This window comes from Desulfovibrio piger ATCC 29098, from assembly GCF_000156375.1.
Taxonomy (GTDB): Bacteria; Desulfobacterota; Desulfovibrionia; order Desulfovibrionales; family Desulfovibrionaceae; genus Desulfovibrio; species Desulfovibrio piger.
In genome coordinates this window covers 1-112,511 of the sequence record NZ_DS996355.1, presented here as the reverse complement: position 1 = coordinate 112,511, position 112,511 = coordinate 1, and the positions used below count along the sequence as shown (strand labels likewise).

Genomic DNA, 112,511 nt, shown 5'->3' with positions numbered 1-112,511 from the left:
GGGGAGGACAAACAGGAACTCCCCTTGCGGTGGATAGCGCCGAATCCCTTCTCCCTCACCCGCCACAGGGCTGCCGGACAGCTTCCATGAACATCTCTGCCACGTCACCTTTCGTCTCTGTCCTGCTCCTGCTGGTCTCCATGTCTTCCATCCAGGCCAGCGCCTCGCTTGCCAAGACCATCTTCCCCCTGGTAGGCCCCGCCGGTACCACGGCCTTGCGCCTGCTGGTGGCCTCCGTCATCCTGCTCGTGGTGATGCGCCCCTGGAAGAAAGCCATCCCCCGCAGTGCCTGGAAGGTCATCGCCGTTTTCGGTCTGGCCACGGCAAGCATGAACCTTTGCTTTTACGAGGCCCTGAGCCGTATCCCGCTGGGTGTCGCCGTCGGTCTGGAATTCACCGGCCCCCTGACGGTAGCCATGCTCTCTTCCCGCCGCCTCGTGGACTTCATCTGGGTCGTCCTGGCAGCGGCCGGTCTTGCCATCCTGCTGCCCCTGCGCCAAAGCGCGGACAGTATCGATCCGCTGGGCGCGGTGCTTGCCTTGTGTTCCGGGGTCTGTTGGGCGCTCTATATCATCTTCGGCAAAAAGGCGGGCAGCAGCCTGGACAAGTCCTGCGTGGCTCTGGCCATGCTCGTAGGCAGCTGTGCCATGTTTCCTGTGGGCCTGGCCTCCTCCGGTCTGGATCTGTTCAGGCCCGAGATCCTGCCTCTGGCCCTGATCCTGGGTATTTTTTCCTCTGCCCTGCCCTACGGTGTCGAGATCATCGCGCTGAAGAACCTGCCCTCGCGCACGTTCAGCATCCTCATGAGCCTGGAACCTGCCCTTGCCGCCCTTTCCGGTTTCCTTTTCCTGGGCGAGCAGCTGAGCCTTGCCCAGTGGGCAGCCCTCACGGCCATCATCAGTGCGTCCATCGGCTCCACGCTGACCATCAGTAAGCAATAAGGCCTGCCGGACCATGTCCTCGGTCCTGACCGCCAAGGAACAGCGCGTCCCGCCGAACACCTCTCTTCTGTCTGATGGGCTCCCCCTGTTTTTTCCAAGCCAAAACTCTCGGGCACAGCTCGCTGCCAGAGGGCCCCGCCCCCTTTCACCGCTATCCCGCCGATCAGGACCACACGCATGGCGGGGGATCATGGCAACATCCGGCAGGCTAACGCCCATAAAAAAGGGCGGGAACGCATCGCGTCCCCGCCCTTTTCATACGTACTGGCCGATCCTAGAATTCTTCCGGCAACTGCAGCATTTCCTCGTAGGTGAACACGGGCCCGTCCAGGCACATGTAATGCGCACCCACCTTACAGTGGCCGCACTTGCCCACGCCACAGCGCATGTGGGTCTCCAGAGACGTGAAGATGTCCTTGCCGTTCATGCCGAGGCCCAACAGGTCGCGGGCCACCAGCTTGATACGGCGAGGCGAGGCACACAGGATGGCCCGGGCATTGGCCCAGTCGAAATCCAATTCCGGCAGCAGGTCATTGATATAGCCCACATGGGCCTGGACGGCATCCGTGGGCTTGGCCAGGGCATACTGCACGGTCACGCCGGGGATCTTGCTCCAGTCCTTCAGATCCTGCTTGTAGACCAGGCCTTCATAGCGCGTGGCGCTGGCGATGATGGCGATACGGCCGTAGCGTTCCCGCTCCTGGAGCAGACGCACGATGATGGTCCGCACAGGGGCCAGGCCCACGCCGGACCCCACCACCAGCACGTCCCGTCCGGCGAAGGAGCGATAAGGGAAGCCCTTGCCGTAAGGCCCGCGCAGGCCGATGACATCCCCCACGCCAAGCTTGGCCAGGGCCGAGGTCACCTTGCCCACCTTTTTGACGCAGAACTCGAACTGGCCGTCGTGCTGGTCCCCGAAGGGGATGGACAGGGCCACTTCCCCCACGCCGAAGACCGTGACCATGAAGAACTGCCCCGTCAGACGGAAGGTCTCGGCAAGACGCTCATCCATGTAGCGGACCACATAACGGCGGATGTCCGGGGTCTCGTCATGGATGGCCACGATACGCGCGGGATAGGGCGTGAACAGCTGGGGATCGATGCGGGTGGACGCCCGTTCCGGGATGGAGACCGGCATGGGCTTGCGCTGCCCCTCGGGCGGGCAGTCCCGCACCACGGTATCGGCTATCTTGCGGATGTCGATGCCCGCCGGGCAAACGTCGATGCAGCGCCCGCAGCCCACGCAGCCTTTTTTGCCGAAGCGGTCCTGGATGTAGACCAGCTTGTCCATGATGCGGTGGCGCACGGCGGCAGCCTTGCTGCGCGGGTTGTGCCAGCCGGCATTGCGCGTGAAGCCTGCCGTCTGGCAGGAGTCCTTGACGCGGACACGGCGGCCGGACTGGGCATCCAGACGTTCCTCATTGAACTGGAAGCAGGTGCAGGTCGGGCACACGGCCGTGCAGCCCGTGCAGCGGATGCAGGTGGGCGTGATCTCTTCCCACACCGGGTGATCGAAGCCCTGCAGCAGGGCCGTACGGATCTGCGAAAGGTCGGGCAGATTATGGAAGGCCTCGCGGCAATCCTTTTCCAGCTCGACCAGCCGGGCACGCAGGGCCGCTTCGGTCACGGGACGGAAAAAGACCATGGCCTGCCCCACAAGGCTCTCGCCCTTGTCCGTGGCGCATTCCACCCAGCACAGATCGCCGTCCAGCGTCAGCATCAGGTCAAAGCCGCTGCGGGCAAAGGGGCCGGTGCCCGTGGCCGCGCAAAAGCAGCTCTTGCCGGGCATGCGGCAGTTCATACCCACGATGGTGACGGCCTCGCGCCGCATGGAATAATTGATGTCCCTGTACTCACCCAGATAGAAATCATCCAGATATTCCAAAGCGGCCACATCACAGGGGCGCATGCCGAAAATGACCGTCGGAGCCATGGCTTCCGCACCGGGCTCGGCCACATAGGTACGTTCGTTGCCTTCCCAGCGGAACAGCACATCCTGATAGCCGTTCAGGACGTCCACCGGCGGCATGGCAAGATTGGTATAGTCGAGACACAGGCCCTTTTCTGGAACAAAGCTCTCCAGACGCGTGGTCCCGTCCTGCTCCTTGCAGGGGCACAGCACACGGGAGCCTGACTGCCAGGCGGTCAGCAGGGCGGGCAGGTCCGCCGGATTCATGGTATAGTATGCGGACATGGCTTAGGCCCTCTCCAGCCTGACGGCGCTGATTTTGTATTCAGGGGTTTTGCTGACCGGGTCCAGAGCGGTACAGGTCAGCAGGTTGACCATGGCTTCGGCAAAATGCAGGGGAGCGAAGACCACGCCTTCGGGCACGTCGTCCGTGATGTGCATGCGCGAGACCACAGAGCCCCGACGGCTGACCATGCGCAGGCGGGCGCCTTCGCGGATCTCCAGCTTTTTGGCGTCAGCGGGATTGATGTCCGTCACCAGCTCGGGCAGTTCACGCTCCAGCATGGCACAACGGCGCGTCATGGTCCCGGTCAGATAATGGGCATGACGCATGCCGGTGCTGAGCAGGAAGGGATACTCCTCGTCCGGCAGCTCCGCCGGAGGCACATGCGGGATGGCGGCAAAAAGCCCCTTGCCGCGGGTGAAGCGCCCCTGATGCAGGATGGGCGTGCCGGGATGATCAGGGGTGGGACAAGGCCAGCACAGGCCCTTCCCTTCCAGACGGGCATAACTCATGCCGCCCATGTTGGGCGCCAGGGAGCAGATCTCGTCAAAGACCTCCGAAGCCGAGGCGTAGTGCATATCATAGCCCAGCCGCCGGGACAGGGCCTGGATGATCTGGCCGTTGGTCCGCCCCGCCATGGGCGGGATGGCCTGACGCACACGCTGCACGCGGCGCTCGGAATTGGTGAAGGTACCGTCGGTCTCCGCAAACGACGCGCCGGGCAGGATCATGTGCGCCAGCTCCGTGGTCGGCGTGGGGAAGATGTCGAGGCAGAGCAGGAACTCCGCCGACGACAGGGCCTTCATCACATGGCCGGAATCCGGATCGCTGACCACGGGATTCTCGCCCATGATGATCATGGCCTTGAGCTTGCCCTCCTGCAGACCGTGCATCATCTCCATGGCCGTCAGGCCGCGGAAAGGCGACAGGGGGCGACCCCAGGCCGCCTCGAACTTCAGGCGGACCTTTTCGTCATCCACGAACTGGTAGCCGGGATAATAGTTGGGCAGCCCGCCCATGTCACAGGCACCCTGTACGTTGTTCTGCCCGCGCAGCGGGTTCACGCCCGTGCAGGGACGGCCGATCTGACCGCAAAGCATGGACAGGTTGGCCAGGGAACGGACATTGTTCACACCGCAGCGGTGCTGGGTGATGCCCAGACAATAGACGATGGCGCTGGTCTCCGAGCGGGCATAGAGTTCCGCCGCACGGAACAGGAGCTCACGCGGCACGCCGGTGACTTCTTCGGTCCGCTCGGGCGTCCATTCGCGCAGGCTCTCGCGCAGCTCGTCGAAATTCTCCGTGCGTTCCGCGATAAAGGCCGCATCGTGCCAGCCATTCTCATAAATGATGTGCATCAGGCCGTTGACCAGCGGCACGTCCGTCCCCGGACGCAGACGCAGGTGCACGTCCGCCAGACGGGCAAGGTCCGTCCGGCGGGGGTCGGCCACGATGAGCTTGCCGCCTTCACGATGGCAATGCATGAGCCGCATCCCCACCATGGGATGGGCCACCGTGGTATTGGAACCGATCACAAACAGGCAGCCCGTCCGCTCCAGCTCGTCAAAAGAGTTGGTCATGGCGCCGCTGCCGAACGAAGTGGCAAGACCTGCCACAGTGGGACCGTGTCAGAGACGGGCGCAGTGATCGATATTGTTGGTCCCCAGCGCGCAACGGGTGAGCTTTTGCAGCAGATAGTTCTCTTCGTTGGTGCAGCGGGCGGAGGTCAGCACGCCGATGCTGTCAGGGCCGTACTGGTCACGGATACGGGCCAGCTCCCCGGCGGCATGGTCGAGGGCGCTTTCCCAGTCCAGGGACTTCCAGCCCTGCTCTGTCCGCAGCAGGGGCGTTTTCAGACGGTCAGGGTGCTGTATGAATTCATGCACGTTCCAGCCCTTGACGCAAAGCTTGCCCCGGTTGACCGGGCTGTCGGGCGTGGGCACGGAACGCTGAATGCGGCCTTCCGCAGTTTCCAGGGTCAGGCCGCAACCGCAGCCGCAATACGGGCAGGTTGTCGCCGTGTGACGAATATCCATAAGTCTCTCCGCGATATCACATCATGTCCGGGCCAGGACGGCACGCCTCTGTCCGCCACACTCCGGCATGAGCCTTTTTTCCAGCTTTGGAGTGGAAAATTTTGTCGTTTTTTTCCATAAAAAAAGGTGCCCAACATGTCAAAGAGAAAGGCTTTCTTTTCTTGAAGACAGACCGCCCCCATAAGGAGACCGTATGGACGACGTATCCCCCTGGCAGGCGATGGCCCGCGCCACACAGGCAGAAGCACGGAACATCGTGGCAGAACTGGACATAGAAGGACATTGGCGCCGGGCAGGTGCCGTGGTCCATGCCGTGGGCTCGTTCAGGACGGGCCTGCTGGTCCGGCACAGGGATATAGACTTCCATGTCTACACGCCGACTCTGGACCGTGACCTTAGCTTCCGTGTCATGGCGGCCATGGCCGGTTCCCCCTGTCTGAACGATCTGCATTTCGTGGACGGCAGCGGGACGGAAGAACGCTGTCTGGAATGGCATGGCATCTGGCAACGCCCCGGCGGCGCCCCCTGGCAGATCGACATCATCCACATCGAGCGCGGTTCGACGTTCGACGGCTATTTCGAGCGTTTTGCCGACCGTCTTTGCCGACGCCTGGACGAGGAAACGCGAGACACCATCCTGCGCCTCAAATACGAGACACCGGAAAACGAGAGCATCCACGGGGTGGAATATTATCAGGCTGTCCTGGAAGGCGGTGTACGGACGCTGGACGAGCTGCGCCGCTGGCGTACCGTCCATCCCCTGGAGGGCGTGAACCTCTGGATGCCCTGAGGTATGGCCGCCCGTCATAAACACAAAAAGGCGGTACCCTTCCCGATCATGGAACAGGTACCGCCCTTTTTTATGCTGCTATTGCTGCAATGTCCGGATGAATTCCTTGCCTTGCGCGCTTTGCAGAAACGCCGCCAGGGCATCCACGACCTGCTGGTCATACTTGAAAGGACGCTCGCGCAAAATGGCCAGAGCCGCCGGTTCATCATGGCGGCGCCGGTAAGAGCGCGGACGCATCAGGGCGCAGAAGGTATTGGCCACGGCCAGGATACGGGCCTGCAGACAGATGGCCTCGCCCTGCAGTTTCCGGGGATAGCCGGAACCGTCCATGCGTTCGTGCATCTGCTCGATGGTCTGCAGGACAGGCAGGCCGAAGTCTATGCCCCGCAGGGCCTCCACGGCATAATCCACATGTTTTTCCATCAGCAGGCGTTCTTCGGGCGTCAGGGGCCCGGCCTTGGTCAGCAGCTCGTGCGGCAGACGGATCATGCCCACCTGGGACAGACTGGCCGCCGTACGCAGCGTGGACTCCAGGGCCGGATCGTCCTTGCCCAGCCAGGCCGCCAGATGGTAGGCGAGCTCGCCGGTGAGCCCGGACTGCCCCTTCAGATACGGATCCACCGCTTCCACCGCGTGCGTGAAAGCCTCGACGGTCTGGCGCAGCATGGTGGCAAGGCGCTGCTCCGCCTCCACATGGGCCGTGATGTCCCGATAGACCACCACGACGGTCCCCGATGCGCCGTCTTCCGCAGTAAAAGGCAGACACTGCACATTGAGGTGCACCAGCTTGCCTTCGACCAGCATGTCTTCCTGGTCGGAAAAATCCGTCCCTGTCCGCCAGACGAATTCCACATGGCGTTCCAGGCTCCGGGCCAGATAGTCCGGCAGATGCCGCACCTGCATGAGGTGGAGCACGTCCCCCTGGCAGCGGGCAAGACGGGCGAATTCCGTATTGGCATAAACGATGCGGCCTTCACCATCCACCAGGGCCAGCGCCGAGTGCATGGCCCGCAGGACCGTATCCAGCAGGCAGCGCTGCCGGGACATGGTCGCGTACAGGTCTTTCAGCTCCCGCACCTCGCCCCGCTCCCGGCGGATGCCGAGCCACCAGTAGAACCAAACCAGGATCCCCGCCAGGCAAAGGAACAGCAGACCGGCCATGGTCCAGACGCGCCAAGCCATATCGTCCTGTTCCTGTCGGACAGTGTCCGCCCTGCAGGCTACGGCCGCATACCAGGACGTCCCCGGTACGGGCTGGCCGACCACAAGACAGTCCATGGTCCCGGAGATGGCGGGCAGCACCATGTCACGGGGCCTCATGTCCTGGCCAAAGCCAGCAGGCAGGCTCACCTGGTTGAGGCTCGGCCGCTCTCCCATGCCGATGGCCTGGACAAGGTTACCGCCGGTCTCCAACAGCAGGCTCAGATAGCCCAGCTCGGAGGACTGGCCGATCCCTTCCAAAAGCTTGCCGATGTCACAGGTGACCAGCAGGATCCCCTGGGGCGAATCATCCGCCGAGACGTAGCCCGGCGCCGTCACCGGGCAGTAAAAATCCACCAGCAGGCGCTCCCCCTGGAGCCGGACAGGCAGCATGCCTGCCCGGGAGAGCAGGCCTTCGTTCCGGCGCAGCTTCAGCTGCGTCCTGGTATCTGCCTGCCAGCCCTGCCCTACCAGCATGACGGGCTCCAGGGTCTTGTCCAGCAGGACCGCACCGGAAAAGTCATGCCGGGAGATGAACTCGACAAATTTGCGGTAAATGAGCGTGGCATGGGGAGAGATGTCGCGCAGGGTCTGACGGTCCTGCGCATCAAGGCCACTGTGCCGCCCATGTTCCTGTTCCGTCCAAGGCGTCTCCCCCAGCTCGCGCAGCAAAGCCACGGGAAGATCCGTCTCCGCTATCTCCGCTGCCAGCAGGCGCAGCATGTCATAGCGGGCCATCTCCGCCACCGTATCGCGCTGGACACCGGTCCAGACCGTCACCATGGCCGCTGCCGTGGACGTATAGGCAGAAAGCTGGCTGCCCGTCCTGTCGAGGATCTCGCGCTGTTCCGCACTGTTGAAGCGGGTGGCCCCGATGAGCGTCAGGGCGAGCAGCAGGGTCAGCCCGCCCAGCAGAGGCAAGAGTGACAAACGTTCAGGATGGCGCATAAAAGCTCCGCACAGCAGGGATCAGCGCTCGGTAAGCGCGTTCTGCCTGGCTTTCATCACAGGTTTGAGGATATAGTCGAGCACCGTCTTTTTGCCGATGATGATGTCGGCCACCACGATCATGCCCGGGATGATGGGCAGTATCTCGTCATTATGCCGGATGGCCGTCTCTCCGGTACGGACTTTGACAAGGTAATAAAAATCGCCCTTTTTGTCTTCAATGGTGTCCGCGCTGATGGATTCCAGCTTACCGGGCAAGCCGCCGTAGATGGAGAAATCATAGGCCGAGACCTTGATCATCACATCCTGTCCGGGACGCAAAAAGGCCACGTCCTGCGGGCGGACACGCACTTCCACCAGCAGGCTCTCGTCCATGGGCACGATGTCCATGATGGCCTCGCCCGGCTTGACGACCCCGCCCACCGTATTGACCAGTATCTGCTTGACGCTGCCCCGCACAGGGCTGCGCACTTCGGTGCGCGTCACACGGTCGCCGCCGGCGGTTAGGGATTCCCGCACCGAGCCCAGTTCCGTGCGTCGTTTGTTGATCTCCTGGCTGATGGCCAGCTGCTCTTCCGCCACACGACTGCCGATACGCTGCCGTGCCTCATCCATCATGGCCTGCGTCTTGGGGATGGCCGCGGCCAGCATGTCGATCTCGCCCTGGGTCTGGATGATCTTCTGTTCCAGCCCCAGATAATCCATGCGGGAATAGTTGTTGCGCTGCAGCAGGCGTTTGGCCGTATCCCGCTGCTCCGTCTCCAGCACCAGGCTGCCGTCCAGCTGCTTTTTGCGCGCCATCTGCTCCGCCACCTCGCTTTGCCGCTGGGCGTACTGGGCCTCCAGCATGGAAAGCTCGGCCTGCAGTTTCGAACTTTGCGCCTTCCAGGTGTTCCTCTGGTCATCGACGATCTGGCGGGCGCGTTCCACAAGGGCGCTGTCCGGCTCTTCGCCCAGTATCTCCTTGAGGAAGGAAGGCAAATCACTGGGAAAGACCGGTTCCTCATCACGCAGCATGGCCTCCAGCCGCATGATGGCCAGGCGGTGCTCCACCACCTTGTACAGGGCGTCCCTGTATGAGCTTTCGGCCATGACGTTTTCCAGCTGGGCCACGACCTGGCCTTTTTCCACGATCTCGCCTTCCCGGACAAGCACGCCCTGCAAGATGCCGCCTTCCAGGTTGGAGACAGACTGCGTACGCCGGGACCCCACCACGGAGCCCTCGGCGTGGGTCACTTCGTCGATGGGAGCCCAGGCGGCCCAGACGAGCAACGCCACGACAAGCAACGCCACCGCCACGGACAGGGCACGGGCCGTGAAGGCGGGCCTGCGGGACAGCGCCGCATCCACTTCACTGGCATAATTGATGTCATCCGGCATGAGCCCATGCAAGGGGGCATCAAGGGCCGCGAACAGCTCCTTGCGCGTCATGGGCTTGTCACCGGCGGACGACGCCTGGCTGAAATTCTCGCGCAGGCGTTCCGCCATGCCGGTGGCGGGACGCTGCTCATGTTCGGCGTCCCCCACGAAGATCAGACGGAACACCTCCCAGATGCGGGCGAACAACGAACGTTTCCGGGGCTGTCCGTCGGGTACGGGGGCCTCCGGGGGCAAAGACGAAAAGATATCTTCCGGCGGCCTGGTCCCCGTACGGTCTCCGGCCTGCGTCATGGAATCCGGTTTACGGGCGTCCATCCTTCCCCTCCTTCACGGCAGCTGTTCCCGCGGGAGCTTCCTTGCCCTTTTCCGGGGCAGGCTTTTTGGCTGCGGCGGCACTGTCGCGCAAGCGCTTCAGGATGGCATCACGCGGCCCGAACATCCGCAGCCTGCCGTTCTCCATGACGGCCAGTTTGTTCACCATGCGCAGCATGCTCAGTCGATGGGTCACGAGGATCAGGGTCCGTCCCTGCGAGACGGCCGCCAGACGCTGCTGCAGGCGCTGCTCGGAATCCGTATCCATATTGCTGGTGGGCTCGTCCAGGATCAGCACTTCCGGATCGCGGACCAGCGCACGGGCCAGGGCCACTGCCTGCCGCTGTCCCCCGGAAAGGGCCTTGCCCTGCTCGCCGACCTGGGCCGCGAACCCGGCGGGATTGTTGCGGACAAAGTCCGTCACCCCGGCAAGGGCCGCGGCCCGGAACACCAGGTGGTCATTGATGGTGGGGTCCCCCAGGACGATGTTTTCACGGATGCTGCCATAGAACAGGACCACATCCTGCGGCAGCACGCCGATGCGCCCGCGCAATTCCGTGGTCGGCAACTGACGCAGGTCCACATCTCCGAATTTGATGCTGCCCTTCTGCGGCTGGTAAAAACCGGTCAGCAGCTTGGCCAGGGTGCTCTTGCCCGAGCCCATGGCCCCGATGATGCCGACCCTGTCACCGGGATTGATGCGCAGGCTCACGTCCTCAAGGGCCAGACTCATGGCGTTGGGATAGGCGAACGAAACGTTCTCCACGGTGAAGGAGGGCTGCAATTCGCCAAAGTCCATGCAGGAGCTTTCCGACTGGTTCTCGGAAGGCAGCTCCATGAGCAGGTCGAGGGCCTGCAGGGCAACACGGGAACTCTGTAGGCGGGTCAGCAGGGAGGCCAGCTGCATCAGCGGCGCCATGGCCCGGCCCACAAGAATGTTGCAGCCGATGAGGGCCCCCATGGTCATCAGGCCTTCCGAGATCCGGTAGACGCCCCAGATGATCATGCTCACCGTGACCATATGGGTCACCAGGGTGGAGGCCGTCACGGCCAGGCTGCTGTATAGCGGCGCGACTCCGCCGTCGATTTGGCCGAAAGCCCCACCACGGCTTCCCACAGGCGCTGCATCCGGCTTTCGGCCTGGCAGGCCTTGATGGTCTCCAGGCCGTTGACCATCTCCACGAGCAGGGCATTCTTCTGCATGTTCTGCTTGTAGCTCTGCTCGGCGCAACGGCGTGCGGCGGTCTGGAGGAAAAGCCCCAGCCCGATGAGGATGGGCATGGCCGCCAGCGGCAGGAAGACCATGGGCCCGGCAATGAAAGCTATCAGCAGCAGGAAGATGACCAAGAAGGGGACGTCGATGCAGGCCAGCAGCGAGGACGAACTGAAGAATTCGCGCAACTGTTCGAACTCGCGCAGGTTGTTGACCAGCGATCCCGTGGATTCCGGCTTGCTTTCCAGTCGCATGGTAAGGACTTTGTCCACCAGATTGCTGGAGAGCACGATGTCCGCATTGCGACCGGCCACATCCACGAAGTGCGTGCGCAGGGCCCGCAGCAGAAAGTCGAACAGGTAGATGATGATCACACCGGAGGCCAGGACCCACAACGTCTCTATGGCATTGTTGGGCACCACCCGGTCATAGACGTTCATGGCGAACAGGGGGCTGGCCAGAGCGATGAGGTTGATGATGACACTGGCCAGCGCCACATGCCGGTAGATGGGCGCATAATAGCGCAGGACGTCCCAGAACCAGCGTTTTCCCTTGGCCAGGCGCAGCTTTTCCACGTGTTCCTGCGGACGGCCGGGAACAGCCACATACAGGGCATAGCCGGTATATTCTTCCTGCAGCGCGTCCAGAGGCACCAGCTGGCTGGTGCTTTCCGTTTCCGGAAAGATGACTTCGGCCTGGGCCTGCCCGGTACCGGATGTCTCAGCCCCGCCTTCCTCCGCTCCCGCCGGAGCCCCTGGTATCAGCCGAGTCAGGACACAGCTGCGGTTGCCGGACAGCAGCAGGATGCAGGGCAAGGTCAGGTTGGAGAGCTCGGCCAGCAGGGGGCGATACAGCACGCTGCCCGTCAGCCCTGCCTTGCGGGCGACCCGCAAGCATGCCTGAGCCGAGACGGTGCTGCCCGAAAGTCCGGCCAGCAGGAACTGGGGAGACAAGGCCTTGCCCCGGAGGCGGCACAAGGCAGAAAGACTGCGCAGCAAAGGCGGCATGAAATCGACATCAGAAGGCCGCAGCCCCCCGGCTGCCATTGCCGGGCCGCGTGTTTCCCCTGTTCCGTTTTCCGACATACGTGATCCTTTGGTACCCGGCCTGCGGGTGCTTTGGCGCAAAACAACAGGCAGAGAGCATTCTGCCTGTTGTTTTGCAAAGCCCCGCATCTTGCAATGCCGCCTTTCCGGAGACTGCGGGACCGGTCTCCGACAAAGCAATGTTTTCTCTGGCTACTTGAACCAGCCCAGTTCGAACTCCTCGCCCTGGACGGGACGGGCTTCCTTGGGACCGGACTTGATCTCTTCAGCCGGGACCCCCATACGGGGCAGCAGGTCACCGGCCAGAGCACACATGCGGTAGGCCCCTACAAGGATATTGCCGCGGGCGGTCTCGGCCTGGCTGGCGGAATTGTAGAGTTCGTTCTCCGAATCCAGCACGTCCAGCAGGCTGCGCGTGCCCAGCAGGAACTGGTCATGGTAGGCCTGACGGGTGTAGGTATTGTTCTCCACCGCCTTGGTATAGAACTTGTATTGTTCCTTGGCCGCCAGATAGTTGCTCCAGGTGGACTCCATGTCCAGGCGCAGGGTGTCCATGTAATCGTACAGGTTCTGCCGGGCTTCGCGCTCCCGCGCCGATGCGGCACGGATGCCTTCCACGTCGGCACCGCTGTTGAACACGTTCCAGCGCACCGTCGCCAACACGTCGAAGCTGTAGACCCAGCGGTCACGGTCGCCGCCGCGGTCGCTATATTCGGGGCCAGCCTCCAGCTGGAACGAAGGATACATGTTGGACTGGGCCAATTCCTTCTCGCCCTTGGCAGCACGGATGTCCTGCAGATAGGCGGCCAGCTTGGGATTGTGCTTTTCCGCCATCTGAATGAACGCCGCTGCCGTATCGGGCATTTCTCCCGGCATGGGGACCGCATCCAGCCCACCGACCGTATAGATGCCGGTCAGACGGGAATAGGTGGCGTACGCCACGCGCAGGGCATCTTCCGCTTCGGACAGGGAGGAATGGGCGCGCTGCAGGCGGGATTCCGCCTGCGTCACATCGGCCTGGGTATCCGCCCCCATGCTGGCGCGGTCGCGGGCCTGGGCCAGGATGGATTCATGCCGGGCCACGTTGTTGCGGGCCAGCTCCACCAGCTTGATGCGGCGGAGCAGGTCGATGTGGGCGATGATGCCATCCAGGGAAAGGGACGTGGCCGTATCAAAGATCCTGGCCTTGACGGAATCCAGGGTGGCCTGGGCCGTGCGTACACGGCTGCGTGTGGCAAAACCGTCCCAAATGGGCTGCACCAGTTTAGCGGAGACGCTGCCCACACTCAACCACTGATCATCAAGATCCAGACCGCGGGACGTGGTGTCGCTCAGGACACCCACGCCGATCTCCCCCGTGACGTCCACGCGCGGGCCAAAACCGGCACGAGCCTTGTTGAGCTCATGTTCAAGGACCGAACGGTTTTCCTTGATGCTCATCAGACTGCGATGGTTGTGCAGGACACCATACACGGTATCGTTCACTGTGATATGCGCTGTATTATTCCCCCGGGCCGGGGTCTCACGGCTCCATGCCGCATCTGTTCCCCCGACTAGGAAACAGCATGCGGCAACGATCATCGCTCCCCATTTTTTGCATATCGTCATGAGTTTCTCCCCTCTCAATAAAAGTTTTTGATATACAGTCCTATTATGCAAACATGATGTATTTAGTCAATATTCCCATCTCGTTTAATAAGTTGTGAAAATCTCTAAAAAAAATATAACTTGCTGATTTTGCAAAACAATGTCCAAACATTTTATAACATAAAACCAAATATAAAATATTAAATAATGATTTTAGCGCATTACTCACAAAAAAAATAATATCGAGGAGTTCCGGCATCGATATTTTGCTCTACATATCTCGACAAGGGCCGCCCCCGCGCAGTACAAAAGCTCATCCCCAGGTCCCCAAACATCAGCCTTCCGGCGGTTTGCCATGCTCCCTGCGCGCTTTCCCCCCGTATCTCCTCCGGCCCGGTCTCCCCTCCGGTCCCCGGTCATACGCCCGCACCGGATCGCATGTACCATCGCCTGTGTTGCTGTTTTCCTGGCCGGTCTTTTCGGCGCCCTTCCTGCGCGGGCCGACAGCATCCCCCTGTTCGGGACCGTGGAATTTCGGCGCCCTCTCGACAGCCTGCCGGCCTGGGCCGAAGTCCGCCGCATGAACGAATTGGAACCCATCTTCGTCAACGGCAAAGTCTTTACCAGGACCGCCACCTGGGATTCCTTCAAACAGGGGGCACGGGGCAAAAGCGGCATGGAGCTGCTGCGCTATGTCAACACGTTCTGGAACCGTTTTCCCTACCGCGAGGATATCACCAACTGGGGCAAGGCCGACTACTGGGTCTGGCCCAATCTGTTCCTTAAAAAATCAGGTGACTGCGAAGATTACGCCATCGTCAAATATTTCACGCTCAAAGAACTGGGCATGGATACGGACAAACTGCGTATCGTCGTCCTGCGCGATACCCTGCGCCGTCTGTCCCACGCCGTTCTGGCCGTCTACATGGACAATGACATCGTCATCCTGGACAACATCAGTAATGCCATTTTGCCCCAGGGACGCCTGCGCCATTACGTCCCGCAGTTCTCGTTCAACGAGAAGGCACGCTGGGCCCATATGCGTGGCAAAAAAACAAACGAGTAGCCCATGTACACTCCCGATCCCGATATCCCCGCCAAGCCGCACCACTTCATGAGCAAACGGCTGGGCATCAGTATCAGCCTTGTGCTTTTCGTGCTGGTCCTGCTGCTTTCCTACGCCCTGTGTTCCCTGCAGGTCGACAGAAGCACCCAGGCCATCCTGGCGGACAAGAACCGCTTCCTCCTGTCCAGGATCGACACCATGCAGATCCGCCTGCAGGACTGGCGGCGGACCATGCTGGAACAGACCAATACGCTGGCCCTCTCGGAGAGCGTCCGCCTGTTCGCCACAGACATGACCGCCCTGCCTCCCGCCCTGCTGGACAAAAGTTCCCGTACCGCCGGCCCCGGGTCCGACAGCGACCAGCTGTCCTTACTGGATCAGCGCGAATACATGCAGCAGCTGCTGGCGGATATCGCCTACCAGAACGATCTTGACCGCATCCGCATGTTCCTGCCCGATGGCCAGAAGATCGTGGACAGTGCCTCTGATGCTGCCGACAACCATGACGATGACCTTCTCGTCCAGCAGGCCATCACCTCGAGGACGCTTTCCTTTGGCGCCATCCACAAGCATGATGACCATTTTGCCTTGCAGGCCGGGGCTCCCCTGTTCGAAGTCAGCGGCAAGGACAGGCCCCGCGTCGTCGGCTGCCTGCTTTTGTGCTTCCCCATGGATGCGGCCCTGACGAACATCCTGCAGGACAAGGAAAGCCAGCTCAAGCTGGTGGACCTTTTCCCGGACAGGAGCAGTGTCTTCATGCTGCAAGACGGCGCCCTGCAAAGGTTCCCTCTTCGTGCAGGCGTGGCCGGTGCCCATTCGCTGGACTTCAAAAAACGTCCCGCCATGGCCGGAGGGGATGCCGTCTATTCCCTGGCCTTCATCTCCTCACTTCCCAGTACGCTGATGCTGGTGGCCTCCCTGCCCGCTGCGGACATCGACGGCGAGATCCTCCGCAAATCCCTGCAGATCTACGCCGTCGGCCTTCTGACCAGCCTTGGGATCGGCCTGCTGCTGGCCTTTGGGGTCTCTTGTTTGGTGGGGCGGGCCCACAGGGCCTCGGCCGCCTACTTCAAGGCCCTGTATACCGTCATCCGTGACCAGAAGCAGGTGCTGGACAGCGTCAACGACTCCATGCGCCTGGGCCTTGTCCTGTTCAGTACCACGGACGGCGTCCGCATCTTCAATCCCGAATTTGCCAAGATCTGCGGCAGTACCCGGCAGGAGGAGCTGGCCGGGAAATCCCCCAGCGACCTCTTTCCTGAAGAAGCCGCCCGCAAATTGCAGGCAGGCATCGAACGCAAGATCAAGGAACCGTCCTTCGATGGCGTGGAGCTGGCCCTGCCCGGCTCTGACGGCAAGGAACATCTTTACAGGGTCTCCCTCTATGTCTTCCTGGACAGGCAGGAACAGGAGGCCGACAAGGAAGCCCCCCTTCCCGGAAGCGTCGTGGCCATTTTCAAGGATATCACCCGTTTCCGCAGGCAGGCCCAGAAAGCCCAGGAACGCCAGCAGCATCTTATGGAAGCCCTGGTGCGCGCCGTGGAATATGTGGACCCCAATCTGGTGGGCCATACGCGGAAGATGCGGCATGTGGCGGAGCTGCTGGCCCGGCACATGGAGCTGGACGATACGGCTGTCCTGACGTTGCGCATGGCCTCCCAGCTTTCCCAGATCGGCAAGATCTTCGTGCCGCACCACCTGCTGCGCAAAAGCGGCAAGCTCACTCCCGAGGAACAGCAGGCCGTGCTGCAATCTTCGGAATATGCCTTCCGCGTCCTGTACGGGATCAATTTCGGTCTGCCTGTGCCCGAAGCCCTGCATGACATGAACGAAAAATTCGACGGCAGCGGCCCGCGGGCCCTGAAGGGCGATCAGATCAATCCCCATGCCCGCCTGCTGGCCGTGGTCAACGCCTTTTGCTCCATGGTCAGCGACCGGGCCTACAGACAGGGTATGCCCATCGAGCAGGCCCTGGACATCCTGTCGTCCAGCCCGGCTTTCGATCCCGCCATGGTGCTGGCATTGCGTGAGATCCCCGCAGACGACCTTCGCTCCGCCCTGGCCGGAGAGGACGCCCCTTCCCGGGCCTGATCCCGAAGACCACACAAGGGGACGACGTGAAAACGCCGTCCCCTTGTCATACTGTCTGCCGAAAGCGTGCCTAGCCTTCCTTCAGGAAAGCTGTTTTGACATCCCCGCAAGAGCTGACGTATATTGAAACCAAACATGAAGCGGCCGTCAGCCCCGGAAAGACGCCGCTTTGCCCTTCCCCGCCCTGCACTTTCGCGGATGCAGCGGCCCCTCTCCACGGTCTCCGCGGATATGTCCATCCTTTCCGGTTGAGGAGGATACATGAAATTCCAGTTTGACCGTCCTGCCTGCCAGAACCTGCGCAAGGCCCTCCGTAAGGAGTGGCTGGAGACCAACGGTCTGGGCGACTATGCCTCCAGCTCGCTGGTATGCTGCAATACGCGCAAGTACCACGGCCTGTTCGTCACCGAGCTTTCCCGGCCCGCAGGCCGCCATGTGCTGCTCTCCACGCTCGAGGAATCCCTGCTCATGGCAGGCAGGGAATTCTTCTTCTCGTGCCGCAAACATCCGGGCGTATACTTCCCGCGCGGGCACGAATACATGCAGGCCGCCTCTGCCGGGCTCTGGCCCTCTTTTCGCTATCGCTTCGGTGATGTGACCCTGACCCGCGAGCTCATGCTGCTGCCGGGGCGGCATGTCCTCCTCGTGCGCTACAAGGCCAATATCGCCAGCCCCGAGACCCCGCCCCTGCGCCTGCGCATCAAGCCCCTGCTGGCCTGCCGCAACATGCATACCGTCATCCGGGCTGACAAGGCCATCGACGGCAGCGTCTCCCCGACCCTATACGGGGCTTCCGTCCGCCCGGATCCCCAGCTGCCCGAGCTTTTTTTGCAGATGGACGGCCCTTCCTCCTGGCAGACGGCCCAGGACTGGTACTACAATATCGAATACCTCGTGGAACAGGAGCGGGGCTTTCCCTTCCAGGAAGACCTGTTCATGCCCGGGACCTTCGAAGTGGACCTTGTCCCCGGCCATGCCGTCTACCTTACCGTTTCCACGGAGAGCCTGCAAAAGGAACACAGCCGGCATGACTTCGACCGTCTGTGGCAGGAAGAGAGCCTGCGCCGGCTCAGGGAAGAAGAGGCGGACAGCCTGCAAAAACATCTGGCCCGGGAAGGGGAACGTTTCCTCGTCACCACGCCCGGCAGCACGACCGGCCGGATCGACAGCATCGTGGCCGGATACCACTGGTTCGGCTCCTGGGGACGCGACACCATGATCGCCCTGCCCGGCCTGACGTTTTTTGCCGGTCGCCAGGCCCTGGGCGAGCAGATCCTTGCCGGCATGGGTGCCGCCGTGCGTGACGGACTCATCCCCAACGTCTTTTCCGCCGACGGCCGTCATGCCTACAACTCGGTGGACGCCTCCCTCTGGTATATCTGGGCCGTGCAGATGCTGCTCCAGGCCGATCCCCAACGCATGGACTTTGTGAAAGAGCACTGCTGGCCCGCCATCAAGGAGATCCTCCGTGCCTATGCCGGAGGACAGGTGCCTTTCGTCCATGCCGATGAGGAAGGCTTCCTCAATGTGGGCGACGAGCAGACCCAGCTCACCTGGATGGACGCCGTGGTCGACGGCAGGCCCGTCACACCGCGGCACGGCCAGCCGGTGGAGATCAGCGCCCTGTGGTACAACGCCCTGGCCTTTGCCGACCATCTTGCCCGGCGCTTCGACGAGCCCCACTGGCAAAATTCCGTCGACCAGCGGGACCGCATGCGCGCCGTCTTCGTGCACCGGCACTGGATCAGGGATTACCGGGGCGACTATCTGGCCGACGTCTGGCGGGACGGCGAGCGGGACTTCCGCGTGCGCCCCAACCAGCTGTTCGCCGTTTCCCTGCCCTTCCCCATCCTTGAAGAAGACAACTACGCCCCCGCGGTCTCGCGCGTGCGCCAGTGCCTGCTGACCCCCTGCGGGCTGCGCACGCTGGCCCCCAGCGCCAACGAATACTGCTCCCTTTATGAAGGCGGGCCCGCAGAGCGTGACAAAGCCTACCATCAGGGCACGGTCTGGCCCTGGCTCCTGGGCGCTTACGGCGATGCCCTGCTGCGGGCGGCCTGGGATGAGGAAGGCGCGGCGCGCGACTTGCTGCACACCCTGACGCCCCTCTTCGGCAGCCATTTGGGCGGCGCCGGTATCGGGAGCATCTCCGAGATCTTCGACGGCGATCCGCCGCATCTGCCCAACGGCTGCATCGCCCAGGCCTGGAGCGTGGCCGAATGCCTGCGCCTGCTGGGCAGGCTGGAAAAGGTGGCTCCCCAGGCCTATGCGCAGTGGGAACATGCCCTGCTGCAAGGAGACAGGTAATGCGCGTCCTCATGTTCGGCTGGGAATTCCCTCCCTTCAAAAGCGGCGGGCTGGGCACGGCCTGCCAGGGCATGGCCACGGCTCTGGCCAAGAAAGGCACGGAGATCTTCTTTGTCCTGCCCCGTGCCGAAAGTGACCGTCCCGTCCATCTGCAGGACGGCCTGACCATGTTTTCCGCCTCGGGCACCCGGATCTGCACCCGCAGCACCCGTCTCCATCGCGAAGAAGACGTGCGCGAGGTCTGGCATGACCGCCAGTACACGGAGCTCGTCCCCGGTTTCCGGGACGAGATGGAAGAGATCTGGCGCGAGAAACTGCATCTGGAATACATCGACTCGCCGCTGCGTCCCTATCTGAACAGCGGCAGCTATCTGAAAGAGCACCGGGAGCTCCAGCGCCTGCTTTCCGGCAAGCGTCTGGCCGACCCGACCCTGCGGACCGTTTTGCAGCACGAGGGCCCGGAACGGGAACGCCTGCTGCGCGAGCTCACGGAGACCCAGGAACAGTGCGAGACCCTGACACTGCACGGCGGCTACGGCGAAGACCTTATGAGCGAAGTCTACCGCTATGCCTGCGCGGCGGCCGTCATCGCCGGACGCCTGGAATTCGACGTCATCCATGTCCACGACTGGATGACCTATCCGGCGGGGATGCTGGTCAAGCAGCTGACGGGCAAACCGCTGGTGGCCCACATCCATGCCCTGGAGCACGACCGCAGCGGCGACAACCTCAACCGGGCCGTGGCCGGCATCGAAAAAGCCGGCATGGAAGCCGCCGACCGCGTCGTGGCCGTGAGCCACTACACCAAGCAGGAAGTCATGGCGCAATACGGCATCCCCGAGGAAAAGATCTCCGTGGTCCACAACGCCGTTTCCCGCAATGACATCCGCAAGAGCGTGGTCATCCCCGAGCGCTGCCGTCATGAGAAGCGGGTCCTGTTCATGGGCCGCGTCACCTACCAGAAAGGCCCCGATTATTTTGTCGAAGCCGCCAAGCTGGTACTGGACCGTCTGCCCCACACGCGCTTCATCATGGCCGGCAGCGGCGACATGCTGCCCAACATGGTACGCCGTGTGGCCCACCTGCGCATCGGTGACCGCTTCCATTTCACGGGTTTTTTGCGCAACGGCGAAGTGGACCGCATGTACGCCATGAGCGACCTTTACGTCATGCCCAGCGTTTCCGAGCCCTTCGGCATCGCGCCGCTGGAAGCCATGGCCTACGACGTCCCCGTCCTCATCTCGCGCCAGTCCGGTGTGGCGGAAGTGGTACGCAACGCCATCAAGGTCGATTTCTGGGATGTGCGGGAAATGGCCAACAAGGTATGCGCCCTGCTGGCCTATCCCCTGCTGGCCGCTGAAGAGGTCCGCAACTGCCGTGAAGAACTGAAGAACATCCGCTGGGAGAATGCCGCCACCAAGCTGCGCGCCATCTACGACCAGCTTGCCGCGGGGAGGAGATAGCATGTCCGCCATCTGTTTCTATTTTCAGGTACACCAGCCGTACCGTCTGCGCCACTACACCTTCTTCGATATCGGCGCCAATTCCTGGTACGAGGACGAGAACGCCAACTGCGGCATCCTGCTCAAGGTGGCTCGCAAATGCTATCTGCCCATGAACGCCCTGCTGCTCAAGCTCATCCGGCGCCATGAGGGGCAGTTCAAGGTGAGTTTCTCCATCTCCGGCACGGCCCTGGACCAGTTCGAGACCTACGCCCCGGAAGTCATCCAGAGCTACCGGGAGCTGGTGGCCACCGGCTGCGTGGAGCTGCTTTCCGAGACCTACAACCACTCCCTGGCCTTCCTCTATTCGCCTGACGAGTTCCGGGAGCAGGTCCGTCTGCACGACGACCGTATCGAAGAGCTGTTCGGCGTGCGGCCCACCTCGTTCCGCAATACCGAACTCATCTACAACAACGCCCTGGCCCGCACCGTGGAAGAGATGGGCTACAAGGCCATCCTGGCGGAAGGTGCCGATCATGTGCTGGGCTGGCGCAGCCCCAACTTCGTCTACAAGCCGTCAGGGTGCGAATCCCTGCACCTGCTGCTCAAGAACTACCGTCTTTCCGACGACATCGCCTTTCGCTTCTCCAATCATGAATGGCCGGAATTCCCGCTGACGGCGGAAAAATTCGCCAGCTGGGCCCAGGCCTCCGGGGCCTCAGGGGACATCATCAACCTGTTCATGGACTACGAGACCTTCGGCGAGCACCAGTGGGAATCCACGGGCATCTTCCAGTTCATGGAAGCCCTGCCGGACGTCCTGCTTTCCCTGCCGGGCTTCAGCTTCGTGACGCCCACCGAAGCGGCGGCCATGTTCCAGCCCGTGGCCAGTCTCGACGTGCACAATTTCATGTCCTGGGCCGACGCCGAGCGCGACCTGACCGCCTGGCTGGGCAATGACATGCAGCAGGACGCCATCACGGCTGTCTACCGTCTGGAAGAAAAGGTGAAGGCCAGCGGCAACGAAGATCTGCTGTGTACCTGGCGGCGCCTGCAGACATCCGACCATTTCTATTATATGTGCACCAAGTGGTTCGCCGACGGCGACGTGCACAGCTATTTCAATCCGTACGGCACCCCCTATGATGCCTACATCAACTACATGAACGTACTGGCCGACTTCGGCCTGACCCTGGATGCCCCCCTGCCCGCTGCCGGTACGCCCCGCGGTTAGCGCTTTTCCCGGCGCGACCTGCCTGGCGGGCCATGCCCTGCATGAAGGCAGGGCCCGGAAGTCGTCCCCGGGGGCTTTCATGAATGCAAGGAGAATCCGTCTCAATGTCACAAGATCTGTCAAACGCGACCCTCTTTGAAGTCAGCTGGGAGGTCTGCAACAAGGTCGGCGGCATCTATGCCGTCGTCAGCAGCAAGATCCTGGAGGCCCTGGCTACCTTTGGAGAAAATTATTTTCTTCTGGGGCCCGACCTGGGCAACAATCCCGACTTTGAAGAAACCGACGAGCCCTGCTGGCAGGAACTGCGCCAGGAGACCGACCGGCGCAACCTGAGCTGCCGCTTCGGCCGCTGGAGCATCCCCGGCCGCCCCAAAGTCATCCTGGTCGGCTACCGTGACCGCTACGACCAGAGCCAGCTGCTCTTCTCGCTCTGGAACCGCTACGGCGTGGACTCCATCTCCGGCGGCTGGGACTACGTGGAACCGGTCATGTTCAGCACGGCCTGCGGCGAAGTGATCGAAGCCGCCTGCAAGGCACTGAATATCCCTGGCGACGGCCCGGCCCTGGCCCACTTCCACGAATGGATGTGCGGCGGCGGCCTGCTCTACCTCAAGGCCAACGCCCCCTATGTGGGCACGGTCTTCACCACGCACGCCACCATGCTGGGGCGCTCCATGGCCGGTTCCGGCTTCGACATCTACAAGCAGATGCACCAGATCAACCCCAAGCATGAGGCCGGTGCCTACAACATCACGGCCAAGTGCTCCATGGAGACGGCTTCGGCGCGCGAAGCCGACTGCTTCACCACCGTCAGCCGCATCACGGCCGACGAGGCGGGCGTCTTCCTAGGACGTACCCCCGACGTGCTGACCCTCAACGGTCTGGATCTGCGCGTCATCCCCGATTACAGCCGGGACAGAAGCCTGGCCGCGACTTCCCGTCAGCGGCTGCTGGAGGCCGCCAGCCGTCTGTTGCGCCGCCGGCTGCCCGAGGATACCCGCATTTTCCTCGTGTCCGGTCGTTATGAATATCACAACAAGGGCATCGACGTGTTCCTGGATGCCCTCGGCATGGTCAATACGGCCCTCAGCCAGTCCCAGTCCAATGTACTGGCCCTGTGCGCGGTCATGGGCGGGCACAGCGGGGTCAATGCCGATGCCGTCAGCGGCGATCCGGCCAAGCTCCCCGGCCAGGGCGGCTCCTGGATCAGCAGCCACCACGTCTACAACCAGCCCAACGACCCCATCCTCAATGCCTGCCAGCGTCTGGGCCTGGACAACAGGCCGGAGAACCATGTGCAGGTCATCTTCGACCCTGCCCAGCTCGACGGCAAGGACGGCTTCCTGAACATGCGCTACGAAGAGGTGCTGGCCGCCTGTGATCTGGGCGTGTTCCCCTCCTGGTACGAGCCCTGGGGCTATACGCCGCAGGAAAGCGCCGCCCATGCCGTGCCCACGGTCACCACCGACCTTTCCGGCTTCGGCATGTGGGTGCGCTCCAGCCAGCGCGAGAAGAACGGCGTGACCATTATCCGCCGCCGCCAGACATCGTATGACGAGACCGCGGCCAGCCTGCGCGACGTGCTCCTGAACTATGCGTCCCTGCCCGAAGAACAGATGCAGGAACACTGGCGCATGGTGCGCCATGTGGCCGAAGGCTGTTCCTGGGAGCAGTTCTTCCCCTACTATGTGCAGGCCTACGGCCTGGCCCTGGACAAGGCGCGCCAGCGCAGTTCGCAGCCGGCCGGCAGCGGCACGACCCTGACGCGCGTGCTGGCGGCCACCATGTCCACCACGCCCAACCTGCACAGCTTCACGGCCCTGACCTCACTGCCCCCGGCCATCGGCCGCCTGCGCGAGCTGGCCCACAACCTCTGGTGGAGCTGGCACCCCGAATGCCATTACCTGTTCTCGGCCCTCAATGAAGAGGAGTGGGAACGCAGCAACCACAACCCCATCGCCACGCTGGAGAAAGCCACCCGGGCACGGCTGATCATCGTGGCCCACGAGCAGAGCTACCTGCGGCTGTACAACCAGACCATGGCGGCCTTCGATGCCTACATGGCCGAGGCGCCGCAAAGCTTCGGCCCCCTGACACCGCAGCAGCCTCTGGCCTATTTTTCCACAGAATACGGCCTGAGCGAATGCCTGCCCATCTACTCCGGCGGTCTGGGCGTCCTTTCCGGCGACCACCTGAAATCCGCCAGTGACCTGAACATCCCGCTGGTGGCTGTGGGCCTGCTGTACAAGAACGGCTATTTCCGCCAGATCATCGACAAGAACGGCGACCAGACCCCGGTCTACCCCGAAAACGATTTCGCTGCGCTGCCCATAGAACAGGTCAAGGATCAGGACGGCAAGCCCCGCGAGATCTATCTCCAGATGCCGGGCCGCCGCCTGCATGTGCAGATCTGGCTGGTGCGTGTGGGACGGGTCAACCTCTACCTGCTGGACACCAACCTGCCCTCCAATACGGCGGAGGACCGCAAGATCACGGCCCACCTGTATGAAGCGGACCGGGACATCCGCCTGCGGCAGGAGATCCTGCTGGGCCGGGGCGGCGTGAGCATGCTGCGCGCCCTGGACATCCGCCCCGCCGCCTATCACATGAACGAAGGGCACTCGGCCTTCCTCATCTTCGAGCGCATCCGCCTGCTCATGCAGGAGAACGGCCTTTCCTTCGAAGAGGCGGGCGAAGTGGTGCGCGGCAGCACCCTGTTCACGACCCACACGCCCGTGGATGCCGGCAACGAGCGCTTCTCGCTGGAAAGCATGGAAGCCTACTTCAAGCCCTATATCCAGACCGTGGGCATCAGCTGGCAGACCCTGGTCAATATGGGCCGCTTTGAAGGCAGTGAGCGCAACGTCTTCGAAATGACCGTCCTGGCCCTCAAATATTCCATGAAGGCCAACGGTGTGAGCGCCCTGCACGGCGTGGTCTCCCGCCATATGTGGCAGGAAGGCTGGCAGGGGGTCCCGGTGGCGGAGATCCCCATCTCCTCCGTGACCAACGGCATCCATGTGCCCTCCTACGCCGGTCCGGCCATGCGTCCCCTGCTGCAAAAATACCTGGGCGAAGGCTGGCAGGAACTGACGTCCGACGACCAGAAATGGACCCGTATCGCGGACATCCCCGATGCCGACCTCTGGACGGCCCGCCAGACCCAGAAAAAGCACCTACTGGAGGCCATCCGCTCCAGCCTGCCGGAATTCTTCAAAAAATTCGCCATCCCCTACGAAAAGCAACAGGAGATGACGTCCCGGCTGACTCCCGAGACCCTGGTGATCGGCTTTGCCCGCCGCTTTGCGCCGTACAAGCGCGCGACGCTGCTCTTTGCCGATGTGGACCGTCTGGCCCGCATCCTGGAAAAGAACGGTCAGCCCGTCATCTTCGTCTTTGCCGGCAAGGCCCATCCCGCCGATACCCAGGGCATCGGCCTGATCCGGGAAGTCTTCCAGCACATGCTGTCGCCCCGCTTCTTCGGCAAGATCTTCTTCATCGAAGACTACAGCCTGGCGGTCTCGCGCCTGATGGTGCAGGGCTGCGATGTCTGGCTCAACAATCCCCGCCGGCCCTACGAAGCCTGCGGTACCAGCGGCCAGAAAGTGGCGGTCAACGGCGGCCTCAACCTCAGCGTGGCCGACGGCTGGTGGTGCGAAGGCTACAACGGCACCAACGGCTGGACCATCGGCCCCCTGGTGGCCAAGGGCAGTCTGGGCCCCGAACAGAGCGACTATGACGATGCGGCCTCCCTGTATTCCCTGCTGGAAGACAAGGTGGTGCCGCTCTACTTCGAGCGTGATGCGGACAACCGGCCCCACAACTGGCTGCTGCGCGTCCGCAAGGCCATGCAGACGCTCATCGCCCAGTACAGCTCGCACCGTATGCTGCGCGACTACCTCAGCGACTACTACATCCCGGCGGCCACCAGCCATCAGGAGATCCGCAGCAACCATTACGCCCTGGCCCGCCACCTGACCCACTGGAAGCAGGACGTCAACGTGCGCTTCGGCTCCGTGCAGATGGACACCATCCGCATCGAAGGCATCAAGGAAGACAGCCTGCTAGACGGCCAGTCCCTGCATGTGGCCGTGACCGTGCATCCCGGCAGCATGAAGCTCGATGAGCTGCTGGTCCAGCTGGTGGCCGGTCCCGGTGACGGCTCCACCTTTACGGAAACGCCCGACGTGGTGGAGATGCAGCCGGAAAGCGAAGGTGTGGACGGGACCATGACCTTTGTCTGCTCCTACACGCCCTCGCGCAGCGGGGCCCATGTGTACGGTGTGCGCGTCATGCCCTGCACCGAAGGGCTGTCCTCGCCTCTGGAGACGCGCCTCGTCCTGTGGGGCTAGCTCATCAAAACCGACGATGACAAAAGGGGGATGCCACTTGTGGCATCCCCCTTTTCTGTTTTCGGGCACAAAAAATACAATCAGCCTTTCCTCGTGGAACACCTCATCCGCATCAGGCTCCTAACGCGGCTGTAAAAACCACGTCTGCGAGGTCGGATGCGCTTCCGTCCAGTGCATCTTGTAGGCCATGGGCTCCCCGGAGGCCGTTCCCATATCGTAGCGGACAGCGCCCTCCTCGCACAGCCAGCGGATCTGCTCCACCTGCAAAAGGTTGCCGATGGAAAGATCCTTCCAGGCGGCATCATAGCTGAACTGCTGCCCCCGGTAGCATGGTCCCAGCATTCCGCCGAAGATGAAGCCGATGTCCTGGTCTTCATGACGGGCGAACATCACGCGCGCCGTGCCCCGGACGACAAGGCGGCGGATCATGTCGGCATAGAATTCCCGGGCCGGAGATTCCGTCATGCCGCAATGCCCCACCCCCTTCCAGCTGCGCCGTTCCACGGCCAGCATCCGGGCATAGACGGCATCGGCCCCAGCCGTATCCGTGGGACAGGAACGCTCGAACGTGACGCCTCTGTCAGCGGCCCTGCGGCAAGATTTGCGCCATTTGCTGCGCAGATTGGCGGAACGGCGGCTCAAAAAGCCGTCCAGCCCGCCTTCCAGCGAGGCCCCGCCCTGGATGCACTCACCAGCCAGATAAATGGTGAACAGGGACTCGCAGCAGGCGTACAGCTCCCGGGCCCTCCTGCTCCCCGGCACTATCCCGCCCAGAAGGAGTGCCGGGAGATGCCCGTAACTGTGGGACATGACGGCCAGGGCCTCCGCCAGCAGCCCGATCGCATCCGGCCCCTGCAAGGGACAGCCGAAGAGCCAGTGGGCCTCCAGCGATGTCAGGAGCGGCTGGCCGGAAGACAGGAAGGCCTCTGCCAGAACGAGGGCGCTGTCCTCCGTGCTTTGCGCCAGCACGCGGCGCCCCGGAGCAAAAGCCCTGTGCGCGGACAGCTGCCAGATCGGAGCACAACAAAAAGGATCCGGCTGTGAGGCCAGATCGACGCTCCGCTCCCAGACGCGGCACAAGTCGGGCCGCCAGGGAGCCTCTTCTTCAGTGATATATTCCAGTTCCATCATTCTCTGCGGCTCCGGGCAGTATCGGTCTTCGTTGCCCCAGAGGACTGCTACTGCCTTGTCCGTCATGGCAGCAGGATATGGCAAAACGGCCGATCCGTGGGAGGACCGGCCGTTTCATGTCAAAAGGAAAAAGCAGGCTTTCAGCGACGGCAGGCAGCCTTGAACAGCGAAGTCAGCCGTGCTTCCGTGGCCTCTTCATCCAGCACTTCCCGGATGCGCTTCCAGGCTTCCGCCCCCAGATGGCGACGCTTTTCCGTACTGGCGGACAGATCCAGCAGGGCCTGGGACAGGGCCGTGACGTCATTCTGCGGCACGACGATGCCGTTGCGGCCGTTCTGGACCACTTCCAGCTGGCCGGGAAGATCGCTCACCACCACGGCCACACCAAAGGCCATGGCTTCGGTCAGGGCCGACGGCAGCCCGTCCATATCGCCGCCCCGGGTCATATGACCGGGAGCGATGAAGATGTCCGTACGGCGGTACAGGTCGGTCATGGCCTCGTGCGGCAGCTGCCCGGGGAAGGAGACGAGCTTGCGCAGGCCAAGGCGCCAGGCAAGCAGACGCAGACGCAAACGCCAGGGGCCTGTGCCCACAAGGGTCAGCCGGAAGTCGACCCCGGCTTTCTGCAAGGCCAGGCAGGCCTGCAGCAGGGTATCGTAGCCCTTGCGGCTGGTCATGGTCCCCACGGCCAGCAGCTGCAACGGCTCCGGCACATTGGACGGCGGCATGGAGATGTCTTCGTCCGGCGGGGTCAGGGTCAGGGCATCACGCAGGAGCACGATGCGCCGCGGATCCACGGACGGCAGCAACTCGCAGACAGCCTTGCGCGTGGCCTCCGTATCGCAGCGCACGAAGGCGGCCTGTTCGGCCTTCACCAGCCAGTCCTTGGCCGGTGCGGCAAGGTCCGCCGTGCGCACGGCAAAGGCAAAGGGGATCTGCAGCATGCGGGCCGCCACCCAGGCCGCCGAGGCCGGAGCATGGGCGCCCGAAGCGTACAGGAATTCGATCTTTTCTTCCAGGCACCAGCGGGCCAGCAGGGCCCCGCAGCCCATGAGCCAGAGGTTGTGGAAAAAACTCCCCTTCCCGGAGGGGATGGACTTCCACAATTCCCAGGCCGTGGTGGACGTGCCGCGCAAGTGCGAGAACAGCATGCGCATGACGGAGAAGAAGCGCCACGAGCTGATATGCCGTACCGGCAGCGGCAGGGCATAGCCCTGTGAATCGCTGTTGAGGAAGCTGGCCCCCTCGATGGCGTAGATGCGGGAAAGCAGACCGGCCGCATGCATGCGGTGGGCCTCTTCCATCAGGCAACGGCCCGAGGCTTCGGGGAACTTTTCCGCCACCAGCGCGCCACGAAGGATGGGCGTGGGCGCCGCCAGCAGGTTTTGCTGCTGGTCCGGGCTGACGGGCACGGGCTCGTGCTTCTTGCAGACCAGGATGCCGTCTTCCAGCGTGTAGACGCTGTCGCAGAACTCGGCCATCTTGGGGTCGTGGGTCACCATGATCATGGCGACCCCGCCCTTGTGGCAAAGGGTGCGGAAGTTGTCCATGACCACCCGGCTGGTACGGGCATCAAGGGCCCCGGTGGGTTCGTCCGCCAGCAGGATGCGGGGATTGTTCACCATGGCGCGGGCAATGGCCACACGCTGCTGCTCGCCACCGGAAAGGCGGTTGCTGCGGTAATGGACGCGTGCGGAAAGCCGCACCAGCTCCAGCGCCCGGATGACCCGCTCCCAGCGTTCCGCGGGGGGCACGTTCTCATAAATGAGGGGGAATTCCACGTTCTCGAACACGGTGGAGTGGTCGAACATATTGCTCGACTGCATCACGAAGCCCATGTTGCCCCGCCGGAAAGCTGCGGTCTGTTCCCGGTTGAATTCCAGGACATTGGTCCCCAGGATCTCCAGCGTTCCGGAATCAGGCGCATGCAGCATGCCCAGCACGTGCAGCATGGTCGACTTGCCGCACCCGGACGGGCCCATGATGGCCACGAGTTCCCCCGCTTCCACCTCAATGTTGACGCCACGCAAAACAGGCGAAAAGCCCGCGTAGCACTTGTACAGATCTTTGGCAATGATAACCGGCGCCATAGTTCACCTACTCGAAACGCAAGGCGGAAACGACATCCATGCGACTGGCCTGAATGGCAGGATACAGGCCGCCGGCCACCCCAATGATGGCGGAGAAAAGAATACTGCCGGCACTGCTGGCCGCGAGTAGCGGATACGAGATGGAAGTCCCCAGCGACCATGCCCCTATCTCGACGCAAAGGGTACCCACCAGGATGCCCAGCAGGCCGCCGGCCACGGACTTGCACAGCGCCTCGGCCAGGAACTGGGCCAGGATGTCCTTGTCCGAGCCGCCCATGGCCTTTTTCAGGCCCACTTCGCGCGTACGGGCGCGTACGGCCGCAAAGGTCCCGTACCAGATACCGAAACCGCCCAGCATGAGGGAAGCCACGATACCCAGCCAGAGCAGGGCCTCCACCCACATGAAGGTCGTCTTGATGCGGTCGAGCTGGTCATCCTGCGTGGCGATGACCAGATACGGCGCATCCTGATTGGCCCGGACCACAGAAGGGATCTGGCGGACCACAGGCCCCACGTCTTCCCAGCCGATGGCACGGACGAAAAGCCGGGTGATCTTGCCGGACCCCCAGTTCCTGTCCTCCATGACCGTGGTCGGCAAAAAGCCGCCCTGGTTCCACTCGCCCAGCATGACGCCGGTCACCACGCCTACGACCTCGACGACGTCCTTGCCCAGGAAAAGCAGCTTGCCCACAGCCTGGGCGGGATCCCCGTACAGGTTCGTGGCGGCCTCACGGCCCAGCATGCAGATGCGCCGATGACTACGCACGTCATCCTCGGACATCATCCGGCCGGCCACGAGCTCCAGGGAATAGGTCGTGGCAAAATACTGGTCCACACCGATGAAATGGACCCCCAGCGTCCGTTCTCCACTGGCACGCAAACTGAAGGTTATCCCCTGACGCACATTTTCGCTGATCATGCCCACACCGGGGATCTTGCGCAGCGCTTCCACCGTGCGGGGAGAAAAATCGCGTCGCGGCTGGCCGGGATACTGCGCATCATCCATGTAGACACGGATGATGTTCACCCCGCCCATGAGCACCATGTCCTGACCCACCTTGTAGCGGATCTCCTGCCCCAGCACGGACAGGGCGATAAAGGCCATGATGCCCAGAGCAATGGACAGGATCACGCCAAAGCCACGCTGGCGGACGACCTGTCGCAAGCTCACGCGAAAAAGGTCCGACATTGCAATCATGCTGTCACCATAAGGACTTGCATCCTGATTGTAGATAGCTGAAAGGTACGAGAGGCAGAAAGGCCCTACTTCTGGCGGCGCATCCTGATGACGCGGCCCTGACGGCCGACCTCATACCAGATGCCCTGCCACAGGACGCCTTCCGCAAGGATGGTACCCAGATAAACCCAGACGAACATGCAGGCGCTGGCGCAGAAAGCGACCACCCAACGCCAGACAGGAAAAACGGCTTCCTGGAAATGGGCCCAGCTGCGCAGCACCAGGGCCAGGACCGCGACATAGACCAGCACGCCCACAAGCCAGCCGAACGAAAGCTTGCCCAGCAGCACGCCCAGCACGGCGACAACGGCCCAGAGCACGGGCAACAGCATGAGACAGGCCAGAACGCCCAGCAGGACCCACTGGTACGGGATACAGAACTTGAGGAAGAGGATCTGACGGTCCATCCAGTGACGCCAGACACCCAGATCGTGATCCCGGGCCTCGGTCATCAAAACGGCGTCACCGCTCAGGCGGATGCGGGCCCCCAGCCGGATGAGGCGGTCAGCCAGGGAACAGTCGTCCACCACGTTGGTCATCCAGAACTCGCGCACGCCGTAGCGGCGGAACGCCGACAGGCGGAAGCACATGGCGCCGCCCCACAGCTGGGTGAAGCTCGAGATGCCCTGCAGGTAGCGCATCAGCTGGACGCACAGGGCGTACGCCATGGTGACGATGCCCGTATCCCGCGCCACGACCTTGTGATAGCCGGTGCTGAAATCCTCACCGTCCACCACAGGGGCCACCAGACGGCGGATGAAGTCGCGGGGAGCGATATGCGTGCTGTCGCAGAAGGCCAGCAGTTCGACCTCGTCTTCCACGGCTTCCACGCCCTTGAGGCTGTTGTGGTTCTTCTGGCCGCAGCCCTTGGCGAAACCGGCCACCACATGCCGCAGCTGCGGATAGCGGGCCTGCAACTCGCGCGCGATGCCGGCTGCCGGTTCGTCAGCGGTGGCCGTGACGATCACGGGGTACAGGGCGGGATAATCCTGCTTGAGCAGGCTTTCCAGAGCTTCCCGCATGCGCGGGTGGTTCCCCCCGGCGGGCACGATCAGACCGGTGCGGGGCCAGTGCGTCCGCTGGGGAGCGGGCTTGCGTTCTTCGCGGTCAAGCCTGCTGCCCACCCGGGACAGGAAAAAGAGCAGGGCACACTGCAACAGCGCCAGAACAAAGAAGGTAGTCCCCATAACGACCTCAGTTTTGTTGATGCGTTGATGTTTCAGGCAGGGGCGCACAGTCGTCCGTCAGCGGGACATCCCGGGAACGCCTGGCCACTGTCGTGAAGCGCATGCCGTTCCCCAGACGGATCTTGACCTCGACATCGTCGCCGGACAGGAAGCGCCCGGTGATCTTGTGCCCGGAACCATGCGTGGCAGAAAACGTGTTGTTCTGCACGGAACCATACACATGATAGACGTCGACCTGCCCGTTGGAGGAACGGAGCAGGACGACACCGCGCAATTTGCCGTCGGCGGCAAAACACATGCCCATACGGAAACTGGCTGTCAGGACATCACCTGTCCAGAGTTCCGTCACTTCATAGGTCCCGCTACCGCCCGCAGGCGCGGCCGCAAGGCTCCAGAGCGGGGATACGCACAGGCAGCAGCACAGACAAAGGCAGGCCCAAAGATGCTTCATGCCCGCTCCCGTGCCGCCAGACGCAGAAAAATGGCTTCATGCGCCGCCACCATGGCTTCGAACGAAAAACTCTGCTCCACCCGCTGCCGCCCGGCCCGACCGAACATGTCGCCCAGTGCGGGGTCCTCCAGCAGCGCGGCACAGTTGTCCGCAAAGGCGGCACTGTCCCCCACCGGCGAAAGCAGGCCGCTCTCTCCCGGGGTCACGAGCCGGGGGATGCCTCCGGTCTCCGTAGCGCACACGGGCAGTCCGGCAGCCATGGCTTCCAGGATCACGTTGGGCTGGCCTTCGCGCACGGAAGTCAGCGCAAAGATGCGAGCAGCCGCGTAATGGGCGCGCACATCCGGAGAGCCGGGGCAAAATTCCACGCCCCCGTCCGGCAGATGCTCCGCGACCCAGGCCTTGAGCTCCTTTTCCCGCGGACCGTCGCCCACGAGGCGCAGACGAACGTCGGGATGCCGTTCGCGCAGCAGGGCGAAACCCTTCAACAGGGTCAGATGATCCTTGTCCTCGGCCAGACGTGCCACACAGACGATGAGCGGCGGGCGCTCCGAAGGCGCTGGCTGCGCAGGCGCGAAACGCTCCGTGTCCACGCCGTTGGGTACATAGGTCAGTCGTGCGGCCGGGATGCCCAGGCCGGAAAGGACGTCAGCGAGCGCCTCGGAATTGCAGACCATGTGGTCGGTCAGGCGCCAGAGGAAGCGCTCGTGCTGCCTGCGCGGCGCTCCGCCGCCACGCACCGTGCCCACGATGGGGATCCCCAGCAGCCGCCCCCAGATACGGCCCCAGATGTTGGGCAGGGCCGTGCAGGGCACGAGGACATCAGGCGCCAGACGCTTGAGGGCCGCCGGCATGAGCGCAAAGAAAAAGGGGTTCACCTTACGGCTGCGCCCCAGATATTCCACGCGGATACCGGCCTGTTCGACCTGTGCATCAAGGTCCGTCCTGCCTGTAAGGACCAGCATGGAGACACGGAAGCGCGACCTGTCCAGGCGGCAGGCCAGCTCGACCATCTGGCGCTGGGTACCGCCAAAGCAGAGATCTTCCATGACGAAGAGCACATGTATTTTATCAGACATGGATGCATCCTCATGTATTCCGGGCAAATTTGCAAGTCCGTAGCCGCATTGCCTTGCGCGCGCCTTGGGCGTATCGTCTTTTCATGAAGAACCCGCATCCCCATACATCCGACAGCCCCCTGAGGGTGGTCGTCAGTCTCGATGTCGAAGAAGAAGGCCTGTTTTCCGGCCATTATGCCACCAGCGGCTGTGGCGTCTCCAATGTGTCCCTCCTGCCCAGGCTCGCGCCGCTGAGCAGGGATCTGGGCTTTCCTCTGACGCTGTTCTGCGCCCATACGGTCTTTGCCGATGCCAAGGCCTGTCATGTACTGGAGCAGATGCGCGATCATTACGGCGCGGAGATCGGGGCCCATCTCCATCACTGGAGCACGCCGCCGTCCTCGCCGCTGGATCCTCCGCACGAAGGCCAGCCCACGCGCACGGACAAGCTGCCGCGCGACCTGCTGCGCCAGCGCCTGGCCACACTGCTGGACGCCGGGCGGGAGTTCCAGGGGGCACCCCTGACAAGTTTCCGCATGGGCCGCTGGGACCTCAAGGACTGCGTGCGCCCCCTGCTTTCCGAGGCCGGCATCAAGGTGGACAGCTCCGTCTGCCCCCTGCGCCACTTCCCGGGCGGGCCGGACCACTTCCTTGCCCCGGCGGACCCCTACTGGGTGGAAGGCTGGCAGGGCGCTCCCCTGCTGGAAGCTCCCATCACGCAGATCCCCCTGCATCCCGCTCTTGCCAGGCTCTGGTACCGGGCCTGCCCTGCCGCCTCGCGGGACAAGTTCCATTTCTGGGGCGTCCTCAGTCCCAATCCGTTCTGGCATGCGCCCCGGATCATGCGCTGGTCCGCGCGCCTGCACCGGCAGCGGGGCGGACAGGTCTTGAGCCTGTTCTGGCACTCTTCCGAGATGCTGCCCGGCGGCTCCCCGCATGTGCCTGACCAGAAGGCCGCGGACGCCGTGCTGGAACGCATCCATACCTTCCTGTCCTGGCTCCGGGAGACCTTCCCGGTGCAGGGCTGCACCGCCAGCCAGCTGGCAGAACTGCCTGCTGGCACCTTCCCTGCCCGCCCGGCAGGCCAGGGCGACTGGTAAATCAACGATCAAACAGGACAGGCCCCGGCCTGTCCTGTTTTTCCGGACGCTGTGGACCGACACAGCGTTTTTTTCATGGCTCCATTTGACCAAGGAATGACACTCATGGCCGCGTCCCTGCCCTCTCCTGTCTCCCCTTCCACCCGCCGCCACGGCCTTATCCTGATTCTGCTGACCGTCTTTGCCTGGTCGGTCATCGGCCTGATCTCCAAAAACTGTCTGGCCGCCGGTGTCAGTCCGCTCGAAACCGCCTTCTGGCGTGCCGCCATCGGGGCCGCCTGCTTCATCACCCACGCCACCCTGAGCCGGCAGATCCGCATCCCGCTGCGCCACGCGGCCCTGTTCACCGTTTTCGGCTTCTGGGCTGTGGGCGTCTTCTATGCGGCCACCCTGTATGCCATCAAACTCAGCGGCGCGGCCATGGCCGTGGTCCTGCTCTACACCGCACCGGTCTGGGTGGCCATGTTCTCCCGTTTTCTGTTCCATGAACCCATCACCAGCCGCCAGTGCGGCATCATCGCTCTGGCACTGGCCGGTACGGGCATGGTCTGCTTTTCCGGCGGCAGCCTGCCCGGGCAGACCTCATGGACGGGCATCGCCTGCGGCCTGCTCATCAGCGTGTGCTATGCCTCTCACTACCCCTTCTGCCGCTGGTGGCAGGACCGCTACACACCGGCCCCCCTGTATGCCTTCATGCAGCTGGGCGGCGCGGCGGTCATTTTCTGCCTCACGCCCGTCAGCCTCGACCACAGCCTCTCCACCTGGGGCTGGCTGCTGATCCTTGGCGGCTTCACCGGCTATTTCGCCTTCTTCTGCTACGCCCAGGCCCTCAAGCGGCTGGGGCTGGTCCGCACGGCCGTGCTCTGTTATCTGGAGCCCATCCTCAGCACCATCTGGGTCTGGCTGTTCTGGGACGAATTCTTCAGCCCGCTGGGCTGGGCCGGGAGCGCTCTGGTACTGGCCGCCGTCTTCTGGCTGAACATGGACAAGAGCCGGGCCGCCTCCTAAGCGGACGACAGCCCGACCATGCAAAACAGGCGGGAGCCCACAGGGTGCTCAAACCGACGCACTAAGAACCGCCTCTAAGATGCATGGCGGCCAGCGCTACCGGCGATCCGATCCGCGGCAGCGCCTCGGCTCCCAAAGCCTGTCCGAAGGGACACGGGGACAATCGGCCGAGATGGAACAAGGCTCGCCAACGGCAGCGAAGGTCCCCCATCGACCACTTATGGCAGAGGGATCCCTGTCTCGCGCCTTTGGGTATCGACCGGAAAAACCACAAAAAATGCGCAGGATGGCATGACACCATCCTGCGCATCGCTTTTCTCTTTCAGGGATTTTTATCCCTGCGGATCATCCTGCGGCAAAAGCAGATTGAGGACCACACCGGTGATGGCCGCCAGACCGATACCGGCCAGCTTGAAACCGCCGATGCTGACCTGCATCCCGCCCACACCGAAAATGATGATCAGGGCCACGATGACCATGTTGCGGGGGCGCAGCAGATCCTGCCCGGCGCGCACCAGCGTGTTCAGGCCCACCACCATGATGGCTCCGAACAGCAGGATCATGATCCCGCCCATGACGGGCGCGGGGATGCAGCTGAGGAAGGCCCCCACCTTGGCGACCATGGAAAGCAGGATGGCGCACAGGGCGGCCCAGGTCATGACCGCGGGATTGAAGGCCCGGGTCAGGGTCACGGCGCCGGTCACCTCGGAATACGTGGTGTTGGGCGGCCCGCCCAGCAGACAGGCGGCCATGGTGGCCACCCCGTCCCCCAGCATGGTGTTCTTCACACCGGGATCACGCAGATAATCCTTGCCCGTGACGGAACTGATGGCGATGATGTCGCCAAAGTGCTCGATGGCCGGAGCCAGGGTCACCGGGATGATGAAGAGCAGCGGCTCCCATGCGAATTCCGGCAGGCTGAAGGCCGGCAGGGCCAGCCAGGGACTTTTGCTCACGGCTTCCCAGCTGGTCACGCCCATGATCTCCGCCATCACCAGGCCCGCGGCGATACCGCACAGGATGGGCACCAGACGCAGCATGCCGCGCCCCAGCAGGGAGACGGCCACCGTCACGGCCAGAGAGACCATGGAGATGCTCATGGCCGTTGCCTGCGGGATGGCCGGGCCGCTCTGCCCCAGGGCCATCTTGACGGCCGTGGGCGCCAGCACGAGACCGATGACCATGATCACCGGGCCGGTCACGATGGGCGGCAGCAGGCGCAGGATGAGCCCCATGCCGCGCCAGCGGATGAGCAGACTGATGAGCACATAGAGCAGGCCGGAAAAGACCAGGGCCCCCATGGTGCGGGGCATGCCCCAGGTCTCCACCCCATAGATGATGGGAGCGATGAACGCAAAGGAAGATGCGAGGAAGATGGGCACCTTGCCCCGCGTGATGAGCTGGAACAGCAGCGTGCCCACACCGGCGGTGAACAGGGCAACATTGCTGTTGAGTCCTGTCAGCAAGGGGACAAGCACCAGCGCGCCGAAAGCCACGAAAAGCATCTGCGCGCCCAGCAGGCAGTCACGCAGACGCAGCCTGTAACGGCAGGGATCGAACTCCCCGCCTCCGGTGTTGAGCTGTTCCGCCATGCGGCCTCCTACTTGGTGCCGAAGATGCGGTCACCGGCATCGCCCAGGCCGGGGATGATATAGCCGTTCTCGTTCAGGTGCGAGTCCACCGAAGCGGTGTAGATATCCACATCAGGATGCTTTTCCTGGACTTTGGCGATGCCTTCGGGCGCGCAGACCAGGTTGAGGCTGCAGATATGCTTGCAGCCGCGTTTTTTGAGGATGTCGATGGTGGCGATGAGGGAACCGCCCGTGGCCAGCATGGGGTCCAGGATGATGGCCAGGCGGCTTTCGATGTTGCGGGCCAGCTTGGCGTAGTATTCCACGGGTTCCAGCGTTTCTTCATTGCGGTACAGGCCCACCACGCTGATCTTGGCGCCGGGGATCATGTCCAGCACGCCGTCCATGAGGCCCAGACCGGCGCGCAGGATGGGGACGATGGTCACCATCTTTCCGGAAATGGCCTCCACTTCCACGGGCCCGGCCCAGCCCTGCACCGTATGCTTCTCGGTAGCGAAGCCCTTGGTGGCCTCGTAGATGAGCAAACGGGCAATCTCATTGGAAACACTGCGGAATTCACTGGTGGACGTACTGTCCTTGCGCAGGATGCCGAGCTTGTGACGCACCAGGGGATGATCCACTACATGGACTGCCATATCCAACTCCTTGCTGTAAATGAAAAAAGTTCAGGGCAATCCACGCTATGCTGCGCCCTGTACGCTGTCAAGGCTTCGTGCAAGATCTGCGGGAAGGGACACGGTTTACAGCGTCCCGGCTTTGGCGTACCCATAACAGACTTTTTTACTTTTTTAGAGGATCGTCATGCCCCCAGTTCAGGACGTTGCCACATTTCTGGCCATGCGGGACCAGGGCCTCCCGCTGCTGGATGTCCGCTCTCCCGGCGAGTTCGCCTTTGCCCATATCCCCGGTGCCCTCAATCTGCCCCTGTTCACCGACGAAGAACGGGCAAAGGTCGGTACGGCCCATGCCCGCAGCGGCCGCGAAGGGGCTGTCCACCTGGCCCTGGAGCTGGTGGGCGGTCATCTGGCCGCCCTGCTGGCCCGTGCCCGCCACCTGTGCGGCGGCAAACGCGAAGTCCTGCTCCACTGCTGGCGGGGCGGCATGCGCAGCGACAGCATGCGCTGGCTGCTGGAAACGGGCGGCTTTACCGTGCACAGGCTGGAAGGCGGCTACAAAAGTTACCGGACTTTCGTACGCAGCGAGCTGGCGCGCCCCCGGCCCATCCTTGTGCTGGGCGGCTACACGGGCTGCGGCAAGACCGACATTCTGCTGGAACTGCAGCGCCTCGGTTCGCAGGTCATCGACCTGGAAGGTCTTGCCCACCACAAGGGCTCTGCCTTCGGCGCTCTGGGACAGGCCGAAGACCAGCCCGGCAACGAATGGTTCGAGAACCAGCTCTACGAACAGTGGCGGCGCTGTGATCCCGACCGCCCCGTCTGGCTCGAGGACGAAAGCCGCCATATCGGCCATGTGACCATGTGCGAGGAATTCTTCGCCCAGCTGGGACGCAGCCCGCTGGTCCGCGTCTTCCTGCCGGACGAGGAGCGTGTCGCCCATCTTGTCCGAGATTACGGCGGCCTGGACATGCGGGAAGGGCTGCTGGCAGCGCTGGAACGCCTGCAGCGCCGTCTGGGCAGTGAACTGACCCAGCGCTGCAGGCTGTGGATAGATGAGGGCAATTACGCCGACGCCGCCCGCGCGGTGCTCCATTATTATGACCGCTGCTATGCGCACCAGATAGAGAACCGCCAGGCCCCTGTCATCAAGGAACTGGCCTGCACCACCGACGACCCGGCCCTGGCCGCCCGCCTGCTCCATCAGTGGGAACAGGACCTGCCGCCGGAGACGTTCACTGCCACCACACCTCTGTAACGGTTCCCGACAAGGAGGAACAGATGACCACACTTGCTGCGCTGACCACGCCCTGCCTGCTGCTGGAAGACGAAAAGCTGCAGGCCAATATGGACCGGCTGGCCCGCCGCCTGCACGAGCGCGGCGTCTCCCTGCGGCCCCATCTCAAGACCTGCAAGAATATCGAGATCGCCCGCCGCTGCATGGAAAGCCCCACCGGCCCGGCCACGGTCTCCACACTGGCGGAAGCCGAATATTTTGCCGCAGGCGGTGTGCGCGACATCTGTTACGCCGTCGGTATCGCTCCCAACAAACTGGAGCGTGTGGTCGAACTGCGCCGGCGCGGCATAGACCTGAGCGTGGTGCTGGACAATGAGGAAAGCGCCCGGCTGCTGGTGAATTTTGCCCGGCAGCGTGACTGCCGTCTGGCCGTGCTGCTGGAGATAGATTGCGACGGGCACCGGGCCGGTCTGCGCCCCGACGATCCCCGTCTGACGGCCATCGCCGCCCTGCTGCGGGATGGCGGACAGGAAGTCCGCGGCGTCCTGACCCATGCGGGCTCCGCCTATGACCTGCCCACCACGGAAGCCATCGCCGCCCTGGCCGTGCAGGAATGCGCCGCGGCCAATACGGCGGCCCGCCTGCTGCGGGAAGCCGGTTTCCCCTGCCCTGTGGTCAGCGTCGGCTCCACGCCCACGGCCTTTTTCGGCGAAGATTTCTCCGGCATCACGGAAGTCCGGGCCGGTGTGTATGTTTTCCAGGATCTCGTCATGGCCGGTCTGGGCGTCTGCCGCCCCGAGGATCTGGCCCTGTCCGTGCTGACCACGGTCATCGGCCGTCAAAGCGACGGCAGCGCCCTGATCATCGACGCGGGCTGGATGGCCCTTTCCCGTGATACGGGCCTGCCCTGGAAGCGGGAGGAGTTCGGCTACGGGCTCGTCTGCGACGAGGCCGGGAACCTGATCCCCGGTCTGCGCGTCACGGAGACCAATCAGGAACACGGCATCGTCAGCGGGCCCTCCTGCCCCGCCCTGCCTGCGGGCAGCCGCCTGCGCATCCTGCCCATCCACGCCTGCGCCACCGCCGCCTGCTTCGACAGCTATACCGTCCTGCATGACGGCCGGATCAGCGGCCGCCTTGAGCGCTGCCGGGGCTGGTAAACAGCCGCATCTTTTGGCCGCACGAAACGCAATTTCCTTTTCGTGCGGCCAAAAATCCAATGCTTTTCCCTGCTTGCCTTCTGTGCGACTTCGTGTAACCTACTCGTCACATCATTGACGCGAGGTCGTAACAATGGACGGACATGTCCTGCTTCTTGTGCTGGCCGCAGCCCTGCTGCATGCCACCTGGAACAGCATCGTCAAGGGCGGCTCCAACAAACTTTTCGAATCTTCCATGAACGCCCTGGGCGGCGGGCTGGGAGCCCTGCTCATCCTGCCCTTCCTGCCCGCACCGGCGCCGGAATCCTGGGGGCTGCTGGCGCTTTCCTGTTGTTTCCACCTGACATACTACATCTGTATCTCGCAGGCCTATGACAAGGTGGACCTCTCCATGGGGTACACCATCATGCGCGGCTGTGCCCCCATGATCACGGCCCTGGCCCTGCTGCTGCTCGGCAACCACAGCAGCCTCACCGGCTGGGGCGGCGTCCTCCTGCTCTGTCTCGGCACCCTGACCCTGACGCTGGAGCACGTCCACAAGGGCGCCCGCGCCGCGGACATCCTCATCTGTCTGCGCACGTCCCTGGTCATCGCGGGCTATACGCTGGCCGACGGCTACGGCGCCCGCGCCAGCGGCAACGGCGTCAGCTACACCTGCTGGATCTTCTTCCTCAATATCTTCCCCATCCACGCCTATGTGCTCTGGCGGCACGGGGGCACCTACATCAGCTATCTGCGGCAGCGCGCGGCCACGGGCAAGCGGCGGAGCAGGCCATCCGCAACAGCCCGTCAAGGATGACCATGCCGGACAGGGGCGCTATGAGCAGCAGCCAGAGGAAGAGCCTGTCCCGTGGCCAGGAGCGGACTTGCGCCAGAGCAGCGGCCCAGAATGAGCCCATCAGCGACCATCCTCCATGACGGGATCGAAAGGCCAGGCAAAAATGACGCTCATGCCCGGCCGCAGACCGGGGACCGGCTTCACGGGGCGGCCCCGGACTTCAAAGGTCTTCAGATCGAAGGAATCCGAATTGTTGGTGGCCCGCCAGGTGGCGTAATTGCCCAACGGTGCCATGTAGTCGACCCGAAAGATCACCTTTTTGCCGGACAGCGCGGGGATCTGCCCCACCAGCAGCCTGCCCATGCGGATATCCTGCAACTGGTCCTCGCGGACCTGGATCGCCATCCACAGGTCATCCAGCTCGATGAGCGTCACCAGGGGATAACCCGGCGCCACCAGCTCTCCCACATCCACAAGGACCTTGCTGATCTCTCCGTCCACGGGCGAGCGCAGCTCCACGTCCCGCGCCATGCTCTCCACCTCCTGCAGGCGCGCTTCCAGCGCCTGGGTGGCGGCCCTGGCCGCAGCGATGTCCTCCTGCCGCGAACCGGTGACGGCTTCTTCCAGAGCGGCCTTCATGGCACGTTCACGGGCCCGGGCCTGGGTCAGGGCATTGACCGCTTCGTCATAGCGCTGGGTGGAGACGGCCTGCTGCGCATGCAGGACACGGCAGCGGGCATGGGTCTTTTCCGCCAGGGCCAGCGCCGCCACAGCCTCCTGATGCTGCTGGTGCAGGCGGCGTATCTCTTTCTCGCGTGTCCCGTTGAGAGCCTTTTCCAGCTGGGCCCGCGCCCGCTCCAGCTCCTGGCGGGTCTGGAGCACACGGGCCTCCATCTCCGTCCCGTCCAGGCGCAGCAGCAGATCGCCCTGCCGCACAGGCGCCCCGTCCCGTCCCGGAGTTGCGGCCACCCGGGCCGAGAATTTGGCCGCGACATCTATCCGCGTCCCGTCCATCTCTCCCTGGATAAAGGAGTTTTCTCCGCCCACGTCCAGCAGACCGGACAAGGCCATGACCGCGATCCCCGCAGCCACCAGCCCCAGTACCGTCGGCAACAAGAAACGACGCATCATCTTTCCCTCCTTCAGCGGGACAGGATCCCCCGGAAGAGCATCCCGACCAGATCCCGGGCATCCGCCTCCGCATCACGCGCAGGGGAAATGGCGGCAAACATGGGGTAATCCCGCAGGATGCTGAACGCCATATCCACCAGCAGGAAGGCTTTCAGGGCGCTGTCTTCTGCGGGACCGGCCTTTGCCAGTATGCGACCGATGACGTCCAGCAGGGGCAGGAACAGAGCCGAATGCAGCTCCCGCGTTTTTTCGTCGCCCACATGCAGCGAACGCCGCAGCAGCAGGAACCAGGACTGGTGATGCTGTTTCCGTATGAATGAGGTTAGGATCGACGTGATCTCTGCCTGCAATATGCCGCACAGCGTTGCGGCATCCGTCTCCGCAGACAGAGCCTCCTCCAGGCGGTGCGTCATGGGGCGCACGATGCTGCCCAGATTATCGAAGATAACGGTGCGGGCCGCGTCGTACAGGCCTTCCTTGCCGCCGAAATGAAAAGATATGAGCCCCTGATTGCAACCGGCCAGCCCGGCGATGTCGCGAGTGCTCGTCCCCTCGAAGCCGCGTTCCCCAAACAGGACCAGGGCCGCTTCCAGCAAGGCCATACGGGTCGCTTCCCCTTTGCTGCGCCTTTTGTCCTCCGGCATATCGTCCATACTCTTCCTCCTATTCCGGACCGTAACGCTCTCCATTATTTTAGTCAATCAATCGATTAAAAATAGAGACATCCTCCGCCCATCTTTCTCAGTACAGTAGGGATATTTTGGTTGCTCTTCCCGCGTAAAAGGCTTTCTCTCCCTATTGACATTCAAACGATCGTTAAATAAAAAATATCCATCTGGTGAGATGGCAGGAAAGGCTCCTCTCCCCCCTTCCGTCCCACACCAGGCCGGAGGCCTCCCCGCAACCTCCTGATCCCTCCTCTATCCGGCAGGCACGCCTGCCGGATTCTCTTGTTACAAGGCCCACGACGGTCCCGCACAAAATGAAAAGACGCAGGTCCCTGGATCTGCGTCTTCTCGTTTTTGCTCCGGCTTTTCCTCGCCGGGATGCCGAAGTCTCTATTATGGAAGATCCGGCTATCTCCCTGCCGGCAGACCGGCCAGGCCTGCCCCCAGCCAGGCCGCGCCCCACAGTCCGCTGTGCGCGTCCGCATAACGGCGGACAGGGATGCGCTCCAGCACCCCCAGCTCCGGAGCCATGAAAAAACCTTCCGCAAAAGCCGGATGTTCCGTGACGGCAGGATTGCGCAACACCATGCCGCCGGTGAGGAACAGACCACTGTAGCACAACGTGGACAGCCCCCAGTGCGCACAGGTCCGCCCCAGAAAGCGGGCATACCAGCGCAGGGTCGGCTGATCCTCCGCCAGCCCTTCGGCCGCGGCAGCGGCAGGCGTCAGCTCCCGGCCTGTCAGGAACTGATGCAGCACGGCCAGCCCTCGCCCCGTGACCACATCGTCAGGGCGCAGCAGCGGCCGCTCCAGCCGTTTACGGGCAAAAGCCGCGAACTCCTCTTCCTCCCGCCCCAAAAAGGCAAAGACCTGATGCCCCGCCTCTGACGGCAGGGGCGACCAGCGCAGCAGTCCGTTATCCATCTGCGGGACCAGCCAGCCGGAGCCCAGCCCCGTACCGGCCCCCAGTACGGCCACAGGCGCAAGCGCCCCCCCGGAAGAGCGATGCGACGGACAAGGGATGTCGACCGGTCCCAGCAGATGCCGGGACCGCTCCCCCACCCGGGTCAGGCAGGAGCAGGCCTCGCAGACGAAATCATTGACCACGCGGGCGCGACGCAGACCGAACTGCGGCATGACGGCGTTCAGATCAATCCGCAAAGGGGCGTTGCTCAGACGGGCGCGCAGACCATCCTGCACAGGCCCGGCAACGCCCATGACCAGCGCGGCGACCTGAGACAATGGGGTATGCAGGCAGCTTTCCCACTGTGCCAAGACAGCACTACCGTCCTGCAGACGAGCTGTGGGGCACGTTTCCACAGCCTCCAGAGCCAGCCCGTGGGCCGTGACAGCAAAGCGGGCAAAACGGCAGTGGGTCCCGCCCAGATCGATGGTGGCAAGCATGTTCATGGTCTTCGCTCTCCGTACGACGTGTTCCCGCCAGCCTACGCATGACGATCCTTCAGGTCAAAGCGGAAACGTCTGCCGCGGCATGCACGATACTTGCGGAACAGAAGGCAGCAACTGCCCGTTATTCCCCTATCCCGGCGGGATGCTTTTCCTTCGTGGCTGCCTGCTCGACTACGGCCGCACACTCTGTCATACTGACGGGAGCAGTGGCCGTCCCGTCCCTTTCAGCCCCGGAGTATCCATGGCCCGCAAAAACGACAAGCGTTTCCTTCAGGCGAACCGGGAAGCCCTGTTTGCCCTGGCCGCCTATGCCCTGTATTTTCTCTGGTGGTATCTGACAGCCTACGGACTGGGGAGCGACTCCCCGGACAACTACGGTTATACGCTGGGCATGCCGGACTGGTTCTTCTACAGTTGCGTGCTGGGCTACCCTGTGGCCTGCCTGCTCGTCTGGGGACTGGTACGCTTTTTCTTCAAGGACATGCCCCTTGACGATGACGATGCGTCGCAGGCGCCGGAAGTTCCCTCTTCCCACGAGCATCATCCCGGTCAGGAGGAACGTCCATGACTGCCGCTTCCTCCACGCTGCTCCCCATCGTCCTGTATCTGGCGCTGTCCTTTGTGGTGGCCCTGTGGGCCGGAAAACTTTCCCGCAAGCACGAGAACGCGTCGGGCTTCCTTGAGGAATACTTTCTGGGCAGCCGCTCCATGGGCGGCTTTGTGCTGGCCATGACCGTGGTGGCCAGCTATACCAGCGCCAGCAGTTTCATCGGCGGACCGGGTGTGGCCTATACCGTGGGTCTGAGCTGGGTCCTGCTGGCCATGATCCAGATGCCCACCGTCTTCCTGACCATCGGGGTCCTGGGCAAACGCTTCGCCATGGAAGCCCGGGCCATGAAGGCCGTGACCATCACCGACTACCTGCGCGTCCGTTACGGCAGCGACGCGGTAGCCATCCTCTGCTCCCTGGCCCTTCTGGTCTTCTTCGTGGCGGCCATGACGGCCCAGTTCATCGGCGGGGCCCGTCTGTTCCAGGCCATCACCGGCTACCCTTATGAAGTCGGGCTGGCGCTTTTCGGCATCACGGTCATCGCCTATACCGCGCTGGGCGGCTTCCGCGCCGTGGTCCTTACCGATGCCATGCAGGGCATCGTCATGACCGTGGCCTCCGTGGTGGTGCTGCTGGCGGTGGTCCAGGCCGGCGGCGGCATGGAAGCCTGCATGCTGCGCCTCAAGGCCATCGATCCCGGCCTCATCACGCCCACAGGCCCCGGGGATGCCGTGCCCCAGCCCATGATCCTCTCGTTCTGGGTACTGGTGGGCCTGGGCGTGCTGGGCCTGCCCCAGACGAGCCAGCGCTGCATGGGCTACAAGGACTCACGGGCCATGCACAGCGCCATGATCATGGGCACGGTCATCATCGGCTTCCTGCTGCTGAGCGTCCATCTGGCCGGAGCGCTGGGACGAGCCGTCATCCCCGGCCTGGCTGTGGGCGACATGGCCATGCCCAGCCTGATACTTGAGCTGCTGCCGCCGTTCTGGGCCGGTGTCTTCATTGCCGGGCCTCTGGCGGCCATCATGTCCACGGTGGACTCCATGCTGCTCCTGGCCTCAGCCGCCATAATCAAAGACCTTTATGTACAGTACATCCTGAAGGGCGACAGCAGCCGCATGCCCTTGCAGCGCATCAAACGCTTCAGCCTGGGCTGTACGGCCGCCATCGGTGCCGTCGTCTTCGTGGCGGCCCTGGAGCCGCCGGATCTGCTGGTCTGGATCAACCTGTTCGCGTTCGGCGGTCTGGAAGCCACTTTCCTCTGGCCTCTGCTGCTGGGCCTGTACTGGCGCAAGGCCAATGCGGCCGGTGCCCTGAGCTCCATCCTGGTGGGCGTGGCCTGTTTCTTTGCCCTGAGCGTCCTCAAGCCCCCCATGTACGGCATCCATGCCATCGTGCCCTCGACCCTCGCGGCGCTGCTGGCCTTTTTGCTGGGGAACAGGCTGGGGAAGTCACGTCCGGCCTGAGTCCTCCGGTAACAAAGACTCAAAACATAAAAGCATCTCCACCGGAGATGCTTTTTTATGACCATCCACCTTCTTCCGCTCCCCTCCCGCAACAAACAGGATCTGACGGGATTCCCTGACAGCCGGTCAACAAAGAAAACACTGGGCCACCTCCAGTCCCCTCATCAGGGTACGATATTCCTCAAGGCCGGACAGCGTCAGGCTGATGGAAAGGCAGCGGCCCTGCCCTTGCCTGCGCCCGCCGCCTCCCTGCCCTACGCTCATCCTTCCGGGAGCCATTCCCTTCATGTTCTCTCTGCTGCGGGGGGCCATCCCCTCTGCCCGGCTGACGGTCTGCCATCCCAAGCCACAGGGCATAAAAAAAGGGCCCCCGAAGGGGCCCCGCATGACGGGAAGCGGGTGGACCTAGCCTCCCATAAGCCAGTTGAGCGGCGTAAGGGAGAGCGAGGGGAAGAAGAGGAGCAGGAAGAGCATGATGATCTCCGTCACCAGGAACGGCAGCATGCCCTGCACCAGCTTGGTGATCTTGATGTTGCCCACGCCACAGACCACGTAGAGCACCGTGCCCACGGGCGGGGTGATGACACCGATGCCCAGGTTCAGGATGAACAGCAGGCCGAAGAAGTACGGGTCGATGCCGGCCTGGGTGATCAGGGGATAGAACACCGGAGCAAAGATCAGGATGTTGGGGGTCAGGTCCATGACCATGCCCACCAAGAGCAGGAAAACGTTGATGGCCAACAGCAGGAGCACGGGGCTGTCGATGAGCGGCCGGAACAAATCGGTCACCTGGTTGGGGATCTGGGCGATGGTGATGAACCAGCCCACGGCCGTGGCCGTGGCCACGATGAGCATGACCACAGCGGTGGTCCGCGCCGCACGGGCACTGACCCGCAGCAGACCGCGGAAGCTCAGTTCCCGGTAGTAGCCCACACAGACGATGATGGCGTAGATGGCCGCGAAGGCACCGCCTTCCGTAGGCGTGAACACGCCGAAACGGATACCGCCCAGCAGCAGCACGGGCATCATGAAGGCCGGGGTGGCATCACGGATGATCTTCCACTTTTCTTCGCGCGTGAAGGTGATGGTCTCGTTGTAACCATCGATACGCACGATGAAGAACCAGACCACCATCAGGGCAAGACCGATGAAGATGCCCGGGAACAGGCCGATCATGAACAGTTTGGTGATGGACAGGCCGCTGATGGTCGCACCCAGCAGAATGAAGTTGGTGCTGGGCGGGATGATGGGGCCAAGGATGGCGCCCGAGGCGATGACGCCGCCCGCACGACCGGGCTTGTAGCCCACTTCGGCCATCATGGGCAACAACAGGCCGCCCAGGGCCGCGGCTTCACCCACGGAGCTGCCCATCAGACCGGCAAAGATCACGCTGGAGATGATGGCGGCATAACCAAGACCACCGCGCACGCGACCGATCATGAGCTGGGCCAGCTGCACCACGCGTTTGGACAGGCCGCCCTCGGCCATGATCTCGCCGGCAAAGACGAAGAAGGGGATGGCCATGAGGGGATAGTTGTTGGCCCCGTCCAGCATGGTGGAGGGGATGATCATGCTGTCCCACATGCCGGAATGCCACATGAGCACGATGGAGCACAGCACCAGCACCATGGAGATGGGGATGCCTACGAACAGGAACGCAAAGAGGCTGCCGAGGAAAAGAAAAAGCTCCATACCCTACAACTCCTTGCTGATTTCCTGCTCGATCTTTTCCTCTTCCGTCGCCTTGACGAAGCTGCTGGCGGGACGGCGCACGATGGCGATCAGATCCCGCAGGCAGATAAGGATGGCCGTAAAGGCCATGATGGGCAGCGTGCTGTTGATGAAGGCCATGTTGACGTTGGTGGCGACCGAGTTGGTATCGATGGTCTGCAGCACATAGGTGATGCCGCCGTCAAGCAGCAGCCCCAGAGCGCCCATGGTCAGCAAAATGGCCAGGATCTCTATGCATTTGCGGGTCATGCCCGAGAACATGTCCACAAACATGTCCACCGCGATGTGCTTTTTCCAGTAGAACGCCTCAATGGCACCGAAAAAGGTGATGTAGATGAAGAGAAAGCGCGCCCATTCCTCGCTGGGGGGATAACTTCCGCCAAATACATAGCGCAAAAAGGCATTATAGAAGACCAGACCGATCATCCCCAGAAAGATGACCGCACAGAAAATTTCAAAAAGCAGTTCGCCAGACAAACCGTGCCTGGTTTCGGCAGCCGGCTGCCCGGGAGCCGTCGCGGGCGTCGTTTTGGTTTCGCCGCTCATCGTATCCCCCTGCATATCGGAAGAAAAACCGCTGCTGCGGTGTCTGCATGCGTGGTTCAGGGTCGAAAAAGGGGGACGCCGCCCCATGCGGCATCCCCCGATATCCAGATGTTACTTCGCGTCGCGGTAGCTGGCGGCGCTTTCCAGGATTTCCTTGGCATTGGGAACGGTGTCATAGAACAGCTTCCAGCTGCGCTTGCCCGCTTCCACCATGTAGTCGTGGAATTCCTTGGAAGGAGTATTCACAGAGCCCTTGGCGGCCTTGATGGTCTCGATGGCCTTGGCGTCGCCTTCTTCCACCATCTGCCAGATGTCGTCAGCAGCGCGCTTGGCGGCTTCGTTGAACCAGGCCTTGTCCTGTTCCGGCAGCTTCTGGTAGAACTTTTCGTTGATGTACAGGGAGTGGATCACCAGGATGTGACCGGTCAGGGTGATCTGGGGGGTGATCTCGTACATCTTCAGAGCAACGATGTCGGACAGGGGGCTGTCGCCGCCGTCGATGACACCCTGGTCAAGAGCGCTGGGCACTTCGGCGAAGGGCATGGGCTGGCCGCTGATGCCGCATTCCTTGGCAAAGTTGGTGTACAGGGGGATGTTGGGCACGCGCATGCGCAGGCCCTTCACATCATTGACGCTGTTCAGGGGCTTCTTGGTGTAGAAGTGACGGAAGCCCAGAGGGAAGGCGTTCAGGGTACGCAGACCGGACTTTTCGGTGAAGCCTTCATTGATCAGCTTGAAGGTCTCGCCTTCCATGGCGCGGCGGGCATGGTCATAGCTGTCGTACAGCATGGGGGTTTCCAGCATGGCCATGGCGGGATGCAGGGCCGAAGTCTGGGTACCCGTGGCACACATCTGGATGATGCCCTTACGGGTGCTGGCGATGTAGGCGTCTTCCTTGCCCAGGGTACTGTTGGGGAAGACCTGCACTTCGTATTTGCCGCCGGAGAGTTCCTTCAGATACTGGCCGAACTTGTGCATGCCGATGGTTTCCGGTTCACCTTCGGGCTTCATGCCGGCGATCTTGATGACGATGGTCTTGGCAGCCATGGCAGGCGCAGCCAGCGCACCCATGACAAAGGCGCAGGCCAAAAGCAGTGCAACGATACGTTTCATCATCCACCTCTGCTGATTTGGGATTGAGATAAGGAGCCCCTTTTCCGCACCCTGACGGCCTTGTGCCCGTCAGGCCACCTGTTTCACAAAGCAAACCATCTGGCCGGGCCGGATGCCGGATCCGGGGGCCGATCCCGACAGGATACCGGGAAAACAGGCGTATATACTTGTTTTTGTCATAAGCCTTAGACAGGCTCCGCGTCAATCAATTTTCGTTTTTTGATAATAGAAGTTCGAAAACGAAACATTTTCTTCCCGAGGTCCGGGGGCAACTTGCGCGGGCCCTGTCATTCCAGTATATTGCGACATCCTCATTCCCATCAGGAAGCTCCATGACCAAGACATCGGAACGCCACCAGGCCCTGCTGCACATGCTCAACGCGCGTGGCTATGCCACCATCGATGAGCTCACCAAGTGTTTTTCCGTGACCCCGCAGACCATCCGCAAGGACATCAATACCCTGGCCGGACAAGGCAAGGTGCAGCGGTTCCACGGCGGTGTCGGCATGCCGCTGAGCACGGAGAACATCCTTTACGAGCAGCGGAAAAAGCTGTTCCTGCCTGAAAAAAAGGCCATCGCCCAGATGCTGGCCAAGCATATCCCCGACGGAGCCTCCATCTGCATCAACCTGGGCACCACCACCGAAGAAGTCGCCTATGCCCTGCTGGGTCACAACAATCTGCGGGTGCTGACCAACAACCTCAATGTGGCCGCCATCATGGCCCGCAACCCCAACTTCGACGTGGTGGTGGCCGGCGGCACGGTGCGGCACCACGATCACGGCATCATCGGCCCCAGCGCGGAGAACTTCATCCGGGAATTCCGCGTGGATTACGGCATCATCGGCATTTCCGGCATCGACCAAGACGGCAACATGCTGGACTTCGACTACAGGGAAGTCTCCGTGGCCCGGACCATCATCGAATGCTCGCGCCGAGTCTTCCTGGCTACGGACAACTCCAAATTCGGCCGTTCCGCCATGGTCCGGGTGGCCAATGTCTGCGACATCGAAGCCGTGTTCTCCAACGCCCCGCTGGAGGACCATTGGCAGCACATGCTCCAGGAAGCCGGGACGGAACTGTATCTGGTCTAGGCGCATCCCGGTTGACCCGGGGCGAAAGGCCTCTCCCCTGCCCCGCTGTCCGCACGGCTTGCTGTCTGCCGGGAACGCATGGAATCTTTTTTTGCACGCTGGCCGCGTGAAAAACAGCTTTTCCGCATCCTTCCCTCGTGTCTCCTGAAAGGGCCGTACTGCCTCGGACACAAAAAGCCAAAAGCCGGCAGGCCCCCTGTTCGGGCACTCCAAAAATCATTGATAAAAAAGCCCCGACGCTTCCTCAGATGAGGGAAGGTCGGGGCTTTTACATACAGACTGTTTGTCCCAAAAAACTGGCCTGCCAAGGGCTGGAACCGTATGCGGCACGGCAGAAACAACATGCAGGAAAGGCTGAAAGTCTCCTGCTCTTCCCTTACCGGCCCGTCAGCCGCCGGACATACCGCCTCAGCGGCGCCGCAGCAGCATGTCCGTTAATGGCACCATATACAGATAAAAAGCATAGGGCAGGCATTCCGGCCCCACGCCCATGATGGCACAGGGGACGCTCCCTGCGATGCTCCAGGGGATGATGGCCGCCAGCAGGACGATGCCGTTTTCCAGCGGCAGGACCATATCCTTCCTGTCCTGCCAGAGCGGCGCGCACAGCTGCCTGGTCAGCATGATGCCGAGCGTCTGGTTGCAGCTTACGGCAGCCACGGGCAGGCCCGCCAGCACCGTGGTCCGAAAGGCCCCCAGCCGCAAGGACAACCGCCTGCAAAGCGCAGAAAGCCCGTCCAACAGGCCCGTGGCCTCCAGAAGGCCCGCGTAGGCCGAGGTCAGCAGGACGATGCCCGCCACCTGCACCATGGAGAGCAGGCCGCCCCCTGACAGCATCTCCATGCCCGCCGGAGGCTCATATCCGTACGCCAGGCAGCGCAGCAGGGCCGCCGGTGACATCTGCTGGACCGTCAGAGAGACCACGCATCCGGCAAGGATGCTGCATGCCATGATCTTTTTGACATCCCACCGCAACAGCAAAGGGACCAGCATGAAGACGGCCGGCAGCAGGGCCCGGGCATCCAGCACCAAGCCGTCGGCAAACAGGCCGTCCACATGCGGCAGGGTCTCCGCCCGGGCCGACGGCAACAGGACGTAGACCAGGCAGACCAGAAAGAAGGGCAACAGAGACGTACGCCACATGAGCCGCACGTTGTCATAGATGGACGTCCCCGTCAGGGCGCAGACCAGAGCCGCGCTGGACGACATGGGCGAGCTGCGGTCCCCCACATAGATACCGCTCATGACCGCCCCGGCCGTCATGAGCGGATCGAGCCCGGCCGTGCGCGCCAGCAGCATGAAGACGACGCCCAGGGTACTGGCCGTGCCGAACGAGGTCCCCAGCAACAGGCTCAGCAGGCTGCACAGCAGGAAGACCCATAGATGAAAATGGGCAGGATCCACCCACGGCAGGCAATGGTGGATGATGTAGGGGATGGTCCCGGCCGAACGCCAGACTGCTGTCAGCATGCCGATGAGGACGAAGATCTTCAGGATGTTGCCGATGGTCCGCACGCCCCTGCCGCACAGGCCAGCTATCTCGCGGGGCCGAAAACCCAGACGGAAAGCGTGCCCGGTAAAGCACAGCAGACCGAAGGCCAAAGCCCACAGCAAAGATGCGCCCGTGACGATGCACAGAGCCAGTCCACCAAGAAACAGCGATATGACGACGGCGTTCATGGACATGATTCCATTCCACGCTCGCCCGGGCCTGTCAAACGCTTTTCCGCCGGGAAAGCAAGCCCGGCCAGCCTGTTGTCCTCTCCAGGACATGCCGGGACGGTCTGCCCGCAGCGCCGATGCAGCTTCTCCAGCGCATGACGCCAAAGCCCGGCCCCCTGGTATCAAGAGGCCGGGCTGCATTTACTTTGTCCCTGCGGCTCTCCCCGCAGCACGGAGACCTGGACATCTCCCAAACGCGGGCCTCATGCCATCCTGCAGACAGCCCACAGGAAGGGGCGGATACGGTCAGTCCCCCGCCTGGTCCTTGCTGCCGGAGGAGGCAGCCCCACAAGGGCAGCACCGGCAGCAAGAGACTGGATGTGCCTACAGCGCCTTGCCGAAGAAGTCCTTCAGGGCCGCCACCACCTGGGTGACGTATTCCGGCTTGTCGTACAGGTCCACGTGGCTGGCCCCTTCCACCACATGGATCTTCTTGGGCTCCCTGGCCCTCCGGTAGGCATCTTCCGTGAAGTAGAGCGTATCCGCCCGGCTGCCCACGATGAACAGCAGAGGACGGGGCGATACCGTATCCAGATAGGCAAAGGCATCGAAGGCCGCCAGCTTGTCATTGCTGGAAACAAGGTAGCGGTTGACGGACGTCGAATAACTGCAGCGCGGCGTCCTGTAATATTCGTAGGCTTCCCGCTGGATCACGGACGTATGCTCGTCGATCTCGTCCGGGCCGTCCGGGACATACTTCCAGCAGGGAGCCTCTTCTCCCCGGGCAACCGCCGTCCTGGCGCGGGCCACTTCCTGCAGCAGCTTCTGCATGAAATTCTCGATCTCTACACCGGGGAAACCGTTCCTGGCGCTGTCGCCCACGTCCCAGGTGCTGATCCCGGCCGCCGCCTTGATGCGCACATCGGTCTGGATGGCGCTCATGGTATAGCCGCCCCCAGCGCAGACGCCCATGGCCCCGATCCGCTCTTCATCGACGTACGGCAGGGTGACGAGGTAATCCACAGCCGAGCGGATGTCCTCCACGCGCGAGAAGGGATCCTCCAGACAGCGGGGCAGGCCTTCGCTCTCGCCCTGATGGGAAGCATCGAATGCCAGGGCCACATAGCCGGCCCGGGCCAGATGCCAGGCGTAAAGGGAAGAACACTGTTCCTTCACGCCGCCGCCGGGATGGGTGACCACCACCGCCGGGTATTTGCCGTCCGCATCAAAACCATCGGGCAGGAACAGCAGGCCCGCCAGTTTCAGATCGAACTTTTTGAACGAAACTTTTTTTCCTTCTTCGTAATGCGTCGCATACTGCATAGTCTTTTTCCCCTGTCCGGCTTTGGGCCGGTGTCATGATCCGGCGGGACGGCCCGCATGGCGACGTCCTGCGCGCAACGGTACGATGGGCCTACGCGCCCTGCTCCACAGGTTTGATGATCCTGGCCGGGACCCCGGCCACGATGGTACGGGGCGGAACGTCCTCACGGACGACAGATCCGGCCGCCACCACGGCACCATCGCCCACATGCACTCCCGGCAGGAGGATGGCGCCGGAACCGATCCAGACATCCTTGCCGATGACGATGGGCGCGATATTGTGGACATGGCGCTGGTCCGACGGCAGACCGTGATTGATGGTGGCCAGGGTCACCCGATGGCCGATGAGCGTCCCGTCGCCGATGCTGATCCCGCCCTGATCCTGAAAGCAGCAACAGGCATTGATGAAGACACGGCGCCCGATACGGATATTTTTGCCGAAGTCGGTATAGAATGGCGGGAACAAACGGAACGTCTCATCTATCGGACGTCCCGTTATCCGCCTCATGATCTCCCGGATCTCTTCAGGCGTATGGAAGGCATTGTTCAGTTCCGCGGTCAGGCGCATGGCTTCGTACGAATAGGCGTGCATGCAGTCAAAAGCATCCGTACCTGTGACCAGCGGCTGTCCCGCATCCAGGTGTTCCAGCAACGTATCCAGAGACATCATGGCTCATTCTCCCCTCATGACGAAAATCAGGCTGGCCGCCGCAAGGCTGCCGACGACCGCCTGTCGTTCCAAAAGGGATAGCAGAAAAGGACTTATCTGGTAAAATACCTATATCAAATAGCTATCCATGCTTTTTGAGCATGATATGGACGACATCTTACCGGCTGCCTACCCGGCTTTTGCGGGCGCATCCGCAGGCATCACTGATCCAGCAGGGACAAGGCACAACCGACAAGCATCGCGCCCAGCAGCCAGTTCGTCATGCGGGCATGCCGCCGGAAGAGGCCTTGCAACCTGGCCCCGGCCACGGCCCACACGACAGTCCCCAGGCTGCCCATCATAGTCAGGAAAAACATACCGGCAAAAAGCGCCGCTACAGAATCGTGATACGGCAGGATGAACGCGGAATAGGCCGTCATACCGTAGACCATGATCTTGACGTTGACGAACTGGAGCACGAATCCGGTCAGGAAGCCCGCACCGGCATGTCCGCCATGACTGTCTCCTGCTTTCGGCATGGCTGTCTTCCATGCCAGCCAGAGCAGATAGGCGCTCCCCACATAGCGCATCACCTGCAGGAACGAGGCGGACAGCACGGAAAACGAAAAAGAAAGCACACCGCAAATGGCCATGACCGCCAAAAAGCCACCGCAGATCCCGGCAAGCACGGGGATGCTGCCCCTGACTCCTGCCCGGCTGCCCGTCGTCAGGGCCAGGATGTTGTTGGGGCCGGGCGTGATGGCCGTGATGAAGGTAAAGACGAAAAAAGCCGAAAGTACCGATGCAGGCATGCGCCCCTCCATATCGTTTTGGGATGGCCGTCGCGGCTGCGGCTGATCCTGTGCCGGGCCACGCGACATCCCTGCAGGGTACGCTGATGACATGATGCAAAAAAGCAAATATATTTGCAGTAGGAATTCTATTATTTCGATATATCACGGAGGGGAGCATGGACACGCGCAGCATCGTCGTCATCAAGGCCATCCTGGAAGAAGGCAGCTTCCAGAAGGCCGCACAGCGGCTCAACTGCTCCCAGTCCACAGTGACCTTTCAGGTACGCCAGCTCGAAAACGAGCTTTCCGTGCGACTGTTCGAACGCTTTGGGCGACGCATGGTCTTTACCCCTGCCGGCAAGAACATCCTGCCGCACATGGAAGCCATCCTGCATTCCATGCAGGCCATCTCGGCATGCAGCGATCCTGCGTCCCTGCGCGGGGAGCTGCGTGTGGCCGTTGCGGAATCCCTGCTCTCCTACAAGCTCCATGCCCTGCTCGGCGATTTCGTGGAGCGGGCTCCGGCCGTAAAGATCCAGCTGCACAGCCTCAACTGCCACGACATCAGGGAAGGCATCCTCTCCGGCCAGTATGATCTGGGGGTCTATTATGATGTGGGCGGCCATCCACGCACGCTGGAAGTACTGCCGCTCGGCCAGGCAAAGGGGATCATCGTCGCCTCGCCCCTGCTCGCTCCCGGGCTCCGGGATTTCGATATGCCCCACCAGAGGAAAGAGACCAGCTTCATCATCAACGAGCCCCGCAGCATCTATCGGGAACGCATGGAAGCCCACCTCCGCGCCAGGGACATCCTGTTCCGCAACACCATAGAGCTTTGGAGCATCGAATCCATCAAAAAGACCGTGGCCGCCAACCTGGGCGTCTCCTTCCTGCCGACGTTTGCCGTGGAGAAGGAACTGGCTGCCGGAAGCCTGATCGAACTGCCGGCACGCATGTCCGGCCGCCTGGTCCAGGCCATCTGCGTCTGGCATAAAAACAGGGAAAGCACGCCTGCCATGCGTCTTTTCAGGGATTTGCTGCAAAACTCCGCCCTGTTTGGAACGTAATGTCTGCGGGAGCTGGATCGCACCGGATGCCCGTGGTCCCCACCCATCCTTTCGCGCAGTCTCCCGCATCCCCTCCTCCATTTCCGCATGACAAGCCCATGCCAAAGCTGTAGGGTGCCCTCCGTAACGCTCAATGGAGGATGACCATGCCGGGTTCCAACGCTACCGGGTTGATGCTGGCCTTGCTCACGGCTTTATTCTGGGGGGCCCTGCCGCTGGCCCTCAAACACCTGCTTTCCACGGTAGACGCGCTTTCCATCGTCTGCCTGCGCTTCTGGGTGGCTGCTCTCTGGACCTGGGGCCTTTCCTGCCGTCATCCCGGCAACAGCACGCCGCTGGGCCGCCGGGAAAAGATCCTGCTGGTCCTGGCCGCTGCGGGCCTGAGCTGCAACTTCGTGTTCTTCAACTCGTCAGTAGGCTATCTCAGCGCCTCTGCCTGCCAGATCCTGGCACAGGCGGGCCCCGTCCTCCTGCTGCTGGGCAGCGTGTTCGTCCTGCGCGAGCCCTTCCTCTCCATCCAGGGGGGCAGCGTCATCGTCCTGCTTGGCGGTCTTCTGCTGTTCTTCAATACCCGGCTGCTGGAGCTGGCCAACGGTGACATGCTCATCGGCATGGCGCTGGGGATCATGGCCGCAGTGGTCTGGGCCAGCTACGGCATCGCCCAAAAAGTCCTGCTGCGCACAATCTCGCCCGGGCGCATCATGCGCTTCATCTATCTTGCCGGAGCCCTGGCCCTGACGCCGCTCTCCACCCCTTCGGCCTTCCTTGAGCTGGATTCGTTGCAGACGGGCTGCCTGATCTTTGCCTGCATCAATACCATCGTCGCTTACGGCGCTTTTTCCACGGCCATGAAGAACTGGCATGCCGCCAAGGTCAGCGCTGTGGTCACCACCACGCCGCTGTTCACGATGGGGCTGGAAGCCCTGGGCTCCATGGCCTTGCCCCAGGTCTTCCTCCTGGAGCATCTGGGCCTGCTCAGCCTGCTGGGGGCCGTCGTCGTGGTGCTGGGTGCCATGGGCATCGCACTTGGCCCCATGCTGCACCTGCCGCATAAGCGATCCTGAACCGATCGCACGCCACACGGCAGGATTCTGTAAAGGATTCTTTCTGCTTGGCGGCGCAAAACAGCCTGCCTTCAGCCCCGGAAATACAGGACCTTCCGCCCGCCAGCTTCAACTTGACAGCCCGCGTCAGACTGCCTTACAAGATACGACGCGCGCTCGTAGCTCAGTCGGATAGAGCGATTGCCTCCTAAGCAGTAGGCCGCAGGTTCGATTCCTGCCGGGCGCACCACAACAAAATCAAGAGGATACGTGCGCCACGCCCGTATCCTCTTTTTTGTTTCCCGCCCATTTTGGTGAATCTGTCACCCACCTGTCACCCATGTGCAGTGGCTTTGCCCTGCATCTTTGGTCGGCATCTTTTTGTGCGCCCGCAGCTCTCTGCCGCGAGGTGCCCTCTGTGATCACAGGAGGCGCCCCGTCCATAGGAGCATGCGGGCGCGACCTTTTGCGGGCGCAGCCCGCCCAGGGGGAGCGCCTTCCCCCGTCCCCCCTCTCCCCCCTGCCCCAAAAGCTGACCAGCATGGTCCTGCGGCATTGTTCGCTGCTGCGGCGGCTCCGGGTCCTTTTCCGGCCCCCCTCTCATGCGGGGCTGGCGACTCCCAAGAATCGCGGGATTTTTTTGGAAATTTTCCGTGGGAATCCGGGAAGATTCTCCGGCGCTGTAGCGTCGGCGGCTCCCCGTCTCCACGCACGCCCTTTGACCGATAACAACGCCACCGAGGTGATCCAATGACCGACCAGGAAATGCTGCAGCAGGTGCAGGAACGCATCGCCGAAGAACAGCAAGGCCAGCCCTCCAACGACGGCCCCAAGCTGGACAAGCATGGCCTCCCCATACCGAAGCCGGACTTTGTGGAACGCTGCCTCTATGCCAACGAGCTGGGCGACGGTCTCCTGTTCTCCTACCTTTTCAAGGGCCGCCATGCCTATGTGGGCCAGGCAGACGAGTGGATCTGGTGGTCCGGGCACCACTGGTCTGTGGATCTCATCGAGAAGGGACACCGGGCCCGGGCGGATGTGGAGCATGTGGCTCAGGCCTACTACACCACCGGGGCTCACTTTGACCGGCTGGCTAAGGATGCCGAGCGCGACGGCGACAAGGAGTCGGCTGGACGTCTCAAGGCCAAGGCCGAGAAGATGAAGGCCCGGGCTGCCCGCTTGCGAACCGAGACCGGGCGCAAGCGCTGTCTCGAATTTGCCAAGACCAACCTGGAGAGCCCGCTGGCCATCGCCGGTGATGAGATCGACCGAGACCCATGGTCGCTGCCCATGGCGAATGGCGTTGTGGACCTGCGCACGGGGGAGATACGCCCGGGCCGCCCGGACGACTGGCTGGTGAAAAGCAGCCCGGTGGAGTGGCAGGGCATCGATGCCCCTTGCCCTCACTGGGAGCACTTCGTCACCGAGATCATGGGTGATGACCCGGAGATGGCCGCCTTCCTCCAGCGCGTCTTCGGGTATGGCGTCACCGGTCTGGCCCGCGAGCACATCTTCCTGGTGCTGCTCGGGCGTGGCCGCAACGGCAAGGGCATCATGACCGAGGTGATCCAGACCGTGCTCGGTGGACAGAACGCCACCACGGCTCTGGCCGGACCGGTGCAGTCCGAGATGCTGCTCGACCAGGGCAAGAACCGCAGTGCCGCCGGGCCCAGCCCGGACATCATGTCCCTGCGCGGTCTGCGTATCGCTTTTGCCTCGGAGACTGACGAGGGCCAGCGATTCAGCCCGGCCCGCGTGAAGTGGTTCAGCGGCGGCGAGACCCTGACGGGCCGCTATCCGCACGACAAGCGCAACGTCAGTTTCGCGCCCACCCACCTGCTGGCCCTGCTGACCAACCACAAGCCCCATGCTCCGGCCAGCGACTTTGCCTTCTGGGAGCGCCTGCTGCTGGTGGACTTCCCCCTGTCCTTTGTGGATCGCAAGCCGCAGAACGAGAACGAGCGCCCCATGGACAAGGGGCTGAAGGACCGCTTGCTGCAGGAGCTGCCGGGCATAGCGGCATGGCTGGTACGCGGCTGTCTGGAGTGGCAGCGCGTGGGCATCGCGCCTCCGGCCAAGGTGCGCGAGGCCACCTCGGAGTACCGGCGCGACGAGGATCTGCTGGCCGACTTCGTGGACGAATGCTGCGACCTGCAGCAGGAAGGACAGCCCGAGATCCGGTCCAAGGCTTCAGACCTCTACGATGCCTTCTGCGCGTGGTTCAAGCGCAACGTGTCCGCCAAAAAGACCATTTCTCAGAAGGCCTTCGGCAAGATGATGCTGGAGCGCTTCCAGCGCGAGCGGAAGGGGGGCACCTACTACTATTTTGGAGTAAGCGTCTCTCCGCACGCCCAGCTGGAGCTGGACCAGGAAGAGTAGCAGGACCATTGCAGGCCCATCGCGGGCGGCTTTTTTTGACCGTCCTTGACCTAACTGCTTGGCATCAAAGCAGATTCTTCGGCTGTAGGAGTATGTGACCTTTCGACTGCTATTTTCCCCTGTATGCGCGCCAGCGCTTTTTCATCATGAATTTACAGCGTAATGGTCACATACTCCTGAATTAAAAAAATAGATGTAAAAACAGCATCTTGCATACCATGACCATGCAAGACCTTAGCAGGACTTTGGAGATGATTGAAAGCCTCATCCAGGATCGCGGCCTGAAGGCCGTCAAGGTGGCCGGGACCCACGGCGGCGAATGGGCTTGTCCCTGCCCAGCCTGTGGCGGGAAGGACCGCTTCCGCTTCTGGCCTGCCCAGGGCGAAGGCGGGACATGGTACTGCCGCCAGTGCGACAAGGGGGGCGACAGCATCCAGTTCCTGCGTGAGTTCGAGGGCCTGAGCTACACCGAAGCCTGCCGCCGTCTGGGCGTTGAACGGGCGGCGGCCCCCACCAGCATCATGCCCAGGGCCGACAAGGAGGAGCGCCCGTGGGAGCCTTCCCCCACGCCTGCCGATCCCGGCCCGGTCTGGCAGGAGCACGCCGCCAAGCTGCTGGACTATGCCCATGCCAAGCTGCTGGCTGACGAAGATCGCATGATGTGGCTGGCCATGCGCGGGATCTTCCCCGATGCGGTGGAACGCTTCCGCCTGGGCTGGCTCCCTGGAGAGAACGGCAAGGACTGCTACCACCGGGATCGCGGCGCCTGGGGCCTGCCGCCGGAGACCAATGCCCGCGGCCGAAAGAAGTCCCTCTGGATACCTGCGGGGCTGGTAGTCCCCGCCCTGACCGAAGACGGCGCGGTGCGGCGCCTGCGCATCCGGCGCACGGATGAGGCCCGGGAACGCTTCGGGGCGGAGATGAAGTACGTGGTGGTGCCGGGCTCCAGCATGCGCCCGCTGCTGCTGCGGCCCGAGGCCCGGGCTTTCGTGGTGGTGGAGGCGGAGCTGGACGCCATGGCCTGCGTGGCGGCGGCCATGGACGCCGGGCTGGACGTGGGGGCCTTCGCTGCCGGGACCAACATGGGGCGTCCGGATGCGGCAGCCCATGCCGTGCTGCGCCGTGCCCTCTGCATCCTCGTGGCGCTGGACTTCGACCAGCCGGACGAGAAGGGACAGCGGGCCGGGGCCAAGGGCATGCCCTTCTGGGCAAGGACCTACCGCACGGCCCGCCGCTGGCCGGTCCCCAAGGGCAAAGACCCCGGGGACGCATTCCGGGAAGGCTGGAATCTGGCGGACTGGATACGCATCGGGCTGCCTCCTGTTTTCGCGCCTGCGCCTGTGCAGGAGGCACCAGCCCCCCTCCCTGTGGCCCCTGCCCCGGAAAAAAAGCAGGCCCGTGAGACCATGGGCGCTGGACGGATGGACGACAAGGGGGGCGGGAAGAAAAAAGCGACGGCTGCCGGGGCATGGGGCGGTGTGGAGTGGCTGACCCACCCCATCGGCCCGCGCGACAGCCTCCAGGTACTGGCCCGGGCGGGGCTGGAGGCCCGGCCCACCAGTGACGGCGACTACGAGATCTACGGGCAGGAGCGATGGCCCCAGCGAGATCAGGCCCGGCTCATGGGCTGGCTGCGGCGCTTCGGCCAGTGGGTCTGGCAAGCGCTGTACGACAAGGAATTTGCCCCGCCGAACGGCAGGGCGATGTGAGAGGCGGGGTCCCCGGAAGGAGCTGTAACTCCACCGGGGACCGGATGTGTGCTCATCCGGCCAGACAATCCGACCCCGTGCAATTAAGATGCACGTTGAACCTAACAGGAAACTGACGGATGGAAAAGCTGAAACTGGAGTATTGGCCTGTGGATCGTCTGCGTGTCTGCGCGCGTCCTTTGCGTGACAACGACGCCTGCGTCGAGCGGATGGCCTCTGCCATGAGCCGCTTCGGATGCCGTATCCCCTTGCTGGTGCGGGCCGACGGCGAGGTGGTGGATGGACATCTGCGTCTCAAGGCTGCTCGGGCGCTGAGCTTTGCCAGTGTGCCCGTGCTGCTGGTGGACGACATGGATGACGCGCAGATCCGGGCGTTCCGCTTGCTGGTCAATCGCTCCGCAACATGGGCGAAGTGGAACGAGGGGGAACTGTCCCAGGAACTGGCTGAACTGAGGGCTATGGACGTAGATCTGGAGATCACCGGCTTCGAACCGCGCGAGCTGGATCGCTTCTTGAAGGCTGCGGCCCTGGATGACGACGATGTGCTGGATACTGCCCCGGAAGCGCCTGCGCGACCGGTGAGCCGTCCGGGAGACCTGTGGCTGTTGGGCGGCCACCGTCTGCTCTGTGGCGACGCCACCCTGCCGGAGTCTTACGCGGCTCTCATGCAGGGCATGGAGGCTGATATGGTCTGGACGGATCCGCCGTACAACGTGGCATATGAAGGGAAGGCCGGGAAGATCAAGAATGACGCCATGAGCGACCAGGACTTCGCGGCTTTCCTGCAGCGCGTCTTCCGCCAGATGGTGACCGGTGTGCGCAAGGGCGGGGCCGTATATGTGGCCCACGCTGATGCTGGCGTGCTGGGCGTGACTTTCCGCCAGGCCTTCATCCAGGCTGGCCTCAAGCTGGCCAGCTGTTTGATCTGGAGAAAAAACTCCGGGGTGCTCTCGCGAGCTGACTACCACTGGCAGCATGAGCCAATCCTCTATGGCTGGCGGCCTGGAGCGCCACATGTGTGGTTTGGCGACCGCAAGCAGACCACCGTGCAGGACGCATTCCCGGCCGCGGTACGTGAGGATGGTGACGTCCCCTGCTGGCACATCATGGATGGTGAACGCATCGTAAGGATCAGCGGCAAGGATGTGCATGTGGAAGTCCTGGCTGGCTCTGTATTCTGCGAGCCAAAGCCCCAGCGCAATAGCCATCACCCGACGATGAAACCGGTGGCCCTCATCGAGCGGATGCTGACCAACAGCAGTAAGCGTGGCGGCATGATCCTGGACCCCTTTGGGGGGTCTGGCTCCACGCTTATGGCCTGCGAGCGTCAAGACCGTATCTGCCGGACGATGGAGCTTGATCCACGCTTTGTGGATGTGATCATCCGCCGTTGGGAAGATGCCACTGGACGTGAGGCGTTGCTGGAAGATGGCGTGCGTCCCTTTGTCGAGGTGGCCCTCGAGCGTGGAGGTGATCATGCCTGATGATGATCTGCTGCGTCTGGCCAGGCAGTCTGCAGAGACAGACCTCCCGTTCCTGCTTCGCGCCAAGGAAGAGGCGAAGAAGCGTATGAAAGACAATCCTACTCCGGAGAACGTGGGTGGCTTCAGACGTGCCCGAGAAGAGCTTGAAGGTGAACTGGCGCGGAGGCAGGGGCAGACGTCCATCCGCGTCTATAAAACGCAGCTGGATGCCGTGGCCTACCTGAAGGACGCGGGCTACAAGTGCAGCAAGAGCCAGTTCAACCGGGACGTGAAGGCCCGCAAGGTCCCCCGGACCCCGGAAGGCTGGTTCGATGAGACCGCCCTGCTGGGCTATGCCAATGCCAATCTGACGCCAGCCGGTCAGGTGGCGGACCGGCAGCTGGCCGATGCCACCACCAGCCGCCTGTCGGCAGACGCGCAGCTCAAGCGCTACCAGGCGGAGCGGGCGCGCCTGAAGCTGGAGAAGGAGCAGGGCCTGCTCATGCCCCGGGCTGAACATGAGCGAGATCTGGGCGCCCGCGCCCTGTTCTTCAGGAACGAGGTGCGCAACTTCATCCACCTGCATGGCGCCACCCTGATCCACCTGGTGGGCGGCGATGAAGGCCGGCTGCGCGAGCTGGTGCAGTGGTGGATGGAGACCACGGAGATCTGGATGGATGCCTGGAGCGGCGAGAGGGAGTTTGTGGTCAACGAAGAAGACGACGGTGCGGATGCGGATGCGCCGGGTGAGGAGGATGCGTGAAGATCCGGTTTTGTGAGGCCGAACGCCGGGTATTTGCCAGGCGTGAAAAGCTGACCGTCTCGCAATGGGCCGGCAAGTACCTGATCGTGCAGGACGGCATCTACCGCGGCAGCCCGCTGCGGCTGGATGTATCGCCCTTCCTGCGCGGTCCCATGGACGCCTACTCACGTCCAGGTGTGCGCGAGGTGGTGGTCTGCGGTTCCCTGCAGGTAGGCAAGACGCTGCTGCTCTATGCCTGCCTGGGATGGTCCATGGACTACCGTCCGGGCATCAAGATGCTGGCCATGCCCACCCGCGAGTCCCGCGACCGCGTGGTGGAGAAGAAACTGCGGCCCATGCTCCAGGGCAGCCCCGTGCTGCGGCGCATGGTAGCCAAGTACCGGCGCGAGAACATCCTGCTCAAGGACGGCACCAGCATCGAGCTGGCCACGGCCGAATCCCCCAGCCAGCGCGCGTCCATCACAGTGCAGGATCTGTTCGTGGACGAAGAGGATCTCTACAGCCGCAGCGGGGACTCCTCCCCTCTGGAGGATTTCAAGGGCCGCACGCGCTCCTACGGCGACTTCGCGAAGATCATCCGGGCCTGCCAGCCCAAGGGGGACGAAAGCTCGTCCATCTGGACAGGCATCACCAGACAGGTGGACCAGCTCATGTGCTACGAGGTGGTCTGCCCTGCCTGCCGTCATCAGCACCTCATGGACGTGGACCGGATCGTGGTCCCCGACGGAGAGACGGACCCGCGCCTGATCCGCTCCCGCAAACTGGCGCGGTACCGCTGTCCGCATTGCCAGTACCTCTGGAGCGATCATGCCCGCGACCTGGCTGTGGCCTCCGGGCGCTGGCGCCCCTATGTCTGGACCGGGGCGGCCTTCGAACCCGGTCCGGACATCAGCGATGCCCGCAGCATCGGCTTTCACCTGCCCGCGGTCCTGTCCCGTTTCGTCAGCCTCTCGGATCTGGCGGCCCGGCGCATCCTGGCCGGGAGCGATGACCCGGCCCAGCAGCGCCAGTACCACAATGACGACCTGGGCATGCCGTGGTCGCCAGTGGAACTCCAGACCGATGTGGACCGTCTGCTGGAGCTCCGTGATCCGCACCTGCCGCCGCGCACGGTGCCTCACGGCGCGGTGGCCCTGACCTGCGGCATCGACGTGCAAAAGCGTGGCTTCTGGTATCTTGTCCGGGCGTGGATGCCGACCATGGCCAGCTATGTCATCGACTACGGCTACCTGGGCAGCTGGGATGACGTCCAGGCCCTGGTCTTCGACACCTACTACCCGGTGCAGGGGCCTGACGGCAGCGACGTGGGCGAGCGCATGCCCATCTGGCGGGCCTGCATCGACTCCGGCGGTACCGAGACCGAAGGCGTCTATACCCGTACCGAGGAGGTCTACATGTGGGTGCGGGCCAACGGCTGCGGCGTGGTTTATGCCTGCAAGGGCGCCAGCCGCCCGCAGGCCGCACCGGTACGCTGGGTCGTCCGTGAGCGCATGCCGCACAATGGCCGCCCCATCCCCGGCGGCCTGCGGCTCTACCTCATCGACAGCGGCGCCTTCAAAACCACGGACATGGGCCGCATGCTCAACCAGGACAGCCGCCAGCCCCTGCGCTTCCATGCCGGGGCTGATGAAACGCTGGCTTCGCAGCTGTCGGCAGAGCGCATGGTGCGCAAGAACGGGAACCTTGTCTGGGTCCGGGAACACAAGGACAACCACCTGCTGGACTGCCTTGTGCTGTCTGCCGCTGCAGCGGATGCGTCGTGGACGCCCAGCCTGCCGCACTATATACTGCAACTGCAGTCACAGGCCCGGATGCAGACCACGATACAGAGGCCTAGAGCAAAGAAACGCCCGCAGCCAGAAGCTGTGGAACACAGATGGTAAACATGCAGGAGGAAAACATGGCTTTTGTAACAACTGATGGCGATGCTTCTGGTGGTGCAGCTTTGCGTGTGTCATATGAAACGCAGCATCTTCGTGGGCTCAAAGCGATTTCTGGGTATATCGGATGCTCGGAGAATACGCTGAAGCTCTATATCCGTGATCACGGATTTCCTGCCACAAAGGTCGGTGGAGGATGGGTGAGCGACAGTGAGAGCATTGATCGCTGGCGTCGAAACAAGATCGCAGGAAGATGAATAATGCAGTATGGAGATGGTTGAGGCCAGCACATCAAAAAAACATCAAAAAACATCAAAAAACGTCAAAAAACATCAATCCTTGCCCGAAGGATTTTTTTCACGCTACCCCCATGCAAAAGCGATGACCGTTTTTGCATGGGGGTTTTGCTATGGCCGGATACTGGAGAGATCTCTACGAAAAGATGCGGGAGGACCTGCAGTCTCCTGCGTTCCGCCAGTTCGGCAGTTACTCCATCGCCGGTCGCAGTTTCTCCTATCGCAGCCTTGACGACTTCCGCTCCCTCCTGGACTGGGTCAAGCGCGAGGCGGACAAGGAAGACGGCATCGCGCCCTATCGGGCTCGGCGCGTGGCTCGGAACGGAGGGCGGGGATGATGCGTCCTGTCGGCAGGGCCGCCCGGCGGCCACCCCTTAGCTGCATCGGCAGGCAGGCCCGGCAGGCTCGCTCCGGCTACAGCGGAGCGGCCAGTCCGCGGGGCATCGGCAACTGGATGCCCGCCAACGCGGATTTCAACCAGCTGCTGGGCATGGACAGTGGACGCATGCGTGCCCGCGTGCGTGACCTCGTGCGCAACTTCCCGCCCTTCGCCCGCGCCGTCAATGCCATGGTGGCCTTCACCGTGGGGAGCGGCGCCCGCTTCCAGTCGCTGGCCACCCTGCCCGACGGGAGTCCGGACATACCCACCCGCAAACGCATCGAGGATCGCTTCCGGGCCTGGATGGAGCATGCCGATGTGGCTGGCCGCCTGCACTTCTACGAGATCCAGCAGCTCTGCAAGCGGCAGGAGTGCGAGTGCGGCGAGTACCTGCTGCGCTTTGCCCGCCCGCGGGACAGGCGCCGCGGTCTGCTGGGCCTGCAGATCTACGAGCCGGAGAACCTGTCCAGCTGGCGCATCGAAGGTCAGGAACCGGACAGCGATATCTGGCAGGGCATCGAGTACGACATCTGGACCGGTGAGCCCTTGGCCTATCATTTCCAGACCGTCTTCGGCTGGGAGCGCCAGCTGCGGACGTGGCGCGAGCCTGCCTTCAACGTGCTGCACGGTTTCCAGACCCTGCGTCCCGGCCAGCTGCGCGGCGTGACCCCCTTTGCCCCGGCCATCCTCATGGCCAGGGACATGGGCGACTACACCACGGCAGAGCTGGGCGCGGCAAAAATGGCCGCCAAGTGGCTGGCCTTCGTCAGCAGCGGCGATCCGCAGTTCTCCCAGCTCACCCGTACGCCGGGCGGCCTCTCCGGGGCGCTGCGCGAAGAGGTGGAGAGCCTCGAGGACATGACCGTCGAGTACCTCAATGACGGCGAGCAGGTAAATTTCGCGCCGCCCAGCCAGCGCCCGGGCGACAGCTTCGACCGTTTCGTGCGCCATACCTTGCGCATGGTCGCCATCTGCATGGACCTGCCCTACGAGATCCTTTCCGGCGACTACACGTCCATCAACTATTCCACCAGCAAGGCCAGCCGCAACGACTTTGCCATGTTCCTGGTGCCCCACCAGTTCCGGGCCGAGCAGCATCTCATCCGCCCCGTGTTCCGCCGCTGGCTGGACTGTGAGGCGCTGACCCAGGACTACCTGCCCGGCTACTGGCAGGACAAAAGCCGCTATCAGCGGGCCATGTGGATACCCGCGGGCATGCCCAGCGTGGACCCCCTGCGCGACGGCAAGGCGCAGATCGACGGCATCAACGCGGGCATCCTGTCTCCCCAGATGGTCATCCTTGGCGATGGTCGCGACCCCGAGGAAGTGGTGGAACAGCGCGCCGCCTGGGCCCGTCTCTGTGCCGCGCACGGTATCAATGCCACCACCGGCGCCGTGAGTACCTCGCTGGCCAATAACCCCGCCAAGCTGGGCGCTGTCGAGAGCGCCGAAAAATAGGAGGCATCCCCATGTCGTTTGTCACCCGTGCAACCCCTCTGGGCGATGGGCGCCCGCTGACGCTGGACGAATCAGCCCGATCCGTGGAGGTGGTGGCCTCCACCCAGGCACCCGTCACCGTATTTGACTTTGAGGAATGGCAGCCCGTCCGCGAGGTCCTGCTCATGAGCGGCTGCCAGATACCCGAGTCCGGCCGGGTGCCCCTGCTGGACTGCCACAGCCGCGAGCATGCCGGGGACATCGTGGGCAGCTTTGACCACATCCGAGTGGAAGACGGACCGCAGGGCCCGCAGCTGGTGGGCCGGGCCGTCTTCTCGGCTACCCCGGATGGCGAGGCCCCGTTCCGCAAGGTGGTGGAGGGGCATCTCACCGATGTGTCCGTGGGCTACGACGTGATCGCGTATCAGCGCATCCGGGCGGGCGAGGTGGCCGTCATCGAAGGGGTCACCTACGAAGGCCCGCTGCGTGTGACCACGCAGTGGCGCCTCCTGGAGCTGTCCTGTGTGCCCGTCGGCGCGGACAGCTTTGCCAAGATGCGTTCCGCCATCAACAACCTGCAACCTGCCCGGAAGGGCAAAAAGGAGAGAGTCATGTCCAAGGAATCCGGGCAGCATGAGCGCGGCAAGATCGCGGCCAGACTGCGCGCCCTGCTGGGGCTGCGTGAAGATCCTGAAGAACAGCCTGCGCCTGAAGAAGAGCCCCGCCAGGCCGTGGTCACGGATGGCTCCGGGACCACGGTGGAGCCTGAACAGCTCGACGATGCCGAGCTGGATCAGCTGGTAGACGACCTGGGCGCCCTGCTGGACGAAGCCGAGGCCGAACAGGAGGGCCGTGAAGATCCCCAGCAGCCGGAAGATGCCCAGCGCGAGGGCGGTGATGACAAAAACGCCTGCCGCAGCGCCGTGCTGGCCAGGCTCATGGCCAGCCTTACCCCGGGGCAGCGTCAGCGTTTTGGCCAGCAGCTGGAGCGCCAGCGCATCCGCGGTATCCGGGAACTGGCCCGGAGCTTCCAGCTCTCCCCGGATCAGGAAGACAAACTGGTTTCCTCGGGCATGAGCCTTGGCCGTGCCCGCAAACAGGTGGAGGACATCGTGGCACAGCGCCAGAATTTCGGGCCCGGCTACCAGGTCGTGAGCGTGGGCCGCACTGAAAAGGAATCTTTCCGTGCTGCCGTGCAGGACAGCCTGCTGCTGCGCTGCGGCACCAAGCTGGAAAAGCCCGCACCCGGTGCTGATGAACTGCAGGGCCTGACCCTGCGCGAGATCGCCCGCGAGATGGTGATCCGCTCCGGACAGCGTGCCGGTGGTGACATCCGCACCATCGTGGGCCGCGCCCTGACCACCACGGACATGCCCCAGCTGCTGGTGGAGACCAGCCGCCGCACGCTCATGGAGGCCTACGAGCAAGCCCCCGAGACCTGGCGCGACTGGTGCGAGACCGGCACGGCCACGGACTTCAAGGCGGGCAAGGCCCTGGGCCTGGAAGGCGACGTGGAGTTGAAGAAGATCCCCGAGTACGGCGAATACACCGACGGCCGTCTGGCTGAAAATGCCGAGGAATACCGCGTGGAGACCTTCGGCCGCAAGTTGGTGATCTCCCGTCAGGCCATCATCAACGACGATCTGGGCGCCCTTACCGACATGCCGCGAATGTACGGCGAAGCCTGCGCCGCTCTGGTGGGTGATGTGGCCTACGCTGCCCTGATCGATGTGGCCCTCAAGATGGGGGACGGCAAGCCCCTGTTCGACAGCGCCCACCACAACCTGTTCACCGGCAAGGGCGGCGCGCCCACGGTCGAGAATCTGGGCGCTGTGGTCACCGGCATGGAACTGCAGCAGGACAGCTTCGGCAGGGTGGTCACCATCCAGCCCCGCTTCTTCATCGCGCCCATCGCCCTCAAGACCACCTGCGAGTCGTTCTTCAATACGCAGATCACCGGCGGGCCGGTGGTGGGCACGCAGGCACAGCCGCTGGTCCATAATCCCTATGGCGGTGAATTCTTCCGGCGCATCTATGACCGTCGTCTGGATCTGGATGCGGCGACCACATGGTATCTGGCCGCGGCCAGATCCACGGTCAAGGTCTTCTTCTTGGGCGGCGTGCAGGCTCCCTACATCGAGAGCCGCGACAATTTTGACACCGATGGCTTCGAGACCAAGGTCCGCATGGACGTGGGCGCCAAGGCCCTGCGCTGGATCACTCTCGCCAAGGCCACGGCATAGCAAAGGAGGACAACATGCAAAACTCCCGTTCCATGGGCCGCTGTATCCACCATACTCCCAGCAAGGCCGTGCTGGGCGGTGAGCTGGTCGTGCTCACCGGCATGGTGGCCGTGGCCAGTACCGATATCCCGGCGAATGTCGAGGGGGCCTGCGAAGTGGAGGGCGTCTTTGCCCTGCCCAAAAAGGCCAGCGAGACCCCCAAACAGGGCGCCCCCCTGTACCTGGCCAGTGACAACACGCTGACCACGACGTCCGGGACGCAGTTCGTGGGCACGGCCTGGGCCGATGCCCAGGCCAATGACGCCACTGTGCTCTGCCGCATCAATTTTGGCTACGGCGTGGCCGCTGCGGCTGCCGCTGCTGCCGCCGCAGCCGAACAGGGCAGCTAACCCACCACCCCTCCTCGCACCGGGTCGCGTGCCTCCGGGGACGCGACCCTCACAGGAGTCCTTATGGATCAATCACGCCTGATAGACCTGGCCTTCGATTTCTGCATGCGAGCGGAAGGCAACGCCACCTACACCGATGACCCCGACGACGCGGGGGGGGCCACCAAATTTGGTCTGGCCCTCAACTACAACCGGGATGTCCTGCCGGACAAAAATGGGGATGGTTACATCAATGCCGCCGATGTGCGTCTCCTGGAACGCGAGGACGCCCGCCAGGTATGGGAGCGCGTCTACTGGCGCGGCAATGGCTGCCACCTGCTGCCCGATGCGCTGGCCTTCATCTATGCGGACATGGTCTTCAATCCCGGCCCGGGGGCGGCCCCGAAGCTGCTGCAGCAGGCGCTGCGAGGGCTGGGCTGTTCCGTGGCCGTGGATGGCATCATCGGCGCCGAGACCAGGGAGGCCATCGGTCGCTGTGATCCCGGCGAGCTGCTGGTGGAGCTGACTGCGCAACGCCTGCGCTACTACGGCACACGCTCCAAGTATCCCAAGTACGGGCTGGGCTGGGATCGCCGGTCCGTATGGTGCCTGCGTACAGCGCTGGGCATCTGGTCGGGAGAGATCCAGTGAGCCCGCTGCAGACCATGGGGCTGGTCGGCGCCCTGCTGGCAGCAGGGCTTGCCGTCTACTACCTGGGAGTGGCCCGGGAAGAGGCCGAACAACTGCGGGAGTCCCTGCATATAGGTACGACCCAGACCAGGGCCACGGAAAGCGCCCTGTCCGAGTTGGAAAAATCCCGCCGGGAGGCGGCTGAAAAGGAGCGGGAATATGCCCGTGCTGCAAAGGCTGCTGCTGATCTGCCTCTTGAGCAGCGTTTTGGCGAGTATGACCGCCTGTTCGACGCCATCGAGGCTGGTCGTGGCGAGCCCGCCCCCTGAGTTGCTGGAAGATTGTCCGCCCCCGGCCATCTCCCGGGAGGTATTGCCCGCCATTGCCGCGGGCCGGGCGGATGACGCCGGGCGGGCCTATGTCGATTATGTGCTGACCGTAGAGGCGGCGTGGAACGCCTGCCGTGATCGTCAACGTGCGCTGCGGGCCTATGTGCGCCGCATGGAGGCCCTGCATGATCCGTCCTGATCCCGATGATGATACCAGGCGCGACCGGATGCCCCGTGGCTGGCAGGATGACCGCTGGAGCCGTGACGGCTGCGGCTGGGATGGCTGGCAGGCGAGCGGCTGGAATGGGCGACCGCGCCCCCGGATGCGCCTGCCCCGGCCGCTGCGTATGGCGCTGCTGGCGATCCTGTGTCTGTTCGCGCTGCTGGCCGCTGTCGATCTGGCCCTGACCATCATTGATCCCGACAGGCCCATGCATGTGGCCCAGCTCATCCTGGGGCCGCTCCTGCGTCTGTCCGGCCTGTTTACCTTGGGGATGTGATATGGCCGCACCTCTGACCTATGCGGAAGTTTCTGCCGCCATGGGGGCCCTCCTGATGCTTTTTGTCGGCCTGAGCCTGCGCGAGCTCATCGCACTGATGCGCCAGATCCTGACCCGTCAGCGTGAATGTCCCACACTCTATGCGGACCGCGAACGCAACGACAAGGCCCACAAGGAATTTTACGACGGCATGGAGGATCTCAACGTGCGCGTGACCCTGCTGGAAAAGGAACATAGACCGCGCTGTGACGGAGAAGACTGATGACGGAACAGGAATTTTTCGATGCCTGCGGCCACAAGGGCTTCAGCGAGCTCCAGACGGAGGACGGCAAGACCCTGCGGGTGCTGGCCTACCATATCGGCCAGCAGGATGCCCGCCTGCGGGTGCGCATCTCGTACAGTACCACGGAGCTCGGGCGACGTCTGCGTGGCCAGGAACGGGTGACCCTCTGGGGCAGCAACTGGCGCGTAGTCCGCGGTCATGCCCAGGAGCGGGCCGAGGTCATGCAGGCCATGCTGGAGAGCGAGATCAGCTATGCCTGAGCTCTATCGTGTCGATGCCGACTGGCAGGACTGGCTGTCCGAGATCTGGGATGAGGTAGACAGTATCGCCTCCGAGTCCAGGCTCCGGCAGGCTGTGGTCCGGGCCACCAATGACACGCTCACGCATATGCGCAGTTTCCTGTCGAAGGGGATCCGCGCCACCTACTACGTCAAAAAGGCCGATATCGACGCCGCCATGCAGATCGTCAAGGCCCGCCAGCGCGGCCGGAACATCGAGGGCCGTCTGAGCTTCCGTTACCGGCAATCGTTGCCCCTGTCGCAGTTCGGCGCCCGGCAAGGCAAGACCTATGTCTCGGTCAAGGTCTTAAAGGCCAATCGTGCGCGGCGCATCCAGCCCGGCGGCGAGAAACAGATCCTGGCCACGAAAAAGGGCCGGGCCGCGGTGTGGATTGCCAGGGGGCATGTGCTGGCTCGCGTGGAAGGCCGGGAAAAACCGCTGCCCCTGTACGGCCCCAGCTTCATGGCCTTTTTCCGCTCTCCGGAGAACGAGGCGAGTATCGCTCGAGAAGAGAGCGCATGGATGCTCAAACGCCTGCACCATCATGTGCGGCGTCTGCAGGAGGACTAAATGCCTGACGACTACCAGCCTACGCAATTCGAGCAGGTCCTGGACCGCGACATGGAGCTGGTCTTCCAGGCCCCTCTGGGCGCCGGGATCAGCGTGACCCTGGTGACCGAGGACGGCAGCACCCACGAGCTGCGGGCCATGTTCGCCACCTCGGGAGCAGAGCCGCTCTCAGGCGTTGCCAGTGCACCGGTGGTCAGCGTGGCTCCCACCCTGCACGTGCCCCTGCGCGATGTGCAGGCGGCGCTGGGGCGTCCCCTCTCCACCCGGGACCGCGTCATCGTGCGCGGCCGTACCTACCGCGTCCTGAATCCGCAGGACGACGGTTACGGCCTGATGGAGTGCAGGCTGCTGGAGGCCGCCCATGTCTGATGTCCTGTTCGCCTGGGGCGGCGTCCATCCCCGCACGCTCATCCGTCGGGCCGTCTGTCAGGTCATGCGCGAGCATGACGGTCTGGCCGCTCTCATTGGTGCCCGGATCTGGCCCAACCGCATGGAGCACTGGTTCCGCGGTGAGCTCCCGGCGGCCGGTGTCTATACCGTCAGCGAGCAGCGCGTGGAGTCCGATACGCGGCCCGAACCGCAGGAGCGGGTCATCTCCCTGGCCGTTGAGCTGCTGGGCGGGGAGCTGGAGGCCGTGGACGATACGCTGGACGCCCTCTGCCTCCAGGCAGAGCGGGCCGTGCTGCGCCTGGACGCCATCGGCCGGGCCATGGGCGCCATCGTGGACGCCAGTCTGCCCGAGCCCCTGCCGCTGGTCCGCGGTACGCACCCGGCGGACACGCTGCTCTCCATCACCCACACCGGCACCGAGCTGGGCATCGTGACCGACGGTGCCCGCGAGTACGGCGTGGCCACCCTGAATTTCGACCTGGAATACCAATGGCCGACGGTCCCCCCGGAGCTGGCCGATTTTTTGCTGGCCCACACGGACTGGTACGTCCACCCCGGTGATGACCGGGTGGACATGATCTCACAGGTAAACTTTGACCAGGAGTGATCTGATGCCCCATCCCACCACCATGCTTATCGTGCCCGCCGTGCGCGATGGCCGTCCCCTGCGCATCGCTGATCCGCAGTCCGGCCAGTATCTTCCGGCCACGGGTGCCGTGGTCCCACGTTCCGCGTTCTGGCTGCGCCGTCTCAAGGACGGTGATGTGCAGCTCAAGCCCGCTGCCAAGGAGGTCTAAATGTCCATCGCCTTTAACGTCCTGCCCGATACCGTCCGCGTGCCTTTTGCGTATGCCGAATTCGACGGCTCCGGTGCGTCTGATGATCCGGCCCTCATGCCCTACACCGTGCTCATGGTAGGGCAGATGCTCGACAGCGGCACGGCCGAGGCCGGGACCGTACAACGTCCCATGAGCGCTGCCCAGGCCGCCACCCTCTTTGGTGAGGGCAGTCAGCTGGCCGCCATGTGCGCCGCCTACCTCAATGCCAACAGCATCACCAAGATGTTGGCCATCGGCGTCAAGGATGCCGAGGAAGGTACGGCCGCCAAGGGGGCCCTGACCATCAACGGCACCTGCGTCAACGCAGTACCGCTCTGCCTCTACATCAACGGCAAGCTGGTGCGTGCCGCCGCGCCCCTTGCCGCAGAGGCATCCGCCGTGGCCGAGAATCTGACCAACGCCATCAATGCCGACAAGAGCCTGCCCGTGACGGCCACCTTCAGTGGTGGCGAGGTCAGCCTGACCGCCCGTCACAAGGGCGAGTGCGGTAACGATATCGACCTGCGCATCTCGTACTACGATGAGGACAAGCCCGGCGGCCTGACCTTCAGCTTCACCAGGATGGCCGGCGGCGCCGGCAATCCTGATCCGGCTCCGGTCATCACGGCCATGGCAAACGACCAGTACCACGTCATCGCCTGGCCGTGGACGGACAGCGCCAGCCTTGCCGCCCTGCGCGATGAGCTGGCGGACCGCTGGGGCCCCCTGCGCCAGATCGACGGACAGGCCATCGTGGTCAAGCGCGGCAGCTATGGCGACGTGACCACCTTCGCGGGCGAGCGCAACGACAAGCATCTGACTGTCTTCGCCTCCGAGGGCAGCCCCACCTCTCCCTGGGAGGACGCGGCCGCCACGGCGGGCGTCATCGCCTACTACGGCAACAGCGATCCGGCCCGGGGCTTTAACACCCTGCTGGTGCCGGGCGTCCTGGCTCCAGCTCCGGCCGACCGCTGGACCGACTTCCCCGAGAAAAACCAGGCTCTCTTCGAGGGCGTATCCACCCGCTATGTGGCTCCGGATGGCACGGTGCGCCTGCAAAAGTGCATCACCACCTACCGCCTCAACGACCTGGGCGCCGAGGACAAGGCTTTTCTCTCCCTCAACAGCCCGCTGACGCTCTCCTACCTGCGTTACGACTGGAACAACTATTTGAGGACAAAATATCCGCGCCACAAGCTGGCCTCTGATGCCGATGCCGCCCGCTATGACGCCAGCCAGCCCATCATGACACCCAAGCTGGGCCGGGCCGAAGCCATCGCCCGCTTCATGGATGCGTGGCTGCCCATGGGGCTGGTGGAAGGCAGCGAGCAATTCAAGGCGGCGCTGCTCTGCGAGCGCAACGCCAAAAACGAGAATCGGCTGGACTGGCTGCTGCGGCCTGATCTGGTCAACCAGTTCGAGGTGGCCGGGACCCTGATCCGGCACATCGTCTAAGGGGAGGTGAGGAATATGGGAAACGGAACCAACAATCGGCGGGCAGGCATCATCTACGTCAAAGTGGACGGGAAGCAGTACGACGCCAAGGGCGCCTATACCTACAATCTGGGCAAGCCCAAACGTGACGCCATCATCGGCGCCGACGGGGTGCATGGCTACAAGGAAACGCCGCAGGTGGCCTTTATCGAGGGGGCCGTCACGGACAGCGATGAGCTGGATCTGGCGACCCTGGTGACGGCCGACAACGTCACCGTCACGCTGGAGCTCAACAACGGCAAGGTGGTCACCCTCTCCAATGCCTGGTTTGCCTCCGAAGGCAGCGGCAGCACGGATGAGGGCGAGATCGCCGTGCGTTTCGAATCGCGGCGCGAGGCCGTGGAAAGCAATTAGGGAGCGTCATATGGAACCCATCGTCATCAAGCTGACCGTGCCGCTGACCCACGGCGCCGAGACCATCACCGAGCTGCGCATCACCCGCCGCCCCACGGCGGGCGACCTGCGCGGCGTCAAGATCAGCGAGCTCACGTTCGACGACATCATCACCGTGGCCTCCCGCCTGGTGGCCCTGCCGCCCAGCGTGCTCAACACTATGGACCTGTCCGATTTCACCGAGCTCTCCGGCGTTATCGGCGCTTTTTTCGGGAGTGGCCAGCCGACTGGGATGACGCTCTGACCCTGCTGGCCTGGCTGTACCACTGGCCCCCCTCGGAGCTGGAGCGGATGACCGCCCGTGATCTGGCCTGGTGGGCTGAGCGAACCAAAAAACTGCAAAAACTCATGGAGCATGACTGATGGCCGAGGGCAAGCAGAGCCGGTTTGACCTGATCATCAATGCCGTGGAGCGTGTCTCGGGACCGTTCCGCCGCATCGAGCAGGCTATGGAGGGGATGAGCAAGGGAGCAGAGAAAGCTAGCGCATCCATGAAAGAGGCTACTCAGCATATAGCAAACACTGAAGAAGCTCTTCATACGCTCCATAGCAATGCAGAAAAATTGGATAAGTCTCTAGGAAACCCGAAGGGCCTGCAGCGCCTTTCCGGCAGCATCGGCAACGTGCGGGACAAGCTCCAGGGCATGGTGCAGCAGGGGCAGGCGGGGCTGGAGCGTCTGGGCGCTCTGGCGGGGCGCCTGTCCCTGTTGTTCGGCGCTGCCGGTGGGGGCGCCTTCGCCCTGGGCACCGAGGCTGCCACGGCAGCCGCCGAGGCCAGCAAATTCGCCAGCATGGTGGGCCTGTCCACCGGCAACTGGCAGGAGTACGCGGGCGCGGCCACGATGGCGGGGATGGAGGCCGATGAACTGGCCAGCCTGATGCTCACCCTGCAGGAGCGGGCCGTCAATGCGGCCCGCGGCGAAAAGGGCGATATCGAGATGCTCCAGCTCATGGGCATCAGCGCCAAAAACGCCAAGGGCGAGCTCAAGAACGCGGATACGCTCCTGCTGGAACTGGCCGACCGCGTCAAAAAAATGCGCGAGGCCGGCGAGATGGGCAAGGCCGCGGGCATCATGAACCAGCTGGGCGGCGAGGAAGGCGCCCGCCTCCTGGATCTGCTCAAGAATGGCCGCGAGGGCCTGCTGGCCATGCGCAAAGAGGCCCGGGAACTGGGGCTCGTCCTCTCGGATGAGGCCCTCGAGTCCGCCCTCGAGTACGGCTCCGCCATTAACCGTGTCAAAGCCACCTTCCGGGGGCTGGGCCTCACACTGGGCAAAACCTTTCTCCCCTCGCTGACCAAACTGCTGGACAAATTCCAGGCCTGGCTGCAGGTGCAGCGCGACATCATGTCCGCCGGATTTGAGCGATGGATAGACGGACTCGACCTGGATGCCGTCTGGAGATCCGTAGAAAACTTTTTTGCCTCTCTGGGCCGTCTGGGCAGGATGCTGCAACGGGCAGCCGATCTGTGCGGTGGCTGGAGCAATGTTTTGACGGCACTGGTGGTCCTCATCTCCGGCAAGGCATTGCTGGCCCTGGGCTCGCTGGCTCTGGCCTTCGGCCAGCTGGGCATGGCCATGCTCACCACTCCCGTAGGCTGGTTCGTGGCTGCCGTGGCTGCCATCGCCGGAGCGGCCTATGCCATCTACAAAAACTGGGATGGTCTCGTGGCCTATTTCTGGGGAATTTGGGAGAGCGTGAAGGCGGCCTTCGAGGAAGGCTGGGTTCAGGGCGTCATGCGGGTGATGTTCAGCTTCAAACCGTCCCGCTGGATCACGGACGGACTCAATGAGCTGGTGGCCACCCTCACCGGTGTGGACCTCTACAGCATCGGCGGTCAGTGGATCGATGGGCTGCTCCGGGGCATCAAGCAGGGGTGGCAGCAGCTCACGGGCTGGCTCGACAAAGGGCTGGACTCCATCGCCGGCATTTTCCGGAGCGACGATGACGGCAAAGGGACAGCCTCGGGAGCCGCAACCTCTACCCTGCCCATGGCCGATCCGCTCAACATGGTGCCCGGCGCCAAGTCCATGATGCAGCTGGTCCGCAGTGAACGAGTCATCCGGCAGGAAAACACGGTGCGCATCATCGCCCCCGAAGGCATGCGCCTTGAAGGTGAAGGCCAGGGCCGCGGCCTGGATGTGCGCGGCGATGTGGCCGAGGCCGGGGTCCTCAACGCAGGAGCCATCTGATGGATCTGTGGAAAATGCAGCTTCGGGCCGCCAGCTTTCGGGGCGTGTCCTTCGGGGTCACGGCGGATGAAAGCGAGGGCGGCCGCCGCACGGTGACGCATGAATTCCCCCAGCGCGAGGCGCCCTACGTGGAAGATCTGGGCGGTGCGCCGCGGCGCTTCACGGTCCAGGCCTTCGTGCTGGGCAGTGATTACATGAGCCGCCGCGACGCGCTGGAAGCGGCCCTGCAACAGCCGGGGCCAGGTACGCTGGTGCATCCGTGGTACGGCGAGGTGCAGGTCAGCCAGACCGCCCCCTACAAGGTCCGGCACAGCGCCCAGGATGGCGGCATGGCCGTCTTCCAGCTCTTTTTCTGCCGCGATACCGAGCCCAACAGCCCGGCCGCCAGCGTCAACCAGGGGCTCCGGGCCCGCCTGGAAGCGGGGACGGCGGGCCTGCTGGCCTGCGACAGCTTCGACAGCGCCCTGCGCCTGACAGGACAGACGGAATGGGTAGTCAGCCAAACCTACAGCCTCATCGTGGATGCCGTGAGCACGGTACAGGCCGTCATGCACGGCGACATTTCCACTGTGGTGGATCTGCTGGGCGCGGCCACGGGCTATGACCTCATGCCGCTGGCCAGCGTGGGGCAGCACCTGTGGAGCGTGCTGCAAACCATCGGCGGGCAGTCCGGGCTCTCTGATGCGGCCGTGTCCGGACGCTGGGCCAGTGTGGCCCGCACCGACTTTTTGCAGACCGTGCCGGACAACGTGGGCTCCCTGCGTGCGGTGATCCTGAGCAATGGTCATGCCGTGGAAAATCTGGTGCGCCGTCTGGCCCTGGTGGAATCGGCCCGTGCCGCCACTACGGCCCAGCCCGCCAGCCGGAGCGAGGCGCAGCAGCTACGCTACGATTTTCTTGATGCAATGGATGAAGTTCTGGCTCTGGAGCCGGTGATCCCGGGAATGACGCAGGCCAGCGGTGTGAACCGCATGGAGATAGAGCTGATCGCCTCTCTGGCCAGTCTGCGTTCCGGTACGCTGGCCACACTGGCCGAGGCCGCCCGGCGGGCACCGGAGGTGGTGACCATCACCCCGGCCTGTGTGCTGCCTTCGCTGGCCCTCTGCTACCGCCAGAGCGGCGGCGTGGACCTGGAGGCGGATCTGGTAGCCCGCAACCGTCTCATCCATCCGGGTTTCGTGCCCGTGGAACCTCTGGAGGTGCTGCGTCATGCCTGACGACATCATCCTGCGTATCGATGGCGTGGACTGGACTTACTGGACCTCTGTGCAGGTCACCCGCCAGATGGATGCCATCGCCGGGACGTTCTCCCTCTCTTTGGCCGACAAATGGATCGGCGGCGCCCAGGCGCTGCCCATCGCCGCGGGCATGGCCTGCCAGATCCTCATCGGCGGCGAGCAGGTCATCGACGGCTACATCGATCAGGTCCGCCCCTCATTTTCCGCCACGGCGCACGGCATCAGCGTTACCGGACGCGATAAAAGCGCCGATCTGGTGGACTGCGCTGCCATCCACAGCCCGGGGCAATGGCTCAACTGCACCGTGCTCCAATTGGCCCAGGCCCTGGCCAGCCCCTTCGGGGTGAACGTCACGGCCGAGGGCGACGTGGGCGCGCCCATTGCCAGCTTCAAGCTCGAGGAAGGCGAGACAGCCTTCGAGGCCCTGGATCGTGCCCTGCGCCAGCGGGAGCTCATGGCCTGCCCGGATGGCAAGGGCGGCATGGTGCTGCTCAAGGCCGGAGCGGGCACAGCCAGCGGCAGCCTGCGACAGGGGGAGAACATCCTTTCGGCCGAGGGGCAGTTCGACATGGCCGACCGTTTTTCAGACTACATCGTCAAGGGCCAGAAACCCGGCACGGACAAGGGCTGGGGCAAGGAGGCCTGCGCGGTGCGCGGCCAGTACCGCGACCAGGCCGTGCAGCGTTACCGGCCCATGCTGATCCGGGCCGAGCAGTCCGGGGACAGCAGCAACGCGCACCAGCGGGCCGCATGGGAATGCAGCGTGCGGGCCGCCCGGGCCGTGACCGTCACGGCCACGGTGCAGGGTTTCCGGCAGCAGGGCGTGGGCCGGGAGCAGTCCGGCCCCCTCTGGCAGCTCAACCAGATGGCCGATGTGGATCTTCCCTATCTGCGCATCAGCCAGCGCCTGCTGGTGGCCGGGGTGGAGTTCCGGCGTGACGCCACGTCGGGCAGCACCACCCGCCTCACCCTGCGCGACCCGGCCGCTTTTAAGCCCGAGCCCCAAAAAGAGGAAAAGGGCGGCTCCGGCAGCGGTGGCGGCGATGCCAAAATGGAGAAGGAAGTGGACCTGCAGACCCGCCTGGCTCAGGACGCCGCGGCACGGCAAAAGGCCATCAAATGAGCGACCGTCAAACTATCCGCCTTCTGGAGCGATTGTCCCGCCGCATGCGTAACATCGTGGCGCGTGGTGTCATCTCGCTGGTGCGCGATGCCCACAAATGGCAGTCCACCCAGCTGGAGCTGCTGGACGGCGAGGTCCTGGACGATGCCGAGCGTGCCCAGCAGTACGGTTTTTCCTCCGTTCCCCATGCCGGAGCCGAGGCTGTCGTGCTGTTCGTGGGCGCTGACCGCTCGCATCCCGTGGTGCTGGCCGTGGATGACCGGCGCTACCGCGTGCAGGCCCTCAAGGACGGCGAGGTGGTGATCTACACGGACGAAGGCGACCGCATCCACCTCAAGCGCGAGCGCACCATCGAGGTGACCACCAGGCATTTCGTGCTCAAGGCCGAGGATGACGTGCGCATCGAGACCAAAAATTTCAGCGTCCAGGCCGCCCAACATGTGCAGGTAGAGACCGCCAGCACGCAGTTCGCCACCGGGGCGCTGGCTTTTGGCGGCCAGGGCGGCGGTGCCGTCACGGCACAGCTCACCGGCGGCATCGTGGCCTCGCAGGATCTGCAAAGCAACGGCGGCGCCGTCTCCCTGAACCGGCATGTGCATTCTGGCGTACAGGCCGGTGGTGATACGACAGCCAAGCCCGTGGGAGGATAGCGTGGATATCTGTCTGCATTTTGACCAGGAGCATGGCCTGTTCGACGTCCTGCTCTCCGGACCGCTGGCCGACCTGCAGGGCGATGAGGGCCTGATGACGGCGGTGATCATCTCCCTGTTTACGGACGCGCGGGCACATGACGACGATCCCCTGCCCGATGAGCGTGTGGGCGTACCCAGCGACCGGCGCGGCTGGTGGGGAGACTGCCTGCCCGACGCCCAGGGCGAGCAGACGCCGGAGAGCATCGGCTCCCGGCTCTGGCTACTCTGGCGGGAGAAAGATCTGGACAGCGTGGTGGCCCGTGCCCGGCAGTATGCCGAAGAGGCCCTGGCCTGGCTGCCTCGCGAGGGCCATGTCAGCTCCCTGAGTGTCAGTGTAGAGCGTGTGCAGCCGGGCCATCTGGGCATCGGTGTGAACCTGCAACCGTCCGGCAGTGACGCTCCCGGCCGCGAGTGGCGTTTCATCTACGATTATCAGCAATCCCAGCCGGTAAGCGTCCGGCTGGAGATATAGGAGGCAGCCATGGCTTGGGAACGTCCATCCCTCTCCAGCCTGTATGAGCGCATCGCCCGGGATTTCTCGGGCCGACTGCTGGATGGCTCCACCCTGCTCCGCCGCTCCGTGCTGGCGGTGCTGGCCAAAGTCTGGGCCGGAGCCTGCCACATGCTGCACAGCGTACTGGCCTGGCTCTATCTGCAGGTCTTCGTGGACACGGCCGAGGGCGAATACATGGAACGCTGGGCCGGTGTCTGGAACATCTCCCGCCTGCCTGCTGTGGCAGCCGCAGGCGATGTTCTCTTTACCGGACAGAGCGGGACCATCATCCCGGCGGGTACCCTGCTGCAAGATCAGACCAGCGGGCTGCGCTATGCCGTGGCAGACAGGAGCATCATTGCCGAAGGGCGCGTCCAGGCCCGTGTGGTCGCTGTGGAAAGCGGTGCTGCCGGAAATCTGGCCGCCGGACAGCCGCTGAGGCTGCTCTCCCCCATCGCCGGTGTGGAGAGCGTGGCCGTGGTGCAGGCCGGGGGCCTTGTGGGCGGCGTGGATGTGGAGAGTGACGATGCCCTGCGTGCCCGCGTGCTGGAACGCCTGCGCCAGCCGCCCCGCGGCGGCAGCATGGCGGACTATGTACGCTGGGCCAAAGAAGTTCCGGGGGTGACCAGGGCGTGGTGCTATCCCATGCATCTGGGCATCGGCACCGTAGGCGTCTGCTTTGTCTGTGACGGGCAGGAAGACCCCTTTCCCAGCAAAGAGATGGAACAGCGCGTCAGGGAGCACATCGAGCCCCTGCGCCCGGCTACTGTGAAAGAGATGAGTGTCTTCGGCCCCGAGCCGCTGGACGTGACCGTGCGTCTGCGCATCTCTCCGGACACGGAGGCGCTGCGTGCCGCCATCACGGCGGAGCTGGGCGATGTTTTCGCCCGCTATGGTGCCCCGGACAGCGTGATCTACCGCTCGATGCTGTCCGAGGCCATCTCCCTGACGCCGGGTGAACAGGACCATGTGCTGCTGGAACCGGCGGAAAATATCATCGTGCCCGCCGCCTACCTGCCGCGGCTCACGCAGGTGATCTTCGAGGGCGAGGTGGACCACCATGCCTGAAACCAGCCTGCGTGTCCGTTCCGCCTCTGACTACCTGCGCATGCTCCAGCACCTGCTGCCGCAGGGGCCGGCATGGACCCGTGCTCCGGGCGCCGTGCTGACCGCGGTGCTGCGGGCCTCGGCCGATGAGCTGGAACGTCTGGACATGGCCATGCATCTGTTGCTCATCGAGATCCTGCCCACCAGCGCCATCGCCGGTCTGGAGGACTGGGAGCGTGTGCTCGGCTTGCCTGATGACTGCCTTCCCGCCGGGAGCACGCTTCAGGAGCGGCGCAGCGCCGTGCTGGCCAAGCTGCGCGACGAGGGGCGCCAGGATCTGGCCTACTGGTATGGTGTGGCCGATTCGCTGGGCTACGACGTGACCATCGAGGAACACTGGCCCTTCTGCTGCGGCATCCACCAGTGCGCTGATCCGTCCGGCCTGACGCCGGAAGAGATCCAGGCCCATCCCGAGATCGGCTATCTGGCCGTGCCGGAGATCCGCTGGTGGTGGAACGCCATCGTCCACGGCGACAGGCTGCTCCGCTTCCGCTGCGGCGAGAGCCTGTGCGGCGAGCGCCTTATGGACTGGCGAGCCGCCGCCTCCCTGGAGTGCGTCATGCGCCGCGACAAACTGGCCCATACCCTGCTGACCTTTACCTACGAGGAAGGAGAATAGCCATGAAATACAATCCCCCCGCCGGATCCCAGGACCCGGATGCCAAGTACGTTACCGGTCAGCCCGGCAAGGTCCGCGGCAGCGCCGTGCCTGCTGAGGCCGTGGAACATCCCCAGCGCGAGATCGTGGAGGTCATCAAAAAAGCCGGGCTGGATCCCGACGGCGATGACCTGACCCAGCTTTGGCAGGCCATCGAACAGATCATCAGTGCCAAGGCCCCTATCGCCACCAAGGAAAAGCCCGGCCTCGTGCAGATAGGCGACGGGCTGGCCATCACGCCGGAAGGCCTGCTCTCCGTGCTGATCGCCAGCACCTCGCAGGCGGGCCTGGTCAAACCCCGCTACGGCCTGAAGATCGGCAAGGACGGCAGCCTTGACGTGGACTTCGGCGACATGCCCACGGACAAGTTCGAGGAACTGCTCAAGAGTATCAGGGTGCCCATCTGGCTGACGAAGAACAAGGATTTCTATGTCAATGGCACGACGGGTAGTGACACACTGGACGAGGGAAGAGGAGAGAGCTTAGAAAAAGCATTCAAGACAATTCAAGCAGCAATCAATTATGTTTGTGACAGCTATAATATTGGAAAATATATATGTTCTATAAATGTAATGGATGGCGTGTATAATGAATATATACGACTTTCTAAATACAATTCAACAACGGGATATATTGTATTAAAAGGGTTAAACTCTTCTCTAGATTCAGTAATAAGTGGAGCAATTATTGGTGAAGAATCTACTGGGCGTTGGGATATTAGCTTCTTAACGGTTCGAAACCGCGCTGGTGAACCATCCGTAGGCTCCAATGGGTATTACGGAATTTTATCCCAGTCTGGGTCGACAATAAATATTATCGAATGTGCTATTGATTTACCCAATGCGGCTCCTACTGGAAGATGGAAGTTTCACGTCGCAGTTGACGGCGGGACGATAGCAATCAGGTCAAAAACAGATGGTAGTGCGGGGCTTATATGCTCTGCCGGTAGCTCATCCGATCTTAGTGGCATCGTGCGCGCTATAGGATCAGGAAATGTGAATATGTTGAGTAACATCGCATGTAACGGACTTTCTGTCCAAAACAGTACGCTGGTAATTAGTGAAGGGTCTACATTTCGAATAACGACACCTGCTGGCCGTACCCCTCCTATATTTACGGGTAGTGTCACGGGAAAACGGTATGATGTATATCTGAATGGAATAATTAATACAGGCAGGATGGGCGAGGAATTTGTCCTAGGTACCATACAAGGCTCATCTAGTTCCGGTGGGCAGTACAGTTAGGAGGCCATATGTTTTACCAAATTTCCGACGGCCGCCTGTGGGACGTGGATGCGGCCAAGTTTGTAGACCAGCCCCCCGAAGGCGCGGAGATCATCCCCCTGTATGCGGACGGCAATCCCGCCGGGGAAGACTATCTGCGGCGCACGCTTGAGTTCTACGGCTACCCTGTGGGGCCGGAGCTGCTGACGCTGGAGGAGCTGAAGGCGGCAAAGCTGGCGCAGATCAACGAAGGCTGCCAGTCCGCACTGGCGGCCCTGACGCCGACCTACCCGGAAAAGGAACTGCTCACCTTCGAGCGACAGGAGCGCGAAGCCCGCGCCCTGCTGGCCGGTGACGGCAGCGACGTGGCGCACATCACGGCCATCGCCTCGGGCCGGGGCATCCCGGTGGAAGAGCTGGCCCGCAAGATCGTGGCCAAGGCCGATGCCTTTTCTCTGGCCTCCGGCCTGCTCATTGGCCAGCGCCAGCGATACGAAGACCTGCTGGAGGACGCGCCGACAAAGGAAGCCGTGGCCGCCATCCAGCCTGTCTACACGCTGCCGGAGGTACAGGCATGACGCGGGGCGAGATCATCCGGCACAACGGCTGGCAAACCATCGTCTCTCTGGACCAGACGCTGCATTGTTTGGGCGGCCTGCTGTCCTCGTTGCTGCTTGCCTGTATCCGGGCCCCGGCCCTGCCTGCGGTCTGGGCGGACGAAACACTGTCCTCCCACTGCTGGCGCTGGCATCTGTATGGCATACGCAGCTGGCCCTGCCGCCTGGTGGATACGCTGTTCTGGTGGCAGAAAGCCCATTGCCGCAGCGCCTACGAGAGCGAACGCGACGGGCGGCAACTGCCCCCGGAGCTGCGGAGCCTTTGATCTGGAGACCGGTATGGAAGGCAAGCCAACGGCAAAAGAGTGCGGCCAAGGCGTGCCGTTCGAGCGCGTGCGGCGAATCACCGGCTACCTGGTAGGCACGCTGAAGCGATTCAACAATGCCAAGCGGGCCGAAGAACGGGATCGCGTCAAACACGCAACGGGGGGGCAGCTGGATGACAAACAGTGAAGGGGCTGGCAGCTCCGGCTGCATCATCGAGGACCAGGAATCACCCCATCAGCGCCCCGCCGCTATAAAAGCCGCTGATGGAGGTCATGGGCCATGCAGACCCGACCATGCTGCCCGGCTATCAGCATGGTCGGGTCCGGCTGCGAAAAAAGCCGTCAATACTGCCCCGGGACTGGGAATAAATACAAAAAAATGAGTAAAATCAGCTAGAAAAAACTTGCAACCTCTCTGGAGAAGATCGAACACACGTAAATTGTGAATCACGATAAATTTCAAGAGGTTGTAAATATGAAAAAGCTGCAGGTCGTCTTTACGAGCAAACCCTTTGATCTGGAAGAAGTCCTCTACTGGCAGCAGTCCGGGATCAGGCCGGAGCGCGTCGAGATCGCGGAGACCGTGCGCCTCAGCCCGACGCCTATGATGAGCTGATCAGCGATTTTTGCCGGTCCAGGGCCTGGCTCCGGGGTAAGGGAGGGCGGCAAAACTGCCTGCTGGTACAGGCTCTGGGGCGCCGCTCTGTGGTCATCGATCCGCAGGGCTACGACTACGCCCGCTATGTGGCTCTGGCCTAAAAATGGAGCCGGGGGAAACCCCGGCTTTACTTTATTTGGAGATGGAGAACACAAAGATGATTTTATATCTCGGTAGATTTACTTTAAAAAATCAATAATTCTCTATTTCGTTTAAGGAAAACCCTTCACGTTCCTTACACACAATATGCAATTTACATGGAAGCTTTAATTTATATCGTGTCAGACTATATGATTTTAATATTATTTCAAGTATTTTTTGTTGCGTAAGTGACTCATCCCACATCCGAGTAACTCCTGAACCTAATATTGGCATATAGACATCTTTTCCTCCATAGTATTTATCTATTTCTTTCCATAGAAGATTCAGACATTCAATAAACTCGTCATAACTCATACATCCTAAACCATCTTTATTTAATTTTGCAAAAGCCAACAACAAATCATCTCCATTAGGAAGTAAGGTCCCTGACTCATATCTTATTTTATTTTGAAATAGAGAATTTGTTGCAGATGCTTTAATGTTATACTGTTTTAACAATTTACGTATCTGATGATTTTTTATATTCGTCTTTTGAATATACTGACCACAAAGTGATGTTTTATTTATTTCGTAAGTTTTTTCACCGACATCTGTTGAGAAGCATTCATCAAAGTTTATGATCCGCTTTCCATTACACTTACTAAGGATATCTCCGTATTCGATATATATTGAATAGCCTATTTTTTTTATAACAACAGTGCTTCTAAATTTTTTATATATAAATACAATAATTTTGATTATCAAAAATATAAAAATAAACAATAAAATTTTAATTATCGCAACCTTAAAATCATCAGAAATATTTGCTTTTATATTCTCAATAATAAAAATTTTTTTAAAAATACTGTCAGAAACAAAAGCAAATATAGCTGATGTTATGCCAAAAGCCCATGACATATGACGAAAAATTTTTTTAAACATAGCCGAGAGCTTCCTTTATTCGAGTATAATTACCAACTTTTCTTCCATAATCATCTTTTTTCCAAAATGGCTCTGCTCTACTTTCATATTCTTTCATATAGTGCGGAAGCCATTTAGGCTCTCTAATTAGTGAATTATAGACAACAATAATAGTCTTATTTTTTATTTTTGCCTGCTCAAACTCATGTCTCAAATATGAATAATTATTAATATTTCCAATCTCACCCATTGCAGGATATGTTATATCAACTTTACAATCCCTAATTCCATTTCTTGATTGTTTATATGGCGTGCATGTACATCCAAAAAAATAATCTTTTCCAAATCTTGAACAAGTGCTTCCAGCTGTTCTTGTTGCTGTTTTATCACCAATAATGCAAATAACAATAGAAGAAGCATTTATTTGCCTATTAAATTCCGCTTTTAAATCACATGGATAGCATTCATCCATGCTATTAACAACGCTACCAGAAACAACTTTTGCCATATCTACGAAATCAACCTTATGTAAGCTATCAGTTCCCCAGTTATTTAACGTTTCAACGACATCGCGATCTCCACTGTCAGGTGCATAATCTGCACTAATATAAATGCGCTTACTCATTTTTTTCTCCTATGACAGATGGTTGGTAGGATTATAGGCTGGCCGGGTCTTTTTCTCCCTTCAGGCAGGTCAGCACTTCCGCGATGAAATCTTCCGGGGGCATTTCATCATGGGTACCGGCCTCCCAGCCTGGCCAGAGTTCCTCGCACTCCCCGTCCAGCCAGTCGGCGATATCGGCCGCAGAAAATGCCAGGGCACCCTTGACCAGCGGGTGATCCGATTGCAAAAGCCCCACGATGTTTTTGGCACGTCCCTTTTCCGGCAGGGGATTGCTGAGGCTTTCGCAGAAGGCGGAGACCATTTCATCAAGCCCCCCATGCCGCAGGGCGAACGCCATACAGGGATGCTCCTGGTGCATCTTGTCGAACAGGCGCACCACAGCCACGGGATGCTTGGACTCACACTGCTGGAAAAAGCACTCCTCAATAGCCTCTGTCAGCAGCTCATGATCTGCAAGAGGGGCCGCTTCCACCAAGGCATCCAGTCTGTCCAGGGCAGCCTTGCCGCACGACGTCGTATCCAGCGCCTTGTCCAAAGCTTCCCGGTAGCGTTCATAATTTTCAAAAGAGCCGTAGCCCTCTTTTTCCTGCCTACCCGCGCAGAAAGGACAGTCCGTTTCCACAGGGGTGTCGTTGGAGGCCCTTGCAGGCTCTCTGTCTGTTTTTGCTGCCGCCAGCAGCTCGCAAGGGCGGAGCGGCTGGTGCATTTTTCGCCATAACAGCATGGCCGGGATACCGCCAAACAAGATAAGAGAGACACCGGCGGCCTGAACCTTAGGGTCACAGAACAGAGCAAGCCCAAAAAAGAAAACCGCAGCAGCCAAAGGGAAGAAAAAGGCATAGCCCCGCGTTCTCCGCTCAGGAGGCGCCACCACGAGCACCTTGGGAAATATCAGCCCGGCAAGGCTCCAGACAGCACAACCACAGAATATCACTACAAAAAACAGGGAATAACCGTTCATGCCTGTTTGCTCCTTTTGCTATATGCCGGGCAAAACATAGTTTAATGACTATAGTAGCATTTATTTCCGGGTGAAACAAGATTCCCCCACAACGGAAAACGCCCCGCAGGAAGGAAACTTCCTGCAGGGCGTCTCATCATAATTGAGGGCCACAACCGGCGGGAGATTGCGGCCTGTCAGGCATCTGTGCTAGGCCATCGGCGGGCGCATCCTCCTAAAGGAGGGTACTCCCATGAAACACTTCCTCCGGGACGTGCTGGCTGCCTTTGTGGCCGCCGTCCTTGCGGCCTTGGTGATTCGCTTGTTGAACCTCTAAGACGCAAGTAGCCCGGTAGGAGGTGCAACTCTTACCGGGCCAAAACTTGCGATCCAGTTAATCGCGGGGGATGTGCCCACGGCGGCGGGTGTTCGCGCACCTGCCGCCTTCTTTTTTCTAGCCGTTCCCTCCCCCCTTGGCAAGCCCCCTTGACCTTTGGCGGCCATCCGGGCACACTGAAATTCCCCAAATCAAAGAAGGCGTCACCGTCGCCTTTGCCGTGCCCCACACGGCGAAAAGTGCGGTCTTTTTTGTTTCTGCCACCATCCGCACCGGCAGGTCTTCGGCCTGTGGTGCCGGTTATCTATTGGCGGAGCAACGTCCAGTATCCGTGAGGACTGGCGGCCTTCTTTGAGCCGGGGAGCGTTGCTTCGCCTTTTTTGCGCGGGAGCGAAGCAACGTCCGGTATCCGCAAGGACCGGCGGCCTCTCAGTGGCCGGGGAGCGTTGCCTCGCTCCCGTTTTTTGTTCCGCGCAAAAATCCCCAATCAAAGAGGTTTGCTATGAACACGTTCCACGATTTCAGCGATCTTGGCGAATTGCTACGCGTCCTGCCTGCCCGTCTGCGGCTGGTGGCCGATTATGTCTCCCGCGAGGATGCGCTGGAACGAGAAGCCGCCGCCGAGCTGCTGGACGAATGCGCCGCACGGCTGGAAGCCCAGCGTGACCGGCTGGCCCGCTGCAATGCGGATGTACTGCACGCCCTGGGCTGCGGCTGCCAGCTGGTGGCCATGCCCACAGCCGGAGAGGTGCGCCATGCCTGATGTCGCCCTACCCTGCGGGAACGCATCCTTGGCAGCGCCATGCAGTGCGCCCGCCTCATGGGCGCCACCAGCATGGCCGAGGTGGAGGGCATCTTCTGCCGCTGCTGCGAGCTGGTGGCCAGCACGCCGGAGCAGCCCCTTCTGCCTGCGGACAGGGAAGCCGGCCTGATCCGGGACTTTATGCAGGAATGCTGCCAGAGCAGCAAGGGTGTGAAAACTACGGCCACGGCCATCTATGACCGCTTCCGCGTCTGGTGGAACAGCCGTAGCAAAGAACCTTTGCCCAGCCAGAAACGCCTGGGCGCTCTGCTTCAGGAACGCTTCGTCCGCCACCGCCGTGGCGGCCGCATCTGGTATCTGGATCTGAGCATGGAGGGATAGGAAAACAACGGCCCCCGCAGGGATTCCCTGCGGGGGCTTGTACTATTTGGCTTTGCGAAGATCGTCGTAAAGCGGCCTGTCCACAAAGATTGGCTGCAATGTGCCATCTTTGTCCATTTGGCCGACAGCCACCGGCTTGCACATCCCCTGCACAAAGAACTTGCCGTAATGAATCTTGCTGCACAGCAGCAGTGCCGCATTGCCTTTGTTGACTTTGGCCAGATCCAGACCGTTCGTGTCCTCAAAATAGGCGTGGAAAAGTCCCTTGAGCTTCATGCAGGGTAGATCCCTGCCGTCAGAGTAAGTCCCTGTGGGGGAGTAGCGCTGCTGGCCGAGGCTATCCACCTCGCCCCAGACAAGAATCTCTTTGGCGGACAATTCCTTTTCGGCAGCAAACTGATTGCCCTCAAAACTGTCCATGAGCAGTTTCGGTGAATATTCGCTGATGCCGGATGGCCACACATTGGGCTTGGGGGCTTCCTTGGGCTGTTGTGCCGCTTTGCCTTTTCCGCTGAAGGCATTTTTGATCATGCTCATGCCTCCGTACAGACCACAGGCGCTACCGCCCCAGACGGCAGCCTGCAAATCGGTCAGCTCTTTGCCGAACTCTTTTTTGTACTTGGCCTTCATGTATTCCACCAAGGCTTTTGTCTCCGCCTCATCCAGCGGCATGGCGTAAGGCTTGCTGCCGGACTGCTCCACGGCGGCTGCCATCTTTTGCATAAGCTGCTGGCCGTCGGTCTGGGCATGGCCAAGGCAGGGGAATAACAACAAAGAGACAGCCAACGCACAAATTTTCTTGAGCCGCATCATTTTCCCTCCCTTACTTGGAACGCCGGACAAAGGACAAGCGCCATTTTCCTCCCCTCCTACTGCCGCCACCCTACAAACGGGCAGCACTGTCGCCAATACGGGCAGGCGCGGCCTTGGGGGCGCCTGCGTGCCCTTCCTTCTGCCTGGTCAGCAGCTCATCCTGCAACTGGATGATCTTTGCCTGCGCCGCCAGCAGCTTTTCCTGCAAGTCCTGGATCTGGCGGCTGTCGGCCACCGGCTCCCGCTTCTCCCCTTCCGCCCGTGCGGCATCCACGATGTAGGTCAGCACATCGCCCCAGGTCCCGCCCGCTTCGGCGGCCATGGCTTCGGCCGCGGCCGCGATCTCCTGCAGGGGCACCGGCCTGTCCAGGGGCGTGCCATGCCCGATGAGCATGGGGCCTTCGCCAAAATACAGCCATTGCCGTGACAGGCGCGGAAAGGCCTCCAGCATGGTGGGCAGCAGCGGCCACAGGTTGTGCTGGCGCTTGGCGCTCAGATAGGCGTGGAAGGTGCGGTACTGGACCCCGATCATCTCCGCGAATGCGGGCAGGCCGCCGAAAAATTTTCCCGCCGCCGTAACACGCTCGTATAATTCAGAATTATTTGTTCTGTTCATTTTCATCTCTGAATCTGCGTTGACAAATATGTATGAATCATACATATTTTCCCCACATACATACACATTCAATATCCCCGCCGAACAAAAAGAGGATTTTATGCAGCAGTTTATCTTAACCCCCACAGGCAGGCAAGAGCAGCGCTTTCTCAAGCTCAAGGTCTGGATGCTGGAGCACGGCATCACCTTTGAATCTATTGGAAAATTCCTCGGCATATCTGGCCGTTCCGTCAGCAAGAGCTTGCGCAACGAGCGCATGCCCGTGCGGCATCACCGTGTCCTGCGCTACCGGCTGGACATCCCCCTGGAGCTCCTGCCCAGGGCCGAGGATGTGCCCACCGGCCCCAAGCCCCGCACGCGCTGATCCGCGCCATTGTGTCCGCATATCGCATTTTCGATGAATGAACCACGCAAACAATAACGAGATTTTCGCATGAACCGTCCTCCCTATCCTTCGCTGACGGCCGTGGTCCACGGCATGGTCAAGGCGGCCCCCTCTGGCCTGGATGCCCGCACGGTGGCGGACCTGGTGGGCAAGCCCTACGCCACCCTGATGAGCGAGCTCTCGCAGCAACCCGGCCACAAGCTGGGCGCGGAGCTGCTCCTGCCGCTCATGGACGTCTGCGAGAGCGATCTGCCGCTGGTCTTCCTGGCCAGGCAGCGCGGCGGTGCCTTCGTGCCCCTGCGCCTCCCGGATGACGGGCCGGTGCAGCTTGTCACGGGCCTGAGCGTCAGCATCCGCGAGTTCGGGGAGTTCGCCGTGGCGGCGGCGGAGCAGATCGCGGACGGCAAGATCACGGCGGAAGAGCTGCAGGACATGCGCCGCCTGAGCCACGAGGCCGTGGAGGCCATCATGCAGCTGGTGGCGCTGGCGGGCGAGGTCCATGACCGCCAGCGATCCCCCGAATAACAAAAAAGGCCCCGGGCGCTGGTACCGCCCGAGGCCTGAACCCTCGCAAAGGAGAGTACTATGTCTCAAGAACTGTATGCAAAGCCCGCGGCCCCTGTCAAGACAGCCAGCTATCTGGTGCGCCTGCGCGGCCTGCCGCCCCAGCGCCTGAGCATGACCCATCGTGCCCTGCTGGCATTCCTGCAGCAGGCCGGACAGCGCCGGGCAGCAGCCGTGGCGTAGGAGGAAGCATGGGTGCTCTGTCTCCTGAAGAACGGGCAAAGCTGCGGGCCGTGGCGGATATGATCCCCGACCTGCCGGAACTGCGCCAGGCACAAAAGTGCAAGGTGGCCATCTCTGTCCTGTTCCATGTCCTTCGCGTCTGGAAGCCGATTTTTGAAAAGGCCGCTCCGGAGCAATACACAAAGATCTGCAAGTGGCTGGCAGTTGTGGCCACGGGATACGCTGCCCGCGCCAAGAGGCGGCGCGAGGTCGAGTATGCGCTGGAAAAAATGGAGAACCGCCTGCGCCCCTACCTCAAAAAAACAGGGCTGCCGCCTGAGCGCCGGGCTTTTCTGGCCTGCGCCATGCTGGCGGCGGCCCTGACCCTGATGGACGATGCCAGAGCCACCTGTCCGCTCTATGCCCGCACGGGCGCATGGCGCTATGCCTGCCAGACAACGGACACACTGGTGACGGCTCTGATGCGTGCCTTCCCGGGCTGCGATGAGCGCGGGACGGAAATATATTTTGACCTTACGAGGTGAGTATGGACGACGATATCTCCCCCTTCATCGGCCAGAAACGCGCCGATATCCTGCGCGGCGTCAAGGAGTTCATGGATCGGGGCAAGCAGGAAGGCGCCCGCGGGATGATCTGCGTGATGATCGCCTTCGGGGATGCTGCAGAATCGCACCTGAGCTTCCGCTCCGCGTCCGGAGCGCTTTGCATGTCCGAGGTGGCGGAGTTCGGCGCGCCGGCCCTGGGCGAGATCGTGGCGCATCTCAAAAAAGCCCCTCTCGCCGACGATATCCTTCCCCGGCAGTAGGAGGTCCGTATGCCTACCCTGTTGATGGATGCATCCCTCGCCAGACAGGCCGTGCGTCACTTTGGTCTGGATGCCCAGCTGCAGATCCTGCAGGAAGAACTGGCCGAGGCCATCGTGGCCATCAGTCACCTGCGCCGCGGCCGCTGCGGCTCCCGTGAGGACGTGGTGGATGCCATCGGCGACGTGCTGGTGATGATCGACCAGTTGCGCACCGAGCCCTTCATGGCCGATGAGCTCGACGCCAGTGTCGCGCTCAAGTGCGAACGCCTGCGCGCCCTTCTGCCAGCGGAGCCCGTCTCCGGAGAGGATCCGGCATGAACAGCGCTCTGGTGACCTGCCCCCGTCTGGGGCGCGTCATCAGCTCCGGGGAGTGCTGTGGCATCATCTGCAGCACTCCCTCCCGACAGGAGCTGGGGCTCTGCCTGGCCTGCCCCGTGGGGCAACGTCTGGCCATGACATGCCCCTTTTACACCAAGATGCACGCTGTCCCTGACCAGGGAGCGACCCGTCCTGCCGAGGCGGCCCTGCGCGAGGTTTTGCGCTTCGTGCTCCCTCGTTACAAGACGGATCGCAGCTTCGGCTTCAAATTCTTGTCTGTTGTCGCCCAGGCACAGTTCCACTGGCACGGCCGCCCCGAAGATCTGGAGGGGGCCGCCCGCGACGCCGGGCTTACCATGCGCAAGCGCCCGTGGGGCATCGCCCGCGATGCGGCGCTGACGCGCTTTGTGGAGGTGAGAGCATGAGTAATGTCACCCAGATCCCCGATCCGCCCCAGCTGAAGGTGCTGGGCTGCTTCCTGAGCCAGCTTCCTCCCATGATCGCCAGGAAGGAGGTCAGGTATTTCACCGGCGGTGCCATCAGCCCCAAGAGCGTCTCTAACGATGACTATCTGGGGAATGGCCCCAAGTTCCGCATGAAGATGGGCGACGCTGTCGTCTACCCGACGGCCTTCTTCCTCGCTTATCTTGAAGCCAAGGGAGTGAAGCTCATTGTTCCCCCGTCCCTGTAACCAGCTTTTGCCGGGCCAGCTCTGCCTTGGCCAGAGCGGCCCGGCGCTTGTCCATGTCGCAGATATGGAGATAGATCTCCGTGGTCGTGACACTGGCGTGGCCCATGAGCGTCTTCAGGGCATAAATGTCCAGTCCGGCCTCCAGCATCCGTGTGGCGAACGTGTGTCGCAGGGTATGCCAGACCACCCGGTTGCGCGGATCGGTGACACCATCATTGAAGCCGAGCTTGTCCATGATGCGCCGCATGGCCCTGTTGAGGCCATTGGCATCACGCTCTCTGCCGTCCGGCCCGGGAAAAAGAAAACCTGTCTTGAGCCTTCCCAGACGTTCGCGCAGCATGTTGAGGCTTTCGGGATACAGACGCCCCGCTCTGAGGATGCGCGTTTCCCCTCCCTTCGTGGAGCGCAGGCTGTCTTTGGCCCCTACCAGTACGCGGATCGTCCCGCTGTCGGCATCGCAGCTTTCGCAGCGCAGGTTGACCAGCTCTCCGGCCCGCAAGCCCGTGTCCAGCGAGAAAAGGATCATGTCATGCAATTCGCCATATTCCTCGCGCCGCCCACGAAAGGCCAACAGCTCTGTGATCTCCGTGTCACTCAGGACACGCAGTCGGCGGCTGTCTGTCTTGGGCAGGACGATGGCGCGGTTGCGGCGGCTCAGGATAGCCGGATTCGTGCCGCTGAACAGCATGGTGCCTGGCGCTCCGGGAGCAGGCGTCTCCAGGGCAAAATTGAAGACTTCGCGCACTGTCTTAAGGATGTGCAGGACGGTCTGGGCAGACAGGCAGGCTCCGGGCGTATTTTTGTTGCGCCCGGAGAGAGGTCTTTTGGCGGACACGATCCGGCCCAGCTCCGCTACGTCCTGCGGCGTGATGTCCTTGGCGGGCACATCTCCAAGGACAGGCAGTATGTGCATCTCCAGGATCTGGCATACCTGAGCGCCGCTGGCTCGATTCTGAAGACACCAGCGTCCGTAATACTCTGCCAATTCACGGAAAGTCAGCCCTTCGATTTTTGCCCTGCTGGCCAGCTGGGCCTCGCGCTGCTTCTGCTCCTCCGCCATGGCCCTCATCTCACGCAGGCTCTGCGGGCGCTTTCCTGTGCGGATGTTCTCCTTCAGCTCCCGCAGCAAGGCGACGGCCTTGGCGACCGTCCATCCTTCACTGGTCCAGCCCAAAGACTCATGGATGCGCTTTCCCTCTCCAGCCCTGTAACGGATGGAAAGACAGCGGTCAGGGACTCGGCCATTTTTACGCGTAGGATGCTCTCGGAACAGCACCCCTTCTTTCCCGGGGATCGTCTGCCATCTATATTTGTCACCCATCTGTCACCCACCTTATTAGATTTCAAGGGCTCTCATGGGCAAACCATAGAAGGAGTTATCTTGAAAAATCAAGGTATCAAGTATAGTTGGGCAACGTTGGGCATATCTCCCGACTTTCTCCTAAGCAGTAGGCCGCAGGTTCGATTCCTGCCGGGCGCACCACAACAAAATCAATGGGATACCGGTAAAAACCGGTATCCCATTTTTTTGGCTTTGCGACCATTTTGCGACCAAGAAGTTACACGGCTCTGCCAATAAATTTGCGGAGCTGTTGGCAGCAGTTTGAGACCGGCACTCGAACTTTTTTGCCGTGGGACCGTAGTTGTCCACGGCTTTCTCCAAACACAAAAGGGCGTGGGGACTATGTCGAAAAGACATCCCACGCCCTTTTTTCGTTCACTGCCCCGCTCTGCTTTTCTCGCAACGGGTTTAAAATCGCTGCATACTGCTTTTACAGGCGGGCGGGGACGCTCTCCCATGCCAAGCCGGGACACATTGATTCCCTGCCACAAGTCACCGCTGCCATCGTCCTTTCCTCATATGCTGCTAGGAAGGGTGGGCACGCACCAGCAGCTACGCCCCTTTCAAAAAATCCCCTCTCGGCTCTGGCCCCCTGCAAAAGACAACAAAAAAGCGGTCAGCCTGTTACAGCTAACCGCTTGTTTTTATTGTGGTGCGCCCGAAGAGATTCGAACTCCTGGCCTACAGGTTCGTAGCCTGTTGCTCTATCCAGCTGAGCTACGAGCGCGTCGTGAAAAGCTATGTATAGCAATCGCCCTGCCCTGTCAAATACTTTCCGCAAAAAAAATAAATTTTTATGCGGCCGCTATTGCCGGCCCCCGCTTTTGATGTGGGCGGGGGAGCAGGACAGGTCCTTTTCCCTGTGCCATTTGCCGCCCATCAAGGAACAGCACAGCGGATAGTCCACCGAACGTTCCCGGCATATATGAGGAAGATATCGGGCGGAAGCAAATCCCGCAGAAGTGCGGAAAGGAGGCACCCCGAGCCGTCCATCACAGGGCACATCGGGAAAGGGCGGCCGGAATGTTCTTAATAAGAGGTGGGGCCTCCTTCCCCACCATCCCAGGTTGAGACGGTAGGAAGCAGAAAGCGAGCCCAGATTTCAGCCATAAAAAAACGGGTCCCAGCTTTCACTGGAACCCGTCTGTTTTTTTATGGTCGGGATGGCGCGATTTGAACGCGCGGCCTCAGCGTCCCGAACGCTGCGCTCTAGCCAAACTGAGCCACATCCCGTTGCAAGAGAGGATATTACACCGAAGGGCTATCGCATGCAAGCTTTTTTTTCAAAAAAATTTCTCTTCACGCATTTCCTCCCCTCCTCGTTCCTGCCCATCGATCCATGGACAAGACGGCAAACGTTTTGTGCATATCAGGCAATTAGGCTTTGACTTTATGAAAAAAGGGGCTAAAACGCACATACCGGTTCGTCTGCCCGGTAAAAATTTTTTTGAGGTTGCTTTATGTCGAACACAGGTTCCACGGACAATTTTGGCTACGGCCAGGAGCTGAAACGAGAACTCAGCTTCAAGGACGTATTTGTTTACGGTATGCTGTTCATGGTGGTCATCGCCCCCATGTCCATCTATGGCTACATTTCCAAAGACAGCCACATGATGGCGCCCTTTGTCTACTTTGTGGGCATCTGCGCCATGTTCTTCACGGCCCTGAGCTACATGAAGATGAGTAACCGCTTCCCCATCGCGGGCTCGGTCTACGCCTATGTGCAGCGCGGCCTGAACCACCATGTGGGCTTCATCGCCGGCTGGCTCATCCTGCTGGACTATGTGTTCGTGCCCGCCCTGCTCTATCTGATGACCGCCAACTGGTGTGTGGAGCTCTTCCCCGCCACGCCCCGCTGGATGTGGGTCATCGTATTCGTGGGCATCAACACCCTCATCAACGTCCGCGGCATCACCTATACCGCGCGTGCCGACTGGATCATGTTCTATGTGGAAGCCGTGGTCCTGGCCCTGTTCATCGGCTTCGGTCTCAACTACGTCCTTGGTGAAGGCGGCGGCACCGGCCAGCTGGTCATGGATCCCCTGTACCGCCCCGGCGAGATGAACCTGCAGTTCATCGGCCTGGCCTGCACCATCGCCTGTCTCTCCTTCCTGGGCTTTGACGGCATCTCCACCCTGGCCGAAGAGACCCACCGCCCCGAAGTGACCATCGGTCGCGCCACCATGGCCGCCCTGCTCTGCATCGGCTTCCTGTTCATGCTCCAGACCTATGTGGCCACCATCATCCAGCCCGACATGAGCAAGATGAACCCCGATACGGCCTTCTTCGACGCTGCCGAGATCGCCGCCGGTGACTGGTTCCGCAAGGTCCTGCTGGTGGTCAACATCCTGGCCGTGGGCATCGCCAATACCATGAACGCCCAGGCCGCCACCTCCCGCGTGCTGTACGGCATGTCCCGCGACAACGTGCTGCCCGGCGTCTCCGGCCTGTTCCGCAAGGTGCATCCCCGCTTCCAGACCCCCTACATCGCCACCATCGCCGTGGGCATCTTCTCCATCCTGGTGGCCGAGCTCTCCACCGTGGAAGACCTGGCCCGCCTGGTGAACTTCGGTGCCCTGACCTCCTTCATCCTGCTGAACCTCGCCGTGTACAATTTCTTCTGGCGCCGTGAAAAGATGCGCGGCGGCAAGGCCCTGCTCAACTATGTGATCTGCCCCTTCTGCGGCGTGCTCATCCTCGGCTACGTGTGGCTCTCCTTCGACAGCATGACCCAGATCGTGGGCTTCAGCTGGCTGGCCATCGGCCTGGTCATCGGCTACGTCAAGAGCAAGGGCTACAAGGTCGTCCCCGAAGCCTTCCGCAAGAGCGATATGGTGTAGTAACCTTCATTGCAGGAGTTGAATCATGCAGTACTTTGACAAGGTCGTTTATACCTTCAGTGCCAACAACGAACCCACCGGCACCATCGATTCCGGCGAGATCGTCATCTTCCGCACCCAGGACTGCTTCAGCAACCAGATGCATTCCGAAAGCCAGCTGGTGACCAGCTGCGACTACAGCAAGATGAACCCCGCCACCGGCCCGCTGTTCGTGCGCGACGCCCAGCCCGGCGACGTCATCAAGGTGGAACTGCTGGACGTGCAGTGCGACACCATCGGCACCACCACCACCCTGCCCAAGATCGGCCCCCTCTGGGACAAGTGCGAGACCCGCACCAAGCGCATCCCCATCGAGAACGGCAAGGCCGTCTTCAATGACGTGACCTTCCCCATCAATCCCATGATCGGCGTCATCGGCGTGGCCCCCGAAAAGGGCAAGAGCGTGCCCTGCGGCTACCCCGGCAGCCACGGCGGCAACCTGGACTGCAAGCTGATGGTCAAGGGCAACACCGCCTACTTCCCCGTGCGTGTGGAAGGCGGTCTGGTGCAGATGGGCGACATGCACGCCGTCATGGGTGACAGCGAACTGTGCGGCACCGGTCTGGAGATCAACGGTACCGTCATCGCCCGCGTGAGCGTCATCAAGAACTGCCCGCTGGAATGGCCCGTGCTGGAGACCGCCGACACCTGGTACACCATGGCCAGCGCCGCCGGTTATGAAGAAGCCCTGCGCCACGCCAGCGTGCAGATGCAGGGCCTGGTGGCCGCCGCCACCGGCTGGGATGCCACAGACGCCTACCTGTACATGTCCCTGCGCGGCGACCTGGAAGTCTGCCAGGCCTGCAAGCCCTGCGAAGTGGACCTCATCGTGCGTCTGGGCGTGCCCAAGGCCGACATGAAGCGTCCTCTGGTGGGCTAACGCCGACCGTCCGACGCGACGATACTGAAAAAGGCTGTCCGTATCTTACGGACAGCCTTTTTTCATGCCTTTTTTGTAGGACAGCAAGACGCTATCTTTCCTTCCTGTCGTGCCGGGAAAGCCGCTCCAGCAGACGGTCATAATAGGTATCGTCATCAAGGTTCAGGGGCCGCTGGTGCTTCATGCGGGCCTGCAGGATCATGAAGCGCAATTTCTGCATCTGGCACACGCGCTCCTGCTCGTCCTCGCAATGTTCCAGCATGTCGGCCAGATTGCTGATCTCCTTGCGTTCGGCCAGCTCCGGCGGCACGCAGCCGGCGTTGCGCAGCACCTTGTAGGCCATGCGCAGTTCCGGGGGGACATGGCTGTCGTCTTCCAGCTCCAGCGGCCTGCCCCGGCCGGGGAGATCATCGAAATCCCCCTTGGCCATGGACTCCTCGATACGGCGCTCGGCGATGGACTGGATGACGGACCAGGGACTGACCTCAGACATGTTTTTCCTCCGTATCGGGAGCATCGGCCCAGAGCTTTTTCCACTCCATGATCAGCTTGAGGGCCGCCAGCGGCGAAAGTTCATCGGGATCGAGGTCCCGCAGCAGCAGGACTAGCGGATGCGGCCCGGCGGCCGGTGCGGCCGGGATGTCGATGGGCAGGGACGGAGGCTCTTCGCGGGCGACTCGCTTTTCCATGCCGGGAAGGGCCAGCGTCTCCGTCTGGGGCGACATGCGCCGCCCCTCGCCCCGGCTTTGCTCCAGTTCCGCCAGGATGGCCCGTGCCCGCTGCACCACCGGCGCAGGCACGCCCGCCAGACGGGCCACCTCCACGCCATAGCTGCGGTCCGCGGGGCCGGGCACCAGCTTGTGCAGAAAAAGGATGTCGCCCCCGTATTCCCGGATGGCGATATTCATGGTGAACACGCCGGGAACACGTTTTTCCAGCGCCGTGAGCTCGTGATAATGGGTGGCGAACAGGGTGCGCACCTCGCCGTGCGCCCGGGCGGCCAGATCCTCCACCACGGCCCAGGCCAGCGCAACGCCGTCATAGGTACTGGTGCCGCGCCCGATCTCGTCTAGGATGACCAGGCTGCGCTTGGTGGCCTGCCGCAGGATGCGGGCCGTCTCCATCATCTCGACCATGAAGGTGCTCTGCCCCTGGGCCAGGTTGTCCGAAGCGCCCACGCGCGAGAACAGCCTGTCCACCAGCCCCAGGCGGGCCCGTGTGGCCGGAACCATGGAACCGGTCTGCGCCAGCAGGCAGATGATGGCCACCTGCCGCAACACCGTAGACTTGCCCGCCATGTTGGGACCGGTGAGCAGGCACAGGCGGCGCTTGGCATCCAGCGTGATATTGTTGGGCACGAAATTGGCCGTGCCTATCATGGCTTCCACCACCGGATGGCGGCCTTCCTCGATGAGGATGTCGGCACTGCCGTCCAGCTCGGGACGGCACCAGCCGTTACGGCGCCCCACCTCGGCAAGGCTTTGCCAGTAGTCCAGATGGGCGATGACGTCCGCCATGTGCAGGATGCGCTCCCGCTGCTGGGCCATGAAGGTGCGCAGATCCTGATAGAGCTGATATTCCAGCGTCTTGCGCTTTTCGGAAGCGGAAAGGAGCGCCTCTTCCAGCTCCTTGAGGGCTGGCGTGGTGAAGCGCTCGGCATTGGCCAGGGTCTGGCGGCGGATGAAATGTTCCGGCACCGGCCCGCTGTGCGCGGCCTTGCTCAATTCGTAATAATAGCCGAAGACCCGGTTGAAGCCCAGCTTGAGCTTGGCGATGCCGGTCTCCTGCTGCTCGCGGGCCAGTTCTTCCTGCAGCTTCTGCTCGCCGTGTTCCACCAGATCCAGCAGACGGTCCAGCTCGGCATTGTATCCGGCCTTGAACAGGCCGCCGTCCGTGATGACCACCGGCGGGCTGTCCACCAGCGCGCTGCGCAGCAGATGCGCACAATCGGCCAGATCGTCCCAGCCCTTGAGCAGCTCATGGATGACACGGGGCGCGTCCTCCCCGTTCTCCTGCCCCGGCAGCGGATACTTCCCGTCCAAGGGCTGCGTCAGGGCCGCCAGAACGGCGGGCAGGGCCGCAAGACTGTTGCCGAGGGCAATGAAGTCCCGCGGGGTGGCCCGGTTGACCGTCACGCGCGTGGACAGGCGCTCCAGGTCATAGACGTCCTTCAGAGCTTCCCGCAACAGGGCCCGGCGGTTGTCGTCATCGTGCAGCAGGGCCACGGCGTCCTGTACGGCCAGGATGGGGGCCGCCTCGCGCCATGGATGCCGCAGCATGTCTTCCAGCAGACGGCCGCCCATGGGCGTCATGGTGTCATCCAGCACATGGCGCAGGGTCCCCTTGCCCTTGCGGCCATTGAGGCGCTGGAAGATCTCCAGATTGCGTTCCGTCACGTCGTCCACCAGCATGTGGCGGCCCAGATCCAGCGGCTGGAAAGGCATCAGATGCTCGGGGCGGCGTTTCTGGGTCTGCTCCAGATAGACCAGCAATGCGCCGCAGGCCCGCACGAGGCAGGGCTTGTTCTGGAGGCCCAGCGCTGCCAGTTCCTGTACGGACTGGGCTTCCAGCAGGCGGCGTTCGGCCTTGCGGGCGTCGAAACCGGCCACGGGGCGGCGCAACAGGCGCACGCCTTCCAGCAGGCACTTGGGCGGCAATTCCTTGTCGTCCGGCACCAGCAGCTCGCGCGGGGCCAGCTTCTGGATCCATTGCCAGAGCTCGGGCAGGCGCTTCACCTCCATGCCGGACCACTGGCCCGTGGAGATGTCCGCCCAGACGAAGGCCCCGTTGTGCCCCTCCCAGAAAGCGGCTCCCAGATAATTGTGGCTGCGGGCGTCCAGGTTGGCATCTTCCAGCACGGTGCCGGGCGTCACCACGCAGGTCACGGCCCGTTGCACGAGCCCCTTGGCGGCCTTGGGGTCTTCGGTCTGGTCGCAGATGGCCACATGGAAGCCCTTGTCGATGAGCTGGGCGATGTAGGCCTGCGCGGCATGCCAGGGCACACCGCACATGGGCACGGGGTTCTCCGTGTCCCGGCTGCGACTGGTCAGGGCGATCTGCAGTTCACGGGCCGCGGTGACGGCATCGTCGAAGAAAAGCTCGTAAAAGTCACCCATCCGATAGAACAGCAGCGCATCAGGGTAGTCGGCCTTGATGCGCAGATACTGCTCGAACATGGGAGTCAGCTTGGGAGTTTTTTCTGCCATATGCGTAATTGCGCAGCGGCGCCATCCAAGGACGACGCCGCTGCAGAAAAATGCGCCTGATGCGCGGGGGAAAGGGACTAGGCCTTGTCAGGATCGGGAGCGGTCACTTCTTCCGGCTTGGGTTCAGCCTTTTCCTTGGCAGGAGCGGCTTCGATGGCCTGGGCCTTTTCCTGGGAGACCTTGCGGAGGAAATCGCCGCGCGCGGTCTCACCGTCCAGGCTCTTCTTCAGCTTGGCCACTTCACGTTCCAGAGCGGACACGCGCCACTTGCTCTTCATGTAACGGGCCGTCAGGTGCATCTTGTCCCACAGCAGCAGGGCCACCGCCAGCAGGGCACCCACGAAGAAGGCCACGATGACGATGAAGTAGAACGGCAGCGGGATGGACGTCATCTCAGGCACGAAGAAGAGATTGAGTTTGAGCGTCATGGCCGTCGACAGGGCCGTCTGGTTCTGGAAGAAGAAGACCAGACTGAAGAAAATCAGCAGAACAAGTAACAGGACCTTTATATAGCGCATAGTCTCCTCCTCTGCGCGGTGGTGTTCAAAACCTGTCGAAATACGGCTTCAGATGGGCATAGCTGCTGCGCAGGTGTTCCGGGATCGTGCGCACCTCATCCATCACGGCCATGAAGGAGGAATCCCCGTTCCAGCGCGGCACGAGATGGAAGTGCAGATGTTCCCGGATACCGGCTCCGGCAGCCTGCCCCTGGTTGAGGCCGATGTTGATGCCTTCGCAGTGAAAATGTTCCTGCAGCACCAGCGTGCAGCGCTGCATCAGGTCCATGATCTCGTGCGTCTCATCCTTTTCAAGCTGGGCCAGCGCCATCACATGCCGATAGGGACAGACCATGATATGTCCGTTGCTGTACGGGAATTTATTCATGATCACAAAAGCATGCTTGCCCCGGTACAGGACCAGGCGTTCTTCGTCTTCATCCCTGTTTTCAGGAAGACAAAAAACACAACTGTCCGGTTTGGGGCCAAGAATATACTCGATGCGCCAGGGCGTCCACAATTGTTTCATTTTCTTTTCCTCAATACACGGCTTGCGCGCCAAGGGCAAGTCCTGCCCTGAACGCCGCTCTTTTATTTGGGAAATACGCCTTCCTGCCGGGCCATGTCCAGCGCCAGACGACGCTGGCTGTCCGCATCCGGCGTCTCTCCATCCAGCTTGCCGACCAGCACGGCCCGCAGGATGCGCCCGAACAGCGGCCCCGGCGCGATGCCCATGTCGCGCAGATCCCGGCCGTCGATATCCGGCTTTTCACGGCGCCACTGGGTGATGTAACGGGAAAGGTTCTTTTGCAGCCCGCTGTCTTCCACTCCGGCCATGATGTAGAGCAAAAATTCCAGCGAGAATTTTTCCAGCAGCAGATACAGCTCGCTGATCCGGCCCGTCCCGGCCTCAAAGGCCTTTTGCCAGCGGGCCAGTTTGGGCTGCACATGCCGCATGGACTCCCGCTGCTGCAATATCTCCTGCTTGCGCCCTTCGGGCAGGCCCAGGGCGGCGAAGTTGGCGGAGACTTCGGCATAATTCAGGCGGTGCCCCAGTGCCAGGAAGTAGATCAGCCAGTTCTCGACGCTTTCATCGAAATACAGCAGGCGGTACCAGTTGAGCATGGAACACACCTGCTGCAGGATCTGGCGCTTGCTCGGTGTCAAAGACAGTGAAGGCCCCAGGGCCCGCAACAGGCCCAGGCCGTCCAGACGCTCGAAACAGGCCGCCGGGTCCTCTTCGTCGCATATGTGGGTATATTCGTTGAAGATACGCTTTCCGGACAGTTTGTCCAGCATGTGCAGGCTGAGCAGGTTCTTGATGAGCTTTTCCGCGCTGGGCCCGATATGGAAGCCGTAGCGCTGCTCAAAACGTACCGCGCGCAGACTGCGCGTGGGATCTTCCACGAAGCTCAGGGTGTGCAGCACGCGCAGCACGCCCTCCTTGATGTCGCGCTGCCCGCCGAAAAAGTCCACCAGCTGCCCGTAGGGCGTGCAATCCAGGCGGATGGCCAGGGCATTGATGGTGAAGTCGCGCCGGAACAGGTCCATCTTGATGGACGAGAGCTCCACCGTGGGCAGGGCTGCCGGGGATTCGTAATACTCCAGGCGTGCGGTGGCCACGTCGATACGCTGTTCCAGCCCGTCTTCGTCATGGTAGATGACCATGGACGTCAAAAACTTGCGATGCTCGCGCACACGGCCGCCCAGTTCGGCGGCCAGGGCACGGGCAAAGGCCACGCCTTCGCCCTCCACCACGAAATCCACGTCATGGTTGGGCCGATCCAGCAAAAGGTCGCGAACGAAGCCGCCCACCACATAGACAGGCATGTTCAGCTGCTGCCCCAGACGGCCCGCCAGCTCCAGCAGATGACGCACCCGCGCAGGCAAACGGTCACGCAGCAGCTTGGCCACATTGCGCTCGCGCGAATTGTTCTCCTGATAGTCCAGGACCTGACCGGGCTCGGAGGTCATGACGTTGATGAGGTCCGTGCGGGTCACCACCCCCACCACCAGATCCTTGTCCACGATGGGCACCAGACGCTGCCGTCCGCCCACGATGATGGACGAGATGTCCCGCAGGGGCGCATCCGGCGCCAGCGTCTTGATATTGCGGCGCATGTAGTCGTCCACAGGCCGGTCGCCCAGCTTGTGGCTGGTGGCGCGGGACGCCGTCTGGGCATCCAGGATGCCGATACAGTGCCGTGTCCCGGGCTTGAACACAGGCACGGCCTTGAGGCCGAAATGCATCATCAGGGTATCGGCCTCGCGCATGCTGCGGTCCGACTCGATCCCCACCGCCGGTGACGACATGTAATCGCTGGCGGTCTTTTCCGGTCCTGCCTGCATGTGCAGGTTGCGCACGATGGCGTCATGGACCTCGTTGAGGGTCAGGTTGCGGATGGAGGCCGACGCGGCATAGGCATGACCGCCCCCGCCCAGCTCCGCACAGATGCGGCCTACATTGATGGCATCGCTGCGGCTGCGGGCCACCACCTGCACCCTGTCCTCCATGCGGCCCACGGCAAAGAGCACCGTAAACTTTTCCATCTCCATCAGCCGGTGGGCCAGATAGGCGAAATCCCCCAGATAGTGTTCCATGGAGGCTTCGGCGATGACCACCGGTTCATTGTTGATATGGTAGACGCGCGCCGATTCCAGCAGACTGTTGAGGGCCCGCACATGCAGACTGGTCAGCTCATGGGCCGCCATCTCGTTGATGGCATTGACATCCATGCCCTGGGTCAGCAGCCAGGCAGAACTTTCAAAATCCAGCGGTGTGGTGGAGCTGTAGGTGAACGAGCCCGTATCCCCGTAGATGCCGAGCCCCAGCAGGGTGGCGTCCGCGGCTTCCAGCACGGTCCCCCGCTGCCGCAGCTCCCGCACCAGCAGGGCCGTCACGGACCCCACGGTCTCCACATGGCTCGTCTGGGCCGGGACGTCCTCGGACGAGGCCGGATGATGGTCCCAGACCTCCACGGACACCCCTTCCTTATCCAGCAGAGCCGACACATGCCGGACACGCTCCCGCTGGCGCGTATCCACCAGCACGAGGTGGGTGATCTCGTCCCAGGGGATGTCGGCACTGTCGGTCAGATGGTAGCGTTTGGCATCCAGCGAGCCCACGACCTTTTGCAGGCCGCGCTCCTGTGTCCCGGGGAACAGCAGCAGGCTGTCGGGATACAAAAAATGGGCAGCCAGCATGGCCGCGAAGGAATCGAAATCGGCATTGGCATGGCAGGTGACCAGGACCCGGGGAGAAGATGCGGACATTACGACTGACTCCGTGGATGGAACTGCCTGTGCAGGGCATGGAGGCGCTCGGCCTGCACATGGGTATAGATCTCGGTGGCGCTGATGTCGGCATGGCCCAGCAAAAGCTGCACGGCCCGCAGGTCAGCCCCCCCTTCAAGCAGGTGGGTGGCAAAGGAATGGCGGAAGGTGTGCGGCGAGATGGAACGCCGTATGCCCGCCAGCAGGGCGTATTTCTTGACCATCTTCCAGACGTACTGGCGGCTCAGGCCCTTGCCGGAACGGTTGAGGAAAAGGTAGCGGCTCTGGGGCGAAAAATCGTCACGCCAGAAGGACAGCCATTGCTGCAACAAGTCGAGCACCAGGGAATGGAGCGGCACAAGCCTGTCCTTGGCGCCCTTGCCCGACACCAGCACCAGCCCCCGCTGCATGTCCACATCCGCCACCAGCAGGTTGCAGACCTCCGAGACGCGCAGGCCCGCCGCATAGAGCATCTCCAGCAGGCAGCGATCACGGCGGCCGCATTTCTCGCGCATGTCCGGCAGTTGCAGCAAGCGGTCCATCTCGGCCTTGCTCAGGACTTCCGGCAGGTACTGGGGCAGACGCGGGCTTTCCAGCAAGCTGGCGGGATTGCTCTCCAGCAGGCCTTCTTCCACCGTATACTCAAAAAAGCCCCGCAATGCCGACAAACGCCGGGCCAGCGTGCGCCCCGCATTCTTCCGGGCCCGCAACCAGGCCAGATACAAAAACAGATCATGCTCATCGAGGCTGGTCTTGTCTCCGGCGTCCAGCTCGTCGAGGAAAAGGAAAAAGTTTTCCAGATCCTGCCGGTACGAGACCACAGTACGCATGGAAAGGCCCCGCTGGGCCAGCAGGTATTCCCCCCAGGCCGGGATCTGTTTTTTCAGGATCTGCAGGGATCGCTCCGTCGCCTCAGGCAATACGCTTTTTTCCGTCATGTCATCATGCTAGCTGCCTTGGACGGATTGGGCAAGATTTTTGACAGCATCCGGGCAAATGTCTACAAGGAGGCCATGACCGCACCGACCATCACCGTTTTTGTCTGTCTGGGCTCCAATACGCCCGATGCCGCGCACATGCTCTCCCTGGCAGTGGAACGCTTGCGCGCCCTGCCCCGTGCCCGGGTGGATGCGCTCTCCGGCGTCTACCTGACCGAACCGCAGGACTATGCGGACCAGCCCTGGTTCCACAATCAGGTCGTCCGTATGGAGCTGGATGCCGACTGGACCCCGCAAAGCTTCGTCCAGGCATTGCTGGCGGAGGAAAAACTGCTGGGCAGGCAGCGCAGCAGCGATCCCGCCCTGCGCTTCGGGCCGCGCTGCATCGACATGGATCTGCTGCTCTTTGGGGACAGCCGGTGCGACGCGCCGGAAAGCATCGTCCCCCATCCGCGCATGTGCCAGCGGGCCTTCGTCCTCATCCCTCTGTGTGACGTAGGCGCCGCCTGCCGTATCCACGGTCGCACCCCGGCGCAATGGCTGGCCGGGCTCCAGTATCGACAGGAAGGTCAGAGAATTTTTCAGTGACGCGCAAAAACTCTTATGCTATCCTGGGTTGCGATAAAGAATGAGACCCTGCTCTACGCAGGAGAAGGAGAGCGACCATATGTGGAAATGGCTTGTGCTGGGTCTGGCCGTTTACGTCCTGTACCGACTGTTTGCCAATGATTTTCTGAAGAAGAAAAAGGAAAACGCCGAAGACCAGGCCGCTGAAGTCGAGCGCAAGGTCGCTGCCGGCGAAATGGTCAAAGACCCCGAATGCGGCACCTATGTCTCCGTGGACGGCAATATCTCCGTGCGCGACGGTGACAAGGTCTACCGTTTCTGCAGCTACGAATGCCGCGACAAATTCCTGGAGCGCCTCCAGGAAGGTGGCCGCGAGCTCCCGCCCCGCGAATAAGCAGCCTTTTGATCCCGATCCCCAAGCCCGTCACCGTACGGGCTTTTTCTTTTTATGCAAAGAATCGCCGTGTCCGACAGCTCTCACGATGCAGCGCATTCCGACGGCAGCCCCTAGACAAGAACTGCCCGGGGTCCGATCGTGGCGCCCCGGGCAGTTCCCCTTCAATCCGCTATGGAAAGATGCCAATGTGGCTCCCCTCCCAACGGATGGACATGCTCGTGACTGTGACGGACGTCCGGCGCGCAAGCCAGCAGGTGCCCCTCACGGATCGTCCGGTATTCCCCGCAGACCCGGGAAAGGAAGTCCCAGTCATGGGAAATGACCATCCTGGCCGTGGGCAGATCGCATAAGATGTCGATGAGCCGCTGGCGGGCCTCCTGATCCAGGTCATTGGTGGGTTCGTCCAGCAACAGCGCCTCAGGATCCATGGCCAACACCGTGGCCAGTGCCACCAGTTTTTTTTCTCCGCCCGACAGGTGGTGTGTCAGACGCTGCTCAAAACCGGACAGGCCCAAACGCTGCAGCGTGGCCCGGGCCTGTTCCCCGGCTTCCGCCGCTGAAAGGCCCAGATTGAGCGGTCCGAAGGCTACATCCTCCAGTACCGTGGGAAAAAAGAGCTGATCATCAGCATGCTGGAGCACAAAACCCACCTTGCAGCGTAGGGCATGGAAACCCTTTTCGTCATGCAGGGCCTTCCCGTGGAAACGGACCAGTCCCTTACTGGGCCGTACCAAGCCGGTGATACAGCGAAACAGGGTCGTCTTACCGCTGCCGTTGGGTCCATAAAGGCCTATCCGCTGCCCGGGGGCCAAGGCGAAAGAGACATCTTGCAGAACACGGCGCGGCCCACGCGTACCCGTATAGGTCACCTCCACCTGTTCCAGACTGAAAATATTTTCCTCAACGCTCACCGACCGGCTCACAGGATGATTCCTCCCGCCTCAAACCACAGGATACAGGCCAGACAGCATACCGTGGCCAGTGCAAAATGCACATCCACCGGGCGCAGGCAAAAGCTATCCAGCGAATGAAAACGTCCAGAAAAACCACGCAGACGCATAGCCTCGTGCGTACGCTGGGCACGGTCATGGCTGCGCACCAGCAGCAGCCCCAACAAGGAGGAGACTGTTCTGTACGTATGCAGATTCGTACGCGGCCGGAACCCGCGCAGACGGGCCGCCATCATCAAATCCTGCCATTCCCCAGCCAATAAATGGATATAACGACCGGTAAACAGGAAGAGGAAGACCAGCTTGTCAGGACAGCCCAGACGCTCCAGGGCATGCCCTAAGGTCGCGGCGGGCAAGCTAGCCACCAGGGCCAGAAAAACACAGGCTATGGCATTGGACTTGAGTGTCACCAGCAGGGAAAGATACACCCCTTCCCTGCTGACTTGGATGAAATGCCACTGCCAGACTACGGCCCCCGGCGTCGTCCAGGGCGTGACCAGCCACAGGAACAGGATGAACATGTTGATAGCCACCAGACGCCGCCACAGAGGCCCCAGGGGAGCCTGCGCCAATCCCAGCAGCACGCAGCCCAACCCCAGCCCCAGACAGCAGGCCGTCATCTGCCGCAACAGGGCCAGGGCCACCGCCAGCAGAACCGCCAGCAGTACGCGCATACGCGGATCGATCTGCTGGATAAAGGAATCCCGGACAAAAGGCTGGTCGAACATCAGGCTATGCTAGGGCCGACGCCGGGAAAAGTACAGCCCGATCCCCACCAGGCCCATGATCCAGCCCAGCCCGCCCACGATGTCTCGCAAGCTTGGCTCCGCTCCGTTGCCGGCGGCAAGGGCACGACGCAAGGGTGCCAGATGCCGGTCCAATGCCGCATCGACGATCGCTTCCACGTCCTTGCGACTCAGGGCTCCCGTCACTACAGCTGAAGCGGCAGATCCGCTCCCGGCATCGGAAACCAGCTTCGCCGGAAGAGATCCAGCCCCTTCTTCCGCCGAAGATATGGGAGCCGTCCCGGCAGGCAGCAGACTGGAGAATTCGGCGGCATCCATGTGCCACTCGTTCTGATGTCCTTCCCCAGCCAGGATGCGGATACGCAGTCCGTGCCCCTGGCGAACGGCTGCAGGGACAGGGAAGACGAATGTCCCTTTTTTGTCCGTTCTGCCCTGCAGCAGTTCCGTATCGGTCTGCGCGTCAAAGACGATGATCTTCCCCTGCTGCACCGGCGAATCCCGGCGGAAAGAGCATTCCACCCGCACGGTCTCCCCCTCCAGCCAAGCAAAGATATTAACCCGGTGCGCCTGTGCGACCTCGGCAAATATAAGGAGCAGCATCAGGCACAGGCTCCCCGCACAAATCCTTGTATAAGCGTTCATGCACCCTCCTGTCCGCTACCCGGCCGCACCGGGGCCACACCCAGCAGTTCCGGGCGCACACGCATGATGAAGGAGACCGTGAACATGGTGACAAGCCCTTCCACCAGCATGACCGGCAAATGCGCCAGCAGCAAAAGCCGCGCAGCCAGCCAAAAACCCTCATCGGTGAAAGCCAGGGCAAGTGCCGTCAGCACGGCGGCCAACGCTACGCCCAAGGCCCCGCCCATAAAGGCAGCTACGCGTACGCCCTTCATACCGGGGCAGAGATAGCAAATGGCCCGGAACACATACCAGGAGATCACAGCAGCAAAGCCCATAGTAAAAACGTTGACTCCCAATACCGTGATGCCGCCGAACTGAAAAAGCAGCGCCTGGAGTAACAGGGCCACCAGGATGGATGGGAAGGCCGCCCAGCCCAACAGGACCCCCACGAGCCCATTGAGCACCAGATGGGCGCTGGACAGTCCCACCGGCACATGGATAAGCGAGGCTACAAAAAAAGCCGCTGACAGGATCCCCACAGCTACCAGACGATCATACTCCAGTTTGCGCAGCCCCAGCGCTGTGCCCGCCAGAGCCAGAACAGCACCGCCCGCAAGAACGGCGGGAGAAAGGACACCTTCCGCGATATGCATCGTTTTTCCTTCACGGCAGCGGACCTCTCCGCTGCCGTGCTGACATGAGTTTACGCCTATCTCTTCAGAGGAGCCGTGAATTCTACCCAGATCACCGCGCCCAGCTCCACATCCTTGGGCGAGCCCTGATGATCCATCTTTTCCTTAGCCGTATTCAGGGCGGCAAAGCCCCACCAGCCCGCCCAAGGGACATTGTACGTAAAGACGCCGTTCTCGTCAGCCTTGATCACCTGGGTCGTAAAGTAGACATTAGGGATCGTGTAGGCATCATCACGATTGTAATATTCCACTTCCACCACGGCACCGGGCACAGGCTTTCCGTCCAGCAGTACGCGCCCCTGGAAGAGATTACCGCTGTAATTGGCAAAGGGGCGAGTCAAAGGAACAATCTCCGTCTTCAGCCCCAGGGGGACGTCCCAGCCCTCCTCCTCGCCGAAGGCAGCTATTACGGTCTTGGTATAGTGGATGATAAAGCAGTCTTCTGCAGGCTCAAAATAGGGGGCGGGTTCCATGGCGAATTGATACACGCCAGGGCGCTTGACGCTATAAGTAGCCTGCCACGCCTGATGTCCGATAATAGAAACCGGCTTGAGCAGCGGTTTAAGATTTTCGGTCTTCCCGTCCACCGTGACGGTCAGGGACTGGGGCTGCTGCATATCCATGCCCTGCATCTCCATAGGATGAGAGAAGGAGATATCCAACTTCAGGGACGCTTCTTTTTTTTCCATCACCGTCGAAGACGAAGGGATAATCATGCCAAAATGAGCTTCGGCTTGGCCAGTAAGGCAGATGAGCAGGGCAAATACCATGCACGCTGTCTTCCACATGCTGTTTTCTCCTTATGTTTTGCAAAATACAGGATCCTCGCCAGCTATCGTTCGGATGCTCACGAGTAACACGTTTTTTTTAAAAATAGCAACAATAAAAGTCAGCAGCGTTAGCATGCCCCATCCTTTTACACGCTGGACGCCAGCCCAAAGCCCTTCCAACCGCCATCCTTGCCCCTCTGTCCTCTCCTTGGAAGGTAACCGATCCCGGGTAACTTCCTCCAGGTCCTATACTCCTGCCGGGTAACGGCGTAGTGATGCGATCCGTCTGGCATCGCAGCGAATTTTAAATCAGGCGCTAGACAGGCATGGGAGATCAACGCCTTCATTCCTTCTCAAAACAAAAATCCCCGGCGGATACCGGGGACGATCAGAATCAAATGCAGGGCGAGAAATCTTTCGTAGTGCG

110 protein-coding genes, 3 tRNA genes and 1 pseudogene are annotated in these 112,511 nt (G+C 62.1%); 69 read left to right on the top strand and 45 right to left on the bottom strand.

Annotated features, from left to right (window positions below; all coding sequences use genetic code 11):
* Nucleotides 1-86: 86 nt before the first annotated feature.
* Entirely contained in the window at nt 87-941 is an 855-nt protein-coding gene (locus tag DESPIG_RS03830) for an EamA family transporter (RefSeq protein ID WP_040369245.1), read from the top strand.
* Between the two features lie 274 nt (nt 942-1,215).
* On the opposite strand, the gene DESPIG_RS12740 is transcribed toward DESPIG_RS03830, so the two are convergent.
* From DESPIG_RS12740 to DESPIG_RS14585, 3 genes and pseudogenes are all read right to left on the bottom strand, one after another.
* A complete protein-coding gene (locus tag DESPIG_RS12740; protein ID WP_006005252.1) occupies nt 1,216-3,135 on the bottom strand; it encodes a 4Fe-4S dicluster domain-containing protein in 1,920 nt (639 codons plus the stop codon).
* Nucleotides 3,136-3,138: 3 nt separating this feature from the next.
* Complete coding sequence (gene fdhF / locus DESPIG_RS14325; RefSeq protein WP_479690814.1) at nt 3,139-5,019, bottom strand: formate dehydrogenase subunit alpha; 1,881 nt, start codon at nt 5,017-5,019, stop codon at nt 3,139-3,141.
* Nucleotides 5,011-5,169: pseudogene (locus DESPIG_RS14585) on the bottom strand (hypothetical protein); the annotation flags it as partial. The gene fdhF and the pseudogene DESPIG_RS14585, both read right to left, overlap by 9 nt.
* Nucleotides 5,170-5,362: 193 nt before the next feature.
* Between DESPIG_RS14585 and DESPIG_RS03805 the strand changes: the two are divergent.
* Complete coding sequence (locus DESPIG_RS03805; protein WP_006005243.1) at nt 5,363-5,959, top strand: hypothetical protein; 597 nt, start codon at nt 5,363-5,365, stop codon at nt 5,957-5,959.
* A gap of 78 nt (nt 5,960-6,037) precedes the next feature.
* On the opposite strand, the gene DESPIG_RS03800 is transcribed toward DESPIG_RS03805, so the two are convergent.
* The 5 genes from DESPIG_RS03800 to DESPIG_RS03785 all read right to left on the bottom strand — a co-directional run bounded on the left by DESPIG_RS03800 (nt 6,038) and on the right by DESPIG_RS03785 (nt 13,543).
* A complete protein-coding gene (locus DESPIG_RS03800; RefSeq protein WP_006005240.1) occupies nt 6,038-8,107 on the bottom strand; it encodes an HD domain-containing phosphohydrolase in 2,070 nt (689 codons plus the stop codon).
* A gap of 21 nt (nt 8,108-8,128) precedes the next feature.
* Nucleotides 8,129-9,673: an HlyD family type I secretion periplasmic adaptor subunit gene (locus tag DESPIG_RS03795; protein WP_246118367.1), complete on the bottom strand. Its 1,545-nt coding sequence runs from the start codon at nt 9,671-9,673 to the stop codon at nt 8,129-8,131.
* A 115-nt stretch (nt 9,674-9,788) separates the two neighbouring features.
* The gene (locus tag DESPIG_RS14320; protein WP_006005236.1) at nt 9,789-10,847 is read right to left on the bottom strand and encodes an ATP-binding cassette domain-containing protein; all 1,059 of its coding nucleotides are present in this window, start codon (nt 10,845-10,847) and stop codon (nt 9,789-9,791) included.
* On the bottom strand, nt 10,844-11,965 hold the full coding sequence (locus DESPIG_RS14315; RefSeq protein ID WP_246118366.1) for an ABC transporter transmembrane domain-containing protein: 1,122 nt from the start codon (nt 11,963-11,965) through the stop codon (nt 10,844-10,846). Before DESPIG_RS14315 ends, DESPIG_RS14320 begins: the two co-directional genes overlap by 4 nt.
* A 285-nt stretch (nt 11,966-12,250) precedes the next feature.
* The gene (locus DESPIG_RS03785) at nt 12,251-13,543 is read right to left on the bottom strand and encodes a TolC family outer membrane protein (protein WP_246118365.1); all 1,293 of its coding nucleotides are present in this window, start codon (nt 13,541-13,543) and stop codon (nt 12,251-12,253) included.
* A 682-nt stretch (nt 13,544-14,225) separates the two neighbouring features.
* Between DESPIG_RS03785 and DESPIG_RS03780 the strand changes: the two genes are divergently transcribed.
* The 6 genes from DESPIG_RS03780 (at nt 14,226) to glgP (ending at nt 26,137) form a co-directional block, all read left to right on the top strand.
* Nucleotides 14,226-14,711 carry a transglutaminase-like cysteine peptidase gene (locus tag DESPIG_RS03780; RefSeq protein WP_246118364.1) on the top strand — a complete coding sequence of 162 codons (486 nt, stop codon included), beginning with the start codon at nt 14,226-14,228 and terminating at the stop codon, nt 14,709-14,711.
* Nucleotides 14,712-14,714: 3 nt separating this feature from the next.
* On the top strand, nt 14,715-16,802 hold the full coding sequence (locus DESPIG_RS03775; RefSeq protein ID WP_006005228.1) for an HD domain-containing phosphohydrolase: 2,088 nt from the start codon (nt 14,715-14,717) through the stop codon (nt 16,800-16,802).
* A gap of 261 nt (nt 16,803-17,063) precedes the next feature.
* Entirely contained in the window at nt 17,064-19,109 is a 2,046-nt protein-coding gene (locus DESPIG_RS03770) for an amylo-alpha-1,6-glucosidase (protein ID WP_006005226.1), read from the top strand.
* Entirely contained in the window at nt 19,109-20,572 is a 1,464-nt protein-coding gene (locus DESPIG_RS03765) for a glycosyltransferase (RefSeq protein ID WP_006005224.1), read from the top strand. The genes DESPIG_RS03770 and DESPIG_RS03765 overlap by 1 nt, the downstream gene beginning before the upstream one ends.
* A 1-nt stretch (nt 20,573) precedes the next feature.
* The gene (locus tag DESPIG_RS03760; protein ID WP_006005223.1) at nt 20,574-21,785 is read left to right on the top strand and encodes a glycoside hydrolase family 57 protein; all 1,212 of its coding nucleotides are present in this window, start codon (nt 20,574-20,576) and stop codon (nt 21,783-21,785) included.
* 104 nt (nt 21,786-21,889) lie between these two features.
* Nucleotides 21,890-26,137: an alpha-glucan family phosphorylase gene (gene glgP / locus DESPIG_RS03755; RefSeq protein WP_006005222.1), complete on the top strand. Its 4,248-nt coding sequence runs from the start codon at nt 21,890-21,892 to the stop codon at nt 26,135-26,137.
* A gap of 120 nt (nt 26,138-26,257) precedes the next feature.
* Here glgP and DESPIG_RS03750 read toward each other — a convergent pair whose 3' ends face one another.
* The 6 genes from DESPIG_RS03750 to DESPIG_RS03725 all read right to left on the bottom strand — a co-directional run bounded on the left by DESPIG_RS03750 (nt 26,258) and on the right by DESPIG_RS03725 (nt 33,312).
* A complete protein-coding gene (locus DESPIG_RS03750) occupies nt 26,258-27,268 on the bottom strand; it encodes a GNAT family N-acetyltransferase (RefSeq protein ID WP_147589062.1) in 1,011 nt (336 codons plus the stop codon).
* 140 nt (nt 27,269-27,408) lie between these two features.
* The gene (locus DESPIG_RS03745) at nt 27,409-29,358 is read right to left on the bottom strand and encodes an ATP-binding cassette domain-containing protein (RefSeq protein ID WP_006005218.1); all 1,950 of its coding nucleotides are present in this window, start codon (nt 29,356-29,358) and stop codon (nt 27,409-27,411) included.
* Nucleotides 29,359-29,365: 7 nt separating this feature from the next.
* Nucleotides 29,366-30,556: an ABC transporter permease gene (locus DESPIG_RS03740; protein ID WP_006005217.1), complete on the bottom strand. Its 1,191-nt coding sequence runs from the start codon at nt 30,554-30,556 to the stop codon at nt 29,366-29,368.
* Nucleotides 30,557-30,621: 65 nt separating this feature from the next.
* Nucleotides 30,622-31,782, bottom strand: a complete 1,161-nt coding sequence (locus tag DESPIG_RS03735; protein WP_006005214.1) for a glycosyltransferase family 2 protein — start codon at nt 31,780-31,782, stop codon at nt 30,622-30,624.
* A 7-nt stretch (nt 31,783-31,789) separates the two neighbouring features.
* Nucleotides 31,790-32,233, bottom strand: coding sequence for a hypothetical protein (locus DESPIG_RS03730; protein WP_050760258.1), 444 nt, complete (start codon nt 32,231-32,233; stop codon nt 31,790-31,792).
* Nucleotides 32,230-33,312, bottom strand: coding sequence for a glycosyltransferase family 4 protein (locus tag DESPIG_RS03725; RefSeq protein ID WP_006005209.1), 1,083 nt, complete (start codon nt 33,310-33,312; stop codon nt 32,230-32,232). Before DESPIG_RS03725 ends, DESPIG_RS03730 begins: the two co-directional genes overlap by 4 nt.
* 83 nt (nt 33,313-33,395) lie before the next feature.
* Between DESPIG_RS03725 and DESPIG_RS03720 the strand changes: the two genes are divergently transcribed.
* On the top strand, nt 33,396-34,391 hold the full coding sequence (locus DESPIG_RS03720; RefSeq protein WP_006005207.1) for a polysaccharide deacetylase family protein: 996 nt from the start codon (nt 33,396-33,398) through the stop codon (nt 34,389-34,391).
* Between the two features lie 105 nt (nt 34,392-34,496).
* Nucleotides 34,497-35,399: a DMT family transporter gene (locus DESPIG_RS03715; RefSeq protein WP_147589061.1), complete on the top strand. Its 903-nt coding sequence runs from the start codon at nt 34,497-34,499 to the stop codon at nt 35,397-35,399.
* A gap of 332 nt (nt 35,400-35,731) precedes the next feature.
* Here the strand turns inward: DESPIG_RS03715 and DESPIG_RS03710 are convergent, their stop codons facing one another.
* Together DESPIG_RS03710 and upp are read right to left on the bottom strand one after the other, a co-directional pair.
* Nucleotides 35,732-36,991 (bottom strand): uracil-xanthine permease family protein, encoded by a 1,260-nt coding sequence (locus tag DESPIG_RS03710; RefSeq protein WP_006005204.1) that lies wholly within the window; start codon nt 36,989-36,991, stop codon nt 35,732-35,734.
* Between the two features lie 8 nt (nt 36,992-36,999).
* The gene (gene upp, locus DESPIG_RS03705) at nt 37,000-37,626 is read right to left on the bottom strand and encodes a uracil phosphoribosyltransferase (protein ID WP_006005203.1); all 627 of its coding nucleotides are present in this window, start codon (nt 37,624-37,626) and stop codon (nt 37,000-37,002) included.
* Between the two features lie 166 nt (nt 37,627-37,792).
* On the opposite strand from upp, the gene mnmH reads away from it, so the two are divergent.
* From mnmH to DESPIG_RS03690, 3 genes are all read left to right on the top strand, one after another.
* Nucleotides 37,793-38,863: a tRNA 2-selenouridine(34) synthase MnmH gene (gene mnmH, locus DESPIG_RS03700; RefSeq protein WP_006005202.1), complete on the top strand. Its 1,071-nt coding sequence runs from the start codon at nt 37,793-37,795 to the stop codon at nt 38,861-38,863.
* A gap of 23 nt (nt 38,864-38,886) precedes the next feature.
* A complete protein-coding gene (locus DESPIG_RS03695; protein WP_006005200.1) occupies nt 38,887-40,002 on the top strand; it encodes an alanine racemase in 1,116 nt (371 codons plus the stop codon).
* A gap of 133 nt (nt 40,003-40,135) precedes the next feature.
* Nucleotides 40,136-40,801, top strand: coding sequence for a hypothetical protein (locus tag DESPIG_RS03690; RefSeq protein ID WP_006005198.1), 666 nt, complete (start codon nt 40,136-40,138; stop codon nt 40,799-40,801).
* 99 nt (nt 40,802-40,900) lie between these two features.
* On the opposite strand, the gene DESPIG_RS03685 is transcribed toward DESPIG_RS03690, so the two are convergent.
* The 3 genes from DESPIG_RS03685 to DESPIG_RS03675 form a co-directional block, all read right to left on the bottom strand.
* Nucleotides 40,901-41,911, bottom strand: a complete 1,011-nt coding sequence (locus tag DESPIG_RS03685) for an HlyD family secretion protein (protein ID WP_006005196.1) — start codon at nt 41,909-41,911, stop codon at nt 40,901-40,903.
* 11 nt (nt 41,912-41,922) lie between these two features.
* The gene (locus tag DESPIG_RS12735) at nt 41,923-42,564 is read right to left on the bottom strand and encodes a TetR/AcrR family transcriptional regulator (protein WP_050760257.1); all 642 of its coding nucleotides are present in this window, start codon (nt 42,562-42,564) and stop codon (nt 41,923-41,925) included.
* Nucleotides 42,565-42,987: 423 nt separating this feature from the next.
* A complete protein-coding gene (locus DESPIG_RS03675) occupies nt 42,988-43,989 on the bottom strand; it encodes a glucokinase (protein ID WP_006005192.1) in 1,002 nt (333 codons plus the stop codon).
* A 241-nt stretch (nt 43,990-44,230) separates the two neighbouring features.
* Between DESPIG_RS03675 and DESPIG_RS03670 the strand changes: the two genes are divergently transcribed.
* Nucleotides 44,231-44,557, top strand: coding sequence for a YhdT family protein (locus DESPIG_RS03670; RefSeq protein WP_006005191.1), 327 nt, complete (start codon nt 44,231-44,233; stop codon nt 44,555-44,557).
* On the top strand, nt 44,554-46,008 hold the full coding sequence (gene panF / locus DESPIG_RS03665) for a sodium/pantothenate symporter (RefSeq protein ID WP_006005189.1): 1,455 nt from the start codon (nt 44,554-44,556) through the stop codon (nt 46,006-46,008). Before DESPIG_RS03670 ends, panF begins: the two co-directional genes overlap by 4 nt.
* A 405-nt stretch (nt 46,009-46,413) precedes the next feature.
* Here panF and DESPIG_RS03655 read toward each other — a convergent pair whose 3' ends face one another.
* From DESPIG_RS03655 to DESPIG_RS03645, 3 genes are all read right to left on the bottom strand, one after another.
* Nucleotides 46,414-47,700, bottom strand: coding sequence for a TRAP transporter large permease (locus tag DESPIG_RS03655; RefSeq protein WP_006005185.1), 1,287 nt, complete (start codon nt 47,698-47,700; stop codon nt 46,414-46,416).
* A 3-nt stretch (nt 47,701-47,703) separates the two neighbouring features.
* Complete coding sequence (locus DESPIG_RS03650) at nt 47,704-48,216, bottom strand: TRAP transporter small permease (protein ID WP_246118363.1); 513 nt, start codon at nt 48,214-48,216, stop codon at nt 47,704-47,706.
* Nucleotides 48,217-48,396: 180 nt separating this feature from the next.
* Entirely contained in the window at nt 48,397-49,398 is a 1,002-nt protein-coding gene (locus DESPIG_RS03645) for a TRAP transporter substrate-binding protein (RefSeq protein ID WP_040369349.1), read from the bottom strand.
* Nucleotides 49,399-49,730: 332 nt separating this feature from the next.
* Here DESPIG_RS03645 and DESPIG_RS03640 point away from each other — a divergent pair, with 332 nt between their 5' ends.
* A complete protein-coding gene (locus DESPIG_RS03640) occupies nt 49,731-50,492 on the top strand; it encodes a DeoR/GlpR family DNA-binding transcription regulator (protein WP_006005179.1) in 762 nt (253 codons plus the stop codon).
* 408 nt (nt 50,493-50,900) lie between these two features.
* On the opposite strand, the gene DESPIG_RS03635 is transcribed toward DESPIG_RS03640, so the two are convergent.
* The 4 genes from DESPIG_RS03635 to DESPIG_RS03620 all read right to left on the bottom strand — a co-directional run bounded on the left by DESPIG_RS03635 (nt 50,901) and on the right by DESPIG_RS03620 (nt 54,938).
* On the bottom strand, nt 50,901-52,178 hold the full coding sequence (locus DESPIG_RS03635) for a Na+/H+ antiporter NhaC family protein (protein ID WP_006005175.1): 1,278 nt from the start codon (nt 52,176-52,178) through the stop codon (nt 50,901-50,903).
* Nucleotides 52,179-52,538: 360 nt separating this feature from the next.
* A complete protein-coding gene (locus DESPIG_RS03630) occupies nt 52,539-53,477 on the bottom strand; it encodes an alpha/beta hydrolase (RefSeq protein WP_006005173.1) in 939 nt (312 codons plus the stop codon).
* Nucleotides 53,478-53,568: 91 nt separating this feature from the next.
* On the bottom strand, nt 53,569-54,147 hold the full coding sequence (locus tag DESPIG_RS03625) for a DapH/DapD/GlmU-related protein (RefSeq protein ID WP_006005172.1): 579 nt from the start codon (nt 54,145-54,147) through the stop codon (nt 53,569-53,571).
* Nucleotides 54,148-54,347: 200 nt separating this feature from the next.
* Nucleotides 54,348-54,938, bottom strand: coding sequence for a LysE family transporter (locus DESPIG_RS03620; protein WP_040369241.1), 591 nt, complete (start codon nt 54,936-54,938; stop codon nt 54,348-54,350).
* A 158-nt stretch (nt 54,939-55,096) separates the two neighbouring features.
* On the opposite strand from DESPIG_RS03620, the gene DESPIG_RS03615 reads away from it, so the two are divergent.
* The 39 genes from DESPIG_RS03615 to DESPIG_RS13585 all read left to right on the top strand — a co-directional run bounded on the left by DESPIG_RS03615 (nt 55,097) and on the right by DESPIG_RS13585 (nt 85,858).
* Nucleotides 55,097-55,987, top strand: a complete 891-nt coding sequence (locus tag DESPIG_RS03615) for a LysR family transcriptional regulator (RefSeq protein WP_006005168.1) — start codon at nt 55,097-55,099, stop codon at nt 55,985-55,987.
* A 146-nt stretch (nt 55,988-56,133) separates the two neighbouring features.
* Nucleotides 56,134-57,051, top strand: coding sequence for a DMT family transporter (locus DESPIG_RS03610; protein ID WP_050760255.1), 918 nt, complete (start codon nt 56,134-56,136; stop codon nt 57,049-57,051).
* A gap of 152 nt (nt 57,052-57,203) precedes the next feature.
* Nucleotides 57,204-57,280 (top strand) — tRNA-Arg (locus DESPIG_RS03605).
* A gap of 500 nt (nt 57,281-57,780) precedes the next feature.
* Complete coding sequence (locus DESPIG_RS03600; protein WP_006005163.1) at nt 57,781-59,409, top strand: DNA primase family protein; 1,629 nt, start codon at nt 57,781-57,783, stop codon at nt 59,407-59,409.
* 251 nt (nt 59,410-59,660) lie between these two features.
* On the top strand, nt 59,661-61,118 hold the full coding sequence (locus DESPIG_RS03595) for a primase-helicase zinc-binding domain-containing protein (RefSeq protein ID WP_050760254.1): 1,458 nt from the start codon (nt 59,661-59,663) through the stop codon (nt 61,116-61,118).
* A 119-nt stretch (nt 61,119-61,237) separates the two neighbouring features.
* Complete coding sequence (locus DESPIG_RS03590; RefSeq protein ID WP_006005159.1) at nt 61,238-62,602, top strand: DNA methyltransferase; 1,365 nt, start codon at nt 61,238-61,240, stop codon at nt 62,600-62,602.
* The gene (locus tag DESPIG_RS03585) at nt 62,595-63,344 is read left to right on the top strand and encodes a hypothetical protein (RefSeq protein WP_006005156.1); all 750 of its coding nucleotides are present in this window, start codon (nt 62,595-62,597) and stop codon (nt 63,342-63,344) included. The genes DESPIG_RS03590 and DESPIG_RS03585 overlap by 8 nt, the downstream gene beginning before the upstream one ends.
* Nucleotides 63,341-65,227 (top strand): terminase gpA endonuclease subunit, encoded by a 1,887-nt coding sequence (locus DESPIG_RS03580; RefSeq protein ID WP_006005154.1) that lies wholly within the window; start codon nt 63,341-63,343, stop codon nt 65,225-65,227. Before DESPIG_RS03585 ends, DESPIG_RS03580 begins: the two co-directional genes overlap by 4 nt.
* A 17-nt stretch (nt 65,228-65,244) precedes the next feature.
* Entirely contained in the window at nt 65,245-65,481 is a 237-nt protein-coding gene (locus DESPIG_RS13595) for a helix-turn-helix domain-containing protein (protein ID WP_147589059.1), read from the top strand.
* Between the two features lie 152 nt (nt 65,482-65,633).
* Nucleotides 65,634-65,858 carry a hypothetical protein gene (locus tag DESPIG_RS03575; protein ID WP_006005152.1) on the top strand — a complete coding sequence of 75 codons (225 nt, stop codon included), beginning with the start codon at nt 65,634-65,636 and terminating at the stop codon, nt 65,856-65,858.
* The gene (locus DESPIG_RS03570) at nt 65,855-67,357 is read left to right on the top strand and encodes a phage portal protein (protein WP_006005150.1); all 1,503 of its coding nucleotides are present in this window, start codon (nt 65,855-65,857) and stop codon (nt 67,355-67,357) included. Before DESPIG_RS03575 ends, DESPIG_RS03570 begins: the two co-directional genes overlap by 4 nt.
* Before the next feature lie 11 nt (nt 67,358-67,368).
* Nucleotides 67,369-69,579 (top strand): phage major capsid protein, encoded by a 2,211-nt coding sequence (locus DESPIG_RS12730; protein WP_006005149.1) that lies wholly within the window; start codon nt 67,369-67,371, stop codon nt 69,577-69,579.
* A gap of 14 nt (nt 69,580-69,593) precedes the next feature.
* Nucleotides 69,594-69,968, top strand: a complete 375-nt coding sequence (locus tag DESPIG_RS03560) for a DUF2190 family protein (protein WP_050760253.1) — start codon at nt 69,594-69,596, stop codon at nt 69,966-69,968.
* 63 nt (nt 69,969-70,031) lie between these two features.
* Nucleotides 70,032-70,598 (top strand): glycoside hydrolase family 108 protein, encoded by a 567-nt coding sequence (locus tag DESPIG_RS03555; protein ID WP_006005145.1) that lies wholly within the window; start codon nt 70,032-70,034, stop codon nt 70,596-70,598.
* Entirely contained in the window at nt 70,595-70,906 is a 312-nt protein-coding gene (locus DESPIG_RS03550) for a hypothetical protein (RefSeq protein WP_006005143.1), read from the top strand. Before DESPIG_RS03555 ends, DESPIG_RS03550 begins: the two co-directional genes overlap by 4 nt.
* Nucleotides 70,887-71,105: a hypothetical protein gene (locus DESPIG_RS03545; protein WP_006005141.1), complete on the top strand. Its 219-nt coding sequence runs from the start codon at nt 70,887-70,889 to the stop codon at nt 71,103-71,105. The genes DESPIG_RS03550 and DESPIG_RS03545 overlap by 20 nt, the downstream gene beginning before the upstream one ends.
* Complete coding sequence (locus DESPIG_RS03540; protein WP_040369237.1) at nt 71,092-71,406, top strand: hypothetical protein; 315 nt, start codon at nt 71,092-71,094, stop codon at nt 71,404-71,406. Before DESPIG_RS03545 ends, DESPIG_RS03540 begins: the two co-directional genes overlap by 14 nt.
* A 1-nt stretch (nt 71,407) precedes the next feature.
* Nucleotides 71,408-71,668 carry a hypothetical protein gene (locus tag DESPIG_RS03535; protein WP_006005136.1) on the top strand — a complete coding sequence of 87 codons (261 nt, stop codon included), beginning with the start codon at nt 71,408-71,410 and terminating at the stop codon, nt 71,666-71,668.
* Entirely contained in the window at nt 71,668-71,949 is a 282-nt protein-coding gene (locus tag DESPIG_RS03530) for a hypothetical protein (RefSeq protein WP_006005134.1), read from the top strand. The genes DESPIG_RS03535 and DESPIG_RS03530 overlap by 1 nt, the downstream gene beginning before the upstream one ends.
* Nucleotides 71,942-72,538 carry a hypothetical protein gene (locus tag DESPIG_RS03525; protein WP_006005132.1) on the top strand — a complete coding sequence of 199 codons (597 nt, stop codon included), beginning with the start codon at nt 71,942-71,944 and terminating at the stop codon, nt 72,536-72,538. Before DESPIG_RS03530 ends, DESPIG_RS03525 begins: the two co-directional genes overlap by 8 nt.
* A complete protein-coding gene (locus tag DESPIG_RS03520) occupies nt 72,539-72,907 on the top strand; it encodes a head-tail joining protein (protein WP_006005130.1) in 369 nt (122 codons plus the stop codon). It begins immediately after the preceding gene.
* A complete protein-coding gene (locus tag DESPIG_RS03515) occupies nt 72,900-73,535 on the top strand; it encodes a hypothetical protein (protein WP_006005128.1) in 636 nt (211 codons plus the stop codon). Before DESPIG_RS03520 ends, DESPIG_RS03515 begins: the two co-directional genes overlap by 8 nt.
* 4 nt (nt 73,536-73,539) lie before the next feature.
* Nucleotides 73,540-73,725, top strand: a complete 186-nt coding sequence (locus DESPIG_RS03510) for a DUF2635 domain-containing protein (protein ID WP_006005126.1) — start codon at nt 73,540-73,542, stop codon at nt 73,723-73,725.
* Nucleotides 73,726-75,201, top strand: coding sequence for a phage tail sheath subtilisin-like domain-containing protein (locus DESPIG_RS03505; protein ID WP_006005124.1), 1,476 nt, complete (start codon nt 73,726-73,728; stop codon nt 75,199-75,201).
* A 15-nt stretch (nt 75,202-75,216) separates the two neighbouring features.
* The gene (locus DESPIG_RS03500; protein ID WP_006005122.1) at nt 75,217-75,594 is read left to right on the top strand and encodes a phage tail tube protein; all 378 of its coding nucleotides are present in this window, start codon (nt 75,217-75,219) and stop codon (nt 75,592-75,594) included.
* A 10-nt stretch (nt 75,595-75,604) separates the two neighbouring features.
* On the top strand, nt 75,605-75,877 hold the full coding sequence (locus DESPIG_RS03495; protein ID WP_006005120.1) for a phage tail assembly protein: 273 nt from the start codon (nt 75,605-75,607) through the stop codon (nt 75,875-75,877).
* A complete protein-coding gene (locus tag DESPIG_RS14515; RefSeq protein WP_081446828.1) occupies nt 75,874-75,996 on the top strand; it encodes a GpE family phage tail protein in 123 nt (40 codons plus the stop codon). The genes DESPIG_RS03495 and DESPIG_RS14515 overlap by 4 nt, the downstream gene beginning before the upstream one ends.
* Nucleotides 75,997-76,196: 200 nt before the next feature.
* Complete coding sequence (locus tag DESPIG_RS03490) at nt 76,197-77,825, top strand: phage tail tape measure protein (RefSeq protein WP_147589058.1); 1,629 nt, start codon at nt 76,197-76,199, stop codon at nt 77,823-77,825.
* Complete coding sequence (locus DESPIG_RS03485; RefSeq protein WP_006005117.1) at nt 77,825-79,042, top strand: DNA circularization protein; 1,218 nt, start codon at nt 77,825-77,827, stop codon at nt 79,040-79,042. The genes DESPIG_RS03490 and DESPIG_RS03485 overlap by 1 nt, the downstream gene beginning before the upstream one ends.
* On the top strand, nt 79,035-80,186 hold the full coding sequence (locus DESPIG_RS03480) for a phage baseplate assembly protein (RefSeq protein ID WP_006005115.1): 1,152 nt from the start codon (nt 79,035-79,037) through the stop codon (nt 80,184-80,186). Before DESPIG_RS03485 ends, DESPIG_RS03480 begins: the two co-directional genes overlap by 8 nt.
* On the top strand, nt 80,183-80,836 hold the full coding sequence (locus DESPIG_RS03475) for a phage baseplate assembly protein V (protein WP_006005113.1): 654 nt from the start codon (nt 80,183-80,185) through the stop codon (nt 80,834-80,836). The genes DESPIG_RS03480 and DESPIG_RS03475 overlap by 4 nt, the downstream gene beginning before the upstream one ends.
* A gap of 1 nt (nt 80,837) precedes the next feature.
* Nucleotides 80,838-81,350, top strand: coding sequence for a phage GP46 family protein (locus DESPIG_RS03470; RefSeq protein ID WP_006005112.1), 513 nt, complete (start codon nt 80,838-80,840; stop codon nt 81,348-81,350).
* Between the two features lie 9 nt (nt 81,351-81,359).
* A complete protein-coding gene (locus DESPIG_RS03465) occupies nt 81,360-82,439 on the top strand; it encodes a baseplate J/gp47 family protein (protein WP_006005110.1) in 1,080 nt (359 codons plus the stop codon).
* The gene (locus DESPIG_RS12725; protein WP_006005108.1) at nt 82,432-83,097 is read left to right on the top strand and encodes a YmfQ family protein; all 666 of its coding nucleotides are present in this window, start codon (nt 82,432-82,434) and stop codon (nt 83,095-83,097) included. Before DESPIG_RS03465 ends, DESPIG_RS12725 begins: the two co-directional genes overlap by 8 nt.
* A gap of 2 nt (nt 83,098-83,099) precedes the next feature.
* Nucleotides 83,100-84,380 (top strand): hypothetical protein, encoded by a 1,281-nt coding sequence (locus DESPIG_RS03455; protein ID WP_006005106.1) that lies wholly within the window; start codon nt 83,100-83,102, stop codon nt 84,378-84,380.
* An 8-nt stretch (nt 84,381-84,388) separates the two neighbouring features.
* Nucleotides 84,389-84,937 (top strand): hypothetical protein, encoded by a 549-nt coding sequence (locus tag DESPIG_RS14310; RefSeq protein WP_006005104.1) that lies wholly within the window; start codon nt 84,389-84,391, stop codon nt 84,935-84,937.
* A complete protein-coding gene (locus tag DESPIG_RS03445; RefSeq protein WP_006005101.1) occupies nt 84,934-85,242 on the top strand; it encodes a hypothetical protein in 309 nt (102 codons plus the stop codon). The genes DESPIG_RS14310 and DESPIG_RS03445 overlap by 4 nt, the downstream gene beginning before the upstream one ends.
* 13 nt (nt 85,243-85,255) lie before the next feature.
* Entirely contained in the window at nt 85,256-85,429 is a 174-nt protein-coding gene (gene nrdD, locus DESPIG_RS13590) for an anaerobic ribonucleoside-triphosphate reductase (protein ID WP_006005099.1), read from the top strand.
* Between the two features lie 288 nt (nt 85,430-85,717).
* Nucleotides 85,718-85,858 carry a hypothetical protein gene (locus DESPIG_RS13585; protein ID WP_006005095.1) on the top strand — a complete coding sequence of 47 codons (141 nt, stop codon included), beginning with the start codon at nt 85,718-85,720 and terminating at the stop codon, nt 85,856-85,858.
* Between the two features lie 234 nt (nt 85,859-86,092).
* Here DESPIG_RS13585 and DESPIG_RS13580 read toward each other — a convergent pair whose 3' ends face one another.
* Genes DESPIG_RS13580 through DESPIG_RS13575 form a run of 3 tightly spaced genes read right to left on the bottom strand, consistent with a single transcriptional unit; the run spans nt 86,093 to nt 88,488 of the window.
* Nucleotides 86,093-86,923, bottom strand: a complete 831-nt coding sequence (locus DESPIG_RS13580) for a macro domain-containing protein (RefSeq protein ID WP_006005093.1) — start codon at nt 86,921-86,923, stop codon at nt 86,093-86,095.
* On the bottom strand, nt 86,916-87,527 hold the full coding sequence (locus tag DESPIG_RS13120) for a hypothetical protein (protein ID WP_081446809.1): 612 nt from the start codon (nt 87,525-87,527) through the stop codon (nt 86,916-86,918). Before DESPIG_RS13120 ends, DESPIG_RS13580 begins: the two co-directional genes overlap by 8 nt.
* A gap of 31 nt (nt 87,528-87,558) precedes the next feature.
* Nucleotides 87,559-88,488, bottom strand: a complete 930-nt coding sequence (locus DESPIG_RS13575) for a hypothetical protein (protein WP_006005089.1) — start codon at nt 88,486-88,488, stop codon at nt 87,559-87,561.
* An 818-nt stretch (nt 88,489-89,306) separates the two neighbouring features.
* Between DESPIG_RS13575 and DESPIG_RS03435 the strand changes: the two genes are divergently transcribed.
* Together DESPIG_RS03435 and DESPIG_RS03430 are read left to right on the top strand one after the other, a co-directional pair.
* The gene (locus DESPIG_RS03435; RefSeq protein WP_006005086.1) at nt 89,307-89,567 is read left to right on the top strand and encodes a hypothetical protein; all 261 of its coding nucleotides are present in this window, start codon (nt 89,307-89,309) and stop codon (nt 89,565-89,567) included.
* A 39-nt stretch (nt 89,568-89,606) separates the two neighbouring features.
* Entirely contained in the window at nt 89,607-89,948 is a 342-nt protein-coding gene (locus DESPIG_RS03430) for a hypothetical protein (protein ID WP_006005084.1), read from the top strand.
* Between the two features lie 42 nt (nt 89,949-89,990).
* On the opposite strand, the gene DESPIG_RS03425 is transcribed toward DESPIG_RS03430, so the two are convergent.
* Nucleotides 89,991-90,761, bottom strand: a complete 771-nt coding sequence (locus DESPIG_RS03425; RefSeq protein WP_006005081.1) for a hypothetical protein — start codon at nt 90,759-90,761, stop codon at nt 89,991-89,993.
* A gap of 70 nt (nt 90,762-90,831) precedes the next feature.
* Complete coding sequence (locus DESPIG_RS03420; RefSeq protein WP_147589057.1) at nt 90,832-91,377, bottom strand: hypothetical protein; 546 nt, start codon at nt 91,375-91,377, stop codon at nt 90,832-90,834.
* 100 nt (nt 91,378-91,477) lie between these two features.
* On the opposite strand from DESPIG_RS03420, the gene DESPIG_RS03415 reads away from it, so the two are divergent.
* From DESPIG_RS03415 to DESPIG_RS03385, 8 genes are all read left to right on the top strand, one after another.
* Entirely contained in the window at nt 91,478-91,741 is a 264-nt protein-coding gene (locus DESPIG_RS03415) for a hypothetical protein (RefSeq protein ID WP_006005078.1), read from the top strand.
* A 69-nt stretch (nt 91,742-91,810) separates the two neighbouring features.
* Nucleotides 91,811-92,287 (top strand): phage regulatory CII family protein, encoded by a 477-nt coding sequence (locus tag DESPIG_RS03410; protein ID WP_050760251.1) that lies wholly within the window; start codon nt 91,811-91,813, stop codon nt 92,285-92,287.
* Between the two features lie 60 nt (nt 92,288-92,347).
* Entirely contained in the window at nt 92,348-92,509 is a 162-nt protein-coding gene (locus tag DESPIG_RS13570; protein ID WP_006005074.1) for a hypothetical protein, read from the top strand.
* An 8-nt stretch (nt 92,510-92,517) separates the two neighbouring features.
* Nucleotides 92,518-93,033 (top strand): hypothetical protein, encoded by a 516-nt coding sequence (locus DESPIG_RS12720; RefSeq protein WP_006005072.1) that lies wholly within the window; start codon nt 92,518-92,520, stop codon nt 93,031-93,033.
* Between the two features lie 2 nt (nt 93,034-93,035).
* On the top strand, nt 93,036-93,314 hold the full coding sequence (locus tag DESPIG_RS03400) for a hypothetical protein (RefSeq protein WP_006005070.1): 279 nt from the start codon (nt 93,036-93,038) through the stop codon (nt 93,312-93,314).
* A gap of 9 nt (nt 93,315-93,323) precedes the next feature.
* Entirely contained in the window at nt 93,324-93,632 is a 309-nt protein-coding gene (locus DESPIG_RS03395; RefSeq protein WP_006005068.1) for a nucleoside triphosphate pyrophosphohydrolase family protein, read from the top strand.
* Nucleotides 93,629-94,057 (top strand): hypothetical protein, encoded by a 429-nt coding sequence (locus tag DESPIG_RS03390; RefSeq protein ID WP_006005066.1) that lies wholly within the window; start codon nt 93,629-93,631, stop codon nt 94,055-94,057. Before DESPIG_RS03395 ends, DESPIG_RS03390 begins: the two co-directional genes overlap by 4 nt.
* Nucleotides 94,054-94,323 carry a hypothetical protein gene (locus DESPIG_RS03385; RefSeq protein WP_006005064.1) on the top strand — a complete coding sequence of 90 codons (270 nt, stop codon included), beginning with the start codon at nt 94,054-94,056 and terminating at the stop codon, nt 94,321-94,323. The genes DESPIG_RS03390 and DESPIG_RS03385 overlap by 4 nt, the downstream gene beginning before the upstream one ends.
* On the opposite strand, the gene DESPIG_RS03380 is transcribed toward DESPIG_RS03385, so the two are convergent.
* The 3 genes from DESPIG_RS03380 to DESPIG_RS03370 form a co-directional block, all read right to left on the bottom strand.
* Complete coding sequence (locus DESPIG_RS03380) at nt 94,301-95,497, bottom strand: tyrosine-type recombinase/integrase (protein WP_246118362.1); 1,197 nt, start codon at nt 95,495-95,497, stop codon at nt 94,301-94,303. The two genes, DESPIG_RS03385 and DESPIG_RS03380, sit on opposite strands and share 23 nt — an antisense overlap.
* 818 nt (nt 95,498-96,315) lie before the next feature.
* Nucleotides 96,316-96,392: transfer RNA gene (locus DESPIG_RS03375), tRNA-Arg, on the bottom strand.
* Between the two features lie 428 nt (nt 96,393-96,820).
* Nucleotides 96,821-96,898, bottom strand: a tRNA-Pro gene (locus DESPIG_RS03370).
* A gap of 227 nt (nt 96,899-97,125) precedes the next feature.
* On the opposite strand from DESPIG_RS03370, the gene DESPIG_RS03365 reads away from it, so the two are divergent.
* A complete protein-coding gene (locus tag DESPIG_RS03365; RefSeq protein WP_006005054.1) occupies nt 97,126-98,505 on the top strand; it encodes an APC family permease in 1,380 nt (459 codons plus the stop codon).
* A gap of 25 nt (nt 98,506-98,530) precedes the next feature.
* Nucleotides 98,531-99,424, top strand: a complete 894-nt coding sequence (locus tag DESPIG_RS03360) for an acetamidase/formamidase family protein (protein WP_006005052.1) — start codon at nt 98,531-98,533, stop codon at nt 99,422-99,424.
* 91 nt (nt 99,425-99,515) lie between these two features.
* On the opposite strand, the gene DESPIG_RS03355 is transcribed toward DESPIG_RS03360, so the two are convergent.
* The 6 genes from DESPIG_RS03355 to xerD form a co-directional block, all read right to left on the bottom strand.
* Nucleotides 99,516-99,917, bottom strand: a complete 402-nt coding sequence (locus tag DESPIG_RS03355; RefSeq protein ID WP_006005049.1) for a DnaJ family domain-containing protein — start codon at nt 99,915-99,917, stop codon at nt 99,516-99,518.
* Nucleotides 99,910-102,630 (bottom strand): DNA mismatch repair protein MutS, encoded by a 2,721-nt coding sequence (gene mutS, locus DESPIG_RS03350; RefSeq protein ID WP_006005047.1) that lies wholly within the window; start codon nt 102,628-102,630, stop codon nt 99,910-99,912. Before mutS ends, DESPIG_RS03355 begins: the two co-directional genes overlap by 8 nt.
* Nucleotides 102,631-102,707: 77 nt before the next feature.
* The gene (locus DESPIG_RS03345) at nt 102,708-103,148 is read right to left on the bottom strand and encodes a lipopolysaccharide assembly protein LapA domain-containing protein (RefSeq protein ID WP_006005045.1); all 441 of its coding nucleotides are present in this window, start codon (nt 103,146-103,148) and stop codon (nt 102,708-102,710) included.
* A 25-nt stretch (nt 103,149-103,173) separates the two neighbouring features.
* Nucleotides 103,174-103,656, bottom strand: coding sequence for an HIT family protein (locus DESPIG_RS03340; protein WP_006005043.1), 483 nt, complete (start codon nt 103,654-103,656; stop codon nt 103,174-103,176).
* 62 nt (nt 103,657-103,718) lie between these two features.
* A complete protein-coding gene (locus DESPIG_RS03335) occupies nt 103,719-106,400 on the bottom strand; it encodes a CBS domain-containing protein (RefSeq protein ID WP_006005041.1) in 2,682 nt (893 codons plus the stop codon).
* Nucleotides 106,400-107,338, bottom strand: a complete 939-nt coding sequence (gene xerD / locus DESPIG_RS03330) for a site-specific tyrosine recombinase XerD (RefSeq protein ID WP_006005039.1) — start codon at nt 107,336-107,338, stop codon at nt 106,400-106,402. Before xerD ends, DESPIG_RS03335 begins: the two co-directional genes overlap by 1 nt.
* A gap of 75 nt (nt 107,339-107,413) precedes the next feature.
* Between xerD and folK the strand changes: the two genes are divergently transcribed.
* The gene (folK, locus tag DESPIG_RS03325) at nt 107,414-107,926 is read left to right on the top strand and encodes a 2-amino-4-hydroxy-6-hydroxymethyldihydropteridine diphosphokinase (RefSeq protein ID WP_040369233.1); all 513 of its coding nucleotides are present in this window, start codon (nt 107,414-107,416) and stop codon (nt 107,924-107,926) included.
* 79 nt (nt 107,927-108,005) lie between these two features.
* Nucleotides 108,006-108,299: a transcriptional regulator gene (locus tag DESPIG_RS03320; RefSeq protein WP_040369232.1), complete on the top strand. Its 294-nt coding sequence runs from the start codon at nt 108,006-108,008 to the stop codon at nt 108,297-108,299.
* Nucleotides 108,300-108,463: 164 nt separating this feature from the next.
* Here the strand turns inward: DESPIG_RS03320 and DESPIG_RS03315 are convergent, their stop codons facing one another.
* Genes DESPIG_RS03315 through DESPIG_RS03295 form a run of 5 tightly spaced genes read right to left on the bottom strand, consistent with a single transcriptional unit; the run spans nt 108,464 to nt 112,102 of the window.
* Nucleotides 108,464-109,225, bottom strand: coding sequence for an energy-coupling factor ABC transporter ATP-binding protein (locus tag DESPIG_RS03315; protein ID WP_006005034.1), 762 nt, complete (start codon nt 109,223-109,225; stop codon nt 108,464-108,466).
* A complete protein-coding gene (gene cbiQ / locus DESPIG_RS03310; protein ID WP_006005032.1) occupies nt 109,222-109,980 on the bottom strand; it encodes a cobalt ECF transporter T component CbiQ in 759 nt (252 codons plus the stop codon). The genes DESPIG_RS03315 and cbiQ overlap by 4 nt, the downstream gene beginning before the upstream one ends.
* A 9-nt stretch (nt 109,981-109,989) precedes the next feature.
* The gene (locus tag DESPIG_RS03305) at nt 109,990-110,640 is read right to left on the bottom strand and encodes a hypothetical protein (RefSeq protein ID WP_006005030.1); all 651 of its coding nucleotides are present in this window, start codon (nt 110,638-110,640) and stop codon (nt 109,990-109,992) included.
* Entirely contained in the window at nt 110,637-111,275 is a 639-nt protein-coding gene (gene cbiM / locus DESPIG_RS03300; RefSeq protein ID WP_006005028.1) for a cobalt transporter CbiM, read from the bottom strand. Before cbiM ends, DESPIG_RS03305 begins: the two co-directional genes overlap by 4 nt.
* 56 nt (nt 111,276-111,331) lie before the next feature.
* A complete protein-coding gene (locus DESPIG_RS03295; RefSeq protein WP_006005026.1) occupies nt 111,332-112,102 on the bottom strand; it encodes a DUF4198 domain-containing protein in 771 nt (256 codons plus the stop codon).
* Between the last annotated feature and the right edge of the window lie 409 nt (nt 112,103-112,511).

What these genes read in the sequence shown, in the direction of transcription:
- DESPIG_RS03710 (WP_006005204.1), bottom strand. Translation starts at nt 36,991, where the DNA reads ATGGCGGAACAGCTCAACACCGGAGGCGGGGAGTTCGATCCCTGCCGT.
- DESPIG_RS03305 (WP_006005030.1), bottom strand. Translation starts at nt 110,640, where the DNA reads ATGAACGCTTATACAAGGATTTGTGCGGGGAGCCTGTGCCTGATGCTG.
- DESPIG_RS03395 (WP_006005068.1), top strand. Translation starts at nt 93,324, where the DNA reads ATGCCTACCCTGTTGATGGATGCATCCCTCGCCAGACAGGCCGTGCGT.
- DESPIG_RS03570 (WP_006005150.1), top strand. Translation starts at nt 65,855, where the DNA reads ATGATGCGTCCTGTCGGCAGGGCCGCCCGGCGGCCACCCCTTAGCTGC.
- DESPIG_RS03725 (WP_006005209.1), bottom strand. Translation starts at nt 33,312, where the DNA reads ATGTCTGATAAAATACATGTGCTCTTCGTCATGGAAGATCTCTGCTTT.
- cbiM (WP_006005028.1), bottom strand. Translation starts at nt 111,275, where the DNA reads ATGCATATCGCGGAAGGTGTCCTTTCTCCCGCCGTTCTTGCGGGCGGT.
- DESPIG_RS03425 (WP_006005081.1), bottom strand. Translation starts at nt 90,761, where the DNA reads ATGATGCGGCTCAAGAAAATTTGTGCGTTGGCTGTCTCTTTGTTGTTA.
- DESPIG_RS13580 (WP_006005093.1), bottom strand. Translation starts at nt 86,923, where the DNA reads ATGTTTAAAAAAATTTTTCGTCATATGTCATGGGCTTTTGGCATAACA.
- DESPIG_RS03495 (WP_006005120.1), top strand. Translation starts at nt 75,605, where the DNA reads ATGGAACCCATCGTCATCAAGCTGACCGTGCCGCTGACCCACGGCGCC.
- DESPIG_RS03800 (WP_006005240.1), bottom strand. Translation starts at nt 8,107, where the DNA reads ATGCGCCATCCTGAACGTTTGTCACTCTTGCCTCTGCTGGGCGGGCTG.
- DESPIG_RS03445 (WP_006005101.1), top strand. Translation starts at nt 84,934, where the DNA reads ATGACGCGGGGCGAGATCATCCGGCACAACGGCTGGCAAACCATCGTC.
- DESPIG_RS03420 (WP_147589057.1), bottom strand. Translation starts at nt 91,377, where the DNA reads ATGAACAGAACAAATAATTCTGAATTATACGAGCGTGTTACGGCGGCG.
- nrdD (WP_006005099.1), top strand. Translation starts at nt 85,256, where the DNA reads ATGGAAGGCAAGCCAACGGCAAAAGAGTGCGGCCAAGGCGTGCCGTTC.
- DESPIG_RS03760 (WP_006005223.1), top strand. Translation starts at nt 20,574, where the DNA reads ATGTCCGCCATCTGTTTCTATTTTCAGGTACACCAGCCGTACCGTCTG.
- DESPIG_RS03410 (WP_050760251.1), top strand. Translation starts at nt 91,811, where the DNA reads ATGAACCGTCCTCCCTATCCTTCGCTGACGGCCGTGGTCCACGGCATG.
- DESPIG_RS03505 (WP_006005124.1), top strand. Translation starts at nt 73,726, where the DNA reads ATGTCCATCGCCTTTAACGTCCTGCCCGATACCGTCCGCGTGCCTTTT.
- DESPIG_RS03520 (WP_006005130.1), top strand. Translation starts at nt 72,539, where the DNA reads ATGCCTGACGACTACCAGCCTACGCAATTCGAGCAGGTCCTGGACCGC.
- DESPIG_RS03525 (WP_006005132.1), top strand. Translation starts at nt 71,942, where the DNA reads ATGCCTGAGCTCTATCGTGTCGATGCCGACTGGCAGGACTGGCTGTCC.
- DESPIG_RS03415 (WP_006005078.1), top strand. Translation starts at nt 91,478, where the DNA reads ATGCAGCAGTTTATCTTAACCCCCACAGGCAGGCAAGAGCAGCGCTTT.
- DESPIG_RS03530 (WP_006005134.1), top strand. Translation starts at nt 71,668, where the DNA reads ATGACGGAACAGGAATTTTTCGATGCCTGCGGCCACAAGGGCTTCAGC.
- DESPIG_RS03360 (WP_006005052.1), top strand. Translation starts at nt 98,531, where the DNA reads ATGCAGTACTTTGACAAGGTCGTTTATACCTTCAGTGCCAACAACGAA.
- DESPIG_RS03770 (WP_006005226.1), top strand. Translation starts at nt 17,064, where the DNA reads ATGAAATTCCAGTTTGACCGTCCTGCCTGCCAGAACCTGCGCAAGGCC.
- DESPIG_RS03535 (WP_006005136.1), top strand. Translation starts at nt 71,408, where the DNA reads ATGGCCGCACCTCTGACCTATGCGGAAGTTTCTGCCGCCATGGGGGCC.
- DESPIG_RS03675 (WP_006005192.1), bottom strand. Translation starts at nt 43,989, where the DNA reads ATGAACATGCTTGCCACCATCGATCTGGGCGGGACCCACTGCCGTTTT.
- DESPIG_RS03670 (WP_006005191.1), top strand. Translation starts at nt 44,231, where the DNA reads ATGGCCCGCAAAAACGACAAGCGTTTCCTTCAGGCGAACCGGGAAGCC.
- DESPIG_RS03385 (WP_006005064.1), top strand. Translation starts at nt 94,054, where the DNA reads ATGAGTAATGTCACCCAGATCCCCGATCCGCCCCAGCTGAAGGTGCTG.
- DESPIG_RS03400 (WP_006005070.1), top strand. Translation starts at nt 93,036, where the DNA reads ATGGACGACGATATCTCCCCCTTCATCGGCCAGAAACGCGCCGATATC.
- DESPIG_RS03640 (WP_006005179.1), top strand. Translation starts at nt 49,731, where the DNA reads ATGACCAAGACATCGGAACGCCACCAGGCCCTGCTGCACATGCTCAAC.
- xerD (WP_006005039.1), bottom strand. Translation starts at nt 107,338, where the DNA reads ATGACGGAAAAAAGCGTATTGCCTGAGGCGACGGAGCGATCCCTGCAG.
- DESPIG_RS03715 (WP_147589061.1), top strand. Translation starts at nt 34,497, where the DNA reads ATGGCCGCGTCCCTGCCCTCTCCTGTCTCCCCTTCCACCCGCCGCCAC.
- DESPIG_RS03480 (WP_006005115.1), top strand. Translation starts at nt 79,035, where the DNA reads ATGCCTGACGACATCATCCTGCGTATCGATGGCGTGGACTGGACTTAC.
- DESPIG_RS03655 (WP_006005185.1), bottom strand. Translation starts at nt 47,700, where the DNA reads ATGGAGCTTTTTCTTTTCCTCGGCAGCCTCTTTGCGTTCCTGTTCGTA.
- DESPIG_RS03620 (WP_040369241.1), bottom strand. Translation starts at nt 54,938, where the DNA reads ATGCCTGCATCGGTACTTTCGGCTTTTTTCGTCTTTACCTTCATCACG.
- DESPIG_RS03630 (WP_006005173.1), bottom strand. Translation starts at nt 53,477, where the DNA reads ATGCAGTATGCGACGCATTACGAAGAAGGAAAAAAAGTTTCGTTCAAA.
- DESPIG_RS03740 (WP_006005217.1), bottom strand. Translation starts at nt 30,556, where the DNA reads ATGATTGCAATGTCGGACCTTTTTCGCGTGAGCTTGCGACAGGTCGTC.
- DESPIG_RS03765 (WP_006005224.1), top strand. Translation starts at nt 19,109, where the DNA reads ATGCGCGTCCTCATGTTCGGCTGGGAATTCCCTCCCTTCAAAAGCGGC.
- DESPIG_RS03635 (WP_006005175.1), bottom strand. Translation starts at nt 52,178, where the DNA reads ATGTCCATGAACGCCGTCGTCATATCGCTGTTTCTTGGTGGACTGGCT.
- DESPIG_RS03585 (WP_006005156.1), top strand. Translation starts at nt 62,595, where the DNA reads ATGCCTGATGATGATCTGCTGCGTCTGGCCAGGCAGTCTGCAGAGACA.
- DESPIG_RS03555 (WP_006005145.1), top strand. Translation starts at nt 70,032, where the DNA reads ATGGATCAATCACGCCTGATAGACCTGGCCTTCGATTTCTGCATGCGA.
- DESPIG_RS03595 (WP_050760254.1), top strand. Translation starts at nt 59,661, where the DNA reads ATGATTGAAAGCCTCATCCAGGATCGCGGCCTGAAGGCCGTCAAGGTG.
- DESPIG_RS03645 (WP_040369349.1), bottom strand. Translation starts at nt 49,398, where the DNA reads ATGAAACGTATCGTTGCACTGCTTTTGGCCTGCGCCTTTGTCATGGGT.
- DESPIG_RS03540 (WP_040369237.1), top strand. Translation starts at nt 71,092, where the DNA reads ATGATCCGTCCTGATCCCGATGATGATACCAGGCGCGACCGGATGCCC.
- DESPIG_RS03365 (WP_006005054.1), top strand. Translation starts at nt 97,126, where the DNA reads ATGTCGAACACAGGTTCCACGGACAATTTTGGCTACGGCCAGGAGCTG.
- DESPIG_RS03435 (WP_006005086.1), top strand. Translation starts at nt 89,307, where the DNA reads ATGAACACGTTCCACGATTTCAGCGATCTTGGCGAATTGCTACGCGTC.
- DESPIG_RS03515 (WP_006005128.1), top strand. Translation starts at nt 72,900, where the DNA reads ATGTCTGATGTCCTGTTCGCCTGGGGCGGCGTCCATCCCCGCACGCTC.
- DESPIG_RS03335 (WP_006005041.1), bottom strand. Translation starts at nt 106,400, where the DNA reads ATGTCCGCATCTTCTCCCCGGGTCCTGGTCACCTGCCATGCCAATGCC.
- upp (WP_006005203.1), bottom strand. Translation starts at nt 37,626, where the DNA reads ATGGCAGTCCATGTAGTGGATCATCCCCTGGTGCGTCACAAGCTCGGC.
- DESPIG_RS03430 (WP_006005084.1), top strand. Translation starts at nt 89,607, where the DNA reads ATGCAGTGCGCCCGCCTCATGGGCGCCACCAGCATGGCCGAGGTGGAG.
- DESPIG_RS03510 (WP_006005126.1), top strand. Translation starts at nt 73,540, where the DNA reads ATGCCCCATCCCACCACCATGCTTATCGTGCCCGCCGTGCGCGATGGC.
- DESPIG_RS03500 (WP_006005122.1), top strand. Translation starts at nt 75,217, where the DNA reads ATGGGAAACGGAACCAACAATCGGCGGGCAGGCATCATCTACGTCAAA.
- DESPIG_RS12740 (WP_006005252.1), bottom strand. Translation starts at nt 3,135, where the DNA reads ATGTCCGCATACTATACCATGAATCCGGCGGACCTGCCCGCCCTGCTG.
- DESPIG_RS13585 (WP_006005095.1), top strand. Translation starts at nt 85,718, where the DNA reads ATGAAAAAGCTGCAGGTCGTCTTTACGAGCAAACCCTTTGATCTGGAA.
- DESPIG_RS03730 (WP_050760258.1), bottom strand. Translation starts at nt 32,233, where the DNA reads ATGAAGCATCTTTGGGCCTGCCTTTGTCTGTGCTGCTGCCTGTGCGTA.
- DESPIG_RS13120 (WP_081446809.1), bottom strand. Translation starts at nt 87,527, where the DNA reads ATGAGTAAGCGCATTTATATTAGTGCAGATTATGCACCTGACAGTGGA.
- DESPIG_RS03745 (WP_006005218.1), bottom strand. Translation starts at nt 29,358, where the DNA reads ATGGCGCCGGTTATCATTGCCAAAGATCTGTACAAGTGCTACGCGGGC.
- DESPIG_RS03575 (WP_006005152.1), top strand. Translation starts at nt 65,634, where the DNA reads ATGGCCGGATACTGGAGAGATCTCTACGAAAAGATGCGGGAGGACCTG.
- panF (WP_006005189.1), top strand. Translation starts at nt 44,554, where the DNA reads ATGACTGCCGCTTCCTCCACGCTGCTCCCCATCGTCCTGTATCTGGCG.
- DESPIG_RS03320 (WP_040369232.1), top strand. Translation starts at nt 108,006, where the DNA reads ATGTGGAAATGGCTTGTGCTGGGTCTGGCCGTTTACGTCCTGTACCGA.
- DESPIG_RS12730 (WP_006005149.1), top strand. Translation starts at nt 67,369, where the DNA reads ATGTCGTTTGTCACCCGTGCAACCCCTCTGGGCGATGGGCGCCCGCTG.
- DESPIG_RS13570 (WP_006005074.1), top strand. Translation starts at nt 92,348, where the DNA reads ATGTCTCAAGAACTGTATGCAAAGCCCGCGGCCCCTGTCAAGACAGCC.
- DESPIG_RS03625 (WP_006005172.1), bottom strand. Translation starts at nt 54,147, where the DNA reads ATGATGTCTCTGGATACGTTGCTGGAACACCTGGATGCGGGACAGCCG.
- DESPIG_RS03295 (WP_006005026.1), bottom strand. Translation starts at nt 112,102, where the DNA reads ATGTGGAAGACAGCGTGCATGGTATTTGCCCTGCTCATCTGCCTTACT.
- DESPIG_RS12725 (WP_006005108.1), top strand. Translation starts at nt 82,432, where the DNA reads ATGCCTGAAACCAGCCTGCGTGTCCGTTCCGCCTCTGACTACCTGCGC.
- DESPIG_RS03390 (WP_006005066.1), top strand. Translation starts at nt 93,629, where the DNA reads ATGAACAGCGCTCTGGTGACCTGCCCCCGTCTGGGGCGCGTCATCAGC.
- DESPIG_RS03560 (WP_050760253.1), top strand. Translation starts at nt 69,594, where the DNA reads ATGCAAAACTCCCGTTCCATGGGCCGCTGTATCCACCATACTCCCAGC.
- mnmH (WP_006005202.1), top strand. Translation starts at nt 37,793, where the DNA reads ATGCCCCCAGTTCAGGACGTTGCCACATTTCTGGCCATGCGGGACCAG.
- DESPIG_RS03485 (WP_006005117.1), top strand. Translation starts at nt 77,825, where the DNA reads ATGGATCTGTGGAAAATGCAGCTTCGGGCCGCCAGCTTTCGGGGCGTG.
- DESPIG_RS03720 (WP_006005207.1), top strand. Translation starts at nt 33,396, where the DNA reads ATGAAGAACCCGCATCCCCATACATCCGACAGCCCCCTGAGGGTGGTC.
- DESPIG_RS03355 (WP_006005049.1), bottom strand. Translation starts at nt 99,917, where the DNA reads ATGTCTGAGGTCAGTCCCTGGTCCGTCATCCAGTCCATCGCCGAGCGC.
- DESPIG_RS03345 (WP_006005045.1), bottom strand. Translation starts at nt 103,148, where the DNA reads ATGCGCTATATAAAGGTCCTGTTACTTGTTCTGCTGATTTTCTTCAGT.
- DESPIG_RS03805 (WP_006005243.1), top strand. Translation starts at nt 5,363, where the DNA reads ATGGACGACGTATCCCCCTGGCAGGCGATGGCCCGCGCCACACAGGCA.
- DESPIG_RS03735 (WP_006005214.1), bottom strand. Translation starts at nt 31,782, where the DNA reads ATGGGGACTACCTTCTTTGTTCTGGCGCTGTTGCAGTGTGCCCTGCTC.
- DESPIG_RS03455 (WP_006005106.1), top strand. Translation starts at nt 83,100, where the DNA reads ATGAAATACAATCCCCCCGCCGGATCCCAGGACCCGGATGCCAAGTAC.
- DESPIG_RS03750 (WP_147589062.1), bottom strand. Translation starts at nt 27,268, where the DNA reads ATGATGGAACTGGAATATATCACTGAAGAAGAGGCTCCCTGGCGGCCC.
- DESPIG_RS03340 (WP_006005043.1), bottom strand. Translation starts at nt 103,656, where the DNA reads ATGAAACAATTGTGGACGCCCTGGCGCATCGAGTATATTCTTGGCCCC.
- DESPIG_RS03615 (WP_006005168.1), top strand. Translation starts at nt 55,097, where the DNA reads ATGGACACGCGCAGCATCGTCGTCATCAAGGCCATCCTGGAAGAAGGC.
- DESPIG_RS03780 (WP_246118364.1), top strand. Translation starts at nt 14,226, where the DNA reads ATGAACGAATTGGAACCCATCTTCGTCAACGGCAAAGTCTTTACCAGG.
- DESPIG_RS03465 (WP_006005110.1), top strand. Translation starts at nt 81,360, where the DNA reads ATGGCTTGGGAACGTCCATCCCTCTCCAGCCTGTATGAGCGCATCGCC.
- DESPIG_RS13595 (WP_147589059.1), top strand. Translation starts at nt 65,245, where the DNA reads ATGGCTTTTGTAACAACTGATGGCGATGCTTCTGGTGGTGCAGCTTTG.
- DESPIG_RS03775 (WP_006005228.1), top strand. Translation starts at nt 14,715, where the DNA reads ATGTACACTCCCGATCCCGATATCCCCGCCAAGCCGCACCACTTCATG.
- DESPIG_RS03830 (WP_040369245.1), top strand. Translation starts at nt 87, where the DNA reads ATGAACATCTCTGCCACGTCACCTTTCGTCTCTGTCCTGCTCCTGCTG.
- DESPIG_RS12720 (WP_006005072.1), top strand. Translation starts at nt 92,518, where the DNA reads ATGGGTGCTCTGTCTCCTGAAGAACGGGCAAAGCTGCGGGCCGTGGCG.
- DESPIG_RS14310 (WP_006005104.1), top strand. Translation starts at nt 84,389, where the DNA reads ATGTTTTACCAAATTTCCGACGGCCGCCTGTGGGACGTGGATGCGGCC.
- DESPIG_RS03695 (WP_006005200.1), top strand. Translation starts at nt 38,887, where the DNA reads ATGACCACACTTGCTGCGCTGACCACGCCCTGCCTGCTGCTGGAAGAC.
- cbiQ (WP_006005032.1), bottom strand. Translation starts at nt 109,980, where the DNA reads ATGTTCGACCAGCCTTTTGTCCGGGATTCCTTTATCCAGCAGATCGAT.
- DESPIG_RS03690 (WP_006005198.1), top strand. Translation starts at nt 40,136, where the DNA reads ATGGACGGACATGTCCTGCTTCTTGTGCTGGCCGCAGCCCTGCTGCAT.
- DESPIG_RS03685 (WP_006005196.1), bottom strand. Translation starts at nt 41,911, where the DNA reads ATGATGCGTCGTTTCTTGTTGCCGACGGTACTGGGGCTGGTGGCTGCG.
- glgP (WP_006005222.1), top strand. Translation starts at nt 21,890, where the DNA reads ATGTCACAAGATCTGTCAAACGCGACCCTCTTTGAAGTCAGCTGGGAG.
- folK (WP_040369233.1), top strand. Translation starts at nt 107,414, where the DNA reads ATGACCGCACCGACCATCACCGTTTTTGTCTGTCTGGGCTCCAATACG.
- mutS (WP_006005047.1), bottom strand. Translation starts at nt 102,630, where the DNA reads ATGGCAGAAAAAACTCCCAAGCTGACTCCCATGTTCGAGCAGTATCTG.
- DESPIG_RS12735 (WP_050760257.1), bottom strand. Translation starts at nt 42,564, where the DNA reads ATGGACGATATGCCGGAGGACAAAAGGCGCAGCAAAGGGGAAGCGACC.
- DESPIG_RS03600 (WP_006005163.1), top strand. Translation starts at nt 57,781, where the DNA reads ATGACCGACCAGGAAATGCTGCAGCAGGTGCAGGAACGCATCGCCGAA.
- DESPIG_RS13575 (WP_006005089.1), bottom strand. Translation starts at nt 88,488, where the DNA reads ATGAACGGTTATTCCCTGTTTTTTGTAGTGATATTCTGTGGTTGTGCT.
- DESPIG_RS03475 (WP_006005113.1), top strand. Translation starts at nt 80,183, where the DNA reads ATGAGCGACCGTCAAACTATCCGCCTTCTGGAGCGATTGTCCCGCCGC.
- DESPIG_RS03610 (WP_050760255.1), top strand. Translation starts at nt 56,134, where the DNA reads ATGCCGGGTTCCAACGCTACCGGGTTGATGCTGGCCTTGCTCACGGCT.
- DESPIG_RS03590 (WP_006005159.1), top strand. Translation starts at nt 61,238, where the DNA reads ATGGAAAAGCTGAAACTGGAGTATTGGCCTGTGGATCGTCTGCGTGTC.